The sequence below is a fragment of the Rhizobium sp. PP-F2F-G48 genome, assembly GCF_004342335.1.
Classification (GTDB): Bacteria; Pseudomonadota; Alphaproteobacteria; order Rhizobiales; family Rhizobiaceae; genus Ferranicluibacter.
Window position 1 is genome coordinate 111,864 of record NZ_SLVH01000009.1, and the last position, 108,782, is coordinate 220,645.

Sequence of the window (108,782 nt, forward strand, 5' to 3'; positions counted from 1 at the left end):
ATCCCGCCAAGGAGGATTTTTCCCGTGCGAACGGGCGCAAGATGCCTCTGCACATCATCCGCGGCGCGACCGACGACATGCGGGTGATGCAGGAAGAGATTTTCGGTCCGATCCTTCCGATCCGGCGCTACGACGATATGGCGGACGCGATTGCGCAGGTTCATCGACGCGCGCATCCCCTCGCCCTCTATTACTTCGGCGAGGACATCACGGAACAGCGCCACGTGGTCGAGCGCACGATTTCCGGTGGCGTGACCATCAACGACGTTCTTTTTCACGCGCTTCCGGACGACCTCCCCTTCGGTGGCATCGGCCCCTCGGGGATGGGCGCCTATCATGGACGGGACGGGTTCCGGACCTTCAGCCATGCAAGGTCGATCTACATCCAACCCCGCATGGACATTGCGAGGCTCGCTGGCATGATGCCGCCCTATGGGCGGCTCGCGCGGCTCTCTGCGTGGCACAAGATCGGACGCCTGTCGAAAGCGCGCAAGCCGGGCCCGGACGAGGGCCGCTGAGGCCTCTCCGGGTCGGACCGCGATCCGGTCTTTTATCGCCCGATCCGCATTTCCTCTCGCGCACCACGGCAGGATGCCTATACTCCCCTCACGGATGCAACGAGCATCATTCACGGGGAGGAGAGACCGTGTCGCAACCCATCGCCTTTCTGCCGCCGCGTGCCGCAGTCTTGTCGCAGCGGGCGCGGATCATCGCCGATCTCGCCGCTCTTCTGCCGGATGGCGGGCTGGTGCACGAAGCACGCGAACTGGTGCCGTTCGAGACGGATGCCTATGTCGCCTATCGCCAGCTGCCGCTCGCCGTCGCCCTGCCCCGCACGACGCAGGAAGTGTCCGCCGTGCTCGCCTATTGCAACAGCCACGGCATTCCCGTGGTGCCGCGCGGCGCGGGCACCTCGCTCTGCGGCGGAGCCATTCCACAACCGGATGCCGTGGTGCTTGGTCTGTCCCGCATGTCCGCCATCCTCGACGTCGATCTCGACAACCGGGTCGCGCGGGTGCAGGCGGGGGTCACCAACCTGTCGATTTCCGAGACCGTCGGGCCGGAGGGCTTCTTCTATGCGCCGGACCCGAGTTCCCAGCTTGCCTGCACCATCGGCGGCAATATCGGCATGAACTCGGGCGGCGCGCATTGCCTCAAATATGGCGTCACCACCAACAACCTGCTCGGCGTGACCATGGTGCTGATGGACGGGACCGTCATTACGCTCGGCGGCGCCCATCTCGATGCCGCGGGCTACGACCTGCTTGGGCTCGTCTGCGGCTCGGAGGGGCAGCTCGGCATCGTCACCGAGGCGACTGTGCGGATTCTGGCGAAGGCCGAGGGCGCCCGGCCGGTGCTCTTCGGCTTTGCCACATCGCAGGAGGCCGGCGCCTGCGTCGCCGAGATTATCGGCGCCGGCATCATTCCGGTCGCGATCGAGTTCATGGACCGCCAGGCGATCGAGATCTGCGAGGCCTTTGCCAAGGCGGGCTATCCGCTCCATGTCGGCGCGCTGCTCATCATCGAGGTCGAGGGTTCGGAAGCGGAGATGGAGGCGATGCTGGCCGCGATCGTCACCATCGCCCGCCGCCACAGCGTTATGACGGTGCGCGAAAGCCAGTCGGCAACCGAGGCCGCGCTGATCTGGAAGGGCCGCAAGTCGGCGTTCGGCGCGACCGGGCGCATCGCCGACTATATCTGCATGGACGGCACGGTGCCGCTCGGCAAGCTGTCGCACGTGCTGCAGCGGACGGAGGAAATCTGCACGGGGCTCGGCCTGCGCGTCGCCAATGTCTTCCATGCCGGCGACGGCAATATGCATCCGCTCATCCTCTTCAACGCCAACGACCCGGCGGAAGCCGCCAAGGCGGAAGAGGCGGGCAACGAAATCCTCAAGGTCTGCGTGGAGGCAGGCGGCTGCCTGACCGGCGAACACGGCGTCGGCATCGAGAAGCGCGACCTGATGCGCTTCCAGTTCTCGGATGCCGATCTCGCCCAGCAGATGGCCGTGCGCTACGCCTTCGACGCGGACTGGCTGTTGAACCCGTCCAAGGTCTTCCCGCTGGAAGGACGGCCCGCAGCATGAGCGATGTCCATCGTCCGCAAACCGAGGCGGAAGCCTGCGAGGTGATCCGCCATGCGGCCGGCACGGGCACGGGCCTCTCCCTCCTCGGCGGCAACACGCGCGCGGGCCTCGGCAATCGCGTGCAAGCGCGGGCCGTGCTCTGTTCCACCGGCCTTGCCGGCATTGTCGATTACGACCCCGGCGAGATGGTGATGACGGCTCGGGCCGGAACGCCGCTATCCGACCTAGAGGCAGCTCTTGCCGCCAACAACCAGATGCTCGCCTTCGAGCCGATCGACCATCGCGGCCTTCTGAACACGCAGGGCGCGCCGACCATCGGCGGCGTCTTCCTCTCCAACGCCTCGGGCCCGCGCCGCCTGTCGGCCGGGGCGGCGCGCGACAGCCTGCTCGGACTGCGTTTCATCAATGGACGCGGCGAGGCGATCCGTGCCGGCGGGCGCGTGATGAAGAACGTGACGGGCCTCGATCTCGTCAAGCTCCTGGCAGGATCGCACGGCACGCTCGGCTTCGTCACCGAGGTGACCTTCCGTGTGCTGCCGCGACCGGAAACGGAAGCGACGATCCTCTTACCGGGCCTCGACGACGCGACGGCCAGCCAGGCGATGGCGGCAGCGGTGGCGCAGGCAAGCGACGTTTCCGCTGCGGCCCACATTCCGCAGGCCTTGGCGCAGCCGTTCTCCGATGTCCTTGGCCGGAAGACAGCTTGGACGGCTCTGCGCCTCGAAGGCCTATCGGCATCGGTTGCCGTGCGCGTCACCGCGCTCGCAGCGAGGCTGTCGGCTTTCGCATCCGTCGAGACGCTCGATGCCTTGGCCAGCAACACCTTATGGCGCGCCATTCGCGACGTGACGCCGTTGCAGGTGCGACAGGATCTGCCGCTGTGGCGGGTATCCGTCGCGCCGACCGCCGGCCACAGGCTGGTGGCAGCACTCCGGCAGCAAGCCGACATCGCCGCGCTCTACGACTGGCAGGGCGGTCTCGTCTGGCTGCAGATGAGCGGGCAGCCGCAGGCAGACGTCGTGCGCCGGACGATCGCGGCCGTCGGTGGCGGACACGCAACGCTGATCCGCGCATCCGAGGATCAGCGATCCGGCGTTTCCGCATTCGAGCCGCAGCCGGAGCCGATCGCGGCCCTCTCCGCGCGCATCAAGGCCAAGCTCGATCCGGCCGGCATCTTCTCGCCGGGGAGGATGGCGACCGTTCTTGGCGCGAAAGCCGGGCCGATCGGAATGACGGGATAGCCAGAGATGCAAACCTCCTTCACACCCCAACAGCTGGCCGACCCGCATGTGGCGGAATCCGAAAAGATCCTGCGGCGCTGCGTCCATTGCGGCTTCTGCACCGCCACCTGCCCGACCTATGTCACGCTCGGCAACGAGCTCGACAGTCCGCGCGGTCGCATCTATCTCATCAAGGACATGCTCGAGAACGACCGGCCTGCGGATCGCGAGGTCGTGACGCATATCGATCGCTGCCTCTCCTGCCTCGCCTGCACGACGACCTGTCCATCCGGCGTGGACTACATGCACCTGATCGACCACGCCCGTGTGCATATCGAGCAAACGTATAAACGCCCGCTCGGAGACCGGATGATCCGCGGCCTGCTGGCGGCCGTTCTCCCCTATCCCGCCCGGTTTCGCGCAGCGCTCGCACTGGCGCGGGTGGCCCGACCCTTCGCTCCGCTCCTGCGGCGGGTAAAACCTCTGGCGCCGCTTGCGGCCATGCTCGATCTGGCGCCGCGCCGCGCGGCAAAGTGCAGGCCGGCGCCTGCACCAGGCGATCATCCGGCAGCCCATGGCCGCGTGATCCTGCTGGAAGGCTGTGCCCAGCCCGCGCTCGACCCCGGCATCAATGCCGCCACGGTCCGGCTGCTGACCCGGCGCGGCGTCGCCATCGCGACGCCCAAGGGCGAAGGCTGCTGCGGTGCGCTGGTGCATCACATGGGCCGCGAGCCACAAGCGCTCGATTTCGCCCGCCGCAATATCGATGCCTGGACGCGGGAGATCGAGGCGGGCGGGCTTGACGCCATCCTCATCACCGCGTCGGGCTGCGGCACGACCATCAAGGATTACGGCCACATGCTGCGCCTCGATCCGCTCTATGCGGCGAAGGCGGCACGGGTGTCGGCACTTGCCAGGGACATCACCGAATATCTCTCGACGCTCGATCTCGAACCCCTGCCGAAACACGATCTCGTCGTCGCCTATCATTCCGCCTGCTCGCTGCAGCACGGTCAGAAGATCACGGCCCTGCCAAAACTCCTTCTGAAGACGGCCGGATTTACCGTTCGCGATCCGGTGGAAGGTCATCTCTGCTGCGGCTCGGCCGGAACCTACAACATCCTCCAGCCGGAGATATCGGCGACGCTGAAGCGGCGAAAGGTCAAAAACCTCGAAGCCACGAAACCCGATGTGATCGCGGCCGGAAACATCGGTTGCCTGACACAGATCGGCTCGGGAACGGCGGTCCCGATCGTCCATACGGTCGAGCTTCTCGATTGGGCCTATGGCGGGCCAAGACCTGCCAAACTGGGCGGCTGATCCGGCCAGCGACGCGCCGGACGTCGGGTTTCCCGACCTTGTCACCGCGGGTGTGGCGCGATAGGGGAGGCTCACCTCGAACAGGCGAAAACGATGACGGATGCAAACCCGGGAACGGCCGCAGGCGGCTCCATTCACTGGAAGCGAAACCTTGCGGTCTCGCTTGTCGGCTCGTTCACCACCATCATCGCGATGACGCTGCTGCTTCCGTTCCTGCCGCTCTATGTCGAGGAGCTCGGCGTGACCGATCACGCGGCCATCGTGCAATGGTCGGGGATCGCCTATGGCGCCACCTTCTTTGCGGCCGCGCTCGTCGCGCCCCTCTGGGGACGTCTCGGCGATATCTACGGGCGCAAGCTGATGCTGGTGCGGGCAAGCCTCGGCATGACGGTCGCCATCGGGCTGATGGGCGTTGCCGAAAACGTCTGGCAGCTTGTCGCCTTGCGGCTGTTCGTCGGTCTTGCCGGTGGCTATTCCTCGGGTTCCATGGTGCTCGTGGCGACGCAGACGCCGCGTGATCGCTCGGCCTGGGCGCTCGGCATGCTGTCGTCCGGCATCATGGCCGGCAACCTCGTGGGACCGCTGATCGGAGGGGTGCTGCCGCCGCTGACCGGCATCCGCAACACCTTCCTCGCCGCAGGCGGGCTGATCTTTCTCGCCTTCCTCGCAACGACCTTTCTCATCAAGGAGGAATCCGTTCCCGGCCGCAGGCAGGCGGCCAAGGCGGGTGGCGGCTGGGCCGCCATACCGGACAAGGCGCCCGTCATCGCCATGCTCGCGACAGGCATGCTGCTGATGCTCGCCAATATGTCGATCGAGCCGATCATCACGGTCTATGTGGCGCAACTGGTCCAGAGGCCGGAAACGGTGACGATGTGGGCCGGGCTGGTCATGTCGACGGCCGCCCTCGGCAGCATCCTGTCCGCCTCCCGTCTGGGGCGGCTCGCAGACCGCATCGGCCATTGGCCGGTCATCGCCGGTGCCCTTGTTGCCGCCGGTGTTCTGCTGGTGCCGCAGGCCTTCGTCACCAGCGTCTGGCAGTTGATCCTGCTGCGCTTCCTGATGGGTGTGGCGCTCGGCGGCCTCCTCCCCTGCATTGCGGCGGTCATCCGGCACGCCGTGCCGGATCGGTCTGCCGGAACCGCACTCGGTCTCTCCGTTTCCTCGCAATATGTCGGCCAGGTCGCGGGACCGTTGTTGGGCGGTTTCATCGGCGGCCATATCGGCATGCCCGTCGTCTTCATCGGCACCAGCATCCTGCTTCTGGCCGGTGCCGCACTGGTCTGGTCGGCAAAGCCGCCCCTTATGAGACAGGCAAGGCCGAAGCTTTAGCGCCCGTCGGGGTCGTCTCCGAACCGGACGATCTGTTCTGCATCAGGGATGACAGACACAGACCCGGCTGACCATCTTCCAGTCGCCCTCGATGCGGCGCACCGGACCCGTGACCTCGATTTCGCCACGCAGATGAATGGCCGCGCTCGAGGAACCGACCATCAGTTCGAAAGTGCCCGGCTCGACGATGCGAACGCCCTCGGGCCCCGTGAAAGACAGCATATCCGTTGGCACGCGGAAGGTGACGCACGCGCTTTCGCCCGGTTCCAGATGCACGCGCCTGAACGCCTTCAACTCCTTGATCGGGCGGACGACGGAACTCTGGAGGTCCCGGACGTAAAGCTGCGGCACCTCGAACCCGGCTCTATCGCCCGTATTGCGCAGCGTGAAGGAGAGCCCGACGCTGCCGTTCTCGCTCTGGACGGTCGAGCGGTCCAGCGCCATGTCCTCGTAGGCGAAACTCGTGTAGGAGAGCCCGTGGCCGAAGGGGTAGCGGCTGCCGAAATGGCGCGCGACAGGCGTGCCTGCGCTCTTGAACTTGTGGTTATAGAAATAGGGTGCGGCGCCGCCGCTGCGCGGCACGGAAACGGTCAGGCGGCCGGACGGTTCGACGGCGCCGGTGAGCACGTCGCACAAAGCGGGACCGCCCTCCTGGCCACCGAAGAAGGCCATCACCTGAGCCGCCACGCGATCCTCGAGCCCACCGAGATTGTAGGGCCGGCCGGAGGTGATGACGACGACGACGGGTGTCCCCGTCTCCACCACAGCGTGCAGCAAGGCCTGCTGGACACCGGGCAGTGCCAGGGTGTCGGTGTCCGAGCCCTCGCCCACCGTGCCGGTCTGGAAGATGCCCGAGAGATCTCCGACGCAGACGATCGCCACATCGGCCTGTCGGGCAGCCGCGACGGCGGCAGGAATGAGAGCGAGGCTGGTCGAGATCGGAGAGGTCTGCGAAAGCGTCGTCATGTCGGGAACATCGCCCGGAAACACCGGCGCGCCGGATTGACGGGACTCCAGAATGTGGCAGCCCTTGGCGTAGCGAATGCTCTCCTTGCCGAACCGCGCCTCGAAGGCTGCGCGCGGCGTGACCACGGCCGAAGCGGAATCCGCGATATCGCTGACGATCAGGTGGACAGGGAAGGAATAATCTCCGAGCAGCGCCAGCGGATCGTCCGCCGTCGGGCCGATCAGGGCGATGGTTCGTCCTTCCGCCAGCGGAAGAACACCGTCGTTCGAGAGGATGGTGATCGACTGGTCGGCCACGCGGCGCGCGACGTCGATCGCCTCCGGGGTCTGCAATGCGATCCCGCCCTCGTCCGTGTAGGGGTTCTCAAAAAGGCCGAGGCGCATCTTTTCGGTGAGGATCCGTCGCACGATCGCGTCGATCGTGTCGATGCCGATCAGGCCCCGGTCCAGAGCCTGCTTCAGATGACGGGCGCAGTCGTCGCCCGGGAGCTCGACGTCGAGCCCCGCATTGAAGGCAAGGGCGGCCGCTTCCGCCGGATCGGCCGCGACGCCGTGATGCTTGTAGAGCAGGCTGATGCCGATGTAGTCCGCAACGACGAGACCGTCGAAACCCCAGTCCGACCGCAGGACCTTCGTCAGCAGATGATGGGAGGAATGGCACGGCTCGCCGTCGATATCGTGATACGCGGGCATGACCGATCCGGCATCCGCAAGCCGCACGGCCATTTCGAAGGGGAGCAGGAAGGTATCGTTCAGTTCCCGCCAGCCGAGATTGACCGGCGCATGGTTTCGCGCGCCCTCCGAAAGCGAGTGACCGGCATAATGCTTGAGCGTCGCCAGGAAGTCGCGGTCGCTGCCCTGCAGGCCGCGGACATAGCTGGTGGCCATCAGGCCGACGAGATAGGGATCCTCGCCGAACGTCTCTTCCGTGCGACCCCAGCGGGCGTCGCGTGCCACGTCGAGAACCGGGGCAAGCCCCTGGCGACAGCCGATCGAGCGTGCCTCCTGGCCGATGACCTTACCGACCTCCTCGATCAAGGCGGGATCGAAGGTTGCGCCGAAGGCAAGCGAGGAGGGGAACAGCGTACCGCCTTGCGCCATGATGCCGGACAGACATTCCTCGTGAGAGATCACGGGGATGCCAAGCCGCGTTTCCTCGACGAGGAATTTCTGGAGGCTGTTGAGAGCCCGGACGCCGGCAGCCGGCGCGACCGGACGGCTGCCGAGGGGCCGGGTGATCTGCCCGAGACCGAAAGAGAGCTTTTCCTTCAGTCGGTCCGCATCGGCAGCACCCGTAAATTCGTCCGCGCGCACCGCGTGCTTTCCATCTTCCGACAGAAGAAGCCAGAAGGCATGCATCTGTGCGATCTTTTCCTCGATGCTCATTCGGCCGAGAAGATCGACAACACGGTTTTCAATGGATTGGGCAGAACTCTTATACAATGCGGTCATCGTTACAGGTCCGAAGCTGGAAATGGCGGGAAGGCATTACGTGTACAAGCGTTAGCGAAAACACACGTTAAGGTCAAGCTACCATGGTAGTGTAGCACCACGGAAACAACGACTTGGCAGCCTTAGAGAGCGTGTACCGCAGCAAGCAATTAACCCTAGATTAAGGGAATTTTCCCGGCTCGCTGAGGCAGGCCGTTCCATAGCGAGCCAAAAAAACAGCTAAAACGACAACCATCGCAGCGTCAGCTTTACGAGCTTCGCATAATTCGTGTGGTTTCCTCCGCGAATTTTTTTTCAGAGACAGAGTCAACACGCCAATGTCTTTTCTGCAGTTGCCCTCACGAAGGCCGCCTTATGCAAGCCATGAACCGCCGAGCCGCCGGCTTCGCGGGTGCCCTTGTTAAATGATCATCGTCATATTAAAACTTCCTCACAGATGACGGGAGAGAGCGAAGCCGCGGTTCCGGTCACAGCGGTCGTGGCACCGATGTCGATGCGATGAGGACCCAATTCTCGAAAAGATGCCGTTTACCATCGTCCGCGCCCGCTTCGTAACCGCTCACCGTGATGCGCCTCGCACCTTAGAACCCTCTCGACAGACAGGAAAAAGCATGGACGTCCTCAGGAACAATCAGGCGGGCCTTTCGGGTCTCGCTCAGTTGCAGGCCTTGCTGGCAACGAATACGCCGCCGCCGATCAACGAGACGATGAAGTTCGTGCTGACCGAAATCGAGGAAGGTCGAGTCGTCTTCGAAGGAAGCCCGGATCGCAGCGTCTACAATCCGATCGGTTCGGTGCATGGCGGTTATGCCGCAACGCTGCTTGACAGCGCCTGCGGCTGCGCCGTCCATTCCAAGCTATCCGCCGACCAGGGCTACACGACGCTCGAACTCAAGATCGCCTATCACCGCCCGCTGACCGAAGCGAGCGGCCCGGTTCGTGCCGAAGGTCGCATTCTGTCGATCGGGCGGCGCGCGGCGTTTGCCGAGGCGACGCTGACCGATCGCGACGGGCGGCTCTGCGCCAGCGCGACATCGACCCTCCTCGTCTTTCCGCTCGAGCGTCCACCCTCGGCCGTCTGACGACGACGCGGCCCTCACCCCTTCAGCGCCGCTGCGGGCGACTGGCGATAAGCGAGCACGGCCGGGACGATGGCAAGCACCGCTGCGAACGCCGTGACCGAGGCCGCAAAGACGATATCCTGCCGGTCGAACGCCACGGGCATGGTGAAGCCGTTGTGGCGCGAGACGATGCCGCCGATGATTTCGGAAACGAGGTAGCCGAGGCCGAAGCCGAGAAGAATGCCGGCCAGGCTGATTGCGAAAAGCTGCAGCCAGACGATTCGAAACACGACCGTGCGCGGCGCGCCGAAAGCGCGCAGAGCGCCGATCTGGCGCCGACGCTGCCCGACATGCATGATCGTGACCAGCAGGAGGGCTGCGGCGATCAGGATCTGCGTGCCCACCGCAACCGCCAGCAGCAGGACCTTGGCATCTCCGAGCGTCGCATAGAGCCGCGTCAGGACTTCGCCGGGGAAGACGGCAAGCGTCGTGTCGCGGCGATAATCCTGGCGAAGCTTGTAGGCGTCCGCAATCGTCTTCGGCTTGACCAGCACGGCCGGGAGGCCGGCGGCGTGTTCCGCCCAATCCTCATCGACCGCGGCCGTCGCGTCCGCGCCGTGCTCCCGACCGCCCTCGGCGTGAGCAGGCTCCGAATGATCCGTCTCCGTATGGCCCATCCCATGCAGCTCCCACACGGCCTGGATGGGCACGAGGATCGCCCGGTCCCACGGCGTGCCGGTCGGCTTCATCCGGCCGACGACGGCATAGGCAAGGCCGGTATGGGTATGGCCACCCTCTTCCGCCGTGCCATGCATCGGCTTGATCACGGCACCCAGGGTGAGATCGACCGCCGAGCCGATGACGGCGTCACCCTCCTGCCGGAAGCTTGCGCCCTCCTGCAACTGCGGTGAAAGATGCGCCACGAGCGCCGTCGAGGTGCCGACCAGTGGGTAGCCCGAAAAGCTGTCTCCAAAGCCGATCGGCACTGCAAACGCCACGCGCGGATCGGCTGCGAGCCGCTGCAGCACGGCGCCGTCCATCAGCGGCAGCGGCGCTGCCTGAAGGAACACCGAAGAGAGAACCAGCTGCGTCTCGCTCCCCGCGGCGCCGATCACCAGGTCGAACGCGTTTGCCGCCCGTGCGCTGCCGAGCCGCAGCGCCCGCTCCTGCAGCGTCACCGAGACGGCGAGCGCCACCGCAAAGGCGACCAGCAGCAGAATGGCGACGGTTCCAGCCTTGTGCCGGCGGATGTCCGCAAGGATGAAGCCGATCATGGCGTTACCGCCCGGCTGTCCTGCGCGATCTGCCCGCTTTCGAGGGTGATCCGGCGCGGCAGGCGCGCGATCAGGCCGGGATCGTGCGAGACCACGATCAACGTCGCCCCGGCTGCACCGGCCAGGCCGATCAGAAGGTCGGCGATGACCTGTCCGCTCTCTCGATCAAGGCTTGCCGTGGGCTCGTCGGCAATGACCACGCCCGGCCCGCGAACCAGCGCGCGCGCAATGGCGACGCGCTGCATTTCGCCGCGCGACATCGTCTCCACCACCTGCCCGGGCCGATCGAGGCCCATTTCGGCGAGGAGATCGCGTGCCCTCCGCTTCACCGCGGCGGACGCCTGCGCGGCAAGGCGCGCCGGCAACAGCACGTTATCGAGTGCCGACAGGCCGGGGAAGAGATGGAAATCCTGCATGACGAGACCGACATGCTCCCCGCGCCAACGATCACGCCGATGCTCAGCAAGCCGCACGAGGTCGGTCCCGCTCCACTCCACCTGTCCCGTGCGGACAGGCTCCAGACCCGAGATGAGATTGACGAAGGTGCTCTTGCCGGAGCCCGAGGCGCCCGTCACCGCGATACTCTCCCCCGCATCGACCTGCAGACGCGGGACGGAGAGGACCGGTGCGGCAAGCCCGGAGTAGGATACGGTAATGTCCTTGAGCGTCAGAGACAGCATCGTTCACACCGACCAGTAGTGGGCGTCGCGCAGGCGCAGGCGACTGACGAAGCCGGTCTCGGGATCCGTCCACGTGCCGACGTCCAGCGTGCCGGAAACCGAGATCCGCGTGCCCGGCTGAACGAAGGTCTGTGCCGCGTCGAGATAGACGACGACGATATTGTCCGGCCAGTCGGAGTCCGACGAGCAGAAGGGGCAGATCGACATGGGGATTTCGGTGAGGACGAAGAAGGCCGCTTCGGCCTTGAGCGGCGGCGCCATGAAGCCGCTCATCGTCACGCCCTTGCCGTTCAACGCCTTCACCGTGTCGGAAAAGGTCAGGCCGAGAACGCCGACGCTGCCATAGAGATCGTCAAAGCCGATCTCGGTATCCGCAGCAGTGGCCGGCGACAGCGCAGCCATGGCCGGCAGAGATGCGAGCAAGCCGAGGAATGTGCGGCGTCGCAGAGCGTCAATGTTTGTCATAGCGTATCCTCGATCGGACGCCGTGGACTGTGCCATCCCCATTCGAAGCGACATTGCTTCAATGCGGGATGCTGCGGCACAAGCCATGAATCGCAGCACTTCCGGCGTGCCATGCGCGCCGGAAGTGCCTTATCGTGCGAGATCGATGCTTACTTCGCGCCGATCTTCTCCGGCGAGCCGAGAGCGAGGCTGTCGGCCAGCACGCGGTAGATGTCGCTTTCTTCCATGTAGCCCTTGAACGCTTCCGAACCGGGACCGGTTGCCTGCAGCACGACGTCATCGACCGCGTGGACCGCGCTGTCGGACGTCTTCGGCAGGTTGCCTTCGCGCAGCACGGCGCCGGGAACGTCCTTATAGGCCGGGTTGGCGACGTATTCCTTCTTCTCGTTCTGGATGGCCGGCTCGAAGGGGCCGTCGAGCTTCGGGCGGAACGTCTCGTAGTAGTCCGGGAAGTTGCTGGAGAAGACGGCCAGGCGGCGCGTCGGATCGACCTTGTCGGGATAGCCGTCGCCGTCCTTGTCCTCATAGTTCGGGAAGCCGGCATCGGCGTAGACGCCGACCTTCTGGCGCATCTCGGTGCCCGGCTTCTCGTCGTCGATGGTGCCGATGACCGAAACGCCGTGCGTGTGGTCGCCGGTGACGACGATCAGCGTATCCGGGTTCTTGGCAGCAAACTCCCGCGCGACGCCGACGGCCTTGTCGAACTCGATCGTTTCATACAGCGCCCGGTCCCAGTCCATCGGATGGGACATCTTGTCGATCGAGGCGCCCTCGACCATCAGGAAGAAGCCGTCCTGGTTCTTGGACAGCTGCGTCAGCGCGGCGTTGGTCATGTCGACCAGGCCGGGCTGGTTCGGGAACTTGGAAACCGTCCCCTTCTTCAGAATGTTGCGATCGAGGACCGTGTCCATATTGCCGGTGTTGAACAGGCCGAGCAGCTTGGCGGCGTTGGTGCCGGACGAGGCTTCGAGCTCGGTCTTGTCGGTTGCCAGCGCATAGCCGGCATCCTTGAACAGCTGGATATAGTCCTTGTCGTCCTTGCGCTTGGAGCCCGGCGTCGCCTGCGGCAGGAAATAGGCGGAGCCGCCGCCGAGGATGACGTCCGGCTGCACGGTGTAGAACATGCCGACGATATCGGCCTTGTCGGCGCGCTTGCGGGTGTGAGAAACGACGGCGGCGGGCGTCGCGTCCTCGATCTCGGCGGTGGAGACGACGCCGATCGCCTTCTTCGTGGTGCGGCGCAGAGCTTCGGCGATGGTTTCGACCTTGGGGTCGTCGAGGCTCGCCGGCGTACGGTCGGCATAGACGCCCAGCGCGTTGACGGCCGTCTTGTGGCCGGTCATGTAGGCCGACATCGTGTTGGCGCTGTCGGTCGCGATTGCGTCGGTTGCCGATGTGCCGACGAAGGCCATGTGATCGAGATCGTCCATGGCGAGACGGCCATTGGCCTTTCCTTCGGTCATGCCCTTGGACATGATGCGGGCGCCGGTGCGGTGCGCGACGGACAGGCCGTCGCCGAGCAGGAAGATCACATTCTTCGCCTTCGGCTGCGCGGTGGTCTCGTAGACCTCCCAGGTCACCGATTTCGTCTCGCCACCGGCGGTCACGTCGACCTTGTAGCTGCCGGCCTTGAGGATCCGCGCGCCGCGCAGGATCAGGGCGGACCCGAGAACCTTGTCGTCCTTGCCCTTTTCCTCGGCGACGAATTCCGCGGCCGAGCCGAGCGTTGCGGTGTAATCCTCACCGTTGACGGTGACCTTCACATCCTCCGCCTTCACCACGGCGGGCAGCTCGATCTTGAAGTCGAACGGCGATCCGGCGAGAATCGTCGCACGGGACAGCGGGTAGACGGTCGTGGCCTGGGCCGTGCCGGCAAGGATGGTGGTCGCGACAAGCGCTGCAAGAAGGGTCCGCATGAAAACCTCGTTCGGGTGGAGAGGAGACTGAATGCGGCAGCCATAACCGCCCTGTGTGACGGTTGGATGATGGTCGTCACGCCGGTTGCAGAAAGAGGACGGTTCGTTGCTCGGTTCGGGGTGCCGCAGACGGGCTCGCCGCTACGCTTCGTCCTCGTCCTCGTCGATCACGCCGGTTAGCCGCATGCCCTCGATCCAGGTTGCGCCGTCCTTGCGGATGACGCGCTTCGGGCGGCTTCCGCAGCGCTGCGAAACGGCGGCGGCCAGTGCTTCGGAGTGCGTAACGATCCAGATCTGGCTGGCCGCCGCAGCCCTCGCGATCATGTCGGCGAGCGGCGGCAGCATATCCGGATGCAGGCTCGCCTCCGGCTCGTTCAGCGCGATCAGCGGCGGCTGCCGGTAGGACATGAGCGCCGCGGCCAGAGCGAGAAAGCGGACCTGCCCGTCGGAGAGTTCGCGCGGCTGGAAGACGCGTTGGGGAAAATCAGGAAAGATCAGGCCGAACGCCGCGAATTCCCCGGGCTCCGGCACGTGCAGCCTCGCGCCGCCAAGGGCTGCGGCAATCGCCCGGTCGAGTTCGACCGTGTCGCCGCGGGTGTGGACGAGCGTCGCAAAGACCGCGGCCAGATTTCCGCCATCCTCATCGAGAAGTGGTGACGTGACGGCAAGACATGGTCGGCGCAGTGGCGCATCCCGGTCGGTGCGAAAGCCGTGGAAGAAGCGCCAGCCATCGACCAGCCGCCGGAACGCGCCGATCTCCGGATAATTTCCGGCATCGCCGAGCATGGCGATTGCGGTCTCCGAGGTCATCGCCGGCTGCGGATACTCCTCCATCCGCCCGCGTGCGCCGCGCACCATCACGCCCGGCCCGGTGCGCTTCATCATCGTGACCGGTCTTGCGCCGCCTTCGACCGACAGCACCTCTTCCTTGATCTGCGGCTCGAAAGCGAAGCCGGCGGCGGCCTTCGGCGGCCTCAAGCCCGCCTCGACGCCGTAGCGGAACGTCACCGCCCGCTCCTCGTCCAGCACCTCGACATCGAGCTTGATGCGGAAGTTCTTCTCGATTCGTCTTGGGCCCGACCAGAGCGCGGAGGCCATCCCGCCTTCCGCCGCGATCTCGTAGGCGAGCGAGCCCGTCACGGCGGCCTGCACGAGTTGTAAAGCGCGATAGAGGTTGGACTTGCCGACGCCGTTTTCGCCGATGAACATGTTGACGCTTCCCAAATCCATGCGGATCGAGCGAAGCGAACGGTAGTTCCGGGCGGACATCGAGCGGAGCATCATGATCGTTGTCTACACCGGGTCCGATGCTTGATGAAAGCGCGTGGCGTGACCAAATCCCCAGGTTGCCGTCGCCGTTGCGAGGCTCGATCAGGCCCCTTCCCGCGCCGTCCCGGCAGCGTGCGGATCGCGGAGCAGCGCGATGACGGCGTCCTGCAACAGGACGCGATGGCGGCCGCGCATCGTGGCCTCGCCGAGATCGCGGCCGAAGATATGTCCGAAGGTATGGCGGTTGGAGATGCGGAAGAAGCAGAAGGACGAGATCAGCATATGCAGGTCGATGGGATCGACCTCGCGGCGGAACACGCCGGTTTCCTGTCCCCGCCGAAGGATCGCGGCGATGGTGTCGATGATCGACGTGTTGAGCCGGCCGAGGCTCGAGGACTGGCGCATGTGGCTGGCGCGATGGATGTTCTCGATCGTGACCAGACGGATGAAATCGGGATTGGCCTCGTCATAGTCGAAGGTAAAGCCGATCAGACGGCGCATGGCATCGACAGGGTCTCCATCCGCCAGACGCAGCTCCGCCTCCACCTTGCGGATGTCGGCATAGGCATGTTCGAGCACGGCGAGGTACAGGCCCTCTTTCGAGCTGAAGTGATAGTAGATCATCCGCTTGGAGGTGCGCGTGCGCTCCGCAATGGCATCGACGCGGGCCCCCGAAAGACCGTTGGCCGCAAACTCCTCGCGCGCGACAAGCAGAATGTCGTCACGGGTTTTCGTCGTGCGATCCCTCTGCTTCACTCGCCGTTGACCGGCGCGCAGACCACTTTCCGCATCCCCGGTCTCGTCAACACGGTCCGTGTCGGCAATATCCGTCGTCATTCTCCCCGATCCCCTCCCCTGGGCGTGGCCAACCGAACGCCTCGGCAGACCTATCCTGCACGTTATCCCCTGCCGCGTCATTCATCGAGTTGAAAGCCGGAAACTTTCGCATTGACTTAACGAACCAGTTCGTACACTTTTACATCATGAGACGCTGGCCGGGAAGTGGCCTGTGCGGTCTCGTCATCAGACGTCATGTTTGCCGGACGATCGAACGTCTTCCGGCCCAACAGAGCGACGGCTGGACATGACGACGGTGACAGAGGGTCTGGAGGGATCCGCATCGGCGATCGGGAGCAGACGATCCGGCAGGGAGTGTCGGGTCGCATGGGAGGACTTTCATGAAACGGATCGTCGATCTGTATTTTGCGCTACTGCGCGTCTCCATTGCCCTGCTCCTGGCAGCGATGGTCATTCTCGTTTTCACCAATGTCGTCCTGCGCTATGCGCTGAACAGCGGCCTGACGATTTCGGAAGAAATGTCGCGGCTGGCCTTCGTCTGGCTGGTCTTCCTGGGCGCGGCCGTCGCGCTGCGCGAGCATGCCCATATCGGCATCGACACCATGATCCGCGCCCTGCCACCGAAACTGGCGAAAGCGGCGGTGCTTCTCGGTTATCTCCTGATGCTGCTCGCCTGCGTCCTTCTTCTCCAGGGCGCCTGGGCGCAGTCGGTTCTGACCTGGAGCGCGGTCACGCCCGCGGCGGGCATCTCCATGGCCTGGTTCATGATCCCCGCCGTCGTCTTTTCGGTGACGGCCCTGCTGCATCTCGGGGCCGAGATGCTCGCAATTCTCACCGGCCGCCTCGATGTCGCAAATATCGTTCTCGTGCAGGAATCCGAGGATCTGCCGCCACCGACCGCCACGCCCGCACCGCCGCTTCCAGCGGCATCCGGCTTCGGTCGCTGAGGGGGAGACGACGATGGTCATCGCGGTTTTTCTCGGCTCGCTTCTCGGCACCATGGCATTGGGCATGCCGATCGCCTTCGCACTGATCCTTTCGGGGATCGCGCTCATGGTCCACATGGATCTTTTCGACGGGCAGATCGTCGCCCAGACGATCCTGCAGGGCGCCGACAGCTTCACGCTCATTGCCGTGCCTTTCTTCATGCTGGCCGGCGAGGTCATGAACCAGGGCGGCCTTTCCAAGCGCATCGTCAATCTCGCGATTGCGCTGGTCGGGCATAAGCGCGGCGGTCTGGGCTTCGTCTGCATCCTTGCAGCCTGCGTTCTCTCCAGCCTGTCCGGCTCGGCCGTGGCGGATGCGGCGGCGCTCGCCGCGCTCCTGATGCCGATGATGATCAAGTCCGGTCACGATCCGGCCCGTTCGGGCGGCCTCATCGCCTCCTCGGCCATCATCGGCCCGATCATCCCGCCCTCCATCGGCTTCATTCTCTACGGCGTCGTCGGCGGCGTCTCCATCACCAAGCTTTTCCTCGCGGGCATCGCGCCCGGCCTGATGATCGGCGCGGCGCTGTGCATCGCCTGGCTGGTGGTGATCCGCAAGGAGACCTTCGCCATGCCCCCGAAAGCCTCGTGGGCGGAGCGTCGGCATGCGCTGGTGTCGAGCCTCTGGGCGCTGATGCTGCCGGTCATCATCATCTTCGGACTGAAACTCGGCGTGTTCACGCCGACCGAAGCGGGCGTCGTCGCTGCCGTCTATTCGCTGTTCGTCGCCATGGTCGTCTATCGCGAGCTGACGCCCGGCATGCTGCTCGACGTCTTCATCTCAGCCGCAAAGACCACCGCCATCGTCATGTTCCTGGTGGCCGCCGCCTCGGTTTCCGCCTGGCTGATCACGATTGCCGACCTGCCGGGCGCGATGGTGGCGCTGCTGGAACCGCTGATGGGCAACCAGACGCTGCTGCTGATCGCCATCATGGTGCTGATCGTCGCGGTCGGCACCGCCATGGACATGACGCCGACCATCCTCATCCTGACGCCGGTGCTTTTGCCGGTCGTCAAGCAGGCCGGCATCGATCCCGTCTATTTCGGCGTGCTGTTCATCATCAACAATTCCATCGGCCTCATCACGCCGCCGGTCGGCACGGTGCTCAACGTCGTCTGCGGCGTCGGCAAGATCTCGATGGAAAAACTCATCAAGGGCGTCTGGCCGTTCATGATCGCGCAGCTGATCGTGCTCATCCTGCTCGTCCTGTTCCCCGTCCTCGTCACCGGCCCGGCGGCTTTCTTCGCCGGCCGCTGACCCCACGACCTGCCGCGCCGGCGTCCAAGGGAGGGCCCGGCGGGGAAACCATAAGCAACCAAGGCGTCGGGAGGCGCCGATACCCGGAGGAAACCCCATGAGACTGACCCAAACGATCGCCGCCCTGCTGGCGGCCGCATCCATCTTCGGCGCCGCCGGCGCCCATGCCGAGATCAGCGAACGGACCATCAAGTTCGCCGCCCAGAACTCCAAGGGCCACCCCCAGGTCATGGGCATGGAGCGCTTCGCGGAAATCGTGAAGGAAAAGAGCGGCGGCAAGATCGAGGTCAAGCTGTTCCCCGGCGGCACGCTCGGTGGCGACGTCCAGACGCTCGCCTCCGTACAGGGCGGAATCGTCGAGATGAGCGTCATGAATGCCGGCATTCTCTCCGGCACCATCAAGGAATTCGGCGTGGTCGACCTGCCGTTCCTGTTCGGCACGCCCGAGGAAGCCGACGCCGTCATGGACGGGCCGATCGGCACGGATCTGGCGAACCGTCTGCCGGCCCAGCGCCTCGTTGGCCTCGGTTTCTGGGAACTCGGCTTCCGCCACCTCACCAACAATCGCCATGCCGTCAACACCGTCGAGGATGTGAAGGGCCTGAAGATCCGCACCGTCCAGTCCGCGGTGCCGCTCGCCACCTTCAACACGCTCGGCGCCAATGCCATTCCGCTCCCCTATCCCGAGCTCTACAGCGCATTGGAAACGGGCACCGTCGATGGCCAGGAAAATCCGCTTGCCAACATCGTCAACGCCAAGTTCACCGAGGTTCAGAAGTATCTGACGCTGACGGGCCACCAGTACAATCCGCAGATCGTCATTATCTCCAAGGTGTTCTGGGACAAGCTCGATCCCGAGGAACAGGCGCTGCTGCAGGATGCCGCCACCCAGGCCCGCGACTATCAGCGCAAGGCCTCGCGCGATGCCAATGCCGGCTTCCTCGCAGAGATCAAGAAGAGCGGCATGGAGGTCGTCGAACCCAATGCCGAACAACTCGCCGGCTTTCGCAAGGCCGTCGAACCGGTGGTCGCCCAGTTCCGCGACACGATCGGTGCGGAAACCGTCGATGCCGTCTTCGCGCAGCTGAAGACCATTCGCGGCCAGTAACGCGATCAGCGGCAGGACGGGTCGATCCGTCCTGCCGCCCCATCCGCCCGATGAAGGACGTCAACATGCTCGAACGATCCACCCGCACGATCCAGGTCGGCCTCATCGGCAGCGGCATCCAGCTCTCACGCTCGCCCGCCCTTCACGAGGCGGAAGGCAGGGCAAACGGGCTGGCGCTTTCCTATGAGCTGATCGATCTCGACCTGCTCAGCGAAAAGGCGGGACACACGGTCGGCATCGAGGCGCTCGGCGACATCCTGCGTGACGCGGAGCGTCGCGGCTTTGCCGGCGTCAACGTCACGCATCCGGCAAAACAGGCCGTGATTCCGCATCTCGACAGCCTCTCTCCGGAGGCCGAGGCGCTCGGCGCCGTCAACACGGTCGTGCTTCGGGATGGCCGGCGGATCGGTCATAACACGGATTGTTCGGGATTTGCCGAGGGCTTTCGGCTCGCGCTGCCCCGGACCGACATTTCCGCCACGGTCCAGCTCGGCGCCGGCGGTGCCGGTGCGGCCGTTGCCCATGCCATGCTCCAGCTCGGCACGAAACACCTGACGATCTTCGACAACGATGCCGCCCGCGCCGAGGCGTTGACGCAAAGGCTCGCTCCCCTTTTCCCCCAGGCGCGCATCGCGCCCGGCGACGACCTTGAAGCCGCTATGTCCGGCGCGAACGGTCTCGTCCACGCGACGCCGACCGGCATGGCCGCGCATCCCGGCCTGCCATTGCCGGCCGACCTGCTGCGCCCTGAGCATTTCGTCGCAGAAATCGTCTACTTCCCGCTCGAAACCGCGCTTCTGCGGGTCGCGCGCGCCAAAGGCTGCGCCACGGTCGACGGCGGTGGCATGGCAGTGTTTCAGGCGGTCGGCGCCTTCCGCCTCTTTACGGGGATCGAGCCCGATGCACCGCGAATGCTCGCCCATTTCGCCGCGATGGGCACCAGCGGCACCTGAGGAGATCAAGACCATGACGCCGATCGCTGAACAGGGAACACGCCGATGAAAACCTCCATTGCCACCGTGTCCATCTCCGGCGATCTTTCGGAGAAACTCGCAGCCATCGCCGCTGCCGGCTTCGGCGCCGTCGAGATTTTTGAGAACGACTTCCTCGCCTTCAACCATGGTCCGCGCGATGTCGGCCGGATGGTTCGCGATGCCGGCCTGGAAATCTGCCTGTTCCAGCCGTTTCGCGATTTCGAGGGCCTGCCGGAGCCGCAGCGCAGCCGCGCTTTCGAGCGTGCGAAGCGCAAGTTCGAGACGATGAACGATCTCGGCACCGACCTTGTCCTGATCTGCTCCAACGTCTCGCCGCTCGCGCTCGGCGGCATCGATCGTGCGGCGGACGATCTGCGCGCGCTCGGCGACATCGCCCGCGAGCATGGCGTCCGCATCGGCTACGAGGCGCTGGCCTGGGGACGCTACATCAACGATCACCGCGATGCCTGGGAGATCGTGCGGCGCGCCGACCATGAACAGGTGGGGCTGATCCTCGACAGCTTCCACTCGCTCGCCCGCAGCATCGACAGCGCCTCGATCCGCTCCATCCCCAAGGACAAGATCTTCATCGTCCAGATGGCCGACGCGCCGAAGCTCGATCTCGATCTCCTGTCCTGGAGCCGGCATTACCGCAACATGCCCGGTCAGGGAGATCTTCCCGTCGCCGACTTCATGGCCGCGATCGAGGCGACGGGCTATGACGGCTACTACTCGCTCGAAATCTTCAACGACCAGTTCCGCGCCGGTTCGGCCCAGCAGACGGCGATCGATGGCCGACGCTCGCTGATCTACATGATGGACCGGTTGAAGGCCGAGGGCCGCGCGGTCAAGGGCCCGTCCGAACCGAGCCCCCTGCCGCCGCCGGCGCGCACCGCGGGCATCTCCTTCGTCGAGTTCGCCACCGACATGCAGTCCGCCGTGCCGCTGTCCACGTTGCTCGTCTCTCTCGGCTTCCGCCATGCCGGCCGTCATCGCTCGAAGGATGTCGATCTCTATACGCAGAACGATCTCCGGGTCGTGATCAACACGGAAACGGAAGGCATGGCGCATTCGGCCTATGTCGTCCACGGCACCAACGTTTCGGCGCTCGGCCTGCGCATGGCCGATGTGGAGCAGGGGATGGCGCGTGCCGCCGGTCTGCTGGCGACGGTCTACACGCCGCCTGCCGGGCCCGGCGAACTGGAACTGCCCGCCTTGTTTGGAATGGGCGGCAGCCTGCTCCATCTCGTTCCCGAGGACGCAGCGCTCGATCGGCAGTGGGAAACGGACTTCGCGCTCGAACCGGGCTGGAACCGGCATTCCGGCGCAGGGCTGGCCTCGGTCGATCACATCGCCCAGACGGTGCGTTACGAGGACATTCTCTCCTGGACCCTGTTCTACCGGTCCATCTTCGACCTCAAACCGCTTCCGCCCGTCGAAGTGCCCGATCCCGGCGGTCTCGTGCTGAGCCAGGTCCTCCAGAACGACGACGCCAGCCTGCGGATCGTCCTCAACGGCTCGCAGTCCATGCGCACGCTCTCGTCGCGCTTCGTGTCGCAATTCGTCGGCCCGGGCGTGCAGCATGTGGCCTTTGCGACGGCCGACATCTTCGCGACGGTCGAGGCCCTGCGCGCCAGCGGCGTCTCGCTGCTGCCGATTTCGGGCAATTATTATGACGATCTCGACGCCAAGTTCGACATCGCCCCGGAGACGCTCGCCGCGATGCGGGCGGGCGACATTCTCTACGACCGGGACGAGGACGGCGAGTATTTCCAGATCTATCTGGGAACACTCGAAGGCGGTTTCTTTTTCGAGATCGTCGAACGGCGCGGCTATCGCGGGCTCGGCGCTGCGAACGCCGCGATCCGGCTGACGACGCAGGCGCGCCAATCCCCTTTGCCCACCTCGGCCTTATAAGTGCCGCGAGCAGGCGCCTCGCCTCAGGCAAATGTCCGTTTCAGCACCGGCACCCGTCGAATGACGAGGACGTCGAGGGCGATCATCGCGACGATCAGCAGGCCCGAAAGCGGAAACAGCACGCCGAACACCAAGGCCATGCCCCACAACGCGCCGTAGACCCTGCGGCTCGTGGGATAGGGAGGCACGCCGAGGCGACCGGCCGGCCGCCGCTTGAGCCACATGACGACGGCGGCGACTGAGGAGAGGATGATCGCCAGACACGTCGCCAGCATCAGCAGCTGGTTCGGGAGCCCGAATTCCTGCCCCATATGGACGTTGATCCCGAATTCCGTGACCTTGGCGACAGGGCCGTAATCGGCATAGCCGATATCGACCAGCGGCTTGCCGCTATATTGATCGATATGGATCGTGCGCACCTGGGAGAGATCGTCGGGGTAAACCGCCGTCGTGAAAACCCCGGTCGCATCGCTCGGAAGCGTGACCTCGAAGCCCGGCGCCATCCCGCGCTCGCGGGCGATCTCGACGATCCTGTCGATGCCGAGAGGCGCGGCTTTCGCGGCGTCGCCCATCATTCCATCGCCCATCGCACTATCGCCCATCGTACCATCGCCCATGGAATGCTGCGACATCGGCATCGGCGAGGCCTCCATGGTCCATCCCACCGTCTGCATGGCATGCTGAGCATGCTCGCCCGATGTCGGCACGTTGTCCCAGAGCGCGGCGGGATAGCCGGTGCCGGTCGCCACCGTCAGTTCCGTCAGCTTGCCGCCCCAGAAAGACGACCAGGGCAGGCCAGAGAGCGCAAGAAAGGCAATGAAGCCGCCCGCGATCGCCCCGGTCACGGCATGCGTGTCACGCCAGAACACGCGACGCGACGGCGTGCCGCGCACGCTGAGGACGCCCCCCGTCTGCCGTCGCGGCCACCAGAGATAAAGGCCGGAGACCACGAGGATGATCGCAAATCCCGCCATCGCCTCGATCACCCGGTTGGCGTACGTGCCGAAATATTCAAGGCTGTGCAGCTTGCGCACCACCTCGTTGAACTCTTGCGTTTTCAGCATGGTCGCGAGAATGGCGCCGGAATAGGGATTGAGAAACACGTAGGCCGTACCCGCATCGGTGTCGAGCGTCACGCGCGCCGATGCCGTCGGGCCGACGGGCGGTCGATAGGCTTCGACACGCGCGGCCGGGAAGGCCGTTTGTGCGGTGGCGATGAGGGCACTCGGCACCTGCTGCGGCGTCGTCGCCTCGGCGACGATCGTGCGGGAGGCAAAGGCCGTGCGGTCAATCTCGTCTCGGAAAAGATAGAGCGAACCGGTGACGGCCAGCAGGATCATGAAGGGCACGGCGATCAGGCCGGCATAGAAATGCCAGCGCCAGATGGCGCGGTAGGTATCGACGGACAGCGTCGAAACGCCTGCCTGCCGGGTTGCGGTGAGATCTGTCATGGTCAATCCTGGATCGAGGGCGCAGACCGGCGCGGAAAGACGCGCGGGGCCGGCCGAAAAGGCGTCGGAGCGCAGGACATCGACGGCGCCTGAAAGCACGCAGCCGCGATATGCTGGGCATCAATGAAACGAGCACGATGGCCCGTCAGGTGCTTTTTCGGTTCAGGCCGGGGGCCCTTGCGCGTCGTATCGCCTGACCTCCGTCGAGGCGGATCGGATCACGGCGACGTCGGTGCTGCGGTCCACGGAGACGGAGAAGCGGATCGGCAGGCCGTGAACGTCGGCAGGCGCCAACATGGACTGCATCTGCACGCCGGCATGGCAAAGCTTGCTGCAGGGGCAATCCTGATGCTGATGCTGATGACGATCGGCCGGGCGGTGTGCGCCAAGCTCCGATGTGCAAATGACCGACAGGGGATCCGGCGCCGCCATCGCAGCACTCGACCATCCCGTCAGCAGCGTCTGGATCGCGAACGACAGGGCCAGCAGGACGCCGAGGAGTCCTCCCGATTGTCGGTCTGCGATGATCCGGCGCCAGAATGTCATGCCTCCCGAATGCCATACTTCCTCTCGCCTGTCATCGCGACATCTTGTACGCCCGTCCTTCTGCCAGGGAACGATGGGTCGCACGCGCACGCCACGGCGGCGGGACAAGCGCAACCGATCGCCTGAAGGTACTTGACACCACACACACCTGTAATGTTATTACATTCGTATGTTACGAGCGACTCTCCTGTCGCACCATCGTTTTTACATCCAGGGAAAACCCGGCTAGATGACCCGACAATCGCCGCCCCCGCGTTTCTTCGCCCCTGACGACGCGTTGCCTGCCGAAGCAAAAGGACGTTGCGTGCACGATTCGACCCTGTCAGCGAGTGGTCTTGGATGGTCGATCCGAACGATGCCGATCCTGCAGGATATCTCCCTCAGGCTTGCGCATGGCAACCGGCTGGCCATCGTCGGACCCAATGGTGCCGGCAAGACGACGCTGCTTCGGCTTCTCTCCGGCATGCTGCAGCCGACGACGGGCAGCATCTGCCTCGTCGGCCGGCCGCTGGAATCCATGACCCCGCAGGAGCGGGCACGGTTGACGGCCGTTGTCGGACAATCCGACCAGCCGGACCACCGCATCTGCGTTCGCGACTATGTCGAACTCGGCCGCATTCCTCACGCCATGCGGACGACACGTGACGAGGGGCGCCGGCTCGTGGAAGACGCACTCGCACGAACCGGTCTTGCCGCTCTCGCGACGCGCGCCATGGGGTCGCTTTCCGGCGGCGAGCGGCAGAGGGCACAGATCGCACGGGCGCTGGCACAGGCGCCCCGTATCCTGTTCCTCGACGAGCCGACCAATCATCTCGATCCGCTGGCACGCCGCACCTTGCTCGCGCTGGTCGCGGATCTCGACATGACCGTCGTCGCGGTCCTGCACGATCTGCATCTCGTTCCCGATTTCGCCACCCATGTGGTGGTGCTGAAGGATAGGCGTTCGGTCGCAAACGGGCCCGTTGCCGAAACGCTCACGAAAACCGTCGTCCGCGAGGTCTTCGGCATCGACCTCCTGCGCCTGCCGCACCCGCATGAAGACCGAGAACTCACGGTCTTCGACATCGCCGCCCCTCTCTGAACCCGGATTCTCCGCCATGAAACGCCTCCTCCTCGCTGCCGTCCTCTCGTTGACCGGCTCTGCGGCCTTTGCTTTTCCCGTCACGGTCGAAAGCTGCGGACAGACGCTGACTTTCGAAAAAGCGCCGGAGCGTGCCGTCGTGCACGACATCAACATGGCGAAGATGGCCTTCGCCCTCGGTCTTCAGCCGAAGATGGTCGGCGTCACCGGCATCAGCGGCTGGTACAAGCTGGACGATGCGTTTCGAACGGAGCAAGGCGCGATCCCGGAACTGGCACCGAAATATCCGCCGCTGGAAAATCTCGTTGCCGCCGAGCCCGACTTCTTCTTCGCCGGCTGGTATTACGGCATGAAGCCCGGCGGCGACGTGACGCCGGAGACGCTGGCGCCGCACGGCATCCAGACGCTCGTGCTCACCGAAAGCTGCGTGCACCTCGACAAGACCCGTCCCGCAGCGTCCATGGATCTGCTCTATGGCGACGTTGAAAAACTCGGCGTCATCTTCGACAGGAAGACGCAGGCCGACGCCCTGATCAAGGGATGGAAAGCGGCGCTTGCGGACATCGAGGCGAAGGTCGCCTCTGACGACGGCATGCGCGTCTTTCTCTACGACAGCGGCGAGGACAAGCCGTTCACCGCCGGCAAGTTCGCCATTCCCACAGCCATGATCAAGGCGGCCGGCGGCGTCAATATCATGGCCGACATGGAAACGAGCTGGGGCACCACGGATTGGGAAACGGTCGCCATGCGCAATCCGCAATTCCTCGTGCTGCTCGATTACCAGACCGACACCGGCTACCGAAAACTCCTCGATTTCCTCAAAGCCCATCCCGCGATGAAGGAAACGGATGCCGTAAAGAACGAACGCTTCGTGGCGCTGCGATACGAGGAACTGACGCCCGGACCGGAAAATATCGCGGCCATCGGCAAGATCGCCCGTGCGCTGCACCCCGAGGCTTTCTGACGGTGCGAGCCGCATTTCCGCTCGGCGTCCTCCTGGCGTCCCTCGGCGTCGCAGCCCTTGCCTGCATCTCCATCGCCTATGGCTCGACCATCATCCCGCTGCCGCAGGTTTTCGCTGCGCTCGCCCGCGCCGCGGGCATGACCCAGATGGACCCGGCCGGCGTGGTCGACCGGATCATCGTCGATCTCCGGCTGCCGCGCGCGATCCTTGCCATCGCCGTCGGGGCGGGGCTCGGCGTCATCGGCCTGCTACTGCAGACGGTGACGCGCAACGATCTCGCCGATCCGTTCCTGTTTGGCCTGTCGGCGGGGGCGGCCGCCGGTGCCGTCATCGTCATCACCCGGCTTGGAGACCGGCTCGGCGTGCTGACGCTGCCGATCGCGGCCTTCGTCGGTGGCATGTGCGCGACCGCGATCGTGTTGATGCTCATCCGACGTGCCCAGGGTTTCGGTCCCGAGCGGCTGATTCTCGCCGGTCTCGCGGTCTCGTTCCTGTTTACGGCGCTGACCAACTATCTGGTGTTTTCCGGCGATCAGCGCGCCGCGCACTCCGTGTTGTTCTGGACCATGGGCGGTCTCGGACTTGCCAGCTGGCAGAACATCGGCATCGGGATACTGGGCTCGTCGGTTGCGATCGGCTACGCGATGGCGCGTCACCGGCAGCTCGACGCTCTGCTCGGCGGCGAGCAGACGGCGGAAAGTCTGGGGATTTCCGTGCGACGGCTGCGGCGGGAGACGTTTCTGGCAGCAAGCTTCGCCACCGCTCTCCTCGTCTCGATCACCGGCGTCATCGGTTTTATCGGCCTGATGATCCCGCATGTCGCACGCACACTGGTCGGCCCGCTGCACAAGCGCCTGACGATCCTCTGCGCTTTTTTCGGTGCAGCCCTGCTGCTCGGCAGCGATCTCATCGCCCGCACGCTCCTGCCGCCGCAGGAACTGCCCGTCGGCATCGTCACGAGCTCGATCGGCGCCGCCTTCGTCGTGATCGTGCTCCTGCAGAAAGGCCGGGCGGCCTGAGTTTCCAGGCCGCACCGACGTCGCAAGGGAAGCTTCAGCTTCTCGGCTTCAGGTTTTCCGGATCGTAGAGCGGCTTGTAGCCGACGGCGACGATCTCGACCGGGAAGCTCTCGTTGAAATATTCGACGTTGAGCGTCCGGCCGACCTCGCAATAGGCGTGCGGGATATAGGCGAGCGCGATATTCTTGCCGATCGTCGGGCCATAGGCGATCGAGGTCGTGTAGGAGCGGCGGCCGAGGTCATCGACCAGCACGGCGCCCGTTTCCGGATCGATGACCGGCAGCGATCCGACGGGATAGCGCTTGACGCCGCTCGCATCCGTGTTCTCCGTCATCACCAGCGTGCAGAGCATGGCCGGCTGGTGCGCGCGCGCCTTGTATTCGAGGTGCTTGGCCTTGCCGCGGAAATCCGCCTCCTTGACCTTCGGTCGGGCCAGATCCGCCTCGATCAGATTGTACTGGGTCAGGAGGTCGCCATTCTGCAGGCGCAGGCTCTTTTCCATGCGGCGGGAGTTCGCATACGTTTCCACGCCGAAGGCCATGACGCCGGTCGCGCGCAACGCATCCCAGACGGCCAGGCCGTCCGCGTAGTTCATATGCAGTTCCCAGCCCTGCTCGCCGACATAGGAAATACGGAAGGCGGTCACGGTCACGCCCGCGATCTCGATGGGCTTGATCGCCGCGAAGGCGAAGTTCTCAGCGTCGAGCGCTGCCGGATCGGCCACGACCTTCTTCAGCGTCTCGCGCGCGTTCGGCCCCCAGATGCCGATGGTCGTGAACTTCTCCGAGACGTCGGTAATCACGACGTCGAGGCCGCGATCCTCCGCCACCCGCTTCATGTAGTGGAAGTCGCGCGGGCCGGCATCGGCGCCGTTGATGAGACGGCAGCGGTCGGCCATGCGGATGACGGTGAAGTCGGCCCGCACCATGCCTTCGTCATCGAGGAAGTGGGTGTAGATTCCTTTGCCGATATTGCCGTCGCCGCCGATCTTGGCGGCACAGAGCCATTCGAGCAGGTCGACATGGTCCGGGCCTTCGATGTCCACCATGTGGAAATGCGAGAGGTTGACGATGCCGCAATCCTCGCTCATCGCCAGATGCTCGGCATTGGAGACGCGCCAGAAATGGCGATTGTCCCATTCGTTCTCGCGCACCGGCACGCGGTCGCTATAGGTTTCCAGCAGATGCTCGTTGGCCTTGTAGCCATGGGCCCGCTCCCAGCCGCCAAGCTCCATGAAATAGCCGCCCAGCGCCGTTTCGCGCTCATGGAAGGGAGAGCGCTTGGCGCCGCGGCCCGAGGCATAGGGTTCGCGCGGATGGATTGCCGGGAAGTAGATCTTCTGCGCCGCTTCGTAGCTGCGGCTCTCGATGAACTCTTCCGTCAGCTGATGCGGATAGAAGCGCGCATAATCGATCGAGCTGTGATCGACCTCGGTGCGCCCATCGGTCATCCAGTCGGCGATCAGCTTGCCGTAGCCAGGGCCGTCCTTGACCCAGATGGCGACGCAGTACCAGAGGCCACGCACCTTCTGGCTCTCGCCGCAGGACGGGCCGCCGGCGGCCGAAACCTGCAGGAGGCCGTTGAACGAATGTCCCTCGTTGTAGCCGAGCTCGCCGAGAATCGGCGTCAACTCCATCGCGCGTTCGAGCGGCGCAAGGATCTGCTCCATGTCGAGATCGCGCTGGGAGGGCGACAGGCGCGCCTCGTGCTTTTCGAGGATCTCGCGCGGATGGCAGAGGCGCGGGTTCTCGGCCTCGTAATAGCCCCACTCGATCTGACCGCCCTCGGTCGTGTTCGGGTCGCCGGTGTCGCGCATATAGGCGGAATTGCCCTGGTCGCGCAGCAGCGGAAAACCGATTTCCTTGCCGGTGCCGGCGAATTCGTTGTAGGGGCCGAAGAAGGTCAGCGGGTGATCGACCGGCATGACCGGCAGGTCCTCGCCGACCATTTCGGCGATCAGCCGGCCCCAGATACCGGCGCAGACGATGACGTGATCCGCGAGAATGGTGCCGCGATGCGTGACCACGCCCTTGATGTGGCCGTTCTCGACGATCAGCGAGGTCGCAGGCGTATTGCCGAAGATCTTCAGCTTGCCGGATTTCTCGGCCGCATCGATCAGCTTGCCGGCGACGGTCTGCGAGCGGGGAATGACGAGGCCGGCATCCGGATCGAAAAGGCCGCCCTGCACCTGGTCTTCCTCGATCAGCGGAAACATCTGCTTGATCTCGGACGGGCTGACATAATGCGCCCGCGTACCGAAGGCCTTGGCGGAGGACAGCTTGCGCTTGATCTCCTCCATCCAGCTGTCGTCGCCGGTGCGGGCCACTTCCAGCCCGCCGATCCGGGCGTAGTGACCCATCTTCTCGTAGAAATCGATCGAGTACTGCGTGGTCCAGACCGACAGGTAATCATGGCTGGTCGTGTAGCAGAAGTCCGAGGCATGAGCCGTCGAACCGATATCGGTGGGGATGCCGGACTTGTCGATGCCGACGATATCGTCCCAGCCGCGCTCGATCAGATGATGCGCGATGGAGGCGCCGACGATACCGCCCAGCCCGATGATGACGACCTTTGCTCTGCTTGGAAACTCTGCCATTGCCTGCCTCGTATCTCTGATGTCACGCGATTGTAGAGCTTAGCCCGTGTGACGCCTGATCTGAAAGCGACAAGGACTGGCCGCGATCACAGTGCTGGACGGTGCAATAGCGACATGATGGCTGATGCCCCGCCGGGCATGAAAGCAGATCGTTGATAAACTTGCCCTTTATGAGAAACCTTTGATCGCCTTGCGCGTTCCGGAGCGGAATTCTCAAACCGACATAACGTCCCAGCACAGGAACTCCTCGATGAGTACAATGGCGGCAAGCGCACATGTGGCGCCTGTACAACCTCGCTCGCGGTCGGTTAAAGCCCTCAGCGCGGTCAATTTCTTCCTCGCGGACGTCCGCGACGGGCTGGGACCTTTCCTCGGCATCTTCCTGATCGGCCAGGGCTGGAGCACGGCGACCATCGGGGTCGTCATGACGATCGGCGGCATTGCCGGCATGCTGGCGACCACGCCGCTCGGCGCGCTCGCCGACGCCTCCAAGGCCAAGCGCTTCATGGTCGGCTTCTGTGCCGCGCTCGTCATCGTCGCGTCGCTCGCCATCCTGTTCGTGCCCACCCTCACCTTCGTCGCGGCCTCGCAGATCGCGACCGGCATCGCGGGCGCCGCCATCGGCCCCGCCGTTGCCGGCCTGACGCTCGGGCTCGTCGGACAAAAGGGGCTTGCCCCGCAGCTTGGGCGGAACGAGGCCTGGAACCATGGCGGCAACGTCTTCGCGGCGGCCGGCGCCGGTTTCTTCGGCTACGAATTCGGTCTCACCGCCGTCTTCATCCTCATGACCGCGATGGCCGCAGGGTCGATCGTCGCCGTTCTCATGATCAAGCCTGAGGATATCGACCACGATGCCGCCCGCGGCATCGAGAAGAAGGAGGGCCAGGACGCCGAGGCGCCCTCGGGCTTCAGCGTCTTGTGGAAATCCACGCCGCTCCTCGTTCTTGCGGCAACGCTGATGCTCTTCCATTTCGGCAACGGCGCCATGCTCCCCCTCCTCGGACAGCAGGTCGCGACGCAGGCGGAAGGTTCCGGTGCGCCCACCGACGACGGCACGGCGTCGACGAATACCACGACCACCACCGGGGAGAACAACGGCACTGTCACGACGCTTCCCCCCGGACAGAGCAAGCCGGGCCAGCCCGCGGCGCAGCCGGTGAGCCAGCCCTCGTCGCTGCAGAGCCTCTTGTCGGATCCGGTCTCCTACACGGCTGCGACCGTCATCATCGCGCAGCTGACGATGATCCCGATCGCCCTTCTCGCTGCCGGCTTCGCCGGACGGCGCGGCTACTTCCTGCTTCTTGTTGCCGCTCTCGTCGCCTTGCCCGTTCGCGGCCTGATCGCGGGCCTCTGGCCGAGCCCCTATGCGCTTATTCCTGTCCAGATGCTCGACGGCGTCGGTGCCGGTCTTCTGGGCGTCGCCGTGCCCGGTCTCGTCGCGCGCATGCTCAAGGGAACAGGGCATATCAATGCCGGCCTCGGTGCCGTCATGACGGTGCAGGGCATCGGCGCGTCGCTCAGCCCCGCCATCGCCGGGGTGATCGTCTCGCACTACGGCTTCTCCGCCGCCTATCTGACGCTCGCGGGCTTTGCCGTCTGCGGATTGGTCATCTGGCTCGTCTCGATGAAGAAGGTGGCCGCTGCCTGCGCCGGCGACTGATAGAGAGCCATCGTCGCGGATCATGAGCGCTCCGGTCAGCCGATCGGGGCGTTCACCGTTTCCGCAGCTTGCGGACCACACCGGCCTCTCCGCGCCTTGCGAGATAAAGCTCGATTGCCGCCCGCGTCAGGAACGAGGCGAGGCCGACGAGGATTGCGACGATGCGGATGCGCATTTCGTCGCGATCGACCTCTGACTGACGCGCGGAGAGAAGCGCCTTCTCGCTCTCGGTGATCGACCCGATCGCACGACGGATGCCGTCCATCGTGGCGCGCTCCATCATCGCGATCTCCAGCTTTCGAGCCGCCTCGAAACCGTCCGTGTCGTGGACGTCGATCGATCGCTTCAGCTCGCCGAGCTTGTCGTCGATCATCCCGTTCAGCGTCTCTACCCGCGTGATCTGTTCGGGATTGTCGGAGATGTGCGCCCGGAGGGTGATGCGCAGATCCGAAAGACGGCTGAGCGCCTTGTCGTAGGGGTCGAGATAGCGGCGGTCGCCACTGAGCAGGTAGCCGCGCTGGCCGGTCTCAGAATCGTCCAGGCCGATCAGCACGTCCTTGGTGGTGTCAATCACCTCATAGGTGTGGATGACGAGGTCCTGATGATCGCTGAGCAGCATGTGCGTCCAGGTGGTCGCGACCACACCGGCGGCGATGACGATGCCGACCGGGATGGAGCGCAACAATACCGGTGTCGTCAGATATCGGGCGCGCAATGCATCGAAGGAGAGGTCCACCATTCACGATTTTCCCATGGCCGGGCGGGCGGCGGGCGCCCGCGTCCCGGCAACGACGACCTGTCTGCAACATCGACCCAGCGACATTCGATAGGACGCCGTGCCGTCCGCCATGAAGTGGGACAAGGACCGCATCGGACAAGCCCGTTCATGACAGAGGACGAAAATATAATCTGCCCTCCCTCATGTCGCGGGGTTGTCGATCAATGCCCGCTCTCCCGCGCCTGCCGCGCAAAGTCGTTGAGCGTCGCAAGCGTTTCGTCGAAGCGCTTTTCCGCCTCGGCAAAGCGGAGGAAGCCGACCTTCTCCACCAGGATCTCGGTAGGCGTCGGCTGCTGCGAGAACAGCGCCATGACCTCGTCCATGAAGTCGTTCAGCGGCATGTAGCCTGCGCGCGTGGACTGTCCGGGCGTCAGCTCCGTCTGCACCGCAGGCGGCGCAAGCTCGATGACCTCGACCTTGCCCTTCAGTACGTCGCGCAGGCTGACCGTATAGGAATGGATCGCCGCCTTGGTCGCGGAATAGGTCGGCGTCGCAACCAGCGGCACGAAGGCGAGGCCCGAGGTGACATTGACGATGGCGGCATCCGGCCGCGTCGTCAGATGATCGATCAGGGCATTGGTCAGCCGGATCGGGCCGAGGAGATTGGTCGCGATGGTCGCGTCCGCGTCGCTGAGGTCACGCGACCGCGTCAGGTCCTCGAACATCATCACGCCGGCATTGTTGATGAGGACGTTCAGCTCCGGATGGTTGCGCACGACCGTCGCCGCGAAGGCTTCGATGCTGTCGGGATCGGCGATATCGAGCGCGTAGCCGACGATGCCCTCATGGGCAGCGGCAACCTCGTCCAGGCGCTCCTGCCGGCGGCCGGCGATGATGACGGTGTTGCCCTGCGCGTGAAAGCGCTCGGCCAGTTCGCGCCCGATGCCGGACGCGCCGCCGGTGACGAGAATGGTGTTTCCGCTGGTTTTCATGTCCTGCCTCGCAAGTGATGGATGGAGTTGGCGTTGATTGTTAATCGAAGCTAACGTTGCTACTCTCCATCGAACAGAAGGCACCGAAAAGATTTATACGCACCCGAAGGAGAGTGTCGATGCAAAGCCTCCACCGTCGTCCCGCCGAGGCGCCGCCTCGTATCCTTCCCGAGGTCGTGGACCCGCGTGTCGAAGCGCTGGTCCACGAGTTGATCGGCCGCGTGGCGGACAAGTGGACGATGCTGATCCTGGAAACGCTGGAGGAAAAGGGCGAGCTGCGGTTCACGCAGCTCAGCCGTGAGATCGGCACCATCAGCCAGAAGATGCTGACGCAGACGCTTCGACAGATGGAGCGTGACGGGCTGATCAAGCGCACGATCCACCCCGTCGTTCCGCCCAAGGTGGAGTATCGGCTGACCGAGCTTGGCCAGAGCCTTGGCGCGGCCTTCTGTGGCGTGTGGATCTGGGCCGAAGAGAACCTTGCCAAAGTCCATGATGCGCGCGAAACCTTCGAAAAGGCCGCCAGGGCGTGAGCGCAGATGATGCGCTTGAAGACGAAACGGGAACCGGCATGGCAGACGCACGGGACGATACGGAAGAAGGCCGGCGTGTCGCGGATGCCGAAGCCGGGGGCTGGCGGCGATGGGGGCCGTTTCTCAGCGAGCGGCAATGGGGCACGGTGCGGGAGGATTACAGCGCCGATGGCGATGCCTGGTCCTCTTTTCCGCACGACCATGCGCGCTCGCGCGCCTATCGCTGGGGCGAGGACGGGATCGCCGGCTTTTGCGACGAACACCAATATCTCTGCCTGTCGCTAGCGCTCTGGAACGGCGCGGACCCGATCGTCAAGGAGCGGATGTTCGGTCTCGCCAATGATGAGGGCAATCACGGCGAGGATGTGAAGGAGGTCTGGTGGTATCTCGATGCGACACCGTCGCACAGCTACCAGACGATGCTCTACCGCTATCCGCAGGCAGCCTTCCCCTATGACGACCTCGTGGCGGAGAACGCCCGCCGCAAGGGCGGCGACCTGCCGGAATACAAGATCGAGGACACCGGCGTTCTCGATGGGCACCGCTATTTCGACGTCGCGGTAAGCTATGTTAAGGCGACCGCCGACGACATTCTGATGCGCGTCTCGATCGTCAACCGGGGGCCGGACGCGGCGTCGCTCCACGTCCTGCCGCAGCTCGTTTTCCGCAATATCTGGAGCTGGGGCGCTGCGGGCGAAAAGCCCGCGATGACGCTGGTCGAGGACAACAGCGTCGCGACCCGCCATCGCGCATTGCCACCCCGGCGCTTCCGGGCGCTGCAGCCGGCGCAGATGCTCTTCTGCGAGAACGAGACCAATATCCGGCGCCTCCCCGACGACGCCCAGCTTTTCCAGAGCGACGACGGAAAGGCCTTCAAGGACGCCATCAACGATCACCTGATCGGCGGCAAGGCGACCGCCCTGCCCGACCATGGCACCAAATGCGCGGCACTGTCGGACCATCGCATCGCCGCCGGCGACACGCTCGTGCTCCGCTATCGCCTGTCACCGGAGGAGAGCACGCCACTATCGGTCGAGGACTTCGACGCGGTCTTTGCGCAACGCTTGCGGGAGGCGGATGATTTCTACGCCTGCGTGCAGGCCGACATCTCCGACCCGGACGCCCGGCTCGTGCAGCGTCAGGCGCTGGGAAGCCTGCTCTGGTCGAAGCAGGTCTATCGCTACGACGTCAAGCGCTGGCTCGATGGCGATCCGACGCGTCCTCCACCGCCCGAGGCGCGCCGCAGCGGCCGCAATGCCGACTGGACGCATCTCGCCAATACCGATGTCGTGCTGATGCCGGACAAGTGGGAATATCCCTGGTACGCCTCCTGGGATCTCGCCTTCCACGCGATCAGCGCCGCCCTCGTCGATCCCGCCTTCGCCAAGGGCCAGCTCCTGCTCCTCACCCGCGAATGGTACATGCATCCGAGCGGGCAGCTGCCGGCCTATGAATGGGCGTTCGACGATGCCAATCCCCCGATCCATGCCTTTGCCGCCCTCCGCGTCTACAGGATGGATGCGGCGCTGACCGGCACGGCCGACCGGGCCTTTCTGGAGCGGATCTTCCACAAGCTGATGATCAACTTCACCTGGTGGGTGAACCGCAAGGATGCGGCCGGCCGCAACCTGTTCCAGGGCGGGTTTCTCGGACTCGACAATATCGGCGTGTTCGACCGATCGAAACCGATCCCCGGCGGCGGCTATATCGAACAATCGGACGGCACCGCCTGGATGGCGATGTATGCGCTGAACCTCATGCGGATGGCGCTCGAACTTGCCCGAGAGAACGCGGTCTATGAGGACGTCGCATCGAAGTTCTTCGAGCATTTTCTGACCATCGCCTCGGCCATGACCCATGTCGGCGGCAGCGAGGCCGAGAAGGGCGAGAGTGGCCGCGGCCTGTGGGATGACGAAGACGGCTTCTTCTACGATGCCCTGGTGCTGCCGGACGGCAGTGAGACGACGCTGCGCGTCCGTTCGCTGGTCGGGCTGATCCCGCTCTGCGCCGTCGAGGTGCTGGATGCCGATATCGCGACGCGGCATCCAGGTTTCGCGGCACGCCTCGGCTGGATGCTGAAGCACCGGCCGGACCTCACCGGTCAGGTCTCCCGCTTTACCGAGCCCGGGCAGGACAGGCGCCTGCTGCTCTCGCTTCTGCGTCGCAGCCGCATGACCGCACTTCTGACGCGCATGCTGGACGAGACCGAGTTCCTCTCGCCCTTTGGCCTGCGGTCGCTGTCCAAAGCGCATGAGGAAACCCCCTTCGCGCTCGATCTGGACGGCGCGCGCTTCGAGGTTCGCTACGAGCCGGGGCTGTCCAAATCGGCGATGTTCGGCGGCAATTCCAACTGGCGCGGACCGGTCTGGATGCCGCTCAACGCCATGATCATCGATGCGCTGCGCGAGTTCGACCGCTTCTATGGCGACGGATTCGCGATCGAGTGTCCCGCCGGCTCCGGCCGGATGCTCGGCCTGCCCGCCATCTGCGACGAGATTTGCCGCCGCCTCTGCGCGCTGTTTCTGAAAGACGATGAAGGCCGACGCCCGGCGATGATCCGTCCCGGCGACGCGAGCGACCCCGCCGATATCGACCGCATCACCTTCAACGAGTTCTTCCATGGCGACACCGGACAGGGCCTCGGCGCTTCGCACCAGACCGGGTGGACGGCGCTGGTGGCCCTGCTGTTGAAACCCGACCGGCGCACGTGACGCGAAACACTGCCGTCTGCCATGCGGGAGGCATCAGTTGAGGATGCGGGACAGCTCCTGTCGCACATGAAGAAGCGGACCAAGGAACCTCTCTTGGGCTTTCTCCATCGTTTCCGAGGACGCGGGAAACCCCGTATTCAGCGCCGCAACGGTCGCTCCTCGGGCGTTGACGATGGGAACGGCGATCGACCGCAACCCGAGTTCGACCTCCTCGTCGACGACCCCATATCCCTCGGTCCGAACCCGGTCCAGCGCGGTCATCAGCCTATCGATCTCCGTGATCGTCCGCGGCGTCCGCTGGGGGAGCGGCGCTGCGAGAAGACGGTTTCGCGCGGTCTCGGCCGGCAGGGCCGCCAGCAGCACGCGGCCCATCGAGGTGCAATATGCCGGCAGGCGTGAACCCGGCATCAGCGCGATCGACATCACCTTCCGTTGCGCCGCCCGCGCGACATAGACGATCTCGGCCTCGTCAAGGATGGCGACCGAGGTGCTCTGGCCGATCTCTTCCGAGAGCGCGTCGAGCCATGGCTGGACGATGCGTGGCAGCGGCATCGTGGCAAGGCAGCCCGTGCCGAGTCTCAGCACCCGCGGCGTGACCGTAAAGTACTTGCCGTCATAGGCGCAGTAGCCGTGTTCCGCGAGCGTCAGCAGGCAGCGGCGGGTCGTCGCCCGGTCGAGCCCCGCAATGGCCGACGCTTCGGAAATGCTGAGGCGCGGCGTTTCGACCGTGAAGGCCTCGATGACCCGCAAACCCTTGGCGAGCCCGCCCATCATGTCGCTCTGCTTCGTCTCCACAGCTCAACTCCCATTGTGCGATATCGCAACAAATGCACGATATCGCACAAATCCGTTGCCGTCGATGGGCGATCGCCTTATCGTTTCGCATTGCCGGCTGATGAAAGATCCGGTTCCCCCGAGGAGGACGCAGTGGACAAGACGGTCAAGAACACGGCCGACGCGGTCAAGGATATCGGCGATGGCGCCACCATCATGATCGGCGGCTTTGGTGGATCGGGCGCACCGATCGAACTCATTCATGCCCTGATCGACAGGCGCCCGACCGGGCTCACCGTGATCAACAACAATGCCGGCAACGGCCGCATCGGGATTGCCGCGATGATCGACGCCGGCATGGTGCGCAAGATGATCTGCTCGTTTCCGCGCTCGTCCGATCCCCGTGCCTTCACGGATCGCTATCTCGCCGGCGAGATCGAGCTGGAACTCGTGCCCCAGGGCACGCTGGCCGAACGCATCCGCGCAGGCGGCGCCGGCATTCCCGCCTTCTACACCCCGACCGCCTATGGCACCGAGCTTGCCGAAGGCAAGCCGATCGCCGAATTCGACGGGCGCCACTACGTGCAGGAGCGCTGGCTGAAGGCGGATTTCGCCATCGTCAAAGCTCATTTGGGCGATCGCCACGGCAATCTGACCTACAACAAGGCCGGACGGAACTTCAATCCGCTGATGTGCATGGCCGCGACGACGACGATCGCGCAGGTATCCAGGATCGTCGCGCCCGGCGAGATCGATCCGGAGCATGTCGTCACGCCGGGCCTCTTCGTGAATCGCATCGCAGAGGTCGAACATCCGCAGCAGGAAGAAGACCTTATTCGGGCCGGAGTATCCTACGCATGAGCACCGAAAGCCTCGACGACATCAAACTTTCCAACGCCCAGATCGCCTGGCGTGCCGCGCAGGACATCGAAGACGGCGCCTATGTCAATCTCGGCATCGGCTTTCCCGAAATGGTGGCGCGCTATCAGCCGCCCGGTCGCCGGGCGATCTTCCACACAGAGAACGGCATTCTCGATTTCGGCGAGCCACCGCCGCCCGGACAGGAAGACTGGGATCTGATCAATGCCGGCAAGCGGGCCGTGACCTTGAACCCGGGCGCCGCCTTCTTCCACCATGCCGACAGCTTCGCCATGGTGCGCGGCGGACACCTCGACGTCGCCATTCTCGGCGCCTATCAGGTCGCCCAGACCGGCGATCTTGCCAATTGGCGGGTCGGCTCCAAGGGCGTCCCCGCCGTTGGCGGCGCGATGGATCTGGTGCACGGCGCAAAGCAGGTCTTCGTCATCACCGAGCACGTGACGAAGGACGGCAAGCCGAAGCTGGTCGAGGCCTGCAGCTTTCCGCTGACCGGCGTGGCCTGCATCACGCGGGTCTATACCAGCCACGCCGTCATCGATATCGCGGATGGCCGCTTCGTGGTGCGCGAGAAGCTTGCGGCCCTGTCGATGGACGATCTGCAGGCCATGACGGGTGCGCCGCTCCATGTCGCCGCCCCGGTCGTCGATCTCGTCGTGCCCGAACTCTAGAAGGAGCTGAGCCCATGCCAGAGGCTTTCATCTGCGACTATATCCGCACGCCGATCGGCCGCTTCGGCGGCGCGCTCGCGTCCGTCCGCCCCGACGATCTGGGAGCCGTGCCGCTGAAAGCGCTGATGGCACGCAACGCCGCGGTCGATTGGGAGGCCGTCGATGACGTGATTTTCGGCTGCGCCAATCAGGCCGGCGAAGACAACCGCAATGTCGCCCGCATGTCGCTTCTGCTCGCCGGCCTGCCGCTCACGGTCGGCGGGACGACGATCAACCGCCTCTGCGGCTCCGGCATGGATGCGGTGATCAGCGCCGCGCGGGCGATCCGCTCGGGCGAAGCCGAGCTGATGATCGCCGGCGGCGTGGAAAGCATGAGCCGCGCACCCTTCGTCATGCCCAAGGCGGAGACGGCCTATTCCCGTCAGGCGGAAATTCATGACACGACGATCGGCTGGCGTTTCGTCAACCCGCAGATGAAAGCGCTTTATGGCGTCGATTCCATGCCGGAGACCGGTGACAACGTCGCTGCCGATTTTCACATCTCGCGAGAAGATCAGGACCTCTTCTCGGTCCGTTCGCAGGAGAAGGCCGCCGCCGCGCAGGCGAATGGTCGTCTCGAGCGCGAGATAACGCCGGTCAGCGTTCCCCAGCGCAAGGGCGATCCGCTCGTCGTCGCCAAGGACGAGCACCCCCGCGCGACGAGCCTCGCGGCACTTGCGGGCCTGAGATCCGTCAGCAAGGCGGGCACCGTCACGGCGGGCAATGCGTCCGGCGTCAACGATGGCGCGGCGGCGCTGATCATCGCGTCCGAAGCCGCAGCCAGACGTCATGGCCTGACCCCGATCGCGCGCATCCTCGGGGGTGCTGCGGCCGGCGTGCCCCCACGGGTCATGGGCATCGGTCCCGTGCCGGCGACACAGAAGCTGACGGCGCGCCTCGGCCTCTCGCCGACAGACTTCGACGTGGTGGAACTGAACGAGGCCTTTGCCTCCCAGGCCATCGCCGTCCTGCGGGCGCTCGGCATTCCGGAGGATGCCGCCCATGTGAACCGCAACGGCGGCGCCATCGCTCTCGGGCATCCCTTGGGAATGTCCGGTGCGCGCATCGCCGGAACGGCCGCACTCGAGCTCTCGCTCGGAAGCCATCGCCGCGCGCTCGCGACCATGTGCATCGGCGTCGGCCAGGGCATCGCGGTGGCCTTCGAACGCGTCTGAGGCAGGAACCGCGTGCCCCGCAGCGACGATGGCGGGGCACGCTCTTCATCACATGAGACCTTTTCATCTCCGGTCCGGCGCGCTCTTCAAAAAACGCGATCGAGAGCTATCTTGAAAAGCGATCGTTGATGGAGGGTTACATATGGCCGGGGGTTCGGGGCGCGGTGCGCGGATAGCAGGCGGCGCTGTTTGGAAGCGCTGATCTCCGCCTACGGCATCTGGGCCGTTCTCATCGGCGCGGGTGTCGAGGGGGAGGCCGTCGCCTTCCTCGGCGGCGTGCTCGCCCATCGCGGCCTGCTCGTCTATTGGCAGGTCGCAGCCGCTGCGGCGCTCGGCTCGTTCGTGGCCGACCAGCTGTTCTTCCTGATCGGTCGCCATGCCGCGCGGTTTCGCTTCGTCTCGCGGCTTGAGGCGACCCCGGCCATGCGCCGCGCGAAAGGTCTGCTGGAGCGGTATCCGGTCGGCTTCATCCTCGCCTTCCGCTTCATCTACGGCATGCGCATCATCAGCCCGCTGCTGATCAGCCGGACCAACATTTCCGCACTGCGTTTTCTCGTGCTGAACGGCATTGCCGCGTGTCTCTGGGGCACCGCGATCACCGCCATCGGCTTCCTCTTCGGCAATGCCGTGCAGACCCTGTTCGGCCATCTGCGCCTGCACATCCACCTTCTCATCGCGCTGGCGGCTCTGGTCCTTGCGATTGTGGCAACCACCATGGTCGTCCGCTCCCAGACCCGATAGCCGTTCCTGCCTGCGCCGCATCAACCGGAAGACCAACATGCCCGAACGCCTGAAAGCCCCGAGCCTCGACCGAGCCACCCTTCAGGAATTCCTCGGCGGCATCAGCGAAGGCGTCATCTTCCTCGATGAGAAGGGTCGCATCACCTTCGCCAACGCCGCGGCGCTCGCGATGCACCGCGTCGAGACCATCGCCGACCTCGGCGGCGACGCGAAAGGCTATCGGCGGACCTTCACCCTGCGCTACCGCAACAATCACCCGCTGGAGGAAGGAGAGTATCCGATCGAGCGTCTTCTGGCGGGGGAAACCGTCGAGGACGTGACCGTGGAGATCTCGCCGGCGAGCGATCTCGATACCGCCTGGGTGCATACGAACCGGAGCATGGCGATTGCCGGCAAAGACGCGGACGAGACCGTTCTGGCGCTTGTCGTCCGCGACGAGACGCCCCGCTTCGAAGCGGAGGAGCGATTCGAGCGGTCCTTCAATGCCAACCCCGCCCCCGGCCTCATCTGCCGTCTGGACGACCAGCGGTTCATTCGCGTCAACCAGGGCTTTCTGGAAATGACCGGCTTCATGAAGGAAGACATCATCGGTCGCACGGTGGAGGCGATCGGGCTGTTTTCCAACTGCGAGAGCGGCGAGGACGCGCTGACGAAGCTCGGCGAGGGCCGCGTCATCCGGCATCGCGAGGCGCTGGTGCCGCTGCCGGTCGGCGGCGACCGGCTGGTGATCGTTGCCGGCGAGCCGATCGCCGTGGTGGAGGAGCCGTGCATGCTCTTCACCTTCGCCGATCTGGACGCGCGCCGGAAGGCGCAGAACGCCCTGCGCCAGAGCGAGGAGCGTTTCTCGAAATCCTTCCGCCTGTCGCCTGCCCCCGCAGCCATCTCGCGGCTAGACGATTTCGTCTTCACCGAGGCGAACGATGCCTTCCTGCAGATCTCGGGCTATGCCGCCAGCGATGTCATTGGCCGGACGGCCGGCGAGCTGCACCTGTGGGACGATGTTGCCGCGCGCCGTGGCCTGGAACAGAAGCTGCGCGACAATACCTTTGTGCGCGACGAGCCGATGCGTATGAAGCAGAAGGACGGTGCCTTCGCCGAATGCCTCGTCTCGGCCGAGCGCGTCGAGATCAACGACGAGCAATGCGTCATCTGGGCCCTCCAGGACGTGACCGAACGCCGCCGGAGCGAAGCGCAGCTGGTGGAGGCGATCGAAAGCGTGATGGCCGATACCTCCTGGCTGAGCCGCTCGATCGTCGATCGACTGGCAACCTTGAAGCAGACCTCGACGGCCGCACCGTCGGCGCAACTCGTGGCGCTGAGCGACCGGGAACGGGAAATCCTCGGCTTGGTCTGCAGTGGGCAGACCGATGCGGAGATGAGCGACACCCTGCACCTCTCCAAGAACACGATCCGCAATCACATTGCCTCGCTCTACGGCAAGATCGGCGTCAACCGCCGTGCCGCAGCGGTCATCTGGGCGCGGGAGCGCGGCTTCACCGGCCTGCCGGACGCCAAGCTCGCCAAACGGCCCGGCCGACAAAAATAGCGAAAAATCGTCGGCAACCCTGAAAAAGGTCATTTGATACTAGGCGGACTGGTATTTTCCGCTCTGAAATCCTCAATCCAACTTCCTTATTTCCGTGTCATGACAGCGGCACCCTCGCTGCCATCTGAACCTGAACACGTGTTTTAAGGAGAATCGGAATGGACAAGAACCGTATCGAAGGCGGAGCCAAGGACGTCAAGGGCACGATCAAGGAAGCCGTCGGCAAGCTGGTCGGCAACGAGCGCCTCGAAGCCGAAGGCAAGGCCGACAAGGTCGAGGGCAAGACCCAGAGCACGATCGGCAAGGCCAAGGATGCTATCAAGGACGCGCTGAAATAAGCCGCCATGGCTCCCGGCTCCCGCCCCCTCGGGAGCCGGGTCGCAGGCCAAACGATCCCACCTTGAGCGACCGGCCGAAAGCCCGACCAATAGCCCGTTTGAGAGGCAGAGCCATCATGTTGTTCCCCGTTCTTTCGAACGGCGTCCTGACGCCGGACCTCGGCTCGACCGAAGCGACGATCGCCTGCGTCCTTGCCTATACCTATGGGCTGGAAGAGTGCAGGATCGACGTTTCCGTACGCGACGACCACGTCCTGCTCTCGGGAACCGCCCCAAGCTGTGAGGCGATCGAGATGGCCATCGACATCGCGGCCGACCTGTCGCCGCGCCGCGTCGTCAGCGACATCGAGATCGTCGCGCCCACTGCGGCCTGAGACTGCGGCCCGATCACAGGCGCGTTATCACGGGCGCGTTTCGGCGCTCGGCTCTCCAACACACATCACACACGACCACAACGCATATCGTCAATATCGGAGTATCCTATGAAGAAGACCCTCATCCTCGCCCTTGCTGCAACCCTTGCCGTCGGCACCACCGCGTCGGCGGCCGACATGACGCCTGCAAAGACGCCTGCCAAGAAGCATCACAGCCGCGTCGTTGCAGACGAGCCGCGTGAGCGCCTGGGCACGCTGTCCTGCGAGGTGGCCGGCGGCATCGGCCTGCTGATCGGGTCAAGCAAGGCCGTCGATTGCACCTTCGCCCAGCGCGGCGGAAAAACGGAACGGTATACGGGCACGATCGGCAAGCTCGGCATCGACGTCGGCATCACCGGCACGTCCTATCTGCGCTGGATCGTCGTCAATACGGTGCCCACCACGGTTGGTCAGGGCAGCCTCGCCGGCACCTATGTCGGCGCGTCGGCCAGTGCCGCCGTCGGCCTTGGTCTCGGCGCCAACGCACTTGTCGGTGGCAATGCCAAGAATTTTGGCCTCCAGCCGCTGAGCACGCAGGCCGGAACCGGCCTTAACGTCGCCGCCGGCATCTCCCGCCTGCAGCTGCGTCCCGCAAGCTGATGGCTATGATCTGACGGCGAATTGACCTGAAAGAGAACGATGGGGGTGGGGCCGAAAGGTCCTGCCCCTTTCACATGCCACGACGGAAAGAGTGTTGCTGACGGGAAAGAGGCGGGATCGCCTGCGCATCAGCGCTTCAGGTGATCGATGAAGGCCCGAAGCTTGGGCGCCATGTTGTGGCGGTTCGGGTAATAGAGGTAGAAGCCGGGAAACCGGGGACAGAACGGCTCGAGCAGCGGCACCAGTTCGCCGCGCGCCACCGGCGCGCGAAAACTTTCCTCCAGGCCGAACGTGATGCCCGCCCCGGCCACGGCGAGGCGGATCATCAACGCCATGTCGGTCGTCGTGATGGCATCATCGACCGCGACCGAAAACGCTTTTCCGTCTTCCTCGAATTCCCAGCGATAGGGCGCGAGATGGACGCCGGCGCGCCAGCCGATGCAGCGCCGGTCGCTCAGCTCGCGCGGATGGGACGGGGTGCCATGGGCGCGAAGATAGTCCGGCGATGCGAACGGAAGCTGACGCTGCTCGGCCGAGACCGGTATCGCGATCATATCCTGCGCGATCACCTCGCCGAGCCGAACCCCCGCATCATAGCCCTCGGCCACGATGTCGAACTCCTCGTCCGTCACCGTGATGTGCAGTTTCACCTGGCGATGCGCCTCCGCGAAGGTCGCAAGCAGCGGCCCGGTCAAAAAACTCTCGGCGATGGAGGAAACGGCGAGCCGCAGCTGTCCACGCGGCGGGCCGGAGGGAACGCTCGCACTTTCCATGGCCGCGTGCATCTCGGCGACCGCCGGTGCCGCACTCCGATAGAGCTGCTCGCCCGCCTCGGTCAAGGTGACGCTCCGTGTCGTCCGCGTGACAAGAGCGATGCCGAGCGTCTCCTCGAGCCTGCGGATCGTCTGGCTGACGGCGGATCGGGTGACGCCCATGCGATCCGCGGCGGCGCGGAAATTTCGCTCTTCGGCAACGAGAACGAAAACGGACAGCGCGTTCAGATCGACGTTCATTGGTTAGAATTCCTTACCTCCGTAGATACGGATTAGCGGCTTATCGCTACAATCGCCAGGATCTAGTCTGTGTCCATCGAAACCTGCAACGGAAAGGCAGAGACTATGGAAAAGATCGTTCTCATCACAGGCGCTTCCAGCGGCATCGGCGCCGGCATCGCGCGCGAACTGGCGAAATCCGGCGCCACCCTGGTGCTCGGTGCCCGGCGCCTCGACCGGCTGGAAAGCCTCGCGACCGAGCTTCGGGCCGAAGGCGCAAAGGTCATGGTCCAGACACTCGACGTGACCGACCGCGCCGACGTCGCCGCCTTTGCCGAGGCCGCCAGAGACGCTTTCGGTCGCATCGATGTCATCGTCAACAATGCCGGCATCATGCCGCTGTCGCTGATGGCCTCGCTGAAAGTCGAGGAATGGGATCGCATGATCGACGTCAACATCAAGGGCGTTCTCTACGGCGTCGCCGCCGTTCTGCCGGAGATGACGGCGCGCGGCTCTGGCCATATCATCAACATCGCCTCGATCGGCGCGCTGAGCGTCTCGCCGACGGCCGCCGTCTACTGCGCGACCAAGTTCGCCGTCCGGGCGATCTCCGATGGGCTGCGGCAGGAACAGGACGATCTTCGCGTCACCTGCATTCATCCCGGCGTCGTGGAAAGTGAACTGGCCGCAACGATCACCGATCCGGTCGCTGTGGATGCGATGAAGGCCTACCGTGCCATCGCCCTCACCCCGGACGCCATCGGCCGCGCCGTCCGATTCGCGATCGAGCAGCCCGACGACGTCGACATCAACGAGATCGTCGTTCGGCCGACACGGTCGCCGAACTGAGGACCGACACGCCCATGGAACAATCATTCCATCCTTACCTCGGTCTTTGGCAAACGGACGACGGCCACATTCGCCACCGGCTGCTGCCGAACGGTCGTTACGACGAAGCGCGGGGAACCCGTGAGAGCGCTTACCAGGGACGGTATGTCGTGAGCGGCGACCACATCGAATACGTGGACGATACCGGGTTCACGGCGGATGGCGATTTCAGAGACGGCAGTCTCTACCACGCAGGAATGGTACTGCGCCGCAAGCCGTAGCGCATGACCGGCGGCTGAAGACGACGCATCGATATGGGCGGCGGCGATCCTCGTGATCCCGCCGCCCATCTTCGTTTGCCGTCGCCGGAAGACTCCCGCCGCCCATGTGCCATCGCTTCTCAACAACCTGCGAAAATACAATTTGACGGCGATCCTAAAAAGTGGAATAAAAATTCCAAGAGGATTTATTTTGTATGTTTTGTACCGTTTTGGCTTTGCCTGACGGACATGCCAGGACCCGTTTTGGGGAATCCGGAAAAAAGGTGCCACCGGACACCGTCTGAGGAGGAAACATGAAAAAGATCATTTTCAGCGCGGCTCTCGCCGTTATGCTTTCGACGGCTGCCCATGCCGAGACGATCGGCGTGTCCATCGCCAAGTTCGACGACAACTTCCTGACCGTGCTGCGCAACGGCATGAGCGATTACGCGCAGACGCTGAACGGCGTTTCGCTGCAGGTCGAAGACGCCCAGAACGACGTCGCCAAGCAGCAGAGCCAGATCCAGAACTTCATCGCGGCCGGCGTCGATGCGATCATCGTCAATCCGGTGGACACCGACGCGACCGCCGCCATGTCGAAGATCGCCTCCGACGCCAAGATCCCGCTCGTCTACGTCAACCGCCAGCCGGCAAACCTCGACACCCTGCCGGACAAGCAGGCCTTCGTCGCATCGGAAGAAACCGTCGCCGGCACGCTCGAAGCGCAGGAAGTCTGCCGTCTTCTCGGCGGCAAGGGCAAGGCCGTCGTGATGATGGGCGAACTGTCGAACCAGGGTGCCCGCATGCGCACCGCTGCCGTTCATGACGTTCTGGCGACGGACGCCTGCAAGGGCATTTCCATCGTCGAGGAACAGACCGCCAACTGGCAGCGCACCGAAGGCGCCGACCTCATCACCAACTGGCTCTCCGCCGGCACGGAATTCGACGCCGTGATCGCCAACAATGACGAAATGGCCATTGGCGCCATGCAGGCGCTGAAAGCCGCCGGCCGTCCGATGGACAAGGTCGTCATTGCCGGCGTCGATGCGACGCAGGATGCGCTTGCCGCGATGGCAGCCGGCGACCTCGATGTGACCGTGTTCCAGAATGCCGCCGGCCAGGGCAAAGGCGCCGTGGATGCCGCGCTCAAGCTGGTAAAGGGCGAGACCGTCGAGAAGAAGGTCTACATCCCGTTCGAACTCGTCACGCCTGCCAACCTCAAGGACTACCAGGCCAAGAACTGAGGCCTGAAAGGGACTGCGGGCACCGTCCGCAGTCCGGTCCCCGCCCACGTCCCCCCGCCAAGGCCGCAGCCTTGAGTCCGGACAGATGGCGGTGAACTGGAGAGACGGCCCGTCCGGCGAGGTTTCATCTTCGGACGGGCTCCACGATCTTTCGAGGAGGATAGCGATGGTCAGCCCGTCGACGATGGCCGCTGTGCGCAAGAGTGGCGCGGTTCCCAATGCCGAATTTCTGCTGACGGCCGAGGGCGTTCGCAAGGAATTTCCCGGAGTCGTCGCGCTTGACGACGTCACCTTCCGGTTGAGACGCGGCACGGTTCACGCGTTGATGGGCGAGAACGGGGCGGGCAAATCGACTCTGATGAAGATTCTCGCCGGCATCTATACGCCGGATCGCGGACAGGTTCGCCTCAAGGGTGTCGATATCGAGTTGTCCTCGCCACTGGACGCGCTCGAAAACGGCATTGCCATGATCCATCAGGAACTGAACCTGATGCCCTTCATGACGGTTGCCGAAAACATCTGGATCCGCCGCGAGCCCAAGGGGCGCTTCGGCCTGATCGATCACGGCGCCATGAGCCGCCAGACGGCGGACCTCTTCAAACGGCTGAACATCGCACTCGATCCGGAGGCGCTGGTCGGCGATCTCTCGGTCGCAAACCGCCAGATGGTCGAGATCGCCAAGGCCGTCTCCTACGAATCCGATGTCCTCATCATGGACGAGCCGACATCCGCGCTGACCGAACGCGAGGTGGAGCACCTGTTCGCCATCATCCGCAGCCTGCGGGAACAGGGGATCGGCATCGTCTACATCACCCATAAAATGAACGAGCTGTTCGAGATCGCCGACGAGTTTTCCGTGTTCCGCGATGGCAAGTATATCGGCACCCACGCGTCCACGGACGTCACGCGCGACGACATCATCCGCATGATGGTCGGGCGCGAAATCACCCAGATGTTTCCAAAAGAAGATGTCCCGATCGGCGAGACCGTGCTCTCGGTCCGCAATCTGTCGCTGCGCGGGGTGTTTGCCGATATCTCGTTCGAAGTGCGCGCGGGCGAAATCCTCGGCATCGCCGGCCTTGTCGGCTCGGGTCGCTCGAATGTCGCGGAAGCCCTCTTCGGCGTGACGCCGGCCTCCTCGGGCACCATCGCCATCAATGGCCGCGACGTCGTGATCGACACGCCGACCAAGGCCATCGCCAACCGCATGGCCTTCCTCACGGAAGACCGCAAGGACACCGGCTGCCTGCTGATCCTCAACGTTCTCGAGAACATGCAGATCGCCGTTCTGCAGGACAAGTTCATCAAGCACGGCTTCGTGCAGCAGAAGATGCTTGCGGAAAAATGTGCGGACATGGCGCGCAAGCTGCGCGTCAAGACGCCCAATCTGGAGGAGCGGATCGAGAACCTCTCGGGCGGCAACCAGCAGAAGGCGCTGATCGGGCGGTGGATGCTGACCGATCCCCGCATTCTCATTCTCGACGAGCCGACACGCGGCATCGACGTCGGCGCGAAGGCCGAGATTCACCGCCTCGTCACCGAGATGGCCCGCAACGGCGTGGCAATCATCATGATCTCGTCGGAAATGCCGGAAGTTCTCGGCATGAGCGATCGCATCATGGTGATGCACGAAGGGCGCGTCACCGGATTTCTCGATCGTGCCGAAGCCACGCAAATCAAGGTGATGGAGCTGGCAGCGCGTTGAACGTGCTGTTCACACCGCTTTCCATCGCGTCAGGGAGGACTATCAATGGCCAACAATGAAGCCTTGCACGGAACATCGCCGGTCTCGCCACCGTCGCGGCGGAAACTGCCGTCCGAGTTCAACATCTTTCTCGTGCTGGTCGCCATTGCGCTCGTCTACGAAATTCTCGGCTGGATCTTCATCGGCCAGAGCTTCCTGATGAACACGCAGCGCCTGACGATCATGATCCTGCAGGTCTCCGTCATCGGCATCATCGCCGTCGGCGTTACCCAGGTTATCATCACCGGCGGCATCGACCTGTCCTCCGGCTCCGTCGTCGGCATGACCGCGATGATCTCGGCGAGCGTCGCGCAGGCCTCCACCTGGCCGCGCGCGGTCTATCCGTCATTGACCGACATGCCGTTCGTCGTGCCGATCGCGCTCGGCATCGGCATCGGCCTGCTCGCCGGCTTCGTCAACGGGCAGTTGATCGCCCGCACCAAGATCCCGCCTTTCATCGCCACGCTCGGCATGATGGTCTCGGCGCGCGGCATTTCGAAATGGTACACGAAGGGCCAGCCGGTCTCCGGTCTGACCGATCAGTTCAATTTCATCGGCACGGGCATCTGGCCGGTCGTCGTCTTTCTCGTCGTCGCGCTCATCTTCCACATCACGCTGCGCTATACCCGCTACGGCAAGTTCACCTATGCGATCGGCGCCAACATGCAGGCCGCGCGGGTGTCCGGCATCAATGTCGAAGGCCATCTGATCAAGGTCTATGCCATTGCCGGCATGCTGGCGGGCCTCGCCGGCGTGGTCACCGCGGCCCGTGCCCAGACGGCACAATCCGGCATGGGCGTGATGTACGAGCTCGATGCCATCGCCGCGACCGTCATCGGCGGCACATCGCTGAATGGCGGCGTCGGCCGGATCACGGGCACCGTCATCGGCACGGTCATCCTCGGCGTCATGACCTCGGGCTTCACTTTCCTCAGGGTCGACGCCTATTATCAGGAAATCGTCAAAGGTCTCATCATCGTGACGGCCGTCGTGGTCGACGTCTACCGCCAGAAGAAGCGCTCCAAGGCCTGAGGGCCGACGGCGTTAGACGACCCAAAGCCTTTCGCATTCAAAACGGCGGAAACGCGTACCGCCAAGACATATCGGGAGACAGACATGAAAGCTCTAGGCGTCGGCCTCATCGGAACGGGGTACATGGGCAAGTGCCATGCATTGGCCTGGAACGGCGTTCGCCAGATCTTCGGCGACGTTCCCGCGCCGCAGCTGGTCGCCCTCGCCGAGTCCAATGCCGAGATGGCGGCGAGCCGCGCCAGCGCCTTCGGCTTTCGCAAGTCGACCGGCAACTGGCGCGATCTTCTGGCCGACCCGGAGGTCGATGTGATCTCGGTCACGACGCCGAATGCCTTCCATCCGGAAATGGCGATTGCCGCTCTTCAGGCCGGCAAGCACGTCTGGTGCGAAAAGCCGATGGCCCCGGCCCTTGGCGATGCGGAAGCCATGCTGGCGGCGGCGCGCAGCACCGGCAAGATCGCCATTCTCGGCTACAACTACATTCAGAACCCGGCGATCGCGCAGATCCGCCGCCTGATCGAGGATGGCACGATCGGCACGGTCAACCATGTGCGGGTCGAGATGGACGAAGACTTCATGGCCGATCCGGAGGCGCTGTTCTACTGGAAGAGCGAGGCGAGCTCCGGCTATGGCGCGCTCGACGATTTCGCCGTCCATCCCCTGTCGCTGCTCTGGCATCTCTTCGGCCATGTGCAGGAGGTCATCGCCGATCTCGGCAAGCCATATGCAGACCGTCCGACGAAGGCGGGCGACCGCCGGGAGGTCGAGAACCATGATATCGCCAGTGTGCTGCTGAAGCTGGAGGGTAACATCACCGCCGTTCTCATGGCGAACCGCTCGGCCTGGGGCCGCAAGGGTCGCATCGCCTTGCAGATCTTCGGCTCGAAAGGATCGATCCTCTACGACCAGGAGCGGATGAACGAATTCGAACTCTATACGACCACCGGTCCCGAAGCGACGCGTGGCTTCGCCCGCGTCCTCACGGCCCCGATCCACCCGCCTTATGACCGCTTCATCCCCGCCCCCGGCCACGGCCTCGGCTTCAACGATCTGAAGATCATCGAGTGCCACCAGCTTCATCAGGCCATCGCCGGCAAGCCCTTCACCGCGGTGACCTTCGAGGATGGGCTGCGGATCGAGCGCAGCGTCCACGCCATGGCGCAGTCCTATCGGGAGAAGCGCTGGGTGGTCGTCTGATCATGGGTCTTTGACGCCAGTCGTCTGCAGCACCGCGAACGACCCGGAACCAGCTTCAGACAGCGGCGGCAGCTGTTCACCGCTTGTTGCGGGTGGTGCGCACCCGCGGCGATGGTATGTCATTGCTCCCCGACACTCTGTCGTGCGACAGATCATCGATCGGATCGCGTCCGGATCCTGGTCGAGGTGAACGTGCCCCATGCTTGAATGGCTTCAACTTCAGCTGTCCGCGGCGCTGCCGGGACGCGTCCCATCCGACGAGCAATTCAAGCGCCTGCACGACGCGGAGTTGGAGGGGCTGGCTGTGGCCTTCCGCGTCCGGCTGTGCGCCGTGGCCGTCATCGCCGCCTGGCTGCTCGTCAGCACCGCCTGGCCGCGAAACGTCTACTACCTCGCTGTCAGCCTGATCTTTCTGGCCCTGAGCTATATCCCTTACGCGACGCGGCATCATCGGGCCGCGTGGACGATCAAGCTCGCCTGCACCATTCTGGATGTCGCGCTGATCACCTCCACCATCCTTCTGCCGCCCATCGGCGGCATCGCGTCCGACTGGCCGATCCAGACCCGAACGCGGGGCCCGGAATTTCTCTATGTGCTCCTGCTGCTGGCGGAGTCGGCCCTCACCTATTCGCCCATCCTCGTCGTCTGGACGGGCGGCATCATCATCGCCATCTGGTCCTTCGGCATCAACACCCTCTATGACAGGCCGGAAACCGTCCGGTTCGACACGACCGCGGGCATGTCGGAAATGCAGGCGCTCGAGCGGTTTCTCAATCCGTACTTCGTCGGCCTGCTTCAGATGTGGGTTCAGGTGGTGGCGACCGGGCTGTTCACGCTCATGCTTGCCATCGCCGTCCTGCGAAGCCGCAACACGCTCATTGCCCAGATCAAGGACAACACGGTTCGAGCCTCGCTCGCACGCTATGTTTCGCCCGATGTCGCCCACGCCATGGGCGACGGCGCCGACAGCTTCGGAGTCCCAGCGAAACGCGAGGTCGCCGTCATGTTCGTGGATATCGTCGGCTTCACGCGCATGGCCGAAATGCGCTCGCCGGAGCAGGCGCTGACCCTCCTGCGCAGCTTTCAGGAGCGCGGCTGCAATGTGATCTTCCCGTGCGGCGGTACGCTCGACAAGTTTCTGGGCGACGGGTTCATGGCGACCTTCGGCGGCGTGCAGCCACAGGACGATGCGGCGGAGCGTGCGCTTTCCTGCGCGTTCCAGCTGCTCGACACCTATGCCGCGTGGTCGGCAAAGAGGACACGACGTGGCGCCGAGCCGATCCGCATCGCCATCGGCCTCCACTTCGGCGAAGTGATCGTCGGCAATGTCGGCACCAGCGAACGCCGCGAGTTCACCGTCATCGGCGATGTCGTGAACGTCGCCAGCCGCCTGGAGCGCGCGACCCGTGACCTGGAGGGACGCCTCGTGGTGTCGGACGCCTGCCTGCAAGCCGCCGGCGGCACGCCCTCGGGGCGCGAGGTCGCCCATTCCTTGACGATCGATATCAGAGGCCGCAACCGCAGCGTCTTGGCGCATGTTTTCTAGCGCGCTCGCGCTAGCGATCTCCCCTGTCACGCCGCTCTACGACCTATTCGCCGACAACGACGCGTTATCGACGATGTCCCACAGTAAAAACTTACCGTCTTAGGTGCGTCTTGGTCACCATTTCTTGATGGCTTACGATTAAATCTGTCTCCAATGAGCTCCGACAGCGTTGCTGCCGGAGGGGAGGAATAAACGGATGATGCTGCCCCATACCGATAACCGGCGACGGCGACGCGCGGTCCTGGCCGTGGCATTCCTGTTTATTCTCGTCGCCAGCATCTTTGCCGGCATCGTCTTCCGCTCGGTCGACGCCATGAGGGACACGGCGAACCGGATCGACGACGAGCGTGCGCTGGATGCGACGACGGCCGCCGTGGATGCGCTCCGCACGCAGCTGTTCGGCATTCTCCACGACAATGCCACCTGGGACGGGGCCTATAAACAGCTCAATTCGATCAATCGCAAGTACTGGGTCATCGAGAACTGGGCCAACACGGGTGCGGACAACCCGGCCTACGATACCGCCGTCGTCACAGACGCACGCGGCAAGGTAATCGTCGCCTACAAGGACGGCGAAGAACTGACCGAGCCGCCGGCGGTGTTTTTCGGCGATCACTTTACCACCATCGTGCGCAATGCCGATCAGTTGGGCGAACAGGCCGGCATCACCCCGGTCTATGCCGTGCGCTCCAAGAGCGGCATCGCGCTGATGGCTGCGGCCAAGATCCGGCCAAGCAGCACCAACACGCGGATCGAGGAGCGCAATCTCTACACGCTGTTCATGGCGCGGCATCTGACGCCTCGGGTGATCGGCGATCTCGCACAGAGCTTCCGGATCGAAAAACTGAATCTCAGCCTGGCGCGGGCCGAAAATGCCTTGAACGTGCCGCTGACCGATCTCGACGGCACGGCAATCGCCTATCTCAGCTGGCCGTCCAAGCTTCCCGGCAGCCGCAGCTTCCTCACGGTCAAGACGCAGCTTGCGGTCGGCGCGGCCATTCTCTTCGTCTTTCTCACCGGCATCGCGGTCGCGGGATGGGTGGCCGTTCGAAAGCTCCGGCAGGACGAGGCCGCGGCGCGGCACGCCGCACTTCGCGATGCGTTGACGGGCTTGTGGAACCGACGTGCCCTGCTGGAGCACCTGGCCGACCTCACCCGGCGCGAACGGGAGGGAACCGTCGAACTGTGTCTTCTCGACCTCGACGGGTTCAAGCGCGTCAATGACGCCTGGGGCCATGCGGCGGGCGACGAACTCATCGCGACCGTGGCCGCCCGCTTGCGAAACGTTCTCCCGCCGGAGGCCTTCATCGCCCGTCTGGGCGGAGACGAATTCGCGATCGTTGCGGCGAGAACGTCGGACACGAACATCGGGGATGACGTTGCGGATCGTGCGCTTGCGGCGACATGCGACGTCTTTGCGCTCGGAACCCGGCAGATCCAGGTCGCAGCGAGCATCGGGCGGGCGACGGCGCGGTTGGCCGATGTGGATATGGGCGACCTGATGCGGGCGGCCGACGTTGCCCTCTATCGGGCGAAGGATCTCGGCCGCGGCCGCATCGTCACCTTCGACAGCGAGCTCGAGCAGCGCCGGCGCGACGACATGACCATGGAGCAGTATCTGAAGACGACCTTGGAGACCGAAGGGATCGACGTCTTCTACCAGCCGCTGTTCCGAAGCATCGACCAGTCGATCTGCGGCGTCGAGGCCCTGGCACGCTGGAGCAGTTCGCCGCTCGGCCGCGTCCCCCCTGATGTCTTCATCTCCGTCGCCGAGAAGGCAGGCCTCATCGAGACGCTCGGCTTGCAGGTTCTGCGCAAGGCCATCCGCGCGTCGGCAGGCTGGCCCGATATCGGGGTCTGCGTCAACGTTTCGCCGGTGCAATTGCAGGATCATGGTTTCGCCACCGCGGTCGCATCGATCCTCTCGGACGCCGGGTTCGATGCCAGGAGACTGACACTCGAGATTACGGAGGGCGTCCTGATCAGCCATCCGGAGCAGGCCCTGAAAGCCATCACCGCGCTGAAGGACCTCGGCATAGGCATTGCCCTCGACGACTTCGGCACGGGCTTTGCCAGCATCGGCATGTTGCGCAGCTTCCCCTTCGACCGCGTCAAGGTGGACAAGTCGCTGGTGGCGGCTCTCGATACGAAGAACGATACGGCGCCCGTGCTGCAGGCAACCGTTGCGCTTGCCAACGCCATGGGCATCGCGGTCACGATCGAGGGCATCGAAACGGAGCTGCAGTCCAGCATCGCCCGCCTCTATGGCTGCGATGTCATGCAAGGCTATCTCTACAGCAAGCCTCTCTCGGAGGCCGACATGTCGGCGCGCTACTTCCAAAGTCCAAAGCGGCGTTACGGCAAAGCTTCGGGTGCATAAACAGGCCCGACATCGCTCTCCGCGGAGCGAGATTCCTATGGAATCTTTATATCTTTGCCCCGTCCCCCGTCTCGAATTCCTACGCCGATCGGTCGCATAGTTTCTGCGACCGCGGTGCTAAAGCGCCGGGTTTCGACAGAAACGACAGGTGCGACATGACATTCGACTATATCCTCAGCGGCGGCGTGACCCTCTTTCTCACGGCCTATCTCGCCTATGCCCTCTGGCGGCCGGAGCGCTTCTAGCCCCATGACCCGCCGGCTTTCGCGGTTCAGACACGCGGTTCTCCCGCGTCTCGACCGTCACGAGGCCTGCCGGGGGACGACCATCATCATCGGCATGGTTTTCGTTCTCGGCGCTGTTGCCGCGCTCTCGGAAGCGCTCGCGATCCTCTTTGCGTCCGACTGATCCGACCTTCTTCCATCCAACCATCATCCGGGGTCTCTCATGAGCAAACCCACATCTGCGAGCCTCCTCGATGCCCGCATCCTCGTGCCGGCCATCGGCGGCGCGTTTCGCAAACTCGATCCGCGAACCCTGGCCAGGAACCCGGTCATGTTCGTGGTCGCCGTCGTCTCCGCCCTGACCACGGTTCTCTTCTTCAAGGACCTCGCAACCGGGGCCGCAGGGCTCGGCTTCTCGTTCCAGATCATCCTCTGGCTGTGGTTCACCGTGCTGTTTGCCAATTTCGCCGAAGCCGTGGCCGAGGGCCGGGGCAAGGCGCAGGCCGAGTCGCTCCGCCGCACGCGCTCGGAAACGCAGGCGAAACGCCTGACCTCCGCCGATAGCCGCGACTGGACGGATGTCCCCGGCGCGGCGCTGAAGGTCAACGATATCGTGCTTGTGGAAGCGGGCGACATCATTCCCTCGGACGGCGAAATCATCGAGGGGATCGCCTCCGTCAACGAAGCGGCGATCACCGGCGAATCCGCGCCCGTCATCCGCGAGTCCGGTGGCGATCGCTCCGCCGTCACCGGCGGCACGCAGGTTCTGTCCGACTGGATCAAGGTGCGCATCACCGCGGCTGCCGGCTCCACCTTCATCGACCGCATGATCGCGCTGGTCGAGGGGGCCGAACGCCAGAAGACGCCGAACGAGATCGCCCTCAACATCCTGCTCGCCGCCATGACGCTCATCTTCGTGATGGCAACGGCGACGATCCCGGCCTTCGCCAGCTATGCCGGCGGCTCCATCCCGATCGTCGTGCTCGTCGCGCTGTTCGTCACGCTCATCCCCACCACCATCGGCGCGCTGCTCTCGGCCATCGGTATCGCGGGCATGGACCGCCTCGTCCGCTTCAACGTGCTGGCCATGTCCGGCCGCGCGGTGGAGGCTGCGGGGGACATCGATACGCTGCTGCTCGACAAGACCGGGACGATCACGCTCGGCAATCGTCAGGCGACCGAATTCCGTCCGGTCACCGGCGTAACGGAACAGGATCTCGCCGATGCCGCGCAGCTCGCCTCGCTTGCCGACGAGACGCCCGAGGGCCGGTCCATCGTCGTCCTGGCCAAGGAGAAATACGGTCTTCGCGCACGCGACATGAAAGACCTCAACGCGACCTTCGTCCCCTTCACCGCCCAGAGCCGGATGTCGGGGATGGATCTCGAGGGAAGCTCGATCCGCAAGGGCGCGGTGGAGTCGGTGCTCAAATATTTGCAATCCGAGACGGGCAGTGCGGTATCAGACGCGCGGGCGCGAGAAGGCCAGGCGATCGCGGACTCGATTGCCAAGGCCGGCGGCACGCCGCTCGCCGTTGTCCGGGATGGGAACCTGCTCGGCATCATCCACCTGAAGGACATCGTCAAGGGCGGCATTCGCGAGCGCTTCGCGGAACTGCGCCGCATGGGAATCCGGACGGTGATGATCACCGGCGACAACCCCATGACTGCTGCAGCCATCGCGGCCGAGGCCGGCGTTGACGACTTCCTTGCCCAGGCGACGCCCGAGAACAAGTTGCAGCTCATCCGCGACGAGCAGGCAAAGGGCAAGCTGGTCGCCATGTGCGGCGACGGCACCAATGATGCGCCGGCGCTGGCCCAGGCGGATGTGGGCGTCGCGATGAACACGGGCACGGTCGCCGCCCGCGAAGCCGGCAACATGGTGGACCTCGACAGCGATCCGACCAAGCTCATCGAGATCGTGGAGATCGGCAAGCAGTTGCTGATGACGCGCGGGTCGCTGACCACCTTCTCGATCGCAAACGACGTCGCCAAGTATTTCGCGATCATCCCGGCGATGTTCGTCGTCCTCTATCCCCCGCTCGATGCGCTGAACGTCATGGGCCTCGCCACGCCGCAAAGCGCCATCCTGTCGGCGATCATCTTCAACGCGCTGATCATCATCGCGCTCATTCCGCTGGCCCTGAAGGGTGTTGCCTACAAGCCGATCGGTGCGGGACCGCTCCTGCGCCGCAACCTGCTGATCTACGGCCTCGGCGGCCTCGTCGTGCCCTTTGTCGGCATCAAGCTGATCGACATGATCGTCTCAGCGCTCAACCTCGCATGACCGGAGCAGACCATGACAATCCTCACCTTCCTCCTCGGCATGGTCCTGTTCGGACTCCTCTTCGCCTTGGCATCCGCCCTCGACAAAGCCTGACGCCGGAGACACGACAATGATACAGGCAATCCTCTTCGTCATCATGATCATCGGGGGCACCGCGCTGCTCTCCTGGCCACTCGGCCGCTACATGCGCTGGGCGATGGACCCGGGCGCCGGCCAGGGAAAACCGAACCGCGTCACCGCGGCATTCCAGACGATCGGCGGGACGGCGACGACGCAGATGCAGGACTGGAAGCGCTACGTCGTCTCCCTCCTCGGCTTCAATGTCGTTATGTTCGTCGTCTGCTTCACGCTGCTTGCCTTTCAGCACGATCTGCCGCTCAATCCCGACGGCAGGCAAGCGCTGGAAGGCAGCCTGATCTTCAACACCACGAGTTCCTTCGTCGCCAACACCAATCTGCAGCATTATTCGGGCGAGGTGGCGATGAGCTACCTGTCGCAGCTGGCCGCGCTGATGTGGCTTCAATTCGTCTCGGCGGCCGTCGGCCTTGCGGCGCTCGCGGCGCTGGCGCGCGGACTGGCGGGACGCCCGCTCGGCAATTTCTTCCTCGACGTGCAGCGCGCCACCTTCCTCGTCCTCCTGCCGCTTGCCCTCGTCGTCGCAATTCTCCTGCTCTTCACGGGGGTGCCGATGACCTTCCAGGGCGCGGCGGTCGCGACCACGCTGGAGGGCGTCCAGCAGACGATCGCGCGGGGCCCGGTTGCAGCCTTCGTCGCGATCAAGCAACTCGGCACCAATGGTGGCGGCTTCTTCGGGCCGAACAGCACCCATCCGCTCGAAAACCCGACCTTCTGGTCGAACGTCCTGCAAACCGTTTCGATCCTCATCATTCCCATGGGCTGCGTCTGGATGTTCGGCCGCATCATCGGGCGGATGAAGCATGCCGCCGTTCTCTTTGCCGTGATGCTCATCCTCATGGGCGCCCGCATCACCGGCGCGATCGGCTTTGAGTCCGAACCGACCCATGCCTTCGCATCCTTGCCGATCACGCAGGATGCCGGCAATCTCGAAGGCAAGGAACTGCGCTTCGGTTCGGCGGCAGGTCCCGTCTGGGCGGTCGTGACGACCTCCACCAGCAACGGCTCCGTCAACGCCATGCATGACAGCCTCAATCCGCTGACGGGTCTCATGCCGATGATCGGCATGTGGCTCAACGAAGACTTCGGCGGGGTCGGGGTCGGCATGATCAACATGTTTCTCTACATCGTCGTCGGCGTCTTCATCGCAGGCATGATGATCGGCCGCACGCCGGAATATCTCGGCTGGCGCGTCGAGGCGAAGGAGGTGAAGTTCGCCATGATGGGCCTGCTCTCGCACGGATTCTTCATTCTCGTGGGCACGGCGATCTTCGCAGCGACGCCCTGGGGGGCGGCGACGCTCAACAATATCGGTCCGCACGGCTTCAGCGAAATCCTCTACGAGTTCTCCTCCGCCGCCGCCAACAACGGCTCCGGCTTCGAAGGGCTCGGCGACAATACTGTCGCCTGGAACATCGCCACCGGCGCGGTCATGCTGCTCGCCCGCTTCATCCCGATCATCCTGCCGCTCGCCATCGTCGGTTCGCTCTCCGCCAAGCGCCGCGCAACCGAATCGAGCGGCACCCTTTCGGTCGAGGACGGCACCTTCGCCGGCATGCTGACCGTCACCGTCGTCATTGTGGGCGCGCTGACCTTCTTCCCCGCTGCCACGCTCGGCCCGATCGCCGAACACGTCATGTTCATGAAATGAGACCGACCATCATGGAATTTTTCCTCTCCAGCATCCGCATCGCCTGTGCAACCATGCTCGTCTGCGTCGGCGGCTATACGAGCGTCGTCTGGGCCGTCGGCGCGGCCGTCACGCCCCAGACGGCGCAGGGTTCGCTGATCACCACTCTCGATGGCCGGGTCATCGGCAGCCGACAGGTCGCACAGGCCTTCACGCAGCCGCACTATTTCTGGCCGCGTCCATCGGCGGTGGATTACAACGCGGCAGCAGCCGGCGGTTCCAACAAGTCGCCCACGAGCACCGACCTAACGGACCGTGCCTCGAAAACCATCGCCGCCTTCGGGGCGACGCCGGAGAACCCGCTTCCGGCGGACCTCGCCGCGGCATCCGGTGCGGGTCTCGATCCGCATATCACCGAACGCGCGGCCCGCTACCAGGCCGAGCGGATCGCCCGCGCACGCAACGTCCCGGTCTCTGTCGTCAACACGCTAATCGATCGCAGCGCCGTCTCGCCGGGCGGCGTCCTGACGCCGGACAGGCTCGTGAACGTGCTGGAGATCAACCTTGCACTGGACAACGTCGCGATCCGCTAACACAAGAGCTGTCGGCAGCCCGTGTGACGGGCTGCCGATCCGGCGTGGAGCAAATCATGGCCAACGACAACCAGGGCTGGGAACGGCGACCGTCTCCCGACGCGCTCCTTGCCAAGGCCGACCGGGAGGACCGTGGCAAGCTGAAGATCTTCCTCGGCGCCGCGCCGGGCGTCGGCAAGACCTATGAGATGCTGATGTCCGCTCGCGCCCGACAGGCCGACGGCACCGACGTCGTCATCGGCGTGGTGGAAACGCACGGGCGAAAGGAAACGGAGGCGCTCGTTGCCGGACTGGAAACGGTCGCCCGGACGTCCGTCGTTTATAAGGAACGGGCGCTGGATGAAATGGACATCGATGCCATCCTCGCACGCCGCCCGACCCTCGCGCTCGTGGACGAGCTGGCGCACACCAATACTCCCGGCAGCCGCCATCCCAAGCGCTATCTGGACGTGCTGGAGCTGCTGGCAAGCGGCATCGATGTCTATACCACGCTCAACATCCAGCATGTCGAAAGTCTCAACGACATCGTCGCCCAGATTACCCGTATCCGCGTACGCGAGACGGTCCCGGACTCGATCATCGATCGTGCCGACGACATCGAGATCATCGACATCACGCCGCAGGATCTGATCAAGCGGATGCAGGACGGCAAGGTCTACGTTCCCAAGACGGCGCGGCGCGCCATCGAGAACTATTTCTCGCCGGGAAACCTCACGGCCCTGCGCGAGCTGGCTCTCCGGCGCACGGCGCAACGGGTGGACGACCAGCTTCTCAACCATATGCAGGCGCACGCGATTTCGGGGCCATGGGCGGCCGGCGAACGCATCCTCGTCTGCCTCGATCACGGGCGGAACGGGGCGACGCTCGTCCGCTACGCCCGGCGTCATGCCGACAGGCTGCGGGCGCCCTGGACGGTGATCCATCTGGAAACAGCGAAATCGGCTTTTCTCGGGGAAGCCGACAAGGACCGGCTGGCAGCCTGCATGCGGCTCGCCGAGCAGCTCGGGGCGGAAACCGTGACGCTGCCGGCGTCGAGCGTCTCGCGCGAGCTCCTCGCCTATGCGACGGCCAACAACTTCAATCACCTCATCATCGGCAAGTCCGAACGGAGCTGGTGGCGGGAGCGGCTTGACGGGTCCATCACGCATGACCTCATTCGTCACGCCGGCACCATCAGCGTGCACGTCATGTCGGGCGGCACCGAGGAGGTCGCGCCGAGGGGCGTACGGACCGCCAAACCCGCCAACCGGATCAAGCCGAAGGACTACCTGTTCAGTCTCGCTTTCGTCTCGGTGGCCGTGGTGATCGGCATCCTGCTCGATCAGGTGCTCAATGTGCAGAACCTTGCGCTGGTCTTCCTGATGGGAGTCCTCGCCTCCGCCGTCCGAGGCGGGCTCGGCCCCGGCCTGTTTGCGTCTTTCCTCGGCGCGACCGCCTTCAACTTCTTCTTCCTCGAGCCGCGCTACACGCTGACCATCCGCGACCCGGAAAGCGTCGTCGCCCTGCTCTTCTTTCTCGGAACCGCTCTGGTCGCGAGCAATCTTGCGGCCGCCGTTCAACGCCAAGCCCTGGCGGCGCGGCAGCGCGCGCGGACGACGGAGGACCTTTATCTCTTCTCGCGAAAGCTGGCCGGCACCGGCACGCTGGACGACGTTCTCTGGGCGACGGCCTACCAGATGGCCTCGATGCTGAAGGTTCGGGTCGTTCTCCTGCTGCCGGAGGACGGCACGATCGCCGTCAGGGCGGGATATCCGCCAGACGATACGCTTGTCGATGCCGATATCGCCGCCGCACGCTGGGCATGGGAGCACGATCGCCCCGCAGGCCGCGCGGCGGATACGTTGCCCGGCGCGAAGCGGCTCTATTTGCCGCTGCGCACGGGCCGTGGTGCGATCGGCGTGGTCGGGCTCGACAATGACCGGCAGGGGCCGCTCCTGAACTCCGATCAGCAGCGCCTGTTCGATGCGCTTGCCGACCAGGCCGCCCTTGCCATCGAGCGCATCCAGCTCGTCGCGGATGTCGACAAGGCAAAGCTTGCCGCGGAGACCGACCGCCTGAGAACGGCGCTCCTGACCTCGATTTCCCATGACCTGAAGACCCCGCTGGCGGCGATCATGGGCTCGGCCGGAACGATCAAGGATTTTGGCGGCGGCTTGTCGGAAGAGGCGAAGACCGAACTGCTGACGACCGTGATCGAGGAATCGGAGCGCCTGCATCGTTTCATCGCGAACCTTCTCGACATGACCCGCATCGAATCCGGCGCGATGATACCGAACAGCGCGCCGCACTTCGTCGGCGATATCGTCGGTTCGGCTCTTGCACGCGCGGCAAAGATCACGGCGGAGCATCGCGTGGAGACGGCGATCCCAGACGATCTGCCCATGGTGAAGGTCGATCCGGTCCTGCTCGAACAGTCGCTCTTCAACCTGATCGACAATGCTGCCAAATACGCCCCGGACGGCACGACGATCCGGATCGACGCTGATGACGCCGGGAACACGGGCGGCATGATTTACCTCCGCGTCATGGACGAAGGACCGGGCCTGCCGCCGGATGATCTTGAGCGTGTTTTCGACAGTTTCTACCGCGTCCGCAAGATCGACCACGTCAAAGCCGGGACGGGTCTCGGCCTGTCGATCTGCCGGGGTTTCATCGAGGCGATGGGCGGAAGCATCGTCGCCGCGAACCGATCGGGCAGACCGGGCGCCGTCTTCGAGATCGGGCTCCCCGCCGCGACGATGTCTAAAGGACCGACATCATGACCCATGCCACCGTCAAGATCCTCGTCGTGGACGACGAGCCTCCGATCCGCAAACTCCTCGATGTCGGCCTGTCGTCGCAAGGGTTCGCGGTCAAAGGCGCGCCGAACGCCCGGTCGGCGATCGAAATGGCGCAGTCGGACGTTCCCGACCTCGTGCTGCTCGACCTCGGTCTCCCCGATATCAGCGGGCATGACCTTCTGGCGAGATGGCGGTCGGAGAAGGCTCCCTTCCCCATCGTCATCCTGTCGAGCCGCACGGACGAGGCCGGCATCGTCCAGGCGCTCGAAATCGGCGCCGACGACTATGTCACCAAGCCGTTCGGCATGAACGAACTCGTCGCGCGCATCCGCGTGGCCCTGCGCCATCGGCTGCAGACACAGGGCGAGCAGCCGATCTTCCAGGCGGGCGACCTCTCTGTCGATCTCGTGAAGCGGATCGTCAAGGTCCGTGGAACGGACGTGAAGATGACGCCCAAGGAATACGACATTCTGCGGCTGCTGGTGCAGCATTCGGGGCGGGTTCTGACCCATCGCTTCATCCTCGAAAAGGTCTGGGGCGAGATCAGCGATGTGCAGTATCTGAGGGTGTATATTCGCCAGTTGAGACAGAAGATCGAGGAAAACCCCGATCAGCCGCGTTACATTCTGACGGAGACCGGCGTCGGCTACAGGCTGGCCGAATGGTCCTGAATGGGCCCGGCTGCAGCCTGACCCTTTGCCTCGACCCGGCCATGCTCGATCAGCCAGGTCACGGCTTCCTCGACCGCTTGAAGAGACGTATGCCGGGGGATAAAGCCGAGAAGCCGGCGCGCCTTTTCCATCGAGCAGTTCGGACTGCGCGCGATATGCTCCCAGGTGGCTTTCGCATCTTCCGGGTCTTGCTCCGCCGCCCATTGCTCAAAGGGCAGGAATGCCAGATCGGGCTCGCGACCGAACCAGCGTGACATGCTCTCGGCGTAGCCGCGGAGCGTCAGCGCCTTCCCGGACACCGCGTGGAAACTCTCGCCGATCGCGGCCGATCGGGACGATATCGCGGCCATGAAAAGGCGCGCGACGTCCTCGGCATGGACGTGATGCACGGTCTCCAGGCCGAAGTTCGGCAAGGCCAGCCTGTCGCCCCGCGCAAGCGCCGAAAATACATGCGGATTGAAATTGCCCTGGGGATTAAGCGGGTTCCAGCCCGGGCCGACGATGTGTCCGGGATGAACAATGGTCGCCGGGAAGCCGTCAGCATGCGCGCGCTTCAGAAGGTAGGTTTCGATTTCGGTCTTCCCGATGCCGTAGTCTCCGAACGGCTGTTTCGGTGCGTCTTCGGTGGTGGGAACGGCAACGGGCGTGCCATGCGTCCAGATCGTGCCCGTGTGCAGAAAATGGCCGACATGGCCCGTCAAGGCATCGACCAGCAGCTCGGCGCTGCGTCTGGTGAAGCAGATCATGTCGATGACGATATCCGGATTCAAAGACCGGATCTCCCGACCGAACGTCCCGGCGCTCTCCAGCGCCTCGCGGTCCATCTGTCGCCGTTCGACGTGGCGCCAGGCGGCGTGCGGCCTGTACGGCTGGGCGACGCCCCGACTGATGGCGACGACCTCATGTCCAGCCTCGACAAGGGCGGGGATGAGATAGGTCCCGACATGTCCGGTGGCTCCGATGACGATGACACGGGACATGAAAGGGCCTGACGTGTTGGTTGAGGGGGCTCGTAGTCGGAAACGCGCGTCTCTGGCGCAGGTTCCGATCGGAGATCCGGCACGCCAAAGGCTGCGATTATCTTGCGCCCTGTTGCGGTACGGCGCGGCATCAAATGCCGGCAATTCTCCGCAGATCGTCTATGGCGCCCGGTGCCGCGGCGAGGACGGGCGATCCCTTGGTCAGTTGCTCGCCTTCGACCGGAAAAGGATGGTGCCAGCCGCCGGCTTCCGTCACGAGGCAGTAGCCCGCAAGGCAATCCCAGGCATGCATGTAAGGCTCGTAATAGCCGACGAGCCGACCGGCCGCGACATAGGCGAGCATCAGCGCACCGGAGCCGTTGCGGATGAAATTGCCGCCGGATTCCAAGAGCGACTCGACCATTTTTCCGACGAAGGCCGGCGTCACGTAGTTGTTGGCGCCGATGCCGGTGACGGCGTTTCGGATGGTGCGCGACGGATCGAGCGTCAGCACCCGCCCGTTCAGCGTCGCGCCCTTGGCGGCGGCGGCAGCGTAGAGCTCGTCGAAGCAGGGCGCATAGATCACGCCGATGACGGGCTTGCTCTCCTTGAGGACGGCGATGGACACACACCAGCTCGGCATGCCGTTGACGAAGGGGCTCGTGCCGTCGATCGGATCGACCACCCAGGTGTAACCGGACGTACCGGCGGCAAGGCCGTATTCCTCACCGAGAAACCCGTCATCGGCGTGGGCCTCCGCTACCGCCGCGCGGATGAGGTTCTCCACCTCGCGGTCGGCGATCGAGACGACGTCCTGGGCGTCCCGCTTGGTTTCGATGACCAGCGTCTCGCGCCGGTTGAAGTAGTCGAGGGCGACGGTGCCGGCCTTGCGGGCGATCGTTTGCGCGAGAGCGAAGCGGGCGTCGAGATCGTGCGTCATGGGAAGTCCTTGTGTGCAATGCGGCTCAGTCGTTGATAATGGCAATGCCGCGGCCTTTGAAGCCCACGGAGACATCGGTTGCCGGCGAAAGCGCCCGTTCCACGGCGGGATCGACCACGAACAGCCGGCCCGTGCCGGTTTCCACCTCGTATTCGACATGGTCGCCGAGATAGGCGGCATGGGTGATCCGCCCCGGCAAGGCCGCGGCCGATGCCGGCTCCAGCGTGATCGAGTTCGGCCGCACGGCAAGCTTCGCCGGCCCCGGCCGGGCATTGCGGCTGGGCACGCGATGTTCGAGCGTGCCGATGCGGATCGTGGCGTCCGCCCCTTCGACGCGGATGACGTCGCAGGCGATCACGTTCGCCTCGCCCATGAAATCAGCGATGAAGGCGGAGGCCGGGGCCTCATAGAGATCGCGCGGCGACCCTTCCTGCGCGATCACGCCGTCCTTCATGATGACGATGCGGTCGGAGACGGCGAGCGCCTCGTCCTGATCATGCGTGACATAGACGGCCGTGAAGCCGAGACGCTGCTGCAGCTCGCGGATTTCGGTGCGAACCTGCCGGCGCAGGCGCGCGTCAAGGTTGGAGAGCGGCTCGTCGAGGAGGAGCACCTGCGGCTCCAGCACGAGCGCGCGGGCAACGGCCACGCGCTGCTGCTGACCGCCGGAAAGCTCGGCCGGAAGCCGCGCGCCCATGCCGGCGAGACCGACGAGCTTCAGGCCTTCTTCCGCGCGTTCCCGCGCCTCCTTGCGCTTCATGCCGGAGGACTCGAGCCCATAGGCGACATTGTCGAGCGAACTCATATGCGGAAACAGCGCATAGGACTGGAACACCATCGACACGTCGCGCTCGTTGGCCGGCAGCATCGTCACATCCTTGCCGCCGATGAGGATCTGCCCCGAGGACGGATGTTCGAGGCCCGCCAGCATGCGCAAGGTCGTGGTCTTGCCGCAGCCGGAGGGGCCGAGCAGGGTCACGAGCTGGCCGGGCTCGATGGTGATGGACAGGTCGTGAATGGCGGTGAAGGCACCGAACTGCTTCTTGACGTGCTGGAAGACGACGGAACCGGCGCGGGGATGGATCATGCTGTTTTCTCCTGAACGAGAAGGGATGAAGGCGCGGGGCCGAGACCTGCGACGCGGTTTTCGCGGCGCAGCCGGCGTTCGCCGACGAGAAGCTGGAAGCCGGCGATGACCACGATCATCACGACGATCAGCATGGAGGAATAGGCGATCGCGACGCCGTACTCGCCGTTTTCGACAAGGCCGACGATGTAGGAGGTCGCCATGTTGTATTCTGCGCTGACGAGGAAGATGACAGCACTGATGGAGGTGATGGCCCGCACGAAGGAATAGACCAGCGCTGCCGTGATGGCGGGACGCAGCAGCGGCAGGATGACCTTGCGCACCGTGCGGAAGCTGGTGGCGCGCAGCGTCAGCGAGGCCTCGTCCAGGCTCTTGTCGAGCTGGCTCATGGCGGCCACCCCGCCGCGCACGCCGACCGGCATGTTGCGGAAGACGAAACAGGCGATGAGGATGAGCGCGGTGCCGGTCATTTCCAGCGGCGGCAGGTTAAACGCCATGATGTAGCTGATGCCGATGACGGTGCCGGGAATGGCAAAGCTCATCATCAATGCGAATTCGAACACGTTGCGGCCGACGAATTTCTGGCGGACGATGATGTAGGCCGTGAGCAGCCCGACCGCCGCCGTCAGCGGAGCGGAAATCAGCGCGATCTCCATGGTCGTCCAGAAGGAATTCCAGGCGACCCCCGTCCAGGCGATGACCCCGTCACGCAGCTCGATCGAAAACGCTCGGGCGTAGTGATCGAGCGTCAGGGAATTGTCGAGGCCCCAGGTCTTCACGAAGCCACCGAAGAGAATCATGCCGTAAATGACGATGGTGAACACCATCCAGGGAACGACGAGCGCATGGACGCCGATGGAGATCGATTTCGGCAAAGCAATGTGCGAGCCGCTATCGCCCTTGCCGGTGACCGTCGCGAAGTTCTTGCCGGACAGCCAGTAGCGCTGCGCGAGAAAGGCGGTGAGCGTGAAGCAGAGCAGGATGATTGCGAGCACGGCGGCGCGCGACGGGTCGTTCTGCGAACCGACGACGGCAAAGAAGATCTCCGTCGAGAGCACGCCATGGCTGCCGCCGAGCACCAGCGGATTGCCGAAATCGGCCATGCTCTCGATGAAGCCGATCAGGAACGCGTTGGCGATGCCGGGCTTCATCAAGGGCAGCGAGACCCGCCAGAAGGTGCGCCAGCGATCGGCGCGCAGCGTCTGAGACGCCTCCTCCATGGAGGGGCTGACGCCTTCGACCACGCCGATGAGCACGAGGAAGGAGATGGGCGTGAATGACAGAACCTGCGCGATCCAGATACCCGTCATCCCGTAGAGCCAGCGGCCGGGCTCGATGCCGAACAGGCTGGACAGCGCTTCGGTGACGACGCCGGCGCGGCCGAACAGCAGCGTCAGCGCGAGACCTATGACGAAAGGCGGTGTGATGATCGGCAGGACGGTGAGGAGGCGCAGGCCCTTCTTGAAGGGAAAGCGCGTGCGCGTGGCGACCAGCGCGAAGGCAAGCCCCATGATGGTGGAGCCGCCCGCCGTCATGATCGCCAGGAACAGCGTGCGCCAGGCGACACCGCAGCGTTCCCCGCCGACGACGCAGCCGAGGCTCCAGATGGCAGGGTCCTGGATGTTGCGGGTGAAGCCGTCCGGGTTGAGCGAGCCGTCGAAATCCTGAAATGCGCCGACCAGCATGCTTCCAACCGGATAGAACACGAAGATCGCGACCAGAAAGACGAGAAGCGCGATGGAAGCGACGACGAAGGCATCGCCTTTCATGGCGCCCCGCTCGGCGAGGCCGAAGGAAAAGAGCAGCACGAAGACCAGCGCCGAAAGCATGGCGCCGGCCCCCATCGACGGCTGCCCGTCCGACATGGCGCCAAACAGCGTCTCGCTGATCGTCCAGGACCAGCCGGAATAGCCGATGGCGAGACCCTGCAATGTCAGAAACACGGTGCCGATGGCGCCGGATGCCACCAGAAGGGCTCCGCGCATTCTTGGGTCCGGCGTGAAGCGGGCAATGCCGGCAACCGCCAGCATCAGCGCCGCGACGGCCAGCCACCAGCGGCCATGAAGAAGAATCTGCAGAAGACCCGGGGAAACCGGGGCTTCTCCGGGAAAGCCAGACAGCCAGCCGAATGCCAGAAACCCGCCCTCGATCCTGTACCAGGGAACGACGAGGAAGGCCAGAATGCCCAGCCCGAGCGCGATATCCAGTCTGCGGTTGCGATTGTCCTTGTCGGTCTTCATCCCGATCCCCTCCTCAAGCCATGCCATGTTTCAATTCCCCGTGCCGGCCGACACCTCCGCCGGCCGGCACAGGACGCGCCTCAGTTCGCGTTGGCGCTGATCTCGCGGTCCCAGCGCTCCAGCAGTTCCTTGCGCTTGGCCGGATCGCCATAGGTCTTGAAGTCGTAGTCGATCAGCTTGATGTCCTCGAAGCGGGGCGCTTCCTTGGGGATCTCGGCCGACTTGTTGGACGGCAGCTGGAAGGACTTGGCGTCCTTCATGCGCGACTGGACGGCGGGCGTCAGGGCCCAGTCATACCAGATCTTGGCATTGTCGAGGTTCTTCGCGCCCTTGACGATCGACATGGAGCCGATCTCGTAGCCGGTGCCTTCGCAGGGCGCGACGGCCTTGACCGGAAACCCTTCCGCCGTCTGCGCGACCGCGTCGTGCATGAAAACGATGCCGATGGCGGTCTCCCCGCGGGCCGCCGCCTTGACCGGGGCCGAGCCGGACTTGGTATATTGCGAGATATTGGCGTTGAGCTTCTTCAGATAATCGAAAGCCTGATCCTCACCCATGATCTGGGCGAGCGAAGCGAGGGCCGTATAGGCCGTGCCGGACGAGTTCGGATTGGCGATCTGGATCTCGCCCTTGAAGGCGGGATTGAGAAGATCGGCCCAGCACTTCGGCTCGGTAAAGCCCTTGGTCTTGAAGATCTCGGTATTGTAGCCCCAGCCGAGCGCACCGGCGTAAACGCCGACCGTCTTGAAGCCGGAGCCTTCGGCTTGTTTCTTCGCCCAATCCTGCAGCTGATCGAGCAGTGGCGACTTGTATTCCTGCGTGAGCCCGTCAGAGGCTGCCTGCATGTGGGGATCGCCGGTGCCGGCCCACCAGAGGTCCGTCTTGGGGTTGCGGGCTTCCGCACGGATCTTCGCATAGGTCTCGCCGGACGACAGGCGCACCATGTTGACCTTGATGTCGTGATCCTTTTCGAAGTCGCCCTTCATCTGCTCGCAGATGACGACGTCTGCCGAGCAGATGAGATTGAGCGTGCCGGCCGCCTGCGCCGACGTGGCGGTCAGTGCGGTCGCGGCCATCAGCAGCATGCCGGCTGTATAAGTTTTCATAGTCTTTCCTCCTGGTTGAACATTTTTCAAAAGTGAACGGGCTTCCGGACGGCATGGCGATGCCGTTCCCGTCTGTTACCGAGAGCGGGATGCCGTGTTTCGTCCGGGACTTGCTTGAGTTCAGGGGATCCTGCGGATCTCGCTGTCGAAGCGTTTGAGAAGCCGACGTCGCTCGTCGGGCGAGCCGAAGGTCGCGAAATCGTAATCGACCATCCGGATCATCGAGATATCGGGCGCACCGGGGGGCAACGACGCACCGGCATTGGACGGAACCTGGTTCTGGCCGGCGGCAGCCCCCGTCGCCTGCCCCTCGGCGCTGAGCGCAAACCCGAGGAAAGCCCGGGCCGCCTCGATGTTCTTTGCACCCTTCACGATGCTGACCGCTCCGATCTCGTAGCCCGTGCCTTCGCAGGGCGCGACGATTTCGAGCGGATAGCCCGCCTGCCGCAGCGTCACCGCATCATGGATGAAGGAGATGCCGATCAGCGTTTCACCATGGGCGGCATCCTTGACCGGTGCGGAGCCCGACTGCGGAAAGGCGCGGATATTGGCGCCGAGCCGGCCGAGATATTTGAACGCCTCGTCTTCCCCGAACAGCTGAACGAGCGTTGCCAGAGCGGTATAGGCCGTTCCCGACGAGTTGGGGTCGGCAAGCTCGATCGCACCCGCATAGGTCCCGTCGAGCAGGTCCTTCCAGCAGGCAGGCGCCTGCAGACCCTTTTGCTTGAGGAGATCGGAATTATAGGCAAAGCCGAGGGCTCCGGCATAGATCCCGGCGGAGTGTCCGCCCGAGAGATCGAAGAAATTGTCCGCCCAAGGCAACATCGTCAGGGTCGATGGCGGCTGGTAGGCTTGCAGCAGACCTTCGGCGCCCGCCTGAAGATGTGCGTCGCCCGTGCCGCCCCACCAGACGTCCGTCTGCGGATCGGCCTTTTCGCGGCGCACCTGATCAAGGATCTCTCCGGTGCTCTTGCGCGTCACGGTGGCATCGATGTTCAGCCGGGTCAGCACGGCCTGTTTCATCGTCGCGCACCAGGCCTCGTCTACGCCGCAGAGGACGTTCAGCCGCGCCAATGGCTCTGCGCGTGCGATGGCGCCGAACGACAGAGACGCCGCCGCGACCAGACAGATGAACGTCCTCACCAAAATCCTCCACTTCCCGGAACGATGCCGTTCCGACCTCCGCCGTCAGAATGGCAGATACGGCGAAGGCTTCAAGAAAGGAGTGGTTACGGTTGTTACAGCCGAACATCCGGAGGGTTGCCAGCCTTACAGATATTACATTTGTGACAGATCCCGTCATCGGCGAGGATTTGAACAAATCTTTCTGAAGCCTATGATGCGGCAGGAGGAATATCGACATGCAGGTGAAGATTCTGATCGTGGAGGACGATCCGGATATGGCGGAGATGCTGTTCGATCTCGTGGAGGCCGAGGGTTGGACGCCCTTCGTCGCCGGCTCGGCCGAGGAGGCGACGGTCTTTCTCTCACAGGAGATCGTGCATCTCATCCTGCTGGATCATAACCTTCCCGGTGCATCTGGACGAACATTTGCACAGCGCATCCGCAGCAGCATGGATGTCGGCATCATCATGGTGACGGCGGCCGGCAGTTCGGCCGAACGCGTGCTGGGTCTCGAGACCGCGGCCGACGACTATATCGTCAAGCCGTTCGAGCCCATCGAACTTGCGGCCCGCATGAAGGCGGTGTTGCGCCGCTCGATCCTGATGCCGAAGCATGAGCGCGCCCCGGAACCGGCACCACAGTCCGCATCCGACCGGGCGCCCCAGGCGTCGGCGCTGCATCTGGGAAACTGGACGATCGATCTGACCCGCAGGCTGGCCATTTGCGAAGCGCAACCGGGAAAGACGCTGACGACCGCCGAGTTCGCGCTTCTGGAGCTGCTGGCCGAAACGCCCAATCTGGCCGTGACCCGCGCGCAAATTCTGGAGCGGCTGGGCAGCGGCACGGAGCGTTACGTGGACCGCAATGTCGACGTGCTCGTTCTCAGGCTGCGCCGCAAGATCGAGCAGAACCCCGAATTGCCGCGCTATATCAAGACCCGCCGCGGGCGAGGCTATGTGCTCGAGACCGCGCGCCGCGAGACGGAGCAATGACCCGTGGGGCCTTCTTCTCCTCGATCGCCTTCCGTCTTCCCGCGGCCATTCTCATTATCGGCGCCCTCGTTCTCGGCATTTCCACCATTGCCATCTTCGGCCTCCTGAAGGCGCGCAACGAAATGGCGACGTATGGCACGCAGGCCTTCGTCAGCCTCGGCAAGTCCGCCGTCGTTTCCAAGCAAGTGTCCGACCTCGTTTCCAGCGCGCCCTTTCTCATGAACGCGACCTCGCCCTATCGCATTTCCAGCGAAAGCCGCGCCGTCCTGACCCAGGTCGAGGCCCTGATGAGCATGATGCCGCCGCGGGGCGAGCGTGCGACCGTGCCCACCGATACGGGCGACGTCCGCGCCCTGCTCGGCACGATCCGGCAACAGACGCTCTCCATGCTTGAAAACGCTGAAGCCGCGCAGGGGCACAAGTCGGACGCCGCGATGGCGCTGAGCCAGATCGCGACGCGGGACATGTCCACGGTGCGCAATCTGCCGCCCACGCTCAGCGCTCTCGCCCAATCCGCCTCGACATCCGACAGCCTGTTCCAGCTCGGGGAGCTGCAGAGGCGGTATGTCCGCGACCTCGCCATTGCCGAAGCGGCGCCGGTGCGTATGGACCAGGCGGCGCTCGATGCCCACCGTCGCATCTTCGCGGCGCAGACCCGTTATCTCCGGGAGATGTTTTCCATTCGCGCCGCGATCACGCGGCTTCACGCGGTCTCGCGCGAGCTGTCGCTCGCCGTCGAAGCCCAGAACGACAGCGTCGTGCAGAAACTTGGCGACGACGTCCAGGCGATCTCGCAGATGCTCCAGCGGCTGCTCAGCATCGTCATCGTGACCGCCCTCCTGATGCTGATCGTCGCGGCACTCGCCATCCGCTCCGTCATCCGGGTGTCGCGCGGGATCGTCGATCTCTCGGCCGGCATGAATGCACTTGCCGGAGGACAGAAACACATCGCCGTGCCGCGCTATCGCGGCGACGAGACGGAACTGATCCGGCTGGTCCAGGCCTTCAGCGCCTTTCGCGAAAGCGTCGATCGCGTCAGCCAGATGCGCCGCAAGGCGGACACGGCGGCCAAAACGATCCGCGCGATCTTTCGCAGCATGAACGAGGGCATCGCCCTGTTCGACTCGGCCGGCAAGCCGCTCGCCATGAACCGCCGGGTGATCGAGCTTGTCGGCCGCGGCGGCGCCTCGCGAAAACTGCCCCTGCCGCGCTTCCTGGAGGGTGTCCCCGACGTCGATGTCAAAGGCGTTGAGGATGCTCTGGCAAACGAGGATCGGCCCGGCAGGCCGTTCGTCTCGCGCCTGCGCCGGCCGGATGGGCAGGTGGTCGAGCTGTCGCTCTCGCGCCAGCGGGACGGCGGCTTCGTCCTTCTCGCCCGTGACGTCACCGAAGCCGACCGCCAGGAAGCCGAGGCTGCCAAGGCCCAGCGGCTGGACGGCATCACGCGCATGACCCACCAGCTGGCGCACGAGGTCGGCAACATGATCGGAATCGTGACCGGCAGTCTCGGCTTGCTGGAGCGCGAGGACGGCGTGACCGATCGCCAGAAGCGCCATCTCAACCGCATTCGCAAGGCAGCGGACCGTGGCCGGGCACTGTCGTCCAGCATGCTCTCGGTGGCAAGCCAGCAGCAGATCTTCCCTGTCTCCGTCGATCTCAGGGCCGTTCTGACCGGCATGATCGACGTGCTCGAAATTGCGGTCGGCGAGACCTGCCGCATCGGCCTGAAGAGCGCAGGCGATCTGCCGCCCGTCTACCTTGATCCCGCGCTGTTCGAGCAGTCGATCCTCAATCTCTGCCTCAACGCCGCCGCAGCCATGCCGAACGGAGGCGACATCACGATCTCCGTCTTTCACGAAGGACAGTCCGTCATCGTCTCCGTCGCAGACGAAGGGATCGGCATGACGCCGGAGGCCATCGACAAGGCCTTCGAGCCCTATTTCACCACCCGCCTCAAGGACGGCGGCGCCGGTCTCGGTCTCGCAACGGTCTACGGCTTCGTCCGCCAGTCCGGCGGCGATGCCGCCATCCAGTCGCGACTGGGCTCTGGCACGGAAGTAACGCTGACATTTCCCGATCAATCCGGTGGAAAGGGTTGAGGGTCTATGCCGTCCGATTCCCGATCGACCCTGTCACCATCGAATGCTGCCGCAGGAAGCGGCTCAGGTGATCGCTGACGCGGTCGGGTTCGATGTCGGGGAAGAAATGTCCGCCCGGGATGGCGTGTGCCTCAAGCTTGGCACAGAAACGCTCCCAGACCGCCGGGATGTCGTAGAGCCTCCCCATGGCGCCCGACGCACCGTAGAGAATCATGGCAGGCGCCTCGATCAAGCGGTCTCGATCCGCGAGATCATCGGCAAAATCCACTTGCAAGGCCGCGCGATAGTCGTTGCAACCGCCGGCAATGGCATCAGGGTCGTGCCATGAGGCGCGATAGGCGGCGAGCTGTTCCGGCGCAAAATCCGCAGCCTTGGCACCACCCCAGCCAAACAGACAGGTTTCATAGAAAAGGTCCGGGTTGGACTGGATCACCTGCTCCGGAAACGGGGCCGGTTGGGCCAGGAAGAACCAGTGCCAGTAGCTTTGCGCCACCTCCTTGCGCAGATTGGCGAGCAATTCCAGCGTCGGCACGATATCCATGAGTGTCACGCTTGCGACGGCGTCCGCATGGTCCAGGCACAGCCGGTGCGCCACGCGGGCGCCGCGATCATGCCCGACCACATGGAACTTCGGATATCCGAGACGCGTCATCAGCGCGATCTGATCGCCGGCCATGGCGCGAAAGCCATAGTTCGAAAGATCCGGCGCCGCGGCAGGCTTGGACGATTGCCCATAGCCGCGAAGATCCGGGCAAATGACGCGGTAGCCCTGCGCCACGAGCGCCGGGGCGATTTTCGCCCAGAGGGCGCGGTTCTGCGGAAAGCCGTGCAACAGCAGGACGGGCTCGCCCGCACCGGCAGCGACATAGGAGATGTCGACATCCTCCAGTGCAAGGCTGCCGCTTTCGAAGGCTTCGAACATCTGGATCTCCTCGGATCTCGCTGGCTACAGCGTTTCCAGCGCCAGAGCGATGCCCTGCCCGCCGCCGATGCAGAGCGTCACCATGCCCCGCGTCACGCCATCGCGCCGCATCGAATGAAGAAGACGGGTCACCAGAACGGCCCCGGTTGCCCCGATCGCATGTCCGTGGGCGATGGCACCGCCATCGACATTGACGATATCGTCGGGAAGACCGAGTTCGCGGATGACGGCGAGCGGAACGGCGGCGAAAGCCTCGTTGATCTCGATGCGCTCGATATCGCCGAGCGACCATCGGGCATGGTCGAGCGCCCGGCGGACCGCCGGAACAGGCCCCAGTCCGAAGAGACCCGGCTCGACCGCGCCGACGCCATAACCGACCAGGCGGGCAACCGGCTCGACGCCCATCGTCTCGGCAAAGTCCCGCTCCGCAACGACCATCGCTGACGCGCCACTGTTGAGGCCGGGCGCGTTGCCGGCGGTGATGGTACCGTCCTTGCGAAACGCCGGCTTCAGCCGGGACAGCGTTTCGGTCGTCGTATCGGGCCGCGGCGCTTCATCGGCGGCGAAAATCTCCGGGCCCTTGCGGCCCTTGATCTCGACCGGAACGATCTCGTCCTTGAAAGCACCTGCCGCCTGGGCCGCGGCGAAACGCTGCTGGGAGCGTGCGGCGAAAACGTCCTGTGCCTCGCGCGTGATCTGCAGGCGCGTCACCAGATCCTCCGTATGCCAGCCGGAGTGCTCGCCGGAGAACGCGTCTTCGAGCCCGTCCGTCAGCATGCTGTCGAGGATCTGGGCCGGGCCCATGCGATAGCCCCAGCGCCCCCCATCCATCAGGAAGGGTGCGCGGTCCATATTCTCCATTCCACCGGCAACCGCCGCCTTGATCTGACCGGATCCGATGTCCTGGGCGGCGCTGACGATGGCCTGCGCGCCCGAGCCGCAGACCCGGTTGACAGTGAATGCCGGGACGGACACGGGCAGCCCGCCATTGATGGAGGCCTGCCGGGCCGGGTTCATGCGATTTCCGGCCTGGATGACATTGCCCATGACGACCGAGCCGATTTCGTCGCCGGAAAGGTTCGCGCGCCGCAGCGCCTCGCGCACGACGACGGCGCCGAGCTCCGTCGCGGCAACCCCCTTGAGCGCGCCATTATACGCCCCGATCGCGGTGCGCACGGGTCTCGCCAGAATGATCTCTCTGTTTGCCATTGCGTTTCTCCCTGTGATGTCCAATCGATGAAGCGGACCGTCAACGAAACGCTGACGGTGTTCTTCTGTGTTTCAGCCAACCGCGGCCGGGCGCCGCCATCTGCCTTGGCTCTAGGCAACGACCCTGCCGGGCGTGACACTGGCGTCCTGAGAACTTGCCGTGAGCGCCGCCGCCGGGCCGGCGAGGTCACTGGCCTCGTTCAGGCGATGGATGTGATCCTGGGAGAGCGCGATCGACACCGCGCCGATATTGGCCTTCAGCTGATCCAGCGATCTGGGACCAATGAGCGGGATGCTCCCATGGCTGGCGGACCAGGCAATGGCCACGCGATCCGGGGTCGTTTCGAGTTCTTCCGCGATGCCGAGGACCGTGTCGAGAATGCGGGTGCGCTGCTCGCTGTTTTCGGCCTGGAAGACGCGCCCGCCCATCTTTTCCGCACGCCCGATTTCGCCCTTCCGATACTTGCCTGTCAGCACACCGCCACCGAGCGGAGACCAGGTGACGATGCCGAGGCCCAGCGCCTTGGCCGCCGGAAACAGATCGGCCTCGGGTTCGCGGCGCACTAGGCTATGTTCGAACTGCGCGGCCGCAATCGGGACTGCGCGCGTGAGTTCGGCAATGGTCACGGCACGCGACAGCCGCCAGGCGGGGAAATTCGAGAGGCCCGCATAGAGGATCTTGCCGGCGCGGGCGAGATCGTCCAGCCCGCGGACGATCTCCTCGGACGGGGTCAGCCCATCGGGATGATGAACCCAGAACAGATCGATGCGGTCTGTCTTCAGCCGCTTCAAGCTGGCTTCCAGCGAGGCGATCATGGCCTTGCGACTGTTGCCCGTCACAAGCCGATCGGCGTCGGGGGCTGCCCCGCTGGTGTATTTTGTCGCCAGCACGAAATGGTCGCGCCGATCGTGCAACAGGTCGCCCAGGATCTCCTCCGACTGGCCGAACTGGTAGATATCGGCCGTATCGATCATGTTACCGCCGGCCTCGGCATAGGTGTTGAAGATCTGCGCGGCCTCCTCCGGCGTCGCGCCGTGACCCCAGCGTGTGCCGATATTAGCGGTGCCCAGCGCGATCTGTGAGACCCGCAAACCTGTGCTTCCAAAGGACGTGTAGTTCATGATGCTTCCTTCCCTGTCAGGTCATCAAGCCGATTGCGGCCGATGGATTGTCGATGCGTTTGGATGGCGAACGTGGCAACGGCGGCGACCGCCTCCGTGCCGATCCGATCGTCGAAGCACACAGCGGACGGCGATCGTCGTCTTGCTCCCAACCGCGATGCAGGCCGTGCTGCCAGGCGTCTTCGCCATGAGTGGATCACGTGGCTTTGATGTCGAAACCATTCCCATATACGGGTATATACACGCATAGAGCCGTGAGAAAATTCAGATGGAGCGAAGAATCTCCTCCAATGCGGTAATCTTCACCGGCCCGAGCCGCGCCTCCATGGCTTTCTGACACGCGCTCCAGACCGGGCCGGCCTCCGCAAGCAAACCGGCACCGGCTTCGGTCAGCGTAATCGTCGCTTCCCGCTGGTCCAGATCGCCACGCCCCGCGCCGACAAGCCCCATCCGTTCGAGGACTTTCGCGTTCCGCCCGATCGTCGAGCGATCGAGCTGAGCACTCCGAGCGAGATCGGTCATGCTGACCGGCTGAAGACGCTCGATGCGCCGGAGGAGTGAAAACTGGGCGATGTTGATCCCAAGAGGCGACAGGGCTTCGTCATAGATCGATGAAACCTTCCGGGAGGCTTCTCGCAACATCACTGAATAACACGGGTTCATGATTGCGTGTATATACCCACAGATACGCCATGTCGAGGTCCTCAGTTCGGGTTTACGTGGCAACGGGAGGTGCACCCGCCTCATCCGTCGCACGACACCCATTGAGTAAGATGCCAATCATCATATATAATAGGCGATCAGGCAAGAGAGATACGCCATGAAAGTCACGAAGGAAAAGGCGGAGGAAAACCGGCAGCAGGTCATCGAGACCTCCAGCCGGTTATTTCGAGAAAAGGGATTCGACGGCGTCGGGGTCAGCACCCTGATGCAGGCCGCCGGCCTCACCCATGGCGGCTTTTACAAGCAGTTCGACTCCAAGGACGACCTCATCGCCAAGGCGACACGGGCGGCGCTCGATCAGACCGCGCAACGGATGTCGTCCCTGATCGGAAACGACACGAGCGAAGCTCTGGAGAAAGCCGTCAGCTTTTATCTGTCGGATCAGCACCGCGATGGCGTCTCGAAAGGCTGCGCCTTTGCGGCGCTCGGCTCGGATGTAGCGCGCCATGGCCCGGAGGTTCGCCGGGTCATGCAGCGCGGCGTCGAGGAACAACTGGCTTTGCTTCAACCCATTGTCGAGACGAAGGGCGCGGCATCCGACCGCGAGGTCGCGATTGCGACCATGGCGACGATGATCGGCGCTCTGGTTCTGGCGCGGGCTGTGGAGAGCAAAGCGCTCTCGACGGAAATTCTGGATGCAGCAGCCAAAGCTGTCCTCGCGAAATAGCGGCGTCAGCCGTTCGGCGGAGACGGCGCCTCCAAGACTCCGGTCTCGGGATCGGCACTCGCGACAGGCTTGATGCTGGATTCGACAAAGCGACGTGTCTCGTCGAGAATCCGGTCTGACAGCGCGCCGTCATCGACGGCCCTCGCAATCATCATGGCTCCGACCATTGCCGCCCAGTTGCCGATCGCCGTCTGACGCTCCGCCGTGTCTGCGCTGGCCGGCATATCGATCGACATCATCTCGATGATCTGGCGAGCGCCTGCCGTCATCACGGCCCGAGCTTGCGGGCTCTGATGTCGAATCTCCGACGCCAGGGCGGCGAACGGGCATCCCTCCGCAGGATTGTCCCGATGTTCGGCGGAGAGATATTGCTCCAGGTAGCCACGAAGGCTGAACGGCGCGTCGCCGTCCGACGTCAGGATATGGGCGAGTGCCTCCGCGACCAGGTCGTCCTTGGAGGCAAAATGGCGGTAGAAGGCGCCATGGGTCAGGCCGGCGCCTTGCATGACGTCCGCCACGCTGACGGCGTCCACGCCCCGGCTTCGGAAAAGCCGGCTCGCCGAATCGAGGATACGCCGTCGGTTTTCCGCAACCTGTTCACGCGTGATCTTCATGACGCTTTTCTCCTGCTTGGAGGCATCTCGTCGGATGACCCGCAGATGATCGCGACGGTGACTGCTGCGCGGCGGCAAGGACGAGATCCCGTCGCCGCGCAGCCGCTCTCAGGCGTTCACATTGACGACGGTTCGGCCCTGCACCTCACCCTTCAGGATCTTCGGAGCGAGCGCCGCGACGTCCGAAAGCCCGACCATCGTCACCGTTCTCGCCAGCTTCTCGACATCGAGATCGACGGCAAGGCGACGCCAGGCTTCGAGCCGCACGGCCTGCGGCGCGTTGACGGAATCGATGCCGGCAAGCGTGACGTTTCTCAGAATGAACGGCAGGACCGTCGCCGGCAGGTCGAGCCCCTGCGCCAGCCCGCAGGCAGTGACAACCCCGCGATACCTAGTCTGGGCCAGCACATTGGCAAGCGTGTGGCTGCCGACCGAGTCGACGGCGCCGGCCCAACGCTCGGAGGCGATCGGACTGCCGGGTTCCGAAAGCGTCTTGCGATCGATGATCTCCGCCGCCCCGAGCGTCCGCAGGTAGTCCGCTTCCTCGAGCCGACCGGTCGAAGCGACGACACGATAGCCGAGCTGCGACAGAAGCGCGATCGCAATCGAGCCGACGCCGCCATTGGCGCCCGTGACCAGAATATCGCCGCGCTCCGGCGTCAGACCACCATGTTCGAGCGCGAGAATGCAGAGCATCGCCGTGTAGCCGGCCGTCCCGAGCGCCATGGCGTCCTTCGTGGAAATATTGTCCGGCAGCTTCACCAGCCAGTCGCCGCTGACACGCGCCTTCTGGGCATATCCGCCATGATGGGTCTGGCTCAGGCCCCAACTGTTGGCGACGACACGGTCGCCAACCTGGATGCCCGGATAGGATGAGGCCTCGACCACGCCGGCGAAATCGACGCCGGCGATCAGCGGGAAGGTCTGGATGATGGGCGCAGCGCCCGTCAGAGCCATGCCGTCCTTGTAGTTGACCGTGGAGTATTCGACGGCAACGGTCACATCGCCTGCCATCAGGTCCTTCTCATCGAAATCCACAATGCTTGCGGAAATCGCATCGCCGGCCTTGTCTGCCAGCAGAGCCTTGAAACTCATCTCATAGATCCCTTCACTTCCAAAAGCCTCTTCGCATCACTTCGATGCGGCATATCGGGCGGCGGCGGTGATGTGCCCCGTATCCTGCAGCAAGACCTTGCGGGCGGCCTCCAGGGCCTGCCAATGCGCCTCGTCGTGCAGATGCGGGATCGTCACGGCCTCGCGGCGATCGAAGCCGACCAGGGCGGCATCGACCAGTTCGGAAACCTCCATCAGCGGGGGACGCTTGTCCTCCTCGACCAGGTTCCAAAGGTCGGTTCGGGTTGCGGCCGGGGCCACGGCCTGGACGTAGACGCCGCGCGGTGCAAGTTCGCCGTGAAGCGCCTGGGACAGAGACAGCACGAACGCTTTCGTCGCGGTGTAGACGGATGTGGCCCATTCGGGCGCCAGTGCCAGGACGGAGCTGATGTTGATGATGGCGCCCTCACCCTTTTCCGCAAAACGCGGCGCGACCGCATGAGCAAGTCGCAACACGCTGGTGGCGTTCAAGGTCACCAGCTTCGTCAGATCCGCAATATCTTGCGTGACGAATGTGCCGCCGACATTGCCGCCGGCATTGTTGACGAGAATGCCGATCGAGGCATCTTCGCGCAGCCGCGTCTCGACCGACGAAAGCTGCGCCTTATCGGTCAGATCGGCGGGCAGCAGTTCGATCGAAACGCCGGTCTCTTTCCGGAGCCTTGCGGCACTCGCCTCGAGCTTGTCGACGCTTCTGGCAACGAGCACAAGGTCATGTCCACGCTCCGCGAAACGCTGAGCGTATACGGCGCCGATGCCGGTGGAGGCGCCGGTGATGAGAACTTTGGGTTTGGACGTCATGCGAAAAACTCTCTGCTTGCCTGATTGCAATGATTGCGATCGTAATCATTGAGTCCGTAAGTGATGATCGACATCCGGGATGTCAAGAACGAGGATCGGATTTCGGCCTGGCTTCGAACTGGGCCCTGCCAGGATCGACCGGGATCACGCCCGGTCGATCCTGAAGCCTGCTCCGCAACGGCAAAGCCGAAGAGGCGTTCAGACGGATCTCGACCGATTGCTACTGCACCTCGATGACGACCTTGCCTCTCGCGCGGCCGGTCTCGACATAGGCCAGGGCATTGCCCGTCTGCTCGAACGGGAAAACCTTGTCCACGACAGGCTTGATGACGCCGCTCTCGATCAGCGCCGCAATCTCGGCCAATTGTCGTCCGTCGGCGCGCATGAAGAGGAAGTCGTAGCGGACGCCGAGCTTTCGCGCCGTCTTGCGCGCACCGCGGCTGAGCAGGGTGAAGACGAGTTTCAGAAAGCCATTCAGGCCCTGCGCCTTGGCGAAGGCGGGGTCCGGGGGACCGGAAATCGAAATGAGGTGACCGCCAGGCCTCAGCACCCGCAGCGATTTCTCCAGCGTCTTCTGGTCCTGGCTGTGCAGAACGAGGTCGTAGCCGGACAGCACGGACTCGAAATCCTGGGTCTTGTAGTCGATCACCACATCGGCGCCCAGGCTCTTGACGAGTTCGGCGTTCTTCGCACTCGTGGTGGTGGCGACGGTCGCACCGAGATGTTTGGCAAGCTGGATGGCGAAGGTACCGACACCGCCGGAACCGGCCTGGATGAAGACCTTGTGGCCTTTCCGGACCCTGCCCAGCTCGACCAGCGCCTGCCAGGCCGTCAGCCCCACCAGCGGAATGGAAGCGGCTTCCGTCCAGTTGAGGTTCTTCGGCTTGAGCGCGACATCGCTTTCATGGGTTGCAATGCGCTCCGCAAAAGTGCCCACTCGGTGATCCCGCGGCCGTGCATAGACCTCGTCGCCCACCTTGAAACCGCGAACACCGCGGCCGACGGCCAGCACCGTGCCGGCAAGGTCGTGGCCGAGAATGAAGGGAGGTTTATACGGGAGGATCAGCTTGAACTCGCCGTCTCGGACCTTGGAATCCAGCAGATTGACCGCCGTCGCCTTGATCTCGATCAGGACGTCGTTGACCCCAACGACGGGTTCGGCCGCATCGGCTCTGCCCAGGGCGCCGTTCTTCTTGTATTTTTCAACGATGAAAGCCTTCATAGGCCTGTTCTCCAAGGTAAAAGTGAATGGGCCGTCAGGCTGCAAGAAACGTCAAGGCCGTCTTGCTGAAGGCGTCATGATTCTGGAAGATGCCGCCATGTCCGGCATCGGGATAGATCACAAGCTCGGCGCCTGCGATGCGTTGCGCCATGTCGATGCTGTTTTCCGTCGGCACCATGATGTCGTTGTCGCCGTTTGCGATCAGCACCGGGATCTTGAGAGCACCGAGGTTCTGGGGCGCATGGCGGCCCCAGGCCGTGATCGCCTTCAGCTGCCGCAGAAACACCTTCGGCGTGACGTCCTTGTCGCGATCCGCCTTGCGCTCTTTCAAACGCGCCAGAAAAGCCTTGGCGGCGTGGCGGCCATTGGCCGTCGCGGTAAAGAACAGATAGAACTTGGGGTCGCGCAGCGTCAGCATACCCTTGAGGATCAGCGGCCAGGAGACCCGACCGACCCTATCGATGCCCTTGCCGCCCGCGGGACCGGTGCCGGCGAGGATCAACTTTCGCACCAGACCCGGCGCCTTCAAAGCGACATCCTGCGCGACGAAGCCGCCGAGCGAAAAGCCGAGCAGGTCGACCGTCTCCAGGCCCATCTGCCGGATCAGGCGGATCGTGTCCTGCGTCATCTCGTCAACGGTGAGCGGCGCACTGCCGCCCGATCCGCCGATGCCGCGATAGTCGATCGCGATCACCCGGTGATGAAGGGCGAGCGCATCCACAACGCGCGGGTCGAAATTGTCGAGCACCGCACCCCAGTGGTTGAGGAGGACGATCGGGACGCCGGTTTTGGGACCGAGCTCACGATAGGCGAACGGAACCCCGTCAATCGTGATGCTCTGATTGGGTGCGTCGATGTAGCGATGGATGGTGCGTGAAATGCTGGTGATACTGGACATGTCTTGCCCTCTTTCATTGCAGACTTTTGGCGTTGCAGACGTTTGGCGACGGATAGCGGCAGGAGAACAGGGGCAGATCGGCGGCCTAGCCCAAGCCGAACTGCTTGTGCAGCACCTTGTCGAAGAGCGACCGCGGCAGAAAGCGACGGGCAAAGGCGCCTTGCTGCGCAACCTTGCCCGAGGGATAGCGCAGCTTCGGCTTCGGATCGGTTGCGGCACGCAAGATGGTGTCCGCAACGCTTTGCGCCGTATCGGCCGCCTTCATCGACTTGTCATAGGCAACGGTGTAACCCGTGCGAAGACGATCATAATCCTTCAGCGGCGCATCGGCGGGTACAGAGCTCGACTCGAACGAGGTGTTCGTCGCACCCGGCTCGACCAGCAGGACACGGACGCCGAAGCCACGAACCTCATGATCGAGGGCTTCGGAATATCCTTCAAGGGCGTGCTTGGTCGCGGAGTAATGTGTATTGAACGGCGCCGGAATGAAGCCGAGCCCCGATCCGACGTTCAGGATGCGGCCGCTCCCCTGTGCGCGCATGATCGGCAGGACAGCATTGGTGACACGCACGACACCCAGAACATTGGTATCGTAGAGCGCCCGAACCTGTTCGAGAGAGCTCTCTTCCGCTGCGCCAACAATCCCGAAGCCTGCATTGTTGATGACGAGGTCGATGCGGCCGAGTTCCGCATGCGCTTCCGCGACGGCGGCAGCCACCGAGGCGTCGGAGGTTACGTCGCACGCAATCAATCGGATGCCATCGCGAACTTCGCCCGGCGCGGCTTTACGGCTCGTGCCGATGACCCGGTATCCGGCCTTGGTCAACGTCATTGCCGTCATCTTGCCAATGCCACTCGATGCGCCTGTCAAAAACGCCGTTTTCTGATCGCTGCTCACGCCACACACCTCTTGCTGTCTGTCGATCGGGTTTGCCGCCACGAGAGCGTTCGACCCGGTTTGATGATGTTCGTCATCATTAAATATGACGATCGTCATCATTGAGTCAAGAGGCTTGCTTGATGACATCCGAATATTCGGCATGTGCAGCGGTGTACCGATCGGCAGGTGCAGCGATGCACCGTGTCGATCGATCATCCCAGGTGCCCGAGTTTCCTCAGCCGATATTCCAGCTTTGCGCGCGTTATCCGGAGTTGGCGCGCCGCAGCGGAAATGTTGCCGCCTGCGGCGGCGAGCGCCGAGCGGTAGAGCTCTGCCTCAGCCTGCCTGAGCGCGTCCGGTGTCGTCATCGGATGCCCCGCGCCCTCGCCGCGCTCGGAAGACGGCGAAGTCGCGGTGATGCGACCGCCTTCGCTCAGCTTCAGCGCCAGCGACGGCAGCGTCTCGAAACCGGTGAACATGTGCTGCAAGTCGATCAACGACCCGCCCCCGGAAAAGATGACGCCGCGCTCGACGAGATTCTGCAGTTCGCGAATATTGCCGGGGAAATCGTAAGCCAGAAGCGCGTCCATGGCGCGGCGGGTAAAACCGGCGACATCGCGCCGATGGCGCTCCCGGAAGAGCTTGAGGAAATGTGCGGCCAGCAGCGGGATATCGTCGCGGCGGTCGCGAAGCGGCGGGATGACGATCGGGAAGACGCAGAGCCGGAAATAGAGGTCCTGTCGGAAGCGCCCGCCCCTCACCTCTGCGGCGAGATCGACATTCGAGGCGACGACGACGCGGACGTCCACCGGTATCGTCTTCGTGCCGCCGACACGCTCGATCTTCCGCTCCTGGATGGCCCGCAGCACCTTGCCTTGCGCCGAATAGGTGAGAGAGGCGATCTCGTCGAGAAACAGCGTGCCGCCATGGGCGCGTTCGAAATAGCCGGCGCGGGACTGGATGGCGCCGGTAAAGGCGCCTTTCTCGACGCCGAAGAGTTCCGACTCGACCAGGGTTTCGGGGATCGCGGCGCAGTTGATCGGCACGAAGGGCTTGTCCCTGCGCGGGCTGAGCCGGTGCAACTCGTTGGAGAACAGCTCCTTGCCCACGCCGGATTCGCCGATGAAGAGCACCGTAGCGTCCGTGTCGGCCACCTTTTCCAGCATCAGCCGGGTCCGCAGGAAGCTTGCGGAAACGCCCACCACCTGACCATCCGCGACCTCGGGAGACGTCGCCGTCGAGGTCGGCACCCCCGTCTTCACCGCGACGGGACGCCGGCCGGTCCAGTCGAGGCCGAGAAAATGGCGTTCCGGAGCGTCGTCCCCCCAGGCATCGGCATGCTGGCCGACAACGAAGCAGCGCGGTGCGCCCATGGCGGCGCATTCGATTTCGCGGAAGACGACCGGCTTTCCGAAGAGCGTGCTGGTATAGCCCGAGGGATAGCCGGTCTGCATCCAGCAGACGGGCTCGCTGGCGATGCCATAGCTCGAGAGATGTTCCGCGGCTTCCGAGGAATCGTCCCAGTAGAATTCGCCGAAATAGGTGCCCTTGCGCAGATCGAACTGGAACTGCTTGGTGGTCACCTTGACGAAGCCTTCGAGCGTATGGACGCGCGGACCGGCGGCCAGGGCGTGGGTCAGATCTTCCTGCGCAAAACGCTTCTGGATCAGTTCCGCATCGCGAACGCCCTGCATGTAGCCGACGCGCATGAACAGACCCTTGGCGGCCTCCATCCCAAAAGCATCGATGATCTCCTGCCGAAGCCGGCCGAGAACGAGCGACTGGATCAGGAGCATGCGCTGGTCGTTCAGCCAGATCCGGCCGTCGCCGAGCGCAAAATGCAGTGCTTCCGCGAGGTCGGAGAGCGTCGGGGTCGCCCCCGTATCGAGTTCGCTGAAGGCGCCGCGCGTCAGGATCTTGCCTGTCTTGCGGGAGGCCTCGGCAAGGGAAATCAGGTGATCGGACGGCTGTCGGTCTTTCATGATCAGATCGATACTTTCATGAATTTCGGAAAGCGTATTTCACAATTTCATGAAATTCAAGATGCCGGACCTGGCATCGTCCGGAACTATCGCTGCCCCTGAAATCAGGAACGTCCGCAATGACTTGCAGCGTCCCCCACCAGCATGACGCGTTGGCCAGAGCATCTGGCACGGTCTTTGCAATACCAGTGCGACCGCTGGAGGAAGCGGCAGGAGGCTTTAAACCAGGCGATACGACCGCAGTGCGACGAGACAGCCGATCTCGTGACGGCGGAGCCGTGCCTTCGCTTTGGATGCCTTTGCTTTCGAGCACGGCGCGATTTTTGAGGAGGAACACGATGAACATCGAAAACCAGAATTTTCTCGACAGCGAGCGCTGGCAGGGTCGCGCTTTGTTCGGCGATTGGCAGACGACCGCGGCCGGCGTGATGGATGTGACGGATGCGGCGACCGGCGCGGTCATTGCCTCCGTCGGCCTCGGCGGACCGTCCGACATCGCGCGCGCCGCTGCCGAAGCGCGCGCGGCCCAGAAAGCCTGGGCGAAAACCCTGCCCACCGAGCGGGCGCGCATTCTGTCCAGGGCCGCCGACCTTCTTGAAGAAAACCGTTCGGAGCTGATCCCCTGGATCATGCGGGAATCCGGCTCGATCTATCCGAAGGCCGGCATCGAGATCGGGGATGGCGCGCTCTTCATTCGGCATGCGGCGAGCCTGGCGACCCAGCCGATGGGCCTGTTGATCCCGTCGATCGACGAGCGGACCAGCTATGCCAAGCGCGTGCCGCACGGCGTCGTCGGCGTGATCTCGCCGTTCAATTTTCCCCTCGTGCTGTCGGTCCGCTCGATCGCTGCGGCCCTGGCCTTCGGCAATGCCGTGGTCCACAAGCCCGATCCGCGCACGCCGATCTCGGGCGGCATCATCATTGCCCGGATCTTCGAAGAGGCCGGACTGCCCAAGGGCGTGCTTCAGGTCGTCCCTGGCGGCGCGGATGCCGGCGAGGCGATGTGCACCGACCCCAATATCGCGATGATTTCGTTTACGGGCTCGGCGCGAGGTGGCTCCAAGGTCGCGGAGATCGCAGGCAAGCACTTCAAGAAGGTGCAGCTCGAACTCGGCGGCAAGAATTCGCTCATCGTTCTCGACGACGCCGATCTCGATATCGCCGCATCGAACTCGGCCTGGGGTGCCTTCCTGCATCAGGGCCAGATCTGCATGGCGACGGGTCTCATCCTGGCCCATGAAACCATCGTCGATGCCTTGACGGAAAAGCTCGTCGCCAAGGCATCCCATCTGCCGGCAGGCGACCCCTCGAGCCAGCAGGTGGCGCTCGGCCCTGTGATCTCGGATGGGCAGGTGGCGGCCATTGAGGCGATCGTCGCCGACGCCGTCGCCAAAGGCGCCCGTCTTCTGGCAGGCGGCACCCATGACGGCCGCTTCTATGCAGCGACGGTCCTCGCGGGTGTCACGCCGGACATGCGGGCCTTCGAGGAGGAAATCTTCGGACCTGTCGCCTGTATCGCCAGCTTCAAGACGGATGCGGAAGCCATCGCCTTGACCAATGACAGCGACTACGGGCTTGCCGCCGGCATCATCTCGTCCGACACGGCCCGGGCTCTCCGGATCGCGGACGAGCTTGATGTGGGCATGGTCCATGTCAACGACCAGACGGTCAATGGCGGTCCTTTCGCGCCGTTCGGCGGTCCACGCAAATCCGGGAACGGCACCCGCATCGGCGGCCCGGCCGACATCGAGGAATTCACTACCTGGAAGTGGATCTCGGTCAAGCACGCTGCCACGGCCTATCCCTATTGACCCCTCCCAGCAGCGGGAGGCGGGGCCCTGCGCGCCCGCATCCCGCGCCAGCCACACCTCATCTCGGAGACCTGCCATGCAGATCACAGCCGCCATCGCCCGCACTCAGGGCGCAGACCTCAGCTTGGAAATCATCGATATCGAAGAGCCGAGAGACAATGAAATCCTCGTCAAGGTCGTCGCGACCGGCGTTTGCCATACCGATATCGTCGTGCGCGACGGCATGTTGCCGACACCGCTGCCCGTCGTGCTCGGTCATGAAGGCGCCGGCGTGGTCGAAAAGGTCGGCCGTGCCGTCTCGAAGGTCAAGCCCGGCGACCGGGTGGTGATGACGTTCAATTCCTGTGGCCACTGCCCGACCTGCCAGGACCAGCATGCCAGTTATTGCCACGAGTTCTTTCCGCGCAATTTCTTCGCCGCGCGGACGGATGGTTCGAGCGCGCTGTCTGTCGGCGACGAGCGCATCAACGGCAATTTCTTCGGGCAATCCTCCTTTGCCACTTATGCCATCTGCCATGAGGTGAACGTCGTGAAGGTGCCGGAGACAGCGCCGCTCGAACTGCTCGGGCCGCTGGCCTGCGGTATCCAGACAGGGGCCGGTGCCGTGATGAACGCGCTCAAGGTCTCGGCCGGAAAATCAGTCGCCGTGTTCGGCTCGGGTTCGGTCGGGCTCTCGGCCATCATGGCCGCCAATGTCGTCGGCGCGACGACGATCATCGCGATCGACATGAACGATGAGCGGCTGGCCGTCGCGCGGGACCTCGGCGCCACACATGTGATCAATCCCGGCAAAGTCGATGCGACGGCGGAGATCCTGGCGATCACGGGCTACGGCCTGAATTTCGCGCTCGATACGACGGGAATTTCCAGCGTTATTCGCGGCGCGGTGATGGCGCTGGCGCCCATGGGTACCTGCGGCATTCTCGGTGCGTCGGCCATGGGAAGCGAAATCCATCTCGACGAGGTCCATTTCATGAGCGGCGGCCGCCGGCTCATGGGCATCGTCGAGGGTGAATCCAATCCGGATACCTTCATTCCCGTGCTCACCGAACTCCATGCTCAGGGACGCTTCCCCTTCGACAGACTGGTGACGTTTTACGACTTCGCCGACATCAACCAGGCGATCCACGATTCCGAGAGCGGACGTACCATCAAGGCGATCGTAAGGATGCCATAGCCGAAAAGGCGACCAATGACGAAACACGGGGTCACGGGACAAATCGACCGGGCCTGACAACGCCCGGTCGATGGCTGCCTGAAAAGGTCGCCTCAGAAATCGTCCCCCGAGAGGTCCGACTCGTTTCGGAAACGCCACCCTTTCAATGTCGATGCCGGCAAAATCCTAGAAAGGATAATGCTGGTTCGGGTCCTCGATCGTGACCCAGCGTAGCTCGGTGAATTCGGCGATCGCGGCCTTGCCGCCGAAGCGGCCGTAGCCGCTGCCTTTCACGCCGCCGAACGGCATCTGGGCTTCGTCGAACACGGTCGGGCCGTTGATGTGGCAGATGCCGGATTCGATGCGTCCGGCAACCGAGAGGGCGCGCTGGATATTGCGGCTGAACACGGCGCTCGACAATCCGTATTCGGTATCGTTGGCGATGCGGATGGCATCCTCCTCGCTCGATACGCGGATGACAGGCTTCACGGGACCAAAGCTTTCCTCGGAGTACAGGCGCATGTCGGGCGTGACGCCGTCGAGCAGCGTCGCCTCCACGACGCTTCCATCGCGCTTGCCGCCGGCCACCAGTCTCGCGCCCTTCGATATGGCGTCGGCGGTCAGATCGTCCATCTTGGCGGCGGCTGCCGCGCTGATCATCGACCCCAGCACGACATGGCCGCGCGGATCGCCAGCCGGAAGGCTTTTCGCCTTGGCTGCCAGCTTTGCGACGAACTCGTCCGCCACCGCCTCGTGCACGATGAGGCGTTCGGTCGACATGCAGATCTGCCCCATATTGGCGAAGGCGCCAAAGGCTGCCGCATTGACGGCGCCGTCGATATCGGCGTCGTCGAGCACGATCAGCGGTGCCTTGCCGCCGAGCTCCAGGAGAGCCGGTTTCAGGTGCCGGCCGCACAGTTCGGCGATGATCCTGCCGACCTTGGTCGAGCCCGTGAAATTCACCCGACGGACCCTGTCGTCGGAAATCAGATGCTCGACGATCCCGGCCGCGTCTTCCGGGGCGTTGGTGATCACGTTGATGACGCCGGCCGGCAGTCCGGCATCGACCAGGCATTGCGCGATCAGACGATGCGTTCCCGGGCACTGCTCGGAGGCTTTGAGGATGACGGTGTTGCCGCAAGCCAGCGGCATGGCGACGGCGCGCGTGCCGAGGATGACCGGCGCGTTCCAGGGCGCGATCCCGAGACACACCCCGGCCGCCTGCCGCATGCCCATGGACAGGGAACCGGGCTTGTCGGAGGGAATGATCTCGCCGGAGATCTGCGTCGTCATGGCCGCGGCTTCGCGCAGGATGCTTGCGGCAAACATCACGTTGAAGGCACCCCAAGGACCGGTCGCGCCGGTTTCCACGGTCACCAGTTCGGAAAATTCCGCGACGCGGGACGCCATGACATCTGCGGCTTTCAGAAGGATCTTGCGCCGTTCGCCGGGCCCTGTCTTCGACCAGGCAGGGAATGCCGCCGCGGCCGCATCGATCGCATCCTGAGCATCGCGGAGGCTGGCCGCGGCGGCCGTCGTCGCGACACCGCCGGTATAGGGATTGATGCGGTCGAAGGTATGCCCGCCTTCGGCGTCACGCTCGGAGCCGTTGATCAGCAGAGGAATGGTCGTCGTCATGGGTATCTTCTCCGTCGATGAGTAGGCGGGTTTCGGTGCGATATTTTCGGACAGGGTCGAGCAGGCGGCGGCTCATGGCGCAGATGCACGCCGCATAGTGCGCGCAGTCCCGACCTCACAGGCGGCGATGCCGTCCGCATCGCCGGGCTGCATCCGTTTCTAGGTTCGATAGCCGATATCGATCACGGCGCGACCCCCGGTGAACCGCGAGACGCAGGCGCACATATGCTCGTTGCTGGCCTTTTCCGCCTCGTTGAAGAAGACGTCGCGGTGATCGACGTCACCGTCCGCTTCGACGATGCGCACCGCGCAGAGCCCGCATTCGCCTCTCTGGCAATCGTAGATCATATCGACCCCCGCGCCGATCAGCGCATCCAGCAGCGACTGGTCGGGCCTGACCGTCGTCTGGATGCCACGATTGAGCACGGAGACCTCGAAGGCGGTCTCGGTGAATGTCCCGTTGTCGCCGAACACTTCGTAGCGCAGACGGCTGACCGGACGACCGCTTTCGAGCCAGACGCGCTTGACGGCCTGCAGCAGTCCGAGCGGTCCGCAGACATAGGCTTCTCCATTTTCCGGCAGAGCAGCGATCTCCCGGGCGAGGTCCAGATTGCGGCCCTCGTCCGCCGGAAAGATCTCGATCCTGTCGGCCAGAAGGTCGGAGAGTTCATCGATGAACGGCATGACGCTGCGCGAGGCACCGCCATAGATCATGCGCAGATCCTGACCGGCTGCCGCCAGCGTGCGCGCCATTCCGTAAATGGGGGTGACGCCGATGCCGCCGGCGATCAGCAGATAGCGGCTGGCACGCCAGGACAGCTCGAAGCGGTTTTCCGGCGCCGTCACCTCGACCGCATCGCCCGGTCTGAGCGATGCGATGAAACGCGATCCCCCGCGGCTGTTGGGATGCCGCTTGGCCGCAATCGCCAGACAGCCTGCCGGCGCCGGCAGACAGGTATAGGTGCGGATGGCGCGGGCGCCGTTGATGAGAACGGCGATATTGGTGTGCGAGCCGGGATCGAAGGGCGGGAGCGTGCCCTGCACGTCGAACTCGACCCGATGGACCCCTTCGGCGATTTCCGCGGTCGAGCGGACGCTTGCCTGCCGCCACTCCATGTTCATGCGCATCGTGTCTCCTCCCAGAGTTTTTACGCGACAACCAGTGCGAGGCCCGGCACTTTCAGGATCAGACTGCGATCCTCGCTCATGATGAATTCGAGATTTTTGCGCGCCAGCCGCGCATGTTCGCGACCCAGAAATTCGGCGCGCGCGCCTTCGCGGCCTTCCAGCGCGCTCACCATGTCCCGATGCTGCCGCTGCGCGAAAACCAGCGACTGGCGAAAGGCCGGAACGTCCTCCTGCTTCTCCAGAAAGGCGCTGGGCGAGGCGAAGGGCAGCTGCACGATACGCTCCAGCTCGCGCCGCATGGTCTCGCTGCCCGGCAGCAGGGCCAGTGCCGCGTGAAACTCCGCATTCCGCTCGACATACCGCTCGAAATGCATGTTCTCCAGACGGTCGGTAAAGGCCTCGTCGAGCGCGCGGACCAGCGACCGGAGATGCCCGAGCCGCGCCGCCGGCACGCCGCGTTCGGCCGCCAGCCGGAGCGCCGTTCCCTCCATCAGCCCGCGCAGTTCGATCGCATCGAAGACGTCGGCCGTGGTGAAGCTGCGGATGGCATAGCCGCCCGACGGGATCAGCTCCAGCAACCCTTCCTGCTCCAGCCGCGACAGCGCGGCCCGGAGCGGCGTGCGGGATACGCCGAGCATTTCGGAGAGGGCGACTTCGGAAAGGCGCTCGCCGGCAGCCATGCTTCCGCCGAGCACGATGTCGCGCACACCGAGCAGGGCTTTCAGCGTCTGTGTGTCCCGCTTCGGCTCCATGTCCTACTCCGCGGCCAGCCGGACGGCCTGTTCGCCATCGATCATCCGGTCGATCAACTTACGCGCCCACATCGATCCGGCATCGATGTTGAGATTGTAGAAGACATGGTCGGGGTTTGCCTCGATGGCCTTCTGCTGGGCTTCGAGAATGTCTTCGTCCTCGCGGAAGACGCCCGCGACCGCCTCGCGCAGCTTGTGCGTCCAGGCCTGGTTGCCGATGTCCCAGTTGCGCGCGAAGGCCCAGAAATAGTGACAGGTGGAGTCGGTCTCCGGGGTCATGGTGTTGAGCACGAAACCATTGACGCCCTGGCTCCTGTCGCCCTGCGGCGCGCCCGTGCCGGCAACCGCGACACCGACGTCGATGGCAACGGTCGACGGCGCCTGGAAGTGGATGATCTGCCACCGATCGACTTTGCCGGGCCGGCGCAACTGATCCGACCAGAAGGGTGGCGCGTCGATCCCCTCCATCCAGCGCGTCACCGTCGCGGTCGTATCCGAATGCGTGACCGTAAAGGGCGCTTCCGCGACGGCACGGTTGCCGATCGATGAGCCGTGCACGAAGGTCTCGTGGGTGAGGTCCATGAGATTGTCGACGACGAGCCGGTAGTCGCATTTCACATGGATGACCTTGCCGTCGCCGGCCCATTCCGGATCGTCGTTCCAGTGCAGGTCGGGGATTTTGGCCGGATCGGCAAGAGCCGGATCGCCCATCCAGATCCACAGGAAGCGATGACGCTCCTCCAACGGGTAGCTCTTGACGCAGGCCGAAGGATTGATGGTTTCCTGGGACGGCATGTAGACGCAGCGGCCCGTCTCGTCGAATTCCAGCCCGTGATAGCCGCAGATAACATTATCGCCGTGCAGCTCTCCCTTGGAGAGCGGCAGCAGCCTGTGCCAACAGGTGTCGGCGAGTGCTGCGGCCTTCCCGTTCTGCTTGCGAAACATGACGACGGGCGTGCCGCAGATGGTTCGAGACAACAGCGCCCGCTTGACTTCGACGTCATAGGCGGCAGCGTACCATGCGTTCACAGGAAATGTCTGAGGTTTCATCGCTTCACTCCTCCAAGCGTTCGCTAAAGCATACCACCTGTATACAGAGAATGTCAATTATCGATATAATCGGCGAAAATTATCAGATTGATTGCATTCCTGTACACATTCTTCATCCGAGATGTTTGTTGCAAGCCTTGAGCGGGGCGCGCCCGCACCTCTCGGGCATGGCGAAATTTCGGCGCCATCGACGCTTTGCAGGCTGTCCTCGCCCCTTGAAATTTGACGTGGACCCGCCCTCAGCCTTTGGTGTCGCTGCCCAGGGAAGCGATCGAGGCGGTCAGGCGGATGGTCGTCGATAAGGCGACACCGGTCGCGGCCACCATGTGGGGCAGGCTCAACCATTCCAGCATCCACGCCGCGCCGGATCGTTCCTGCTCGTGCACAAGCGCCTGATGCATGGCCGACACCTGCGTGGCATTGAAACGGGCGAGCGTGACCAGAAGCTCTGCCGTTACCGGGTTCTGCTTGTGCGGCATGGCGGAGGAGCCGCCACCGCCGGTCAAACGGATTTCGCCACCCGCTTCCGCCATCAGAGCCACATCCTGCCCCAACTTGCCGAGACTTCCGGTCAGAAGCGACAGAAGACCGGCGAATTCCGCGATGTCATCGCGCTGGCTTTGCCACTGCGCGCGATCGGGCAGGCCGAGGTGCGCGGCAAGCGCGGCGCGAACCGCCTCGCCCTTGCCGTCGAGTTTCTCCAGCGTGCCCGCGGCGCCGCCGAACTGCAACGCGAAACCCTGTGCTGCAAACGTCGCAAGCCGCGTCTTCGATCGCCGAAGCGGGGCCACCCATGAACCGATGCGATCGGCGACGGCAATCGGAATGGCCGCCTGCATCCGGGTGTAGCCCATCATGCTCCGCTTGCCATCGCGCCGGTCCAGTGCCTCAAGCGCAGCGATGCAGTCTGCCAGGCGCGATGCCAGAATATCTGTCGCCGTCTTCAACCGCAGCATCAGGCTGGTATCGATGACATCCTGGCTGGTGGCGCCGAAATGAACCTTGCCCGCCGCCGGGCCGCCCACAGCCATGCGCAACTGCGTGACGAATTCGGGGATGACGACGCCATCCCGGGCGACGCCCTGCGCGAGGAGCGCCATGTCCGGCGCGAAACCGGCAAGCCGTGATGCGATGAAGGCCGCATCCTCGTCCGCAAGGACGCGACAATCGGCTTGCGCCTGCGCCAGCGCGACCTCGAACCTCAGCATGGCCTCGATATCGGCCTCGGCAGAAAAAAGGCTGATAATCTCGGGATCGCCGAGAAGGCCGGACAGGAACGGATGTTCGAAAGGAGAAAGGCTCATGGTTCAGATATCGAAAAACACGGTTTCGCCTTCGCCCTGCAGCCGGATGTCGAAACGATAGGTGTTCTCCCCTTCCCGCTTGGCGATCAGCGTCGGTATGCGATCCTTGTGGTCGATCCGGGCAAGGACTGGATCCTCGCTATTGGCCGTCTCCTCTTCCGGAAAATACAGGCGGGTCTGCAGGCCTAAGTTGATGCCGCGAGCCACGATCCAGACCGTGATATGCGGCGCCATCCAGCGCCCGTCCTTGAATGGCACCCGGCCTGGCTTGATGGTTTCGAAGACGAATTCGCCGGTATCCATATCGCCCGGCGAGCGGCCCCAGCCGAGAAAATGCGGATCGGCCGCACCGCGGGTTTCGCTCGGACTGTTGTAGAAGCCGGCATCGTCCGCCTGCCAGATTTCCACCAGCGCATCCTTCAGCGGATATCCGCCGCCGTCAAAGACCGTACCACGCACGGTGATGCGGGTGCCGCGCGTCTGCTCGTTGTAGAGGGCGCCCGAACCAAGATCCTTGTCGAAGACGCCGGTGATGCCGGCGAAATTCGGCGTGCAGCCGATATGAACATAGGGACCGGCGGTCTGCGAGGCGGTTTCCTTGAGATAATAGAGCGGTTGGACCATCTCAATTGCCCTCCGGGCGGTTCTCGAACAGGGTGGAGCGACGGCCGCGCAGCACGATGTCGAAGCGATAGGCCCGCATGTCCATGGGGATCGTCGCATTCAGGTCGAGCGGCGCGATCAGCCGGCGGACGGCATCCTCGTCCGGAATCGTCTTAACGATCGGACACGTCCAGATGAGCGGATCGCCCTCGAAATACATCTGCGTGATCAGACGCTGCTGGAAACCGTGGCCGAACACGGAAAAATGGATATGGGCCGGACGCCAGTCATTGACTCCGTTCGGCCAGGGATAGGCGCCGGGCTGGATCGTCTTGAACCAGTAGGTGCCGTCCTCGTCGGTGATGGTCCGTCCGACGCCGCCGAAATTCGGATCGATGGCGGCGAGATAGCTTTCCTTCTTGTGGCGATAGCGACCGCCGGCATTGGCCTGCCAGAACTCCAGCAGGGCGCCGGCGACACCTCGGCCGCGCTCGTCCAGCACGCGACCGTGGACCAGAATGCGCGGACCGATCGGCATTTCGCCGGGCGTGGCATAGTTGAGGATCAGGTCGTTATCGAGCGGGTTCAGCATGCCGTGACCGAAGACCGGCCCGGTGATCTCGCTCTTCGTGCCTTCCAGCGAAATCAGCGCGCGCTGCGGCGAACGCAGGATCGAGGTCTTGTAGGACGGCGTATAGGCGGGCGGATGGATGGCGCGGTCGCGGGCGAAGAACGGCGTGGTTTCGGGCGGACGGTTGGTCATGTCCTCTCCTCCGGGGTCTCTGGTTTCGCTGCACCGGCCGAACGTTCCGCCAGCGCAGCGCGCGCAATCTTGAAAGCGTGGTTGGCGGCGGGAACGCCGGCATAGATCGCCACATGCATCAGCGCTTCGCGAATATCGTCTTCACTCGCACCGGTCTGAGCCGTGGCACGCACATGCATGGCCACTTCCTCGTCATGCCCCAATGCGGCCAGAAGCGCGATCGTCACCATCGAGCGCTCGCGCTTCGTCCAGTGCGTGTTCGACCAGACCGTTCCCCAGGCTGCTTCGGTGATCAGCGTCTGGAACGGCTGGTCGAAGGGTGTGGCCAGACCGCTCGCGCGGTCCACATGGGCGTCACCCAAGACCGCACGTCGTGTCTCCATGCCTTTGAGATAGCGTTCGGACGGCGCGTCGTTCATCGTTTCGTCTCCGGCAAGGTCTTCAAAAAAGCAGCGACGGTCGCCGCATAGGCGTCCGGCTGCTCGATGCAGGGAATGTGGCCGCAGTCGGACACCTGCGCGAACACGCTGCCCGATATTAGAGCTGCGAGGGAACGGACGAGATCGGGCGGCGTCGAGCCGTCCTGGTCGCCGGCAATGCAGAGCGTCGGCACCGCAATCCGCGGGGCGTCCTCGGTGAAATCCGCGTCGCGGATGGCAGCGCAGGTTCCGCAATAGCCATCGACCGGCTGACGCGCGAGCATTGCCCGGCAACCGGCATACAGCGCGTTGTCCGCGGTCCGGAAGGGGGCCGTGAACCAGCGCTCCATCACGGGATCGACCATCCCGTCCAATCCTTCTGACATGATCGCGGAAATGCGGGCGTCCCACATCTCCGGCGAGCCGATCTTGTGGGCGGTGTTGGAGAGCACGAGCGCTTGGACGAGATCGGGACGCCGGACAGAGAGCGACTGCGCGATCAGCCCGCCCACGGACAGGCCCCAGACGATGGCTTTCCCGACCTTGAGATGGTCGAGCAAGGCGGCAAGGTCGTCCGCATGCGTTTCGATCGTGTAAGGCGGCGTGCCGATACCGGACAGGCCGTGGCCGCGCTTGTCGTGGAGGACATAGGAAAAAGCCGAGCCGAGCGTCGCCATTACGGCATCCCAGATGCGGTAATCGGTGCCGAGCGAATTGGCGAAGGCAATCACCGGCCTGTCATCGGTGAGGTCAGCCGGATCGAGGCCGACCGTCCGATAATGAAGTGCGGCATCGCCGACCTGCAGGAAATCCATCGCCTCACCCTCCCAAACGCGATATTGCAACGACGATCCGGTTCAGTAAAATGAGTTTTTGTCCTCAAAGGATAACCATACAGTTATGCTTGATAGCGTCGATCCCCGGATCAAGTTCCGCCATCTGCAAAGTTTCGTCGAAGTGGCGCGGCAGAAGAGCGTCAGCAAGGCCGCCGCCATCCTGCATGTCAGCCAGCCGGCCGTTACCAAGACGATCCGCGAACTGGAGGACATTCTGGGCGTCGCGCTTCTTGAGCGGGATGGACGGGGTGTTCGCACGTCGAGCCATGGCGACGTTTTTCTCCGCCATGCCGGGGCGACCCTGACGGCCCTTCGCCAGGCGATCACCTCGGTCTCGCAGGAGACGATGCACCACGGACCGCCGGTGCGCATCGGCGCGCTTCCCACCGTGTCCGTGCAGATCATGCCACAGGCAATGGCGCTCTTTCTCGCCGAAAAGACCGGCAGCCCCACCAAGGTGGTGACCGGCGAGAACGCCGTCCTGCTCGAACAGTTGCGCGTCGGCGATCTCGACCTCGTCGTCGGTCGTCTGGCGGCCCCCGACAAGATGACGGGCCTGGTCTTCGAGCACCTTTATTCGGAACACGTCGTCTTTGCGGTGCGCGCAGGTCATCCGCTCCTTGCGGATGGCGCCGATATCTTTGCCGGATTGCGCACCTGCCCCGTGCTGATGCCGACGCGCCAATCCGTGATCCGGCCGATCGTCGATCAGTATCTGATCGCCAATGGCGTGCCGACGCTGCCCACACAGATCGAGACGGTGTCCGACGCTTTCGGTCGCGCCTTCCTGCGCATCAGCGATGCCGTCTGGATCATTTCCGAGGGCGTCGTCGCCGGTGATATCGCCGATGGCGTCCTCGCCGCCCTGCCGCTCGACACGGTCGATACGCAAGGACCCGTGGGCCTGACCATGCGGGCGGACACCTTGCCCACCCTGCCGCTCACGCTGTTGATACAGGCCATCCGCGCGACCGCATCCGCGGGGCGGACAGCTTTCGAACGGCATCGGACCGTTCGGACATGAAGGGATGTTCGGCTCACGCCGACATTCCGACACGGCCGGCCCGTCCGGCTGACACGAGATTATCGCAAGCGCTTCTGCTGCTCCCTCATGCAGCCCGCTTGCATTCAAGGCGCGCGGTCATGGCAGATCGACGATTTCGATCCAGCTCGCGCCCTTGCCAACGGGATAGCGGCCATGTTCCGTCAGCGCACCGGTCTTCCGGTCGATGGCATAGACCGAAAGCTTGTCGGATTTCTCGCCCGACGCGATCAGGAATCGACCCGCAGGGTCGATCCGAATGCCACGCGGTTGCTTCTCAGTGCTGACGCTGTCCAGCCGCTTTAACGCGCCGGTTTCGGGCGTGACCGCAAAAGCCGTAATGATGCTTGTCGAACGCTCGGTGGCATAGACGAAACGGCCATCCGGGGTGATGGCGATATCGGCAGCCCAGATCCGCGGAGGCGGCGCGACGGCGCTGGCAGGGGCCGACGGTGGCGCCAGGGGCGCAGAGAACGGCGGCGGTGGCGGTGGGGCAACGCCCGGCTCCAGCGTCGAACCGGGCGGGAGGACCTTTGCGGTATCCTTTTCGGTCAGCGTCCCCATGGACGCATCCAGTGCGTAGTGGATAATCTCGCCGGTGAGTTCGGTCAGAATATAGACGGACCGGTTGTCGGGCGAGACGATGATATGGCGCGGCCCCTGCCCCGGCTTGGTCTGCACGGATGCCGGCTCGTTCGGTTCCAGCAGGCCCGTCTCGGCATTCAGCTTGTATTGAAGCACCGTATCGGACCCGAGATTGGTGGCGAACACGTACTTCCCGCTTCGGTCGGTGACAATGGCATGCGCATTCCGCCCCGTCAGAACGACCTGCTTGGCGCCATCCTTGACCAGACCACCATATCCGACCGGCAGAGTGGCGATCTTGTTGCCGCCATAGGAGGCAAAGAACAGAAGCTTGCCTGCGGGGTCGATCGAGACATAGGGCATGCTGTCGGGAAGTGCTGCCGATGCCTTTTCCGTCAGGCTTCCGCTCGAAGGGTCGATCGCATAGGTCAACACGCGGTATGGCTGGGATCTGACCACGGCATAGAGATGCGTCCGGTCCGGGCTGACGGTCATGGGCATGACCGCGCTGCCGGCCGCGACATCCCCGATCGCCGTGAGTGTGCCGCTCGCTTCGTCCATTTTATAGGCGTCGATCTTCCCCTCCGTCGCGGCGGAGACATAAACGAAGGTGTCGGCGCGTGCGAGTGTCACAGGCGCCATCGAAGCGACGCCGATCGTGAAACAAAGGAATGCGGCTGGGCGGATCTTGGGCATGGGCGTTCCTCGACGTTTGAAGGGATGAGCGGTCGCCGCCGCAGAAGAGAACCACAGGTCTCTTCTGCCGACGGAGGTCGTCTGCAAGGCCTATGCCGTTGGCTGGCGCCCCTCTGTCAGCATGGCCTGGAAGTCGTAATAGCTCTGCTTGGGTTGCCGGTCGCGCGTCACCGGGTCCATGCCGACAAGGCCGAATTTCGGCTCGTAGCCTTCCGCCCATTCGAAATTGTCGATGAGGGTCCAGGCGATGTGTCCGCGGACGTCGGCACCCTGCTGCTGCGCCGCGCGAATTGCAGCGAAATGCTTGTCGAAGAAGGCGGTGCGTTTCGCTTCGTCTGTTTCGGAAATGCCGTTCTCGGTGACGTAGATCGGCAGACCGGGATAATCACCGGCGGCGCGAAGCAGGAATTCCGTGAGTGCCTGCGGGTAGATCTCCCAGCCGACATTGCTCTTCTCCAGATCGCCACGGACCTGGACGAACGGGAAGACGGGCACGCTGGCGTCGTGCCTGTAGAGAAAGCGCGTGTAGTAGTTGATGCCGATCCAGTCGATCGGCGGGCTGATCGCCTGGAGATCATCCTGCCAGTTGGTCGGCAGATACGGCTCCAGGATATCCGTGACGCGCTGGGGATAGCGCCCCTTGATGGCGCCATCGAGGAAGAACCGATTGAAGATATCGTCTCCAAGAGCCGCCGCTTCGATATCCTCGGGCGTCTGGCTGTAGGGCTCGGCTTTCTCCATATTGACGACGATGCCGAGCTTGGCGCCCGCACTTTCCTCGCGCATGGCGGAGATCCCGTGACCATGTGCCAGGAGAACATGATGCATGGCGCGTGCCGTCGCCCGAACATCCCTGTAGCCGGGTGCGTGCACACCCATGAAATGGCTGAGCACGGTGATGCACCACGGTTCGTTGAAGGTCGCGATGCTCTCCAGCCGGTCGCCAAAATGCCGGCTGACCACGGCCGCATAATCCGCAAAGGCCTTGGTGGTATCGCGGTTCATCCAGCCGCCACGATCCTGCAGGGCGCTCGGTAGATCCCAATGATAAAGCGTGGCGAAGGGCTTGATGCCTCGCTCCAGCATGCCGTCGATCAGCCTGTCGTAAAAATCCAGACCGGCGCGATTGACCGTCCCGACCCCTTCGGGAAGGAGGCGCGACCACGCAAAGGAGAAGCGATAGGCATCGAAGCCGGCATCGCGGATGAGGGCGAGATCTTCAGGCCAGCGATTGTAATGGTCGCAGGCGATGACGCCGGTATCGGCATTCCTCGTGTTGCCGGGTGTCGCGGCAAAGGTGTCCCAGATCGACGATCCCCGGCCATCCCTCTGGCCGCCTTCGATCTGATGTGCGGCCATGGCAACGCCGAAGACGAAATCCGGGCCGAAATCGGCGCGTTTGTGAGAAAACATGGTCCGCTCCCAAGTCTGGTACCGCCGTCGGCATCATCGGCACGACAGGCTCTCCAAGCCGATCCGTCAGACCGGCTTGTCACGATCGGCCGCCGCACGGACGGCCGGAGACAGTATCAAGCGCCGAAGGCATCCAGTGCCTGCAGCAGACCGGCGGTGTATCCGTAGCAATAGGCGAAGGCGACACCCTGCGGGTCGCGGCCGGCAATCGCCGGCACATGATCCGGCATGATCATGTAGGGATAGCCGACCTCCTTGTAGACTTTCAGCGAACGCGCCATGTCCATGTCGCCCTCGTCCGGGAAGGTCTCCGTGAAGGAGAGCTTGCGACCGCGAATATTGCGGAAATGGAGGTTGAAGATCTTCTTCCGGCTGCCGAACCAGCGAATGACGTCTTCGATTTCCTCGCGCGGATTGTCGAGCATCTCGCCAACCGTGCCCTGGCAGAAATTGAGGCCGTGATAGGCGCTCTCCCGCATCGTGACGAATTTCTTCAGCCCGTCCACCGTGCCCAGCACGCGCGTCACGCCCTTGTAGCCGGGCGGCGTATAGGGATCGTGCGGGTGGCAGGCGAGACGCACGCGATTGGATTCGGCAACGGGCACGACGCGTTCCAGAAAGTAGTCGATCCGCTCCCAGTTTTCCTCTTCGGACAGGACACCGGCAAGACCGGGGGCCGCGTTCTGATCGGTCTTGTCCCAACGGAAGGACGCGTTGAGAGAGCCGCCCCGGCCCTTCTCGTCCGGCGTGCGGGGAATGCCGATCAGGTTGAGATTGTATTTGGCAGCGGGAATGCCGGCCTTGGCCAGGTTCTCGATAAGCGCGCAGATCGCATCGATCTGCCGGTCGCGATTCGGCCCCGCAAGAAGGATGTCGGGATAGGTCGCCGTTTCGATGGGGCTCGAGGGCAACGGCAACTGGATCATGTCCAGGACAAGTCCGAAACTCTCGACTTTCTCGCGCAGCCGCGTCAGGTCATCGAGCGACCAGCGGTCGAGCGGACCATCCGGATCGGCGCAGATGTGGTTGACTCCGAGTTGCGACCAGACGCGATAATCATCGTCGTCGCGCGCGGCAAGTTGCGTTCCTACATACATGTCATGCCTCCTAAATGTGGTATGACATAATATGAATTTCCGCTCTTGTCGAGGGCGCCGGGCGTGCTCCCTTCAGCGTGCGAGACGCCGATATCGCTTCTGGCTTGCCACGAGATGGTCCCGCATCGCAAGCCGGGCCGCCTCAGAATCCTGATCGGAAATGGCGTCGAGAACCCGTTCATGCTCGGCCAGGACACCGGCGAGATAGGTCTTGCTATTGGCATCGGGAAGCGTGGGAAACTGCCCGCGCGGAATGGATCGCTGGCCATAGCGATTGAGCGCTTCGGCGAAGTACCGGTTGTTGGTGGCCGTGGCGATGGCCCGATGGAAAAGGAAGTCTGTCTCAACGGTCGGCTCGCTCAACTCGACCCGTCGCGCCATCTCGTGATGCGCCACACGAATAGCCTCCTCTTGCGAGGCAGAGCGCCTATATGCAGCAATTCCAGCAGCTTCCACCTCGACACCCATCCGGAATTCGATCAGTTCGAGCGTCTGCGGGACGCTTTCCAGCTCGATCGGGGTGAGGAGAACAGACGGCCGGCTGATGGCATCGGTCACGAACATGCCCTTGCCCTGGATCGGCGTCACCAGCCCCGCGGCGCGCAGTTCGGCGATCGCTTCGCGCACCACGGTGCGGCTGACGGAGAACTGCCGTTCCAGTTGCGGCTCTGTCGGCAGTTGCGATTTGGGCGGCAGGATTCCCGTCCCGATCTGGCGCTTCAATTCGTCGATCACACCCTGTGCAAGACGCGGTCTTCGGTTCGCTACCATCTTCAATGCCCCGTTCCCTCGTGCCCTGGTGTCTCGCCCAACCGGTTATCACATTTTAAGACTTGCTATTGCGGCTTTCTCAAAATCGACATATTCATCATACGACATACCACGTGACTTACTAGATGATCTCCGGGAGGAATTTAGATGAAGCCTTTTTGTTCACCGCTTCTGGTGGGGGCGGCGCTTGGCCTGTCTCTCGGCAGCGCGACGGCCGTGGTGGCGGAGACCCCGAACGATCAGTTGATCATCGGCACCTCGCTTGCACAGGTCCTGTCCCTCGATCCCCAGCAGGGCACGGAGGTCAAGACGCAGGAGATTCTGGCGAATACCTATGATCGCCTCGTCTTTTCCGACCAGACGGATGGCTACAAGATCAAGCCGCAGCTGGCCGAGAGCTGGACCGTGGACGACAAGGGCATCACCTTCAAGCTGCGCGACGCCACCTTCACCTCGGGCAATCCCGTCACCGCGAAGGACGTGGTGTTCTCGATCGTGCGTCTCATGAAGCTCGATCAGTCGGCATCGACCAACTACAAGACCGCCGGCTACACCGCGGACAATATCGAGAGCCTCGTCTCCGCCGTGGATGACAAGACGTTCCGGATCGAACTGACGGACAAGGTCATTCCCGAGGCGCTGCTCTATCGTCTCGCCATGGGCGTTTCGAGCGTCGTCGACAGCGTCGAAGTCGAAAAGCACGTGAAGAACGGCGACTACGGCAACGAATGGCTGCGAACGACGGCCGCCGGTTCCGGACCTTATACGCTGCGCCGCTGGACGCCGAACGACATCGTCCTGCTGGAAGCCAACAAGGACTATCGCGGCGGCGCGCCGGCGATCCGCCGCATCGTGATGCGGCACGTGCCCGAGAGCCAGGCGGCCCGCCTGATGCTTGAGCGCGGCGATATCGACATTGCCAATGCGCTGACGGCCGCCGACGTCAAGACCTTCGAAACGAAGGCCGGCTTCGTCATCGATCAGGTCAAGACCGGCGGTTACTACGTGCTGGCGATGAATGCCGGCCGGGAGGCTCTCGCCAAGCCCGAGGTGCGCGAGGCCATCGCCTACGGCATCAACTACAAGGGCATCGCGGATACGATCCTCGGCTCCTACGGCCGCTGGAGAAACGTGCCCGTTCCCGAAGACTGGGCAGGTGCGATCCCCAATCCCGACTGGTCGTTCCAGCCGGAGAAGGCCAAGAAGCTTTTGGCCGATGCCGGCTATCCCAACGGTCTGTCGCTGACGTTGAAGACGATTTCCCAGACGCCGCGCGTCGACATGGCGACCGCCATCCAGGCAAGCCTTGCCGAAATCGGCATCACGGTGACGATCCAGCAGGGCAATGGCGCGGATATCGTCGCCGCGCACCGGGCACGCGATTTCGATCTGCTGCTGCCGCAGACCGGCTCCTTCATGCCGACGGCACTGGGCTCGCTCGACAATTTCGCGTCCAATCCAAACAATGCCAAGGAAGCCAACAATGCCGGCAACTTCGTCTGGCGCTCGGCCTGGGACATTCCGGACCTCAACGCGCTGCGCGAGCAGGCAAACCGCGAACGCGACGATGCCAAGCGTCTGGACCTCGTCCGGCAGATCCAGGAAAAGTTCATCGCGCTGAAGCCCGCGGTCCTGCCGATGTTCGAGCGCTTCGAGCCGATCGTCGTCAGCGGGCGCGTGAAGGGCTATAGCGGCCACCCGTGGTCCCTGACCCGCGTCGAGGCCGTCTCCAAGACAGACGCCCCGTGATCAAGGCGATCGTTTCATGAAAGAGTTCACCCTCATCGAACTTGGCAAGCGGCTCGGCCAGCTTTTGCTCAGCCTCTTCGTCCTGCTCGTCGTCACCTTCGTGATCGGTCGCATCCTGCCGACCGATCCCGTCGGGGCGATCGTAGGCGAGCTGGCCGATCCCGCTGCCTACGAGGCGATGCGGGCAAGGCTCGGGCTCGACCTGCCGGTCTACCAGCAGTTCTGGCTGTACCTCACCTCGCTCCTGCACGGCGATCTCGGAACGGCGATCCTCACCGGCAACCCTGTGCTGCAGGATCTGGCGCAGGCCTTTCCCGCGACGCTGGAGCTGGCGACGCTCGCCGTCATCCTCTCGACTCTGGTGGGCGTGCCCCTCGGCATGACGGCGGCGTTCTTCCGTGATACCTGGATCGACAAGTTCACGCGCGTCGTCTCGCTCGTCGGCCATTCGATCCCGGTGTTCTGGTTCGGCATCGTGGGCCTCGTGATCTTCTATGCGGGGCTGGAATGGGTCGGCAGTCCCGGCCGTGTGGATGTCTATCTCGAGGGTCTCGTCGAACCGCGTACCGGTCTTCTCCTGGTCGACAGTCTTCTCGCCGGCGACACCGAAGTGTTCTGGAATGCCGTCCACCACATCATCCTGCCCGCCTGCATCCTTGCCTATTCGGCCATGGCCTACATCACCCGCATGACCCGCAGCTTCACGCTGGAACAGCTGAACCAGGATTACGTGACCGCGGCGCGCGCCAAAGGTGCATCGACCATGCGGATCGTCACCGGCCATCTCCTACCGAACATCGCGGTCCAGCTCATCACGGTCCTTGCGATTTCCTATGGCGGGCTGCTCGAAGGCGCCGTTGTCACGGAGATCGTGTTTTCCTGGCCCGGTATCGGCCAGTACATGACCAACGCGCTGATGACCGGCGACATGAACGCGATCCTGGCGGGTACTCTCATTATCGGATTGATCTTCATGCTCCTCAATTTCCTGTCGGATCTCGCCTATCTGGTGTTCGATCCCCGCACGCGCGAGGTGACGGCATGAGCACCGGCGACGTTCTCTCCCCTCCCCCGACGGCAGACGGCGCGATCACGCAAAGTTCGGCGAGCCGCTTTGCCGGCAGCCTGCGCACCTTCCTCGTCAAGCTGGCCGACGAGCCGCTCGGCATGTTCGGCTTCGCGGTTCTGCTCGTCCTTGTCATCGTCGCCATTCTGGCGCCGTGGATCGCGCCCTACAGCGCCACGTCGCAGGATCTCACCCAGGCGCTCCAGCCGCCGAGTTTCGCCCACTGGGCGGGAACCGACGAGTTCGGCCGGGATATTCTCTCCCGCCTGATCTACGGCACGCGGATCACCATCCAGACCGTGCTCGCCGTGTCGCTGATCATCGGGCCCATCGGCCTTCTGATCGGCATCGTCGCCGGCTTTGCCGGCGGGCGCACCGACGCGATCCTGATGCGCGCGACGGATGTCGTGCTCAGCTTTCCCTCGCTTATTCTGGCGCTGGCCTTTGCCGCAGCGCTCGGCGCCGGGCTCAACACCGCCATCATCGCGATCTCGCTCACCGGCTGGCCACCGATCGCGCGTCTGGCACGGGCGGAAACGCTGATCGTGCGCAACACGGACTATGTGGCCGCGGCGAGGCTCTACGGCGCGTCGCGCACACGGCTTCTGCTGCTCTACATCGCGCCGATGTGCATCCCCTCCGTCGTCGTGCGGCTGACGCTCAGCATGGCCGGCATCATCCTCACGGCCGCCGCCCTCGGCTTCCTCGGGCTCGGCGCCCAGCCGCCCGCACCCGAGTGGGGCGCGATGATTTCGAACGGGCGCAAGTTCATGCTGGACAACTGGTGGGTCGCGGTCATGCCCGGCCTCGCCATCTTGATCACCAGCCTTGCCTTCAATCTCGTGGGCGACACCCTGCGCGACATATTGGATCCCCGCCATGCCCGTTGATCAACCCATCCTTGAGATCCGGGACCTCTCGGTTCGCTTCGGCCGGGCGAAGATCCCGGCCGTGAACGGCGTCAGCCTGACGGTGGGCGCCGAGCGCGTCGGCATCGTCGGCGAGTCCGGCTCGGGCAAATCGACGCTCGGCCGCGCCGTCATGCGCCTCCTGCCGCCGGCCGCCCGGATCGAGGCAGCGGCGATGGACTTCGAAGGCGCGCCGCTTCTCACGCGCAGCGAAAAGGCGATGCGCGGCCTGCGCGGCAACCGCATGGCGCTGATCATGCAGGACCCGCGCTATTCGCTCAATCCGGTCCTGACCGTCGGCAAGCAGGTGGCGGAAGCCGCAACGCTGCACCAGAAGATCAGCCGCAAGCAGGCCACTGCGCTGGCCGCCGACATGCTCGGCCGCGTCCGCATCGCCGATGTCGAGCGGACGATGGCGCTCTACCCGCACCAGATCTCCGGCGGCATGGGCCAGCGCGTGATGATCGCCATGATGCTGCTCTCCAAACCCCGCCTCGTCATCGCGGACGAGCCGACCTCGGCCCTCGACGTCAGCGTGCGCGGCGACGTGCTGCGGTTGCTCGACGAACTGGTGCGGGAAAACGCCTCGGCCCTCCTGCTCATCAGCCACGACATCCGCATGGTCGCCTCGTTCTGCGAGCGGGTTCTGGTCATGTATCAGGGGCGCGTGGTGGAAACGCTGACGCGGCTCGACGAGGCGAAACATCCCTACACGCGCGGCCTGATCGCCGCCATGCCCGACCCGAAACATCCCGTCTCCCGTCTGCCGGTTCTCGATCGTCGGGCCATCAACGAAGCCGGAGCAGCGCCATGATCGATGTCGAAAACCTCTCCGTCTCCTTCGGGCAGGGCACCGCCCGCACGCAGGTCGTCAAATCCGTGTCCTTCTCGGTGCGCAAGGGCGAAACGCTCGGGATCGTCGGCGAATCCGGCTGCGGAAAATCGACCGTCCTGCGGTCGTTGGCGGGCCTCGATCGCCATTGGGAAGGATCGATCCGCCTTGGCGGTGAACCCGTCGATCCGGATCGCCGGCGCGAGCAACTGCTGCTCGCCCAGATGGTCTTTCAGGATCCCTACGGCTCGATCCATCCGCGCCATCGCATCCAGCGGGTTTTGGCCGAACCGATCCGCGCCATGGACAAGGGGCCGGGATGGGACCGTGTCGGCCCTGCCCTCCGCCAGGTCGGCCTGCCGGAGACCTTCGCGGACCGCTTTCCCCACCAGCTTTCCGGCGGCCAGCGCCAGCGCGTCGCCATCGCCCGTGCCCTGATGCTCGAGCCGGAGATCCTCCTCCTCGACGAACCGACGTCGGCACTCGACGTCTCCGTCCAGGCCGAGGTGCTCAACCTCCTCTGCGACCTGCGCGACGAACGCAATCTCACCTACGTCCTCGTCAGCCACGACTTGTCCGTCATCGCCCACATGTGCGACCGCGTGCTCGTCATGCAGCGCGGCACCTTCGTGGACGAACTGACCAAGGACGACCTCCAACGCGGCATCACGCATCACGCCTATTCGCAGATGCTTTTCGAGGAAGCCGTCAACGGTCTTAGAACGGTGAACGAGGTGGCGCCCGTCCTGAACTAGGCAGACCGGCGATGGCTCAATGTCCGAGCTTTTCGCGCTGTTCGAGCTCTGATGAATCGGAATGGATCGTGTCACCCGATCGATCAGCATCTGCCGCATCTGTCTTGTGGCTTCCGGCAGGCGGGCGGCCACCACCGATAGCCGCATCCGGGTTCCCAGCGTCCAGGCATCATCGGCCGTGAAGCGGGCGACGTTGCATCCTCGCTCCTACACGAGAAGGTCGGCGCATGTCCTATTATCCGGCTGGGTCACAATGGCAGCCACGAAAGTAACAAGCGGGCGACGGACCGAAATGTCAGAGTATTTGGGAGCCTAGAACAGCAGAAAGGCCCTGAAATCGTTCACGTTCGTGCCGGTCGGCCCCGTGTCGAACAGGTCGCCCGATGCAGAGAAGGCGGACCAGGCGTCGTGTTGCGCGAGGTGGCCGCGCGGCTCGCCGCCTGTCGCCCGGATACGTGCGGCGGTTTCGCCATCGCAGAAGGCGCCCGCATTGCTCTCCGAGCCGTCGATGCCGTCGGTATCGGCCGCAAGCGCGGTGATGCCGGAGGTGCCGTCGAGGTCGATGGCAGCGGCCAGCAGCAGTTCGGTGTTTCGCCCGCCTTTGCCCGCACCCTCGGGTCCGATCGTGACGGTCGTTTCCC

The 108,782-nt window shown here is 64.1% G+C and carries 97 protein-coding genes (1 of these 97 only partly in view); 51 read left to right on the forward strand and 46 right to left on the reverse strand.

Going from position 1 to position 108,782, the window contains the following annotated elements; genetic code table 11:
• From C8J36_RS19185 to C8J36_RS19205, 5 genes are all read left to right on the forward strand, one after another.
• A protein-coding gene (locus C8J36_RS19185) for a coniferyl aldehyde dehydrogenase (protein WP_132536973.1) crosses the window boundary here: on the forward strand, positions 1–518 show its 3' end. It extends 940 nt beyond the left edge of the window; only the last 518 of its 1,458 coding nucleotides appear in the window; its start codon lies beyond the left edge, outside the window; the stop codon is at positions 516–518.
• 128 nt (positions 519–646) lie between these two features.
• Entirely contained in the window at positions 647–2,086 is a 1,440-nt protein-coding gene (locus C8J36_RS19190; RefSeq protein WP_132536974.1) for an FAD-linked oxidase C-terminal domain-containing protein, read from the forward strand.
• Positions 2,083–3,327, forward strand: a complete 1,245-nt coding sequence (glcE, locus tag C8J36_RS19195; protein ID WP_132536975.1) for a glycolate oxidase subunit GlcE — start codon at positions 2,083–2,085, stop codon at positions 3,325–3,327. The genes C8J36_RS19190 and glcE overlap by 4 nt, the downstream gene beginning before the upstream one ends.
• Before the next feature lie 6 nt (positions 3,328–3,333).
• Positions 3,334–4,626, forward strand: a complete 1,293-nt coding sequence (gene glcF, locus C8J36_RS19200) for a glycolate oxidase subunit GlcF (RefSeq protein ID WP_132536976.1) — start codon at positions 3,334–3,336, stop codon at positions 4,624–4,626.
• A gap of 93 nt (positions 4,627–4,719) precedes the next feature.
• Positions 4,720–5,958 carry an MFS transporter gene (locus C8J36_RS19205; protein ID WP_132536977.1) on the forward strand — a complete coding sequence of 413 codons (1,239 nt, stop codon included), beginning with the start codon at positions 4,720–4,722 and terminating at the stop codon, positions 5,956–5,958.
• A gap of 42 nt (positions 5,959–6,000) precedes the next feature.
• Here the strand turns inward: C8J36_RS19205 and C8J36_RS19210 are convergent, their stop codons facing one another.
• The gene (locus C8J36_RS19210) at positions 6,001–8,376 is read right to left on the reverse strand and encodes a glycoside hydrolase family 3 N-terminal domain-containing protein (protein ID WP_132536978.1); all 2,376 of its coding nucleotides are present in this window, start codon (positions 8,374–8,376) and stop codon (positions 6,001–6,003) included.
• Positions 8,377–8,987: 611 nt separating this feature from the next.
• On the opposite strand from C8J36_RS19210, the gene C8J36_RS19215 reads away from it, so the two are divergent.
• The gene (locus C8J36_RS19215) at positions 8,988–9,458 is read left to right on the forward strand and encodes a PaaI family thioesterase (RefSeq protein ID WP_062596929.1); all 471 of its coding nucleotides are present in this window, start codon (positions 8,988–8,990) and stop codon (positions 9,456–9,458) included.
• A 14-nt stretch (positions 9,459–9,472) separates the two neighbouring features.
• On the opposite strand, the gene C8J36_RS19220 is transcribed toward C8J36_RS19215, so the two are convergent.
• From C8J36_RS19220 to C8J36_RS19245, 6 genes are all read right to left on the reverse strand, one after another.
• Positions 9,473–10,711: an ABC transporter permease gene (locus tag C8J36_RS19220; RefSeq protein WP_132536979.1), complete on the reverse strand. Its 1,239-nt coding sequence runs from the start codon at positions 10,709–10,711 to the stop codon at positions 9,473–9,475.
• Complete coding sequence (locus tag C8J36_RS19225) at positions 10,708–11,391, reverse strand: ATP-binding cassette domain-containing protein (RefSeq protein WP_132536980.1); 684 nt, start codon at positions 11,389–11,391, stop codon at positions 10,708–10,710. The genes C8J36_RS19220 and C8J36_RS19225 overlap by 4 nt, the downstream gene beginning before the upstream one ends.
• A 3-nt stretch (positions 11,392–11,394) precedes the next feature.
• On the reverse strand, positions 11,395–11,793 hold the full coding sequence (locus tag C8J36_RS19230) for a hypothetical protein (protein WP_244481299.1): 399 nt from the start codon (positions 11,791–11,793) through the stop codon (positions 11,395–11,397).
• Between the two features lie 212 nt (positions 11,794–12,005).
• Positions 12,006–13,772, reverse strand: coding sequence for an alkaline phosphatase (locus tag C8J36_RS19235; RefSeq protein WP_132536981.1), 1,767 nt, complete (start codon positions 13,770–13,772; stop codon positions 12,006–12,008).
• Positions 13,773–13,913: 141 nt separating this feature from the next.
• A complete protein-coding gene (locus C8J36_RS19240; protein WP_132536982.1) occupies positions 13,914–15,056 on the reverse strand; it encodes an AAA family ATPase in 1,143 nt (380 codons plus the stop codon).
• Between the two features lie 87 nt (positions 15,057–15,143).
• Entirely contained in the window at positions 15,144–15,878 is a 735-nt protein-coding gene (locus C8J36_RS19245) for a TetR family transcriptional regulator (RefSeq protein ID WP_132536983.1), read from the reverse strand.
• A gap of 341 nt (positions 15,879–16,219) precedes the next feature.
• Here C8J36_RS19245 and C8J36_RS19250 point away from each other — a divergent pair, with 341 nt between their 5' ends.
• The 5 genes from C8J36_RS19250 (at position 16,220) to C8J36_RS19270 (ending at position 22,082) form a co-directional block, all read left to right on the forward strand.
• Positions 16,220–16,786, forward strand: a complete 567-nt coding sequence (locus C8J36_RS19250; RefSeq protein ID WP_082477408.1) for a TRAP transporter small permease — start codon at positions 16,220–16,222, stop codon at positions 16,784–16,786.
• 13 nt (positions 16,787–16,799) lie between these two features.
• Entirely contained in the window at positions 16,800–18,083 is a 1,284-nt protein-coding gene (locus C8J36_RS19255; protein ID WP_062596923.1) for a TRAP transporter large permease subunit, read from the forward strand.
• A 97-nt stretch (positions 18,084–18,180) separates the two neighbouring features.
• Positions 18,181–19,191: a TRAP transporter substrate-binding protein gene (locus tag C8J36_RS19260; RefSeq protein WP_062596922.1), complete on the forward strand. Its 1,011-nt coding sequence runs from the start codon at positions 18,181–18,183 to the stop codon at positions 19,189–19,191.
• Positions 19,192–19,256: 65 nt separating this feature from the next.
• Entirely contained in the window at positions 19,257–20,144 is an 888-nt protein-coding gene (locus tag C8J36_RS19265) for a shikimate dehydrogenase (protein ID WP_132536984.1), read from the forward strand.
• A 45-nt stretch (positions 20,145–20,189) separates the two neighbouring features.
• Positions 20,190–22,082: a sugar phosphate isomerase/epimerase and 4-hydroxyphenylpyruvate domain-containing protein gene (locus C8J36_RS19270; protein ID WP_132536985.1), complete on the forward strand. Its 1,893-nt coding sequence runs from the start codon at positions 20,190–20,192 to the stop codon at positions 22,080–22,082.
• Between the two features lie 23 nt (positions 22,083–22,105).
• Here the strand turns inward: C8J36_RS19270 and C8J36_RS19275 are convergent, their stop codons facing one another.
• Positions 22,106–23,533 (reverse strand): PepSY domain-containing protein, encoded by a 1,428-nt coding sequence (locus tag C8J36_RS19275; protein ID WP_132536986.1) that lies wholly within the window; start codon positions 23,531–23,533, stop codon positions 22,106–22,108.
• A 162-nt stretch (positions 23,534–23,695) separates the two neighbouring features.
• Entirely contained in the window at positions 23,696–24,079 is a 384-nt protein-coding gene (locus C8J36_RS19280; protein WP_132536987.1) for a hypothetical protein, read from the reverse strand.
• 304 nt (positions 24,080–24,383) lie between these two features.
• Here C8J36_RS19280 and C8J36_RS19285 point away from each other — a divergent pair, with 304 nt between their 5' ends.
• From C8J36_RS19285 to C8J36_RS19295, 3 genes are read left to right on the forward strand one after another with little or no spacing between them, the layout of a single operon-like run.
• Positions 24,384–25,160 carry an ABC transporter ATP-binding protein gene (locus tag C8J36_RS19285; protein WP_245506634.1) on the forward strand — a complete coding sequence of 259 codons (777 nt, stop codon included), beginning with the start codon at positions 24,384–24,386 and terminating at the stop codon, positions 25,158–25,160.
• 16 nt (positions 25,161–25,176) lie between these two features.
• Positions 25,177–26,124 carry an ABC transporter substrate-binding protein gene (locus C8J36_RS19290; RefSeq protein ID WP_132536989.1) on the forward strand — a complete coding sequence of 316 codons (948 nt, stop codon included), beginning with the start codon at positions 25,177–25,179 and terminating at the stop codon, positions 26,122–26,124.
• A gap of 2 nt (positions 26,125–26,126) precedes the next feature.
• Positions 26,127–27,143, forward strand: a complete 1,017-nt coding sequence (locus tag C8J36_RS19295) for an iron ABC transporter permease (protein WP_245506635.1) — start codon at positions 26,127–26,129, stop codon at positions 27,141–27,143.
• Positions 27,144–27,177: 34 nt separating this feature from the next.
• On the opposite strand, the gene C8J36_RS19300 is transcribed toward C8J36_RS19295, so the two are convergent.
• Positions 27,178–29,739, reverse strand: a complete 2,562-nt coding sequence (locus C8J36_RS19300) for an FAD-dependent oxidoreductase (RefSeq protein WP_132536990.1) — start codon at positions 29,737–29,739, stop codon at positions 27,178–27,180.
• A 250-nt stretch (positions 29,740–29,989) separates the two neighbouring features.
• On the opposite strand from C8J36_RS19300, the gene C8J36_RS19305 reads away from it, so the two are divergent.
• The gene (locus C8J36_RS19305) at positions 29,990–31,399 is read left to right on the forward strand and encodes an MFS transporter (RefSeq protein ID WP_132536991.1); all 1,410 of its coding nucleotides are present in this window, start codon (positions 29,990–29,992) and stop codon (positions 31,397–31,399) included.
• 52 nt (positions 31,400–31,451) lie between these two features.
• On the opposite strand, the gene C8J36_RS19310 is transcribed toward C8J36_RS19305, so the two are convergent.
• Both C8J36_RS19310 and C8J36_RS19315 read right to left on the reverse strand, forming a co-directional pair.
• Positions 31,452–32,138 carry a CHASE3 domain-containing protein gene (locus C8J36_RS19310; RefSeq protein WP_132536992.1) on the reverse strand — a complete coding sequence of 229 codons (687 nt, stop codon included), beginning with the start codon at positions 32,136–32,138 and terminating at the stop codon, positions 31,452–31,454.
• A gap of 200 nt (positions 32,139–32,338) precedes the next feature.
• Positions 32,339–33,109, reverse strand: a complete 771-nt coding sequence (locus C8J36_RS19315) for an SDR family oxidoreductase (protein ID WP_132536993.1) — start codon at positions 33,107–33,109, stop codon at positions 32,339–32,341.
• A gap of 119 nt (positions 33,110–33,228) precedes the next feature.
• Here C8J36_RS19315 and C8J36_RS19320 point away from each other — a divergent pair, with 119 nt between their 5' ends.
• Together C8J36_RS19320 and C8J36_RS19325 are read left to right on the forward strand one after the other, a co-directional pair.
• Entirely contained in the window at positions 33,229–33,642 is a 414-nt protein-coding gene (locus C8J36_RS19320; RefSeq protein ID WP_132536994.1) for a helix-turn-helix domain-containing protein, read from the forward strand.
• A 38-nt stretch (positions 33,643–33,680) separates the two neighbouring features.
• Positions 33,681–36,353 (forward strand): glucosidase, encoded by a 2,673-nt coding sequence (locus C8J36_RS19325; RefSeq protein WP_132536995.1) that lies wholly within the window; start codon positions 33,681–33,683, stop codon positions 36,351–36,353.
• A gap of 33 nt (positions 36,354–36,386) precedes the next feature.
• On the opposite strand, the gene C8J36_RS19330 is transcribed toward C8J36_RS19325, so the two are convergent.
• On the reverse strand, positions 36,387–37,124 hold the full coding sequence (locus C8J36_RS19330) for an IclR family transcriptional regulator C-terminal domain-containing protein (protein ID WP_165915114.1): 738 nt from the start codon (positions 37,122–37,124) through the stop codon (positions 36,387–36,389).
• Between the two features lie 156 nt (positions 37,125–37,280).
• Here C8J36_RS19330 and C8J36_RS19335 point away from each other — a divergent pair, with 156 nt between their 5' ends.
• The 8 genes from C8J36_RS19335 (at position 37,281) to C8J36_RS19370 (ending at position 43,526) form a co-directional block, all read left to right on the forward strand.
• Complete coding sequence (locus C8J36_RS19335) at positions 37,281–37,988, forward strand: 3-oxoacid CoA-transferase subunit A (protein WP_132536996.1); 708 nt, start codon at positions 37,281–37,283, stop codon at positions 37,986–37,988.
• A complete protein-coding gene (locus tag C8J36_RS19340; RefSeq protein ID WP_132536997.1) occupies positions 37,985–38,674 on the forward strand; it encodes a 3-oxoacid CoA-transferase subunit B in 690 nt (229 codons plus the stop codon). The genes C8J36_RS19335 and C8J36_RS19340 overlap by 4 nt, the downstream gene beginning before the upstream one ends.
• A gap of 14 nt (positions 38,675–38,688) precedes the next feature.
• Positions 38,689–39,888, forward strand: coding sequence for a 3-oxoadipyl-CoA thiolase (pcaF, locus tag C8J36_RS19345; RefSeq protein WP_132536998.1), 1,200 nt, complete (start codon positions 38,689–38,691; stop codon positions 39,886–39,888).
• Between the two features lie 189 nt (positions 39,889–40,077).
• Entirely contained in the window at positions 40,078–40,629 is a 552-nt protein-coding gene (locus C8J36_RS19350; protein WP_132536999.1) for a DedA family protein, read from the forward strand.
• A gap of 37 nt (positions 40,630–40,666) precedes the next feature.
• Positions 40,667–42,175 (forward strand): helix-turn-helix transcriptional regulator, encoded by a 1,509-nt coding sequence (locus tag C8J36_RS19355; RefSeq protein ID WP_132537000.1) that lies wholly within the window; start codon positions 40,667–40,669, stop codon positions 42,173–42,175.
• 158 nt (positions 42,176–42,333) lie between these two features.
• A complete protein-coding gene (locus C8J36_RS19360) occupies positions 42,334–42,513 on the forward strand; it encodes a CsbD family protein (protein ID WP_132537001.1) in 180 nt (59 codons plus the stop codon).
• 116 nt (positions 42,514–42,629) lie between these two features.
• Positions 42,630–42,887: a BON domain-containing protein gene (locus C8J36_RS19365; RefSeq protein WP_132537002.1), complete on the forward strand. Its 258-nt coding sequence runs from the start codon at positions 42,630–42,632 to the stop codon at positions 42,885–42,887.
• Between the two features lie 108 nt (positions 42,888–42,995).
• Positions 42,996–43,526 (forward strand): DUF992 domain-containing protein, encoded by a 531-nt coding sequence (locus C8J36_RS19370; RefSeq protein ID WP_062596903.1) that lies wholly within the window; start codon positions 42,996–42,998, stop codon positions 43,524–43,526.
• Between the two features lie 128 nt (positions 43,527–43,654).
• Here the strand turns inward: C8J36_RS19370 and C8J36_RS19375 are convergent, their stop codons facing one another.
• Positions 43,655–44,539: a LysR family transcriptional regulator gene (locus tag C8J36_RS19375; protein ID WP_132537003.1), complete on the reverse strand. Its 885-nt coding sequence runs from the start codon at positions 44,537–44,539 to the stop codon at positions 43,655–43,657.
• 105 nt (positions 44,540–44,644) lie between these two features.
• Here C8J36_RS19375 and C8J36_RS19380 point away from each other — a divergent pair, with 105 nt between their 5' ends.
• The 15 genes from C8J36_RS19380 to C8J36_RS19445 all read left to right on the forward strand — a co-directional run bounded on the left by C8J36_RS19380 (position 44,645) and on the right by C8J36_RS19445 (position 63,066).
• Positions 44,645–45,367 carry an SDR family oxidoreductase gene (locus C8J36_RS19380; protein WP_132537004.1) on the forward strand — a complete coding sequence of 241 codons (723 nt, stop codon included), beginning with the start codon at positions 44,645–44,647 and terminating at the stop codon, positions 45,365–45,367.
• A gap of 14 nt (positions 45,368–45,381) precedes the next feature.
• Positions 45,382–45,627, forward strand: coding sequence for an Atu4866 domain-containing protein (locus tag C8J36_RS19385; protein WP_132537005.1), 246 nt, complete (start codon positions 45,382–45,384; stop codon positions 45,625–45,627).
• Positions 45,628–45,920: 293 nt separating this feature from the next.
• Entirely contained in the window at positions 45,921–46,850 is a 930-nt protein-coding gene (locus tag C8J36_RS19390) for a sugar ABC transporter substrate-binding protein (protein ID WP_132537006.1), read from the forward strand.
• A 166-nt stretch (positions 46,851–47,016) separates the two neighbouring features.
• Complete coding sequence (locus C8J36_RS19395) at positions 47,017–48,555, forward strand: sugar ABC transporter ATP-binding protein (protein WP_132537007.1); 1,539 nt, start codon at positions 47,017–47,019, stop codon at positions 48,553–48,555.
• Positions 48,556–48,600: 45 nt separating this feature from the next.
• On the forward strand, positions 48,601–49,626 hold the full coding sequence (locus C8J36_RS19400; RefSeq protein ID WP_132537008.1) for an ABC transporter permease: 1,026 nt from the start codon (positions 48,601–48,603) through the stop codon (positions 49,624–49,626).
• Between the two features lie 84 nt (positions 49,627–49,710).
• Complete coding sequence (locus C8J36_RS19405) at positions 49,711–50,823, forward strand: Gfo/Idh/MocA family oxidoreductase (RefSeq protein WP_132537009.1); 1,113 nt, start codon at positions 49,711–49,713, stop codon at positions 50,821–50,823.
• A gap of 199 nt (positions 50,824–51,022) precedes the next feature.
• Positions 51,023–52,369, forward strand: a complete 1,347-nt coding sequence (locus tag C8J36_RS19410) for an adenylate/guanylate cyclase domain-containing protein (protein ID WP_132537010.1) — start codon at positions 51,023–51,025, stop codon at positions 52,367–52,369.
• Between the two features lie 247 nt (positions 52,370–52,616).
• A complete protein-coding gene (locus C8J36_RS19415) occupies positions 52,617–54,749 on the forward strand; it encodes an EAL domain-containing protein (protein WP_165915112.1) in 2,133 nt (710 codons plus the stop codon).
• 155 nt (positions 54,750–54,904) lie between these two features.
• Positions 54,905–54,994: a potassium-transporting ATPase subunit F gene (locus C8J36_RS19420; RefSeq protein WP_132537012.1), complete on the forward strand. Its 90-nt coding sequence runs from the start codon at positions 54,905–54,907 to the stop codon at positions 54,992–54,994.
• A gap of 4 nt (positions 54,995–54,998) precedes the next feature.
• Entirely contained in the window at positions 54,999–55,157 is a 159-nt protein-coding gene (locus tag C8J36_RS25020) for a hypothetical protein (RefSeq protein WP_156468228.1), read from the forward strand.
• Positions 55,158–55,196: 39 nt separating this feature from the next.
• Complete coding sequence (gene kdpB, locus C8J36_RS19425) at positions 55,197–57,257, forward strand: potassium-transporting ATPase subunit KdpB (RefSeq protein WP_132537013.1); 2,061 nt, start codon at positions 55,197–55,199, stop codon at positions 57,255–57,257.
• A 109-nt stretch (positions 57,258–57,366) separates the two neighbouring features.
• Positions 57,367–59,043, forward strand: coding sequence for a potassium-transporting ATPase subunit KdpA (gene kdpA, locus C8J36_RS19430; RefSeq protein ID WP_207897566.1), 1,677 nt, complete (start codon positions 57,367–57,369; stop codon positions 59,041–59,043).
• Positions 59,044–59,054: 11 nt separating this feature from the next.
• Positions 59,055–59,615 (forward strand): potassium-transporting ATPase subunit C, encoded by a 561-nt coding sequence (locus C8J36_RS19435; RefSeq protein ID WP_062596891.1) that lies wholly within the window; start codon positions 59,055–59,057, stop codon positions 59,613–59,615.
• Positions 59,616–59,671: 56 nt separating this feature from the next.
• Entirely contained in the window at positions 59,672–62,377 is a 2,706-nt protein-coding gene (locus C8J36_RS19440; RefSeq protein ID WP_132537014.1) for a sensor histidine kinase KdpD, read from the forward strand.
• Entirely contained in the window at positions 62,374–63,066 is a 693-nt protein-coding gene (locus C8J36_RS19445) for a response regulator transcription factor (RefSeq protein WP_132537015.1), read from the forward strand. The genes C8J36_RS19440 and C8J36_RS19445 overlap by 4 nt, the downstream gene beginning before the upstream one ends.
• Here C8J36_RS19445 and C8J36_RS19450 read toward each other — a convergent pair.
• The 6 genes from C8J36_RS19450 to C8J36_RS19475 all read right to left on the reverse strand — a co-directional run bounded on the left by C8J36_RS19450 (position 63,042) and on the right by C8J36_RS19475 (position 70,421).
• On the reverse strand, positions 63,042–64,046 hold the full coding sequence (locus tag C8J36_RS19450; RefSeq protein ID WP_132537016.1) for an NAD-dependent epimerase/dehydratase family protein: 1,005 nt from the start codon (positions 64,044–64,046) through the stop codon (positions 63,042–63,044). The two genes, C8J36_RS19445 and C8J36_RS19450, sit on opposite strands and share 25 nt — an antisense overlap.
• 130 nt (positions 64,047–64,176) lie before the next feature.
• A complete protein-coding gene (locus tag C8J36_RS19455; RefSeq protein WP_132537017.1) occupies positions 64,177–64,965 on the reverse strand; it encodes an inositol monophosphatase family protein in 789 nt (262 codons plus the stop codon).
• A gap of 25 nt (positions 64,966–64,990) precedes the next feature.
• Positions 64,991–66,052 carry an ABC transporter ATP-binding protein gene (locus C8J36_RS19460; protein ID WP_132537018.1) on the reverse strand — a complete coding sequence of 354 codons (1,062 nt, stop codon included), beginning with the start codon at positions 66,050–66,052 and terminating at the stop codon, positions 64,991–64,993.
• Positions 66,049–68,292: an iron ABC transporter permease gene (locus C8J36_RS19465; RefSeq protein WP_132537060.1), complete on the reverse strand. Its 2,244-nt coding sequence runs from the start codon at positions 68,290–68,292 to the stop codon at positions 66,049–66,051. Before C8J36_RS19465 ends, C8J36_RS19460 begins: the two co-directional genes overlap by 4 nt.
• 80 nt (positions 68,293–68,372) lie before the next feature.
• Entirely contained in the window at positions 68,373–69,398 is a 1,026-nt protein-coding gene (locus tag C8J36_RS19470) for an ABC transporter substrate-binding protein (protein WP_062596884.1), read from the reverse strand.
• Positions 69,399–69,518: 120 nt separating this feature from the next.
• Positions 69,519–70,421, reverse strand: a complete 903-nt coding sequence (locus C8J36_RS19475; protein WP_132537061.1) for an ABC transporter substrate-binding protein — start codon at positions 70,419–70,421, stop codon at positions 69,519–69,521.
• A gap of 338 nt (positions 70,422–70,759) precedes the next feature.
• Here C8J36_RS19475 and C8J36_RS19480 point away from each other — a divergent pair, with 338 nt between their 5' ends.
• Entirely contained in the window at positions 70,760–71,515 is a 756-nt protein-coding gene (locus C8J36_RS19480; RefSeq protein WP_132537019.1) for a response regulator transcription factor, read from the forward strand.
• Positions 71,512–73,614: a PAS domain-containing sensor histidine kinase gene (locus C8J36_RS19485; RefSeq protein WP_132537020.1), complete on the forward strand. Its 2,103-nt coding sequence runs from the start codon at positions 71,512–71,514 to the stop codon at positions 73,612–73,614. The genes C8J36_RS19480 and C8J36_RS19485 overlap by 4 nt, the downstream gene beginning before the upstream one ends.
• Positions 73,615–73,618: 4 nt before the next feature.
• On the opposite strand, the gene C8J36_RS19490 is transcribed toward C8J36_RS19485, so the two are convergent.
• The 4 genes from C8J36_RS19490 to C8J36_RS19505 form a co-directional block, all read right to left on the reverse strand.
• On the reverse strand, positions 73,619–74,536 hold the full coding sequence (locus C8J36_RS19490) for an alpha/beta hydrolase (protein WP_132537021.1): 918 nt from the start codon (positions 74,534–74,536) through the stop codon (positions 73,619–73,621).
• Positions 74,537–74,560: 24 nt separating this feature from the next.
• Positions 74,561–75,745 (reverse strand): acetyl-CoA C-acyltransferase, encoded by a 1,185-nt coding sequence (locus tag C8J36_RS19495; protein WP_132537022.1) that lies wholly within the window; start codon positions 75,743–75,745, stop codon positions 74,561–74,563.
• Between the two features lie 111 nt (positions 75,746–75,856).
• The gene (locus C8J36_RS19500) at positions 75,857–76,867 is read right to left on the reverse strand and encodes an aldo/keto reductase (protein WP_132537023.1); all 1,011 of its coding nucleotides are present in this window, start codon (positions 76,865–76,867) and stop codon (positions 75,857–75,859) included.
• Between the two features lie 264 nt (positions 76,868–77,131).
• The gene (locus C8J36_RS19505; RefSeq protein ID WP_132537062.1) at positions 77,132–77,530 is read right to left on the reverse strand and encodes a MarR family transcriptional regulator; all 399 of its coding nucleotides are present in this window, start codon (positions 77,528–77,530) and stop codon (positions 77,132–77,134) included.
• A 157-nt stretch (positions 77,531–77,687) separates the two neighbouring features.
• Here C8J36_RS19505 and C8J36_RS19510 point away from each other — a divergent pair, with 157 nt between their 5' ends.
• Complete coding sequence (locus C8J36_RS19510; protein WP_132537024.1) at positions 77,688–78,257, forward strand: TetR/AcrR family transcriptional regulator; 570 nt, start codon at positions 77,688–77,690, stop codon at positions 78,255–78,257.
• Between the two features lie 5 nt (positions 78,258–78,262).
• Here the strand turns inward: C8J36_RS19510 and C8J36_RS19515 are convergent, their stop codons facing one another.
• The 8 genes from C8J36_RS19515 to C8J36_RS25185 all read right to left on the reverse strand — a co-directional run bounded on the left by C8J36_RS19515 (position 78,263) and on the right by C8J36_RS25185 (position 86,113).
• Positions 78,263–78,871, reverse strand: a complete 609-nt coding sequence (locus tag C8J36_RS19515; RefSeq protein WP_132537025.1) for a TetR family transcriptional regulator — start codon at positions 78,869–78,871, stop codon at positions 78,263–78,265.
• A 108-nt stretch (positions 78,872–78,979) separates the two neighbouring features.
• Positions 78,980–79,966: an MDR family oxidoreductase gene (locus C8J36_RS19520; protein ID WP_132537026.1), complete on the reverse strand. Its 987-nt coding sequence runs from the start codon at positions 79,964–79,966 to the stop codon at positions 78,980–78,982.
• Positions 79,967–80,002: 36 nt separating this feature from the next.
• Positions 80,003–80,785 carry an SDR family oxidoreductase gene (locus tag C8J36_RS19525; protein WP_132537027.1) on the reverse strand — a complete coding sequence of 261 codons (783 nt, stop codon included), beginning with the start codon at positions 80,783–80,785 and terminating at the stop codon, positions 80,003–80,005.
• A 220-nt stretch (positions 80,786–81,005) separates the two neighbouring features.
• Positions 81,006–82,007: an NADP-dependent oxidoreductase gene (locus C8J36_RS19530; RefSeq protein ID WP_132537028.1), complete on the reverse strand. Its 1,002-nt coding sequence runs from the start codon at positions 82,005–82,007 to the stop codon at positions 81,006–81,008.
• A 34-nt stretch (positions 82,008–82,041) separates the two neighbouring features.
• Complete coding sequence (locus tag C8J36_RS19535; protein WP_132537029.1) at positions 82,042–82,905, reverse strand: alpha/beta hydrolase; 864 nt, start codon at positions 82,903–82,905, stop codon at positions 82,042–82,044.
• A gap of 85 nt (positions 82,906–82,990) precedes the next feature.
• Positions 82,991–84,001: an oxidoreductase gene (locus tag C8J36_RS19540; RefSeq protein WP_281029253.1), complete on the reverse strand. Its 1,011-nt coding sequence runs from the start codon at positions 83,999–84,001 to the stop codon at positions 82,991–82,993.
• On the reverse strand, positions 83,998–85,767 hold the full coding sequence (locus C8J36_RS19545) for a sigma-54-dependent Fis family transcriptional regulator (protein ID WP_132537030.1): 1,770 nt from the start codon (positions 85,765–85,767) through the stop codon (positions 83,998–84,000). The genes C8J36_RS19540 and C8J36_RS19545 overlap by 4 nt, the downstream gene beginning before the upstream one ends.
• A 16-nt stretch (positions 85,768–85,783) precedes the next feature.
• Positions 85,784–86,113 (reverse strand): hypothetical protein, encoded by a 330-nt coding sequence (locus C8J36_RS25185; protein ID WP_132537031.1) that lies wholly within the window; start codon positions 86,111–86,113, stop codon positions 85,784–85,786.
• On the opposite strand from C8J36_RS25185, the gene C8J36_RS19555 reads away from it, so the two are divergent.
• Both C8J36_RS19555 and C8J36_RS19560 read left to right on the forward strand, forming a co-directional pair.
• A complete protein-coding gene (locus C8J36_RS19555; RefSeq protein WP_132537032.1) occupies positions 86,106–87,578 on the forward strand; it encodes a benzaldehyde dehydrogenase in 1,473 nt (490 codons plus the stop codon). The genes C8J36_RS25185 and C8J36_RS19555 overlap by 8 nt on opposite strands.
• Positions 87,579–87,654: 76 nt before the next feature.
• The gene (locus C8J36_RS19560; RefSeq protein ID WP_132537033.1) at positions 87,655–88,755 is read left to right on the forward strand and encodes an NAD(P)-dependent alcohol dehydrogenase; all 1,101 of its coding nucleotides are present in this window, start codon (positions 87,655–87,657) and stop codon (positions 88,753–88,755) included.
• Between the two features lie 165 nt (positions 88,756–88,920).
• Here the strand turns inward: C8J36_RS19560 and C8J36_RS19565 are convergent, their stop codons facing one another.
• From C8J36_RS19565 to pcaD, 9 genes are all read right to left on the reverse strand, one after another.
• Positions 88,921–90,372, reverse strand: coding sequence for an aldehyde dehydrogenase (locus C8J36_RS19565; protein ID WP_132537034.1), 1,452 nt, complete (start codon positions 90,370–90,372; stop codon positions 88,921–88,923).
• Between the two features lie 159 nt (positions 90,373–90,531).
• Entirely contained in the window at positions 90,532–91,500 is a 969-nt protein-coding gene (locus C8J36_RS19570) for a PDR/VanB family oxidoreductase (RefSeq protein ID WP_132537035.1), read from the reverse strand.
• A 20-nt stretch (positions 91,501–91,520) separates the two neighbouring features.
• Positions 91,521–92,252, reverse strand: a complete 732-nt coding sequence (locus tag C8J36_RS25025; protein ID WP_062596868.1) for a GntR family transcriptional regulator — start codon at positions 92,250–92,252, stop codon at positions 91,521–91,523.
• Positions 92,253–92,255: 3 nt separating this feature from the next.
• Positions 92,256–93,302 carry an aromatic ring-hydroxylating dioxygenase subunit alpha gene (locus C8J36_RS25030; protein ID WP_062596867.1) on the reverse strand — a complete coding sequence of 349 codons (1,047 nt, stop codon included), beginning with the start codon at positions 93,300–93,302 and terminating at the stop codon, positions 92,256–92,258.
• A 239-nt stretch (positions 93,303–93,541) separates the two neighbouring features.
• Entirely contained in the window at positions 93,542–94,606 is a 1,065-nt protein-coding gene (locus C8J36_RS19580; protein WP_132537036.1) for a 3-carboxy-cis,cis-muconate cycloisomerase, read from the reverse strand.
• Positions 94,607–94,609: 3 nt separating this feature from the next.
• Entirely contained in the window at positions 94,610–95,230 is a 621-nt protein-coding gene (pcaG, locus tag C8J36_RS19585; protein ID WP_132537037.1) for a protocatechuate 3,4-dioxygenase subunit alpha, read from the reverse strand.
• 1 nt (position 95,231) lies between these two features.
• Complete coding sequence (gene pcaH, locus C8J36_RS19590; RefSeq protein ID WP_132537038.1) at positions 95,232–95,972, reverse strand: protocatechuate 3,4-dioxygenase subunit beta; 741 nt, start codon at positions 95,970–95,972, stop codon at positions 95,232–95,234.
• A complete protein-coding gene (gene pcaC / locus C8J36_RS19595) occupies positions 95,969–96,391 on the reverse strand; it encodes a 4-carboxymuconolactone decarboxylase (protein WP_132537039.1) in 423 nt (140 codons plus the stop codon). Before pcaC ends, pcaH begins: the two co-directional genes overlap by 4 nt.
• A complete protein-coding gene (gene pcaD / locus C8J36_RS19600; protein ID WP_132537040.1) occupies positions 96,388–97,206 on the reverse strand; it encodes a 3-oxoadipate enol-lactonase in 819 nt (272 codons plus the stop codon). Before pcaD ends, pcaC begins: the two co-directional genes overlap by 4 nt.
• A gap of 85 nt (positions 97,207–97,291) precedes the next feature.
• Between pcaD and pcaQ the strand changes: the two genes are divergently transcribed.
• Positions 97,292–98,251, forward strand: coding sequence for a pca operon transcription factor PcaQ (gene pcaQ / locus C8J36_RS19605; protein WP_132537041.1), 960 nt, complete (start codon positions 97,292–97,294; stop codon positions 98,249–98,251).
• Positions 98,252–98,368: 117 nt separating this feature from the next.
• On the opposite strand, the gene C8J36_RS19610 is transcribed toward pcaQ, so the two are convergent.
• The 4 genes from C8J36_RS19610 to C8J36_RS19625 form a co-directional block, all read right to left on the reverse strand.
• Complete coding sequence (locus C8J36_RS19610; RefSeq protein WP_132537042.1) at positions 98,369–99,550, reverse strand: lactonase family protein; 1,182 nt, start codon at positions 99,548–99,550, stop codon at positions 98,369–98,371.
• Between the two features lie 90 nt (positions 99,551–99,640).
• The gene (locus tag C8J36_RS19615) at positions 99,641–100,963 is read right to left on the reverse strand and encodes a GH1 family beta-glucosidase (protein ID WP_132537043.1); all 1,323 of its coding nucleotides are present in this window, start codon (positions 100,961–100,963) and stop codon (positions 99,641–99,643) included.
• A gap of 116 nt (positions 100,964–101,079) precedes the next feature.
• On the reverse strand, positions 101,080–102,060 hold the full coding sequence (locus C8J36_RS19620) for a mannonate dehydratase (protein WP_062596859.1): 981 nt from the start codon (positions 102,058–102,060) through the stop codon (positions 101,080–101,082).
• Between the two features lie 72 nt (positions 102,061–102,132).
• Positions 102,133–102,837 (reverse strand): FadR/GntR family transcriptional regulator, encoded by a 705-nt coding sequence (locus tag C8J36_RS19625; protein WP_132537044.1) that lies wholly within the window; start codon positions 102,835–102,837, stop codon positions 102,133–102,135.
• A 141-nt stretch (positions 102,838–102,978) separates the two neighbouring features.
• Here C8J36_RS19625 and C8J36_RS19630 point away from each other — a divergent pair, with 141 nt between their 5' ends.
• Genes C8J36_RS19630 through C8J36_RS19650 form a run of 5 tightly spaced genes read left to right on the forward strand, consistent with a single transcriptional unit; the run spans position 102,979 to position 108,141 of the window.
• A complete protein-coding gene (locus tag C8J36_RS19630; RefSeq protein ID WP_062596858.1) occupies positions 102,979–104,580 on the forward strand; it encodes an ABC transporter substrate-binding protein in 1,602 nt (533 codons plus the stop codon).
• Positions 104,581–104,596: 16 nt separating this feature from the next.
• Positions 104,597–105,625 carry an ABC transporter permease gene (locus tag C8J36_RS19635; RefSeq protein ID WP_132537045.1) on the forward strand — a complete coding sequence of 343 codons (1,029 nt, stop codon included), beginning with the start codon at positions 104,597–104,599 and terminating at the stop codon, positions 105,623–105,625.
• The gene (locus C8J36_RS19640; protein WP_132537046.1) at positions 105,622–106,536 is read left to right on the forward strand and encodes an ABC transporter permease; all 915 of its coding nucleotides are present in this window, start codon (positions 105,622–105,624) and stop codon (positions 106,534–106,536) included. The genes C8J36_RS19635 and C8J36_RS19640 overlap by 4 nt, the downstream gene beginning before the upstream one ends.
• On the forward strand, positions 106,526–107,368 hold the full coding sequence (locus tag C8J36_RS19645; protein WP_132537047.1) for an ABC transporter ATP-binding protein: 843 nt from the start codon (positions 106,526–106,528) through the stop codon (positions 107,366–107,368). Before C8J36_RS19640 ends, C8J36_RS19645 begins: the two co-directional genes overlap by 11 nt.
• Positions 107,365–108,141: an ABC transporter ATP-binding protein gene (locus tag C8J36_RS19650; RefSeq protein WP_062596855.1), complete on the forward strand. Its 777-nt coding sequence runs from the start codon at positions 107,365–107,367 to the stop codon at positions 108,139–108,141. The genes C8J36_RS19645 and C8J36_RS19650 overlap by 4 nt, the downstream gene beginning before the upstream one ends.
• A gap of 312 nt (positions 108,142–108,453) precedes the next feature.
• Here the strand turns inward: C8J36_RS19650 and C8J36_RS19655 are convergent.
• Positions 108,454–108,782, reverse strand: a 329-nt coding sequence (locus tag C8J36_RS19655; protein ID WP_281029254.1) for an MOFRL family protein, incomplete at its 5' end; no start/stop codon positions are given.

Coding starts and splice junctions, on each gene's coding strand:
- C8J36_RS19495 (WP_132537022.1), bottom strand. CDS start 75,745: ATGGCAAACAGAGAGATCATTCTGGCGAGACCCGTGCGCACCGCGATC.
- C8J36_RS19545 (WP_132537030.1), bottom strand. CDS start 85,767: ATGAAAGACCGACAGCCGTCCGATCACCTGATTTCCCTTGCCGAGGCC.
- C8J36_RS19610 (WP_132537042.1), bottom strand. CDS start 99,550: ATGCCCAAGATCCGCCCAGCCGCATTCCTTTGTTTCACGATCGGCGTC.
- C8J36_RS19540 (WP_281029253.1), bottom strand. CDS start 84,001: ATGATCGATCGACACGGTGCATCGCTGCACCTGCCGATCGGTACACCG.
- C8J36_RS19260 (WP_062596922.1), top strand. CDS start 18,181: ATGAGACTGACCCAAACGATCGCCGCCCTGCTGGCGGCCGCATCCATC.
- C8J36_RS19250 (WP_082477408.1), top strand. CDS start 16,220: ATGAAACGGATCGTCGATCTGTATTTTGCGCTACTGCGCGTCTCCATT.
- C8J36_RS25030 (WP_062596867.1), bottom strand. CDS start 93,302: ATGAAACCTCAGACATTTCCTGTGAACGCATGGTACGCTGCCGCCTAT.
- C8J36_RS19480 (WP_132537019.1), top strand. CDS start 70,760: ATGCAGGTGAAGATTCTGATCGTGGAGGACGATCCGGATATGGCGGAG.
- C8J36_RS19355 (WP_132537000.1), top strand. CDS start 40,667: ATGCCCGAACGCCTGAAAGCCCCGAGCCTCGACCGAGCCACCCTTCAG.
- C8J36_RS19210 (WP_132536978.1), bottom strand. CDS start 8,376: ATGACCGCATTGTATAAGAGTTCTGCCCAATCCATTGAAAACCGTGTT.
- C8J36_RS19635 (WP_132537045.1), top strand. CDS start 104,597: ATGAAAGAGTTCACCCTCATCGAACTTGGCAAGCGGCTCGGCCAGCTT.
- C8J36_RS19520 (WP_132537026.1), bottom strand. CDS start 79,966: ATGAGTTTCAAGGCTCTGCTGGCAGACAAGGCCGGCGATGCGATTTCC.
- glcE (WP_132536975.1), top strand. CDS start 2,083: ATGAGCGATGTCCATCGTCCGCAAACCGAGGCGGAAGCCTGCGAGGTG.
- C8J36_RS19440 (WP_132537014.1), top strand. CDS start 59,672: ATGGCCAACGACAACCAGGGCTGGGAACGGCGACCGTCTCCCGACGCG.
- C8J36_RS19630 (WP_062596858.1), top strand. CDS start 102,979: ATGAAGCCTTTTTGTTCACCGCTTCTGGTGGGGGCGGCGCTTGGCCTG.
- C8J36_RS19205 (WP_132536977.1), top strand. CDS start 4,720: ATGACGGATGCAAACCCGGGAACGGCCGCAGGCGGCTCCATTCACTGG.
- C8J36_RS19470 (WP_062596884.1), bottom strand. CDS start 69,398: ATGAAAACTTATACAGCCGGCATGCTGCTGATGGCCGCGACCGCACTG.
- C8J36_RS19650 (WP_062596855.1), top strand. CDS start 107,365: ATGATCGATGTCGAAAACCTCTCCGTCTCCTTCGGGCAGGGCACCGCC.
- C8J36_RS19310 (WP_132536992.1), bottom strand. CDS start 32,138: ATGGTGGACCTCTCCTTCGATGCATTGCGCGCCCGATATCTGACGACA.
- C8J36_RS19370 (WP_062596903.1), top strand. CDS start 42,996: ATGAAGAAGACCCTCATCCTCGCCCTTGCTGCAACCCTTGCCGTCGGC.
- C8J36_RS19640 (WP_132537046.1), top strand. CDS start 105,622: ATGAGCACCGGCGACGTTCTCTCCCCTCCCCCGACGGCAGACGGCGCG.
- C8J36_RS19405 (WP_132537009.1), top strand. CDS start 49,711: ATGAAAGCTCTAGGCGTCGGCCTCATCGGAACGGGGTACATGGGCAAG.
- pcaQ (WP_132537041.1), top strand. CDS start 97,292: ATGCTTGATAGCGTCGATCCCCGGATCAAGTTCCGCCATCTGCAAAGT.
- C8J36_RS19395 (WP_132537007.1), top strand. CDS start 47,017: ATGGTCAGCCCGTCGACGATGGCCGCTGTGCGCAAGAGTGGCGCGGTT.
- pcaC (WP_132537039.1), bottom strand. CDS start 96,391: ATGAACGACGCGCCGTCCGAACGCTATCTCAAAGGCATGGAGACACGA.
- C8J36_RS19450 (WP_132537016.1), bottom strand. CDS start 64,046: ATGTCCCGTGTCATCGTCATCGGAGCCACCGGACATGTCGGGACCTAT.
- C8J36_RS19235 (WP_132536981.1), bottom strand. CDS start 13,772: ATGCGGACCCTTCTTGCAGCGCTTGTCGCGACCACCATCCTTGCCGGC.
- C8J36_RS19290 (WP_132536989.1), top strand. CDS start 25,177: ATGAAACGCCTCCTCCTCGCTGCCGTCCTCTCGTTGACCGGCTCTGCG.
- C8J36_RS19270 (WP_132536985.1), top strand. CDS start 20,190: ATGAAAACCTCCATTGCCACCGTGTCCATCTCCGGCGATCTTTCGGAG.
- C8J36_RS19525 (WP_132537027.1), bottom strand. CDS start 80,785: ATGACGTCCAAACCCAAAGTTCTCATCACCGGCGCCTCCACCGGCATC.
- C8J36_RS19570 (WP_132537035.1), bottom strand. CDS start 91,500: ATGCGCATGAACATGGAGTGGCGGCAGGCAAGCGTCCGCTCGACCGCG.
- C8J36_RS19620 (WP_062596859.1), bottom strand. CDS start 102,060: ATGTATGTAGGAACGCAACTTGCCGCGCGCGACGACGATGATTATCGC.
- C8J36_RS19460 (WP_132537018.1), bottom strand. CDS start 66,052: ATGATCCATCCCCGCGCCGGTTCCGTCGTCTTCCAGCACGTCAAGAAG.
- C8J36_RS19365 (WP_132537002.1), top strand. CDS start 42,630: ATGTTGTTCCCCGTTCTTTCGAACGGCGTCCTGACGCCGGACCTCGGC.
- C8J36_RS25185 (WP_132537031.1), bottom strand. CDS start 86,113: ATGTTCATCGTGTTCCTCCTCAAAAATCGCGCCGTGCTCGAAAGCAAA.
- C8J36_RS19410 (WP_132537010.1), top strand. CDS start 51,023: ATGCTTGAATGGCTTCAACTTCAGCTGTCCGCGGCGCTGCCGGGACGC.
- C8J36_RS19280 (WP_132536987.1), bottom strand. CDS start 24,079: ATGACATTCTGGCGCCGGATCATCGCAGACCGACAATCGGGAGGACTC.
- C8J36_RS19565 (WP_132537034.1), bottom strand. CDS start 90,372: ATGACGACGACCATTCCTCTGCTGATCAACGGCTCCGAGCGTGACGCC.
- C8J36_RS19230 (WP_244481299.1), bottom strand. CDS start 11,793: ATGGCTGCGCTGTCGCCGGCCACTGCTGCGGATACCGAGATCGGCTTT.
- pcaF (WP_132536998.1), top strand. CDS start 38,689: ATGCCAGAGGCTTTCATCTGCGACTATATCCGCACGCCGATCGGCCGC.
- C8J36_RS19360 (WP_132537001.1), top strand. CDS start 42,334: ATGGACAAGAACCGTATCGAAGGCGGAGCCAAGGACGTCAAGGGCACG.
- C8J36_RS19535 (WP_132537029.1), bottom strand. CDS start 82,905: ATGTCCAGTATCACCAGCATTTCACGCACCATCCATCGCTACATCGAC.
- C8J36_RS25020 (WP_156468228.1), top strand. CDS start 54,999: ATGACCCGCCGGCTTTCGCGGTTCAGACACGCGGTTCTCCCGCGTCTC.
- glcF (WP_132536976.1), top strand. CDS start 3,334: ATGCAAACCTCCTTCACACCCCAACAGCTGGCCGACCCGCATGTGGCG.
- C8J36_RS19560 (WP_132537033.1), top strand. CDS start 87,655: ATGCAGATCACAGCCGCCATCGCCCGCACTCAGGGCGCAGACCTCAGC.
- C8J36_RS19465 (WP_132537060.1), bottom strand. CDS start 68,292: ATGAAGACCGACAAGGACAATCGCAACCGCAGACTGGATATCGCGCTC.
- C8J36_RS19435 (WP_062596891.1), top strand. CDS start 59,055: ATGGAATTTTTCCTCTCCAGCATCCGCATCGCCTGTGCAACCATGCTC.
- C8J36_RS19645 (WP_132537047.1), top strand. CDS start 106,526: ATGCCCGTTGATCAACCCATCCTTGAGATCCGGGACCTCTCGGTTCGC.
- C8J36_RS25025 (WP_062596868.1), bottom strand. CDS start 92,252: ATGGAGCCGAAGCGGGACACACAGACGCTGAAAGCCCTGCTCGGTGTG.
- C8J36_RS19340 (WP_132536997.1), top strand. CDS start 37,985: ATGAGCACCGAAAGCCTCGACGACATCAAACTTTCCAACGCCCAGATC.
- C8J36_RS19325 (WP_132536995.1), top strand. CDS start 33,681: ATGGCAGACGCACGGGACGATACGGAAGAAGGCCGGCGTGTCGCGGAT.
- C8J36_RS19485 (WP_132537020.1), top strand. CDS start 71,512: ATGACCCGTGGGGCCTTCTTCTCCTCGATCGCCTTCCGTCTTCCCGCG.
- C8J36_RS19455 (WP_132537017.1), bottom strand. CDS start 64,965: ATGACGCACGATCTCGACGCCCGCTTCGCTCTCGCGCAAACGATCGCC.
- C8J36_RS19475 (WP_132537061.1), bottom strand. CDS start 70,421: ATGAAACAGGCCGTGCTGACCCGGCTGAACATCGATGCCACCGTGACG.
- kdpA (WP_207897566.1), top strand. CDS start 57,367: ATGATACAGGCAATCCTCTTCGTCATCATGATCATCGGGGGCACCGCG.
- C8J36_RS19530 (WP_132537028.1), bottom strand. CDS start 82,007: ATGAAGGCTTTCATCGTTGAAAAATACAAGAAGAACGGCGCCCTGGGC.
- C8J36_RS19420 (WP_132537012.1), top strand. CDS start 54,905: ATGACATTCGACTATATCCTCAGCGGCGGCGTGACCCTCTTTCTCACG.
- pcaH (WP_132537038.1), bottom strand. CDS start 95,972: ATGACCAACCGTCCGCCCGAAACCACGCCGTTCTTCGCCCGCGACCGC.
- C8J36_RS19385 (WP_132537005.1), top strand. CDS start 45,382: ATGGAACAATCATTCCATCCTTACCTCGGTCTTTGGCAAACGGACGAC.
- C8J36_RS19510 (WP_132537024.1), top strand. CDS start 77,688: ATGAAAGTCACGAAGGAAAAGGCGGAGGAAAACCGGCAGCAGGTCATC.
- C8J36_RS19400 (WP_132537008.1), top strand. CDS start 48,601: ATGGCCAACAATGAAGCCTTGCACGGAACATCGCCGGTCTCGCCACCG.
- C8J36_RS19305 (WP_132536991.1), top strand. CDS start 29,990: ATGAGTACAATGGCGGCAAGCGCACATGTGGCGCCTGTACAACCTCGC.
- C8J36_RS19615 (WP_132537043.1), bottom strand. CDS start 100,963: ATGTTTTCTCACAAACGCGCCGATTTCGGCCCGGATTTCGTCTTCGGC.
- C8J36_RS19505 (WP_132537062.1), bottom strand. CDS start 77,530: ATGAACCCGTGTTATTCAGTGATGTTGCGAGAAGCCTCCCGGAAGGTT.
- pcaG (WP_132537037.1), bottom strand. CDS start 95,230: ATGGTCCAACCGCTCTATTATCTCAAGGAAACCGCCTCGCAGACCGCC.
- C8J36_RS19220 (WP_132536979.1), bottom strand. CDS start 10,711: ATGATCGGCTTCATCCTTGCGGACATCCGCCGGCACAAGGCTGGAACC.
- C8J36_RS19245 (WP_132536983.1), bottom strand. CDS start 15,878: ATGACGACGGATATTGCCGACACGGACCGTGTTGACGAGACCGGGGAT.
- C8J36_RS19555 (WP_132537032.1), top strand. CDS start 86,106: ATGAACATCGAAAACCAGAATTTTCTCGACAGCGAGCGCTGGCAGGGT.
- C8J36_RS19330 (WP_165915114.1), bottom strand. CDS start 37,124: ATGGGCGGGCTCGCCAAGGGTTTGCGGGTCATCGAGGCCTTCACGGTC.
- kdpB (WP_132537013.1), top strand. CDS start 55,197: ATGAGCAAACCCACATCTGCGAGCCTCCTCGATGCCCGCATCCTCGTG.
- C8J36_RS19275 (WP_132536986.1), bottom strand. CDS start 23,533: ATGACAGATCTCACCGCAACCCGGCAGGCAGGCGTTTCGACGCTGTCC.
- C8J36_RS19380 (WP_132537004.1), top strand. CDS start 44,645: ATGGAAAAGATCGTTCTCATCACAGGCGCTTCCAGCGGCATCGGCGCC.
- C8J36_RS19315 (WP_132536993.1), bottom strand. CDS start 33,109: ATGAAAACCAGCGGAAACACCATTCTCGTCACCGGCGGCGCGTCCGGC.
- C8J36_RS19240 (WP_132536982.1), bottom strand. CDS start 15,056: ATGATGCTCCGCTCGATGTCCGCCCGGAACTACCGTTCGCTTCGCTCG.
- C8J36_RS19580 (WP_132537036.1), bottom strand. CDS start 94,606: ATGAGCCTTTCTCCTTTCGAACATCCGTTCCTGTCCGGCCTTCTCGGC.
- C8J36_RS19255 (WP_062596923.1), top strand. CDS start 16,800: ATGGTCATCGCGGTTTTTCTCGGCTCGCTTCTCGGCACCATGGCATTG.
- C8J36_RS19265 (WP_132536984.1), top strand. CDS start 19,257: ATGCTCGAACGATCCACCCGCACGATCCAGGTCGGCCTCATCGGCAGC.
- pcaD (WP_132537040.1), bottom strand. CDS start 97,206: ATGGATTTCCTGCAGGTCGGCGATGCCGCACTTCATTATCGGACGGTC.
- C8J36_RS19300 (WP_132536990.1), bottom strand. CDS start 29,739: ATGGCAGAGTTTCCAAGCAGAGCAAAGGTCGTCATCATCGGGCTGGGC.
- C8J36_RS19500 (WP_132537023.1), bottom strand. CDS start 76,867: ATGAACTACACGTCCTTTGGAAGCACAGGTTTGCGGGTCTCACAGATC.
- C8J36_RS19515 (WP_132537025.1), bottom strand. CDS start 78,871: ATGAAGATCACGCGTGAACAGGTTGCGGAAAACCGACGGCGTATCCTC.
- C8J36_RS19225 (WP_132536980.1), bottom strand. CDS start 11,391: ATGCTGTCTCTGACGCTCAAGGACATTACCGTATCCTACTCCGGGCTT.
- C8J36_RS19490 (WP_132537021.1), bottom strand. CDS start 74,536: ATGTTCGAAGCCTTCGAAAGCGGCAGCCTTGCACTGGAGGATGTCGAC.
- C8J36_RS19445 (WP_132537015.1), top strand. CDS start 62,374: ATGACCCATGCCACCGTCAAGATCCTCGTCGTGGACGACGAGCCTCCG.
- C8J36_RS19320 (WP_132536994.1), top strand. CDS start 33,229: ATGCAAAGCCTCCACCGTCGTCCCGCCGAGGCGCCGCCTCGTATCCTT.
- C8J36_RS19215 (WP_062596929.1), top strand. CDS start 8,988: ATGGACGTCCTCAGGAACAATCAGGCGGGCCTTTCGGGTCTCGCTCAG.
- C8J36_RS19390 (WP_132537006.1), top strand. CDS start 45,921: ATGAAAAAGATCATTTTCAGCGCGGCTCTCGCCGTTATGCTTTCGACG.
- C8J36_RS19375 (WP_132537003.1), bottom strand. CDS start 44,539: ATGAACGTCGATCTGAACGCGCTGTCCGTTTTCGTTCTCGTTGCCGAA.